This is a genomic window from Allotamlana fucoidanivorans (assembly GCF_006265225.1).
Classification (GTDB): Bacteria; Bacteroidota; Bacteroidia; order Flavobacteriales; family Flavobacteriaceae; genus Allotamlana; species Allotamlana fucoidanivorans.
The window spans coordinates 57,672-173,014 of sequence record NZ_VDCS01000004.1 but is presented as its reverse complement, the minus strand read 5'-3'; the positions used below and the strand labels follow the sequence as shown (position 1 = coordinate 173,014).

Annotated in this window: 103 protein-coding genes, 1 tRNA gene and 1 pseudogene (2 of these 105 cut by a window edge); 57 read left to right on the top strand and 48 right to left on the bottom strand. The window is 34.0% G+C overall.

All coding sequences use genetic code 11. The features are described 5' to 3' along the window. From FGF67_RS05130 to FGF67_RS05025, 22 genes are all read left to right on the top strand, one after another. A protein-coding gene (locus FGF67_RS05130; RefSeq protein ID WP_139695409.1) for a glycosyltransferase family 2 protein crosses the window boundary here: on the top strand, nt 1-699 show its 3' portion. It extends 321 nt beyond the left edge of the window; the window shows 699 of its 1,020 coding nt (coding positions 322-1,020); its start codon lies beyond the left edge, outside the window; it ends in the stop codon at nt 697-699. Nucleotides 700-706: 7 nt separating this feature from the next. Then, the gene (locus tag FGF67_RS05125) at nt 707-1,585 is read left to right on the top strand and encodes a beta-1,6-N-acetylglucosaminyltransferase (RefSeq protein WP_139695408.1); all 879 of its coding nucleotides are present in this window, start codon (nt 707-709) and stop codon (nt 1,583-1,585) included. Continuing rightward, a complete protein-coding gene (locus FGF67_RS05120; protein WP_139695407.1) occupies nt 1,575-2,507 on the top strand; it encodes a glycosyltransferase family 2 protein in 933 nt (310 codons plus the stop codon). Before FGF67_RS05125 ends, FGF67_RS05120 begins: the two co-directional genes overlap by 11 nt. A 16-nt stretch (nt 2,508-2,523) precedes the next feature. Further along, complete coding sequence (locus tag FGF67_RS05115) at nt 2,524-3,510, top strand: glycosyltransferase (RefSeq protein ID WP_139695406.1); 987 nt, start codon at nt 2,524-2,526, stop codon at nt 3,508-3,510. Between the two features lie 10 nt (nt 3,511-3,520). Next, nucleotides 3,521-4,624, top strand: a complete 1,104-nt coding sequence (wecB, locus tag FGF67_RS05110; RefSeq protein ID WP_139695405.1) for a non-hydrolyzing UDP-N-acetylglucosamine 2-epimerase — start codon at nt 3,521-3,523, stop codon at nt 4,622-4,624. Further along, a complete protein-coding gene (locus tag FGF67_RS05105) occupies nt 4,621-5,874 on the top strand; it encodes a glycosyltransferase family protein (protein ID WP_139695404.1) in 1,254 nt (417 codons plus the stop codon). The genes wecB and FGF67_RS05105 overlap by 4 nt, the downstream gene beginning before the upstream one ends. Further along, nucleotides 5,867-6,772: a glycosyltransferase family 2 protein gene (locus FGF67_RS05100; RefSeq protein WP_139695403.1), complete on the top strand. Its 906-nt coding sequence runs from the start codon at nt 5,867-5,869 to the stop codon at nt 6,770-6,772. The genes FGF67_RS05105 and FGF67_RS05100 overlap by 8 nt, the downstream gene beginning before the upstream one ends. Next, nucleotides 6,773-7,444, top strand: coding sequence for a methyltransferase domain-containing protein (locus FGF67_RS05095; protein WP_139695402.1), 672 nt, complete (start codon nt 6,773-6,775; stop codon nt 7,442-7,444). Further along, nucleotides 7,444-8,445, top strand: coding sequence for an N-acetylneuraminate synthase family protein (locus tag FGF67_RS05090; RefSeq protein ID WP_139695401.1), 1,002 nt, complete (start codon nt 7,444-7,446; stop codon nt 8,443-8,445). Before FGF67_RS05095 ends, FGF67_RS05090 begins: the two co-directional genes overlap by 1 nt. Continuing rightward, nucleotides 8,442-9,602: a UDP-N-acetylglucosamine 2-epimerase gene (gene neuC, locus FGF67_RS05085; protein WP_139695400.1), complete on the top strand. Its 1,161-nt coding sequence runs from the start codon at nt 8,442-8,444 to the stop codon at nt 9,600-9,602. Before FGF67_RS05090 ends, neuC begins: the two co-directional genes overlap by 4 nt. Then, the gene (locus FGF67_RS05080) at nt 9,602-10,300 is read left to right on the top strand and encodes an acylneuraminate cytidylyltransferase family protein (protein ID WP_139695399.1); all 699 of its coding nucleotides are present in this window, start codon (nt 9,602-9,604) and stop codon (nt 10,298-10,300) included. The genes neuC and FGF67_RS05080 overlap by 1 nt, the downstream gene beginning before the upstream one ends. A gap of 5 nt (nt 10,301-10,305) precedes the next feature. Further along, nucleotides 10,306-12,012, top strand: coding sequence for an asparagine synthase (glutamine-hydrolyzing) (gene asnB / locus FGF67_RS05075; RefSeq protein ID WP_139695398.1), 1,707 nt, complete (start codon nt 10,306-10,308; stop codon nt 12,010-12,012). A gap of 59 nt (nt 12,013-12,071) precedes the next feature. Beyond that, nucleotides 12,072-13,469 (top strand): hypothetical protein, encoded by a 1,398-nt coding sequence (locus FGF67_RS05070; RefSeq protein ID WP_233244010.1) that lies wholly within the window; start codon nt 12,072-12,074, stop codon nt 13,467-13,469. Continuing rightward, nucleotides 13,460-14,548: a glycosyltransferase family 4 protein gene (locus FGF67_RS05065; RefSeq protein ID WP_233244009.1), complete on the top strand. Its 1,089-nt coding sequence runs from the start codon at nt 13,460-13,462 to the stop codon at nt 14,546-14,548. Before FGF67_RS05070 ends, FGF67_RS05065 begins: the two co-directional genes overlap by 10 nt. Beyond that, the gene (locus tag FGF67_RS05060) at nt 14,545-15,690 is read left to right on the top strand and encodes a glycosyltransferase family 4 protein (RefSeq protein ID WP_139695397.1); all 1,146 of its coding nucleotides are present in this window, start codon (nt 14,545-14,547) and stop codon (nt 15,688-15,690) included. The genes FGF67_RS05065 and FGF67_RS05060 overlap by 4 nt, the downstream gene beginning before the upstream one ends. Continuing rightward, nucleotides 15,684-17,219, top strand: a complete 1,536-nt coding sequence (locus tag FGF67_RS05055) for a glycosyltransferase family 2 protein (protein ID WP_139695396.1) — start codon at nt 15,684-15,686, stop codon at nt 17,217-17,219. Before FGF67_RS05060 ends, FGF67_RS05055 begins: the two co-directional genes overlap by 7 nt. Further along, the gene (locus tag FGF67_RS05050; protein WP_394344292.1) at nt 17,216-18,217 is read left to right on the top strand and encodes a glycosyltransferase family 2 protein; all 1,002 of its coding nucleotides are present in this window, start codon (nt 17,216-17,218) and stop codon (nt 18,215-18,217) included. The genes FGF67_RS05055 and FGF67_RS05050 overlap by 4 nt, the downstream gene beginning before the upstream one ends. Beyond that, the gene (locus FGF67_RS05045) at nt 18,214-19,335 is read left to right on the top strand and encodes a glycosyltransferase family 4 protein (protein ID WP_139695394.1); all 1,122 of its coding nucleotides are present in this window, start codon (nt 18,214-18,216) and stop codon (nt 19,333-19,335) included. Before FGF67_RS05050 ends, FGF67_RS05045 begins: the two co-directional genes overlap by 4 nt. Further along, nucleotides 19,332-20,405: a glycosyltransferase family 4 protein gene (locus FGF67_RS05040; protein ID WP_139695393.1), complete on the top strand. Its 1,074-nt coding sequence runs from the start codon at nt 19,332-19,334 to the stop codon at nt 20,403-20,405. The genes FGF67_RS05045 and FGF67_RS05040 overlap by 4 nt, the downstream gene beginning before the upstream one ends. Before the next feature lie 129 nt (nt 20,406-20,534). After that, on the top strand, nt 20,535-21,764 hold the full coding sequence (locus FGF67_RS05035; protein ID WP_233244008.1) for an O-antigen ligase family protein: 1,230 nt from the start codon (nt 20,535-20,537) through the stop codon (nt 21,762-21,764). Then, the gene (locus FGF67_RS05030; protein WP_139695391.1) at nt 21,718-22,728 is read left to right on the top strand and encodes a glycosyltransferase family 4 protein; all 1,011 of its coding nucleotides are present in this window, start codon (nt 21,718-21,720) and stop codon (nt 22,726-22,728) included. The genes FGF67_RS05035 and FGF67_RS05030 overlap by 47 nt, the downstream gene beginning before the upstream one ends. Before the next feature lie 55 nt (nt 22,729-22,783). Then, nucleotides 22,784-24,175, top strand: coding sequence for a sugar transferase (locus FGF67_RS05025; RefSeq protein WP_139695390.1), 1,392 nt, complete (start codon nt 22,784-22,786; stop codon nt 24,173-24,175). A gap of 1 nt (nt 24,176) precedes the next feature. Here the strand turns inward: FGF67_RS05025 and FGF67_RS05020 are convergent, their stop codons facing one another. Further along, nucleotides 24,177-25,310: a lipoprotein N-acyltransferase Lnb domain-containing protein gene (locus FGF67_RS05020; protein ID WP_233244007.1), complete on the bottom strand. Its 1,134-nt coding sequence runs from the start codon at nt 25,308-25,310 to the stop codon at nt 24,177-24,179. A gap of 32 nt (nt 25,311-25,342) precedes the next feature. Next, a complete protein-coding gene (locus tag FGF67_RS05015; RefSeq protein WP_455423352.1) occupies nt 25,343-26,413 on the bottom strand; it encodes a putative type IX sorting system protein PorV2 in 1,071 nt (356 codons plus the stop codon). Between the two features lie 124 nt (nt 26,414-26,537). Between FGF67_RS05015 and FGF67_RS05010 the strand changes: the two genes are divergently transcribed. Both FGF67_RS05010 and FGF67_RS05005 read left to right on the top strand, forming a co-directional pair. Beyond that, entirely contained in the window at nt 26,538-27,287 is a 750-nt protein-coding gene (locus tag FGF67_RS05010) for a CDP-alcohol phosphatidyltransferase family protein (protein WP_139695388.1), read from the top strand. Between the two features lie 5 nt (nt 27,288-27,292). Beyond that, nucleotides 27,293-28,183, top strand: coding sequence for a DUF808 domain-containing protein (locus FGF67_RS05005; protein ID WP_139695387.1), 891 nt, complete (start codon nt 27,293-27,295; stop codon nt 28,181-28,183). A 32-nt stretch (nt 28,184-28,215) separates the two neighbouring features. On the opposite strand, the gene FGF67_RS05000 is transcribed toward FGF67_RS05005, so the two are convergent. After that, complete coding sequence (locus FGF67_RS05000; protein WP_139695386.1) at nt 28,216-28,632, bottom strand: DUF1573 domain-containing protein; 417 nt, start codon at nt 28,630-28,632, stop codon at nt 28,216-28,218. 304 nt (nt 28,633-28,936) lie between these two features. On the opposite strand from FGF67_RS05000, the gene FGF67_RS04995 reads away from it, so the two are divergent. Then, entirely contained in the window at nt 28,937-31,573 is a 2,637-nt protein-coding gene (locus tag FGF67_RS04995) for a valine--tRNA ligase (protein ID WP_139695385.1), read from the top strand. A gap of 93 nt (nt 31,574-31,666) precedes the next feature. On the opposite strand, the gene FGF67_RS04990 is transcribed toward FGF67_RS04995, so the two are convergent. The 8 genes from FGF67_RS04990 to rsfS all read right to left on the bottom strand — a co-directional run bounded on the left by FGF67_RS04990 (nt 31,667) and on the right by rsfS (nt 38,398). Next, nucleotides 31,667-32,602, bottom strand: coding sequence for a single stranded DNA-binding domain-containing protein (locus tag FGF67_RS04990; protein ID WP_139695384.1), 936 nt, complete (start codon nt 32,600-32,602; stop codon nt 31,667-31,669). 172 nt (nt 32,603-32,774) lie between these two features. Further along, nucleotides 32,775-33,554, bottom strand: coding sequence for a carbohydrate-binding family 9-like protein (locus FGF67_RS04985; RefSeq protein WP_139695383.1), 780 nt, complete (start codon nt 33,552-33,554; stop codon nt 32,775-32,777). An 18-nt stretch (nt 33,555-33,572) separates the two neighbouring features. Next, nucleotides 33,573-33,839: an acyl-CoA-binding protein gene (locus FGF67_RS04980; RefSeq protein WP_139695382.1), complete on the bottom strand. Its 267-nt coding sequence runs from the start codon at nt 33,837-33,839 to the stop codon at nt 33,573-33,575. Then, on the bottom strand, nt 33,839-34,489 hold the full coding sequence (locus tag FGF67_RS04975) for a phosphatidylserine decarboxylase family protein (RefSeq protein WP_139695381.1): 651 nt from the start codon (nt 34,487-34,489) through the stop codon (nt 33,839-33,841). The genes FGF67_RS04980 and FGF67_RS04975 overlap by 1 nt, the downstream gene beginning before the upstream one ends. Continuing rightward, on the bottom strand, nt 34,479-35,300 hold the full coding sequence (locus FGF67_RS04970; RefSeq protein WP_139695380.1) for a phosphatidate cytidylyltransferase: 822 nt from the start codon (nt 35,298-35,300) through the stop codon (nt 34,479-34,481). The genes FGF67_RS04975 and FGF67_RS04970 overlap by 11 nt, the downstream gene beginning before the upstream one ends. Before the next feature lies 1 nt (nt 35,301). Further along, entirely contained in the window at nt 35,302-35,910 is a 609-nt protein-coding gene (locus tag FGF67_RS04965) for an LUD domain-containing protein (protein WP_139695379.1), read from the bottom strand. Nucleotides 35,911-36,029: 119 nt separating this feature from the next. Further along, entirely contained in the window at nt 36,030-38,018 is a 1,989-nt protein-coding gene (gene ftsH, locus FGF67_RS04960; protein WP_139695378.1) for an ATP-dependent zinc metalloprotease FtsH, read from the bottom strand. 8 nt (nt 38,019-38,026) lie between these two features. Next, a complete protein-coding gene (rsfS, locus tag FGF67_RS04955) occupies nt 38,027-38,398 on the bottom strand; it encodes a ribosome silencing factor (protein ID WP_139695377.1) in 372 nt (123 codons plus the stop codon). 94 nt (nt 38,399-38,492) lie between these two features. Between rsfS and FGF67_RS04950 the strand changes: the two genes are divergently transcribed. Continuing rightward, nucleotides 38,493-39,224 (top strand): biotin--[acetyl-CoA-carboxylase] ligase, encoded by a 732-nt coding sequence (locus FGF67_RS04950; protein ID WP_139695376.1) that lies wholly within the window; start codon nt 38,493-38,495, stop codon nt 39,222-39,224. Here the strand turns inward: FGF67_RS04950 and FGF67_RS04945 are convergent. Continuing rightward, nucleotides 39,221-39,616, bottom strand: coding sequence for an SRPBCC family protein (locus FGF67_RS04945; RefSeq protein ID WP_139695375.1), 396 nt, complete (start codon nt 39,614-39,616; stop codon nt 39,221-39,223). The genes FGF67_RS04950 and FGF67_RS04945 overlap by 4 nt on opposite strands. Nucleotides 39,617-39,667: 51 nt before the next feature. Next, a complete protein-coding gene (gene pyrE, locus FGF67_RS04940; RefSeq protein ID WP_139695374.1) occupies nt 39,668-40,312 on the bottom strand; it encodes an orotate phosphoribosyltransferase in 645 nt (214 codons plus the stop codon). A 128-nt stretch (nt 40,313-40,440) separates the two neighbouring features. On the opposite strand from pyrE, the gene FGF67_RS04935 reads away from it, so the two are divergent. Continuing rightward, nucleotides 40,441-41,022, top strand: coding sequence for an NUDIX hydrolase (locus FGF67_RS04935; RefSeq protein WP_139695373.1), 582 nt, complete (start codon nt 40,441-40,443; stop codon nt 41,020-41,022). 165 nt (nt 41,023-41,187) lie between these two features. Continuing rightward, nucleotides 41,188-42,801: a SulP family inorganic anion transporter gene (locus tag FGF67_RS04930; protein ID WP_139695372.1), complete on the top strand. Its 1,614-nt coding sequence runs from the start codon at nt 41,188-41,190 to the stop codon at nt 42,799-42,801. 74 nt (nt 42,802-42,875) lie between these two features. On the opposite strand, the gene coaD is transcribed toward FGF67_RS04930, so the two are convergent. Then, a complete protein-coding gene (gene coaD / locus FGF67_RS04925; RefSeq protein ID WP_139695371.1) occupies nt 42,876-43,331 on the bottom strand; it encodes a pantetheine-phosphate adenylyltransferase in 456 nt (151 codons plus the stop codon). Nucleotides 43,332-43,401: 70 nt separating this feature from the next. Beyond that, nucleotides 43,402-44,376 (bottom strand): D-alanine--D-alanine ligase, encoded by a 975-nt coding sequence (locus tag FGF67_RS04920; protein WP_139695370.1) that lies wholly within the window; start codon nt 44,374-44,376, stop codon nt 43,402-43,404. A 142-nt stretch (nt 44,377-44,518) separates the two neighbouring features. Here FGF67_RS04920 and FGF67_RS04915 point away from each other — a divergent pair, with 142 nt between their 5' ends. Together FGF67_RS04915 and FGF67_RS04910 are read left to right on the top strand one after the other, a co-directional pair. Further along, nucleotides 44,519-45,076, top strand: coding sequence for a PASTA domain-containing protein (locus FGF67_RS04915; protein WP_139695369.1), 558 nt, complete (start codon nt 44,519-44,521; stop codon nt 45,074-45,076). A gap of 2 nt (nt 45,077-45,078) precedes the next feature. After that, entirely contained in the window at nt 45,079-46,116 is a 1,038-nt protein-coding gene (locus tag FGF67_RS04910; protein WP_139695368.1) for an RluA family pseudouridine synthase, read from the top strand. A gap of 27 nt (nt 46,117-46,143) precedes the next feature. Here FGF67_RS04910 and FGF67_RS04905 read toward each other — a convergent pair whose 3' ends face one another. Then, on the bottom strand, nt 46,144-47,136 hold the full coding sequence (locus tag FGF67_RS04905; protein WP_139695367.1) for a hypothetical protein: 993 nt from the start codon (nt 47,134-47,136) through the stop codon (nt 46,144-46,146). A 94-nt stretch (nt 47,137-47,230) separates the two neighbouring features. Further along, nucleotides 47,231-48,172 carry a TIGR01212 family radical SAM protein gene (locus FGF67_RS04900; protein WP_139695366.1) on the bottom strand — a complete coding sequence of 314 codons (942 nt, stop codon included), beginning with the start codon at nt 48,170-48,172 and terminating at the stop codon, nt 47,231-47,233. A 208-nt stretch (nt 48,173-48,380) separates the two neighbouring features. Here FGF67_RS04900 and yaaA point away from each other — a divergent pair, with 208 nt between their 5' ends. Further along, a complete protein-coding gene (gene yaaA, locus FGF67_RS04895; RefSeq protein ID WP_139695365.1) occupies nt 48,381-49,139 on the top strand; it encodes a peroxide stress protein YaaA in 759 nt (252 codons plus the stop codon). A gap of 25 nt (nt 49,140-49,164) precedes the next feature. On the opposite strand, the gene FGF67_RS04890 is transcribed toward yaaA, so the two are convergent. Then, a complete protein-coding gene (locus tag FGF67_RS04890) occupies nt 49,165-49,299 on the bottom strand; it encodes a 30S ribosomal protein THX (protein WP_139695364.1) in 135 nt (44 codons plus the stop codon). A 68-nt stretch (nt 49,300-49,367) separates the two neighbouring features. On the opposite strand from FGF67_RS04890, the gene FGF67_RS04885 reads away from it, so the two are divergent. Then, nucleotides 49,368-50,021, top strand: coding sequence for a uracil-DNA glycosylase family protein (locus FGF67_RS04885; RefSeq protein ID WP_139695363.1), 654 nt, complete (start codon nt 49,368-49,370; stop codon nt 50,019-50,021). A 76-nt stretch (nt 50,022-50,097) separates the two neighbouring features. Here the strand turns inward: FGF67_RS04885 and FGF67_RS04880 are convergent, their stop codons facing one another. From FGF67_RS04880 to FGF67_RS04865, 4 genes are all read right to left on the bottom strand, one after another. Further along, the gene (locus FGF67_RS04880) at nt 50,098-50,325 is read right to left on the bottom strand and encodes a hypothetical protein (protein WP_139695362.1); all 228 of its coding nucleotides are present in this window, start codon (nt 50,323-50,325) and stop codon (nt 50,098-50,100) included. Nucleotides 50,326-50,338: 13 nt separating this feature from the next. Next, nucleotides 50,339-50,725, bottom strand: a complete 387-nt coding sequence (locus tag FGF67_RS04875; RefSeq protein WP_139695361.1) for a hypothetical protein — start codon at nt 50,723-50,725, stop codon at nt 50,339-50,341. Nucleotides 50,726-50,736: 11 nt separating this feature from the next. Then, the gene (locus tag FGF67_RS04870) at nt 50,737-51,267 is read right to left on the bottom strand and encodes an RNA polymerase sigma factor (protein ID WP_139695360.1); all 531 of its coding nucleotides are present in this window, start codon (nt 51,265-51,267) and stop codon (nt 50,737-50,739) included. 205 nt (nt 51,268-51,472) lie between these two features. Next, a complete protein-coding gene (locus FGF67_RS04865; RefSeq protein ID WP_139695359.1) occupies nt 51,473-51,715 on the bottom strand; it encodes a hypothetical protein in 243 nt (80 codons plus the stop codon). A 142-nt stretch (nt 51,716-51,857) separates the two neighbouring features. On the opposite strand from FGF67_RS04865, the gene FGF67_RS04860 reads away from it, so the two are divergent. The 9 genes and pseudogenes from FGF67_RS04860 to FGF67_RS17645 all read left to right on the top strand — a co-directional run. Next, nucleotides 51,858-53,807 (top strand): peptidylprolyl isomerase, encoded by a 1,950-nt coding sequence (locus FGF67_RS04860; RefSeq protein ID WP_139695358.1) that lies wholly within the window; start codon nt 51,858-51,860, stop codon nt 53,805-53,807. Nucleotides 53,808-53,814: 7 nt separating this feature from the next. Continuing rightward, nucleotides 53,815-54,663: a peptidyl-prolyl cis-trans isomerase gene (locus FGF67_RS04855; protein ID WP_139695357.1), complete on the top strand. Its 849-nt coding sequence runs from the start codon at nt 53,815-53,817 to the stop codon at nt 54,661-54,663. Then, nucleotides 54,626-56,080 (top strand): peptidylprolyl isomerase, encoded by a 1,455-nt coding sequence (locus FGF67_RS04850; protein WP_139695356.1) that lies wholly within the window; start codon nt 54,626-54,628, stop codon nt 56,078-56,080. The genes FGF67_RS04855 and FGF67_RS04850 overlap by 38 nt, the downstream gene beginning before the upstream one ends. Before the next feature lie 5 nt (nt 56,081-56,085). After that, complete coding sequence (locus FGF67_RS04845; RefSeq protein ID WP_139695355.1) at nt 56,086-57,039, top strand: AAA family ATPase; 954 nt, start codon at nt 56,086-56,088, stop codon at nt 57,037-57,039. A gap of 23 nt (nt 57,040-57,062) precedes the next feature. Further along, a complete protein-coding gene (locus FGF67_RS04840; protein ID WP_139695354.1) occupies nt 57,063-58,202 on the top strand; it encodes an acyltransferase family protein in 1,140 nt (379 codons plus the stop codon). 351 nt (nt 58,203-58,553) lie between these two features. After that, nucleotides 58,554-61,331, top strand: a complete 2,778-nt coding sequence (locus FGF67_RS04835) for a bifunctional aconitate hydratase 2/2-methylisocitrate dehydratase (RefSeq protein ID WP_139695353.1) — start codon at nt 58,554-58,556, stop codon at nt 61,329-61,331. A gap of 214 nt (nt 61,332-61,545) precedes the next feature. After that, complete coding sequence (locus tag FGF67_RS04830; protein WP_139695352.1) at nt 61,546-63,813, top strand: aconitate hydratase; 2,268 nt, start codon at nt 61,546-61,548, stop codon at nt 63,811-63,813. Nucleotides 63,814-63,954: 141 nt separating this feature from the next. Next, the gene (gene mazG / locus FGF67_RS04825; RefSeq protein ID WP_139695351.1) at nt 63,955-64,728 is read left to right on the top strand and encodes a nucleoside triphosphate pyrophosphohydrolase; all 774 of its coding nucleotides are present in this window, start codon (nt 63,955-63,957) and stop codon (nt 64,726-64,728) included. Nucleotides 64,729-64,906: 178 nt separating this feature from the next. Beyond that, nucleotides 64,907-65,509: pseudogene (locus FGF67_RS17645) on the top strand (transposase); the annotation flags it as partial. Nucleotides 65,510-65,961: 452 nt separating this feature from the next. Here FGF67_RS17645 and FGF67_RS04815 read toward each other — a convergent pair. The 11 genes from FGF67_RS04815 to FGF67_RS04765 all read right to left on the bottom strand — a co-directional run bounded on the left by FGF67_RS04815 (nt 65,962) and on the right by FGF67_RS04765 (nt 80,036). Further along, the gene (locus FGF67_RS04815; RefSeq protein ID WP_139695350.1) at nt 65,962-67,935 is read right to left on the bottom strand and encodes a DUF349 domain-containing protein; all 1,974 of its coding nucleotides are present in this window, start codon (nt 67,933-67,935) and stop codon (nt 65,962-65,964) included. Nucleotides 67,936-68,040: 105 nt separating this feature from the next. Further along, nucleotides 68,041-68,781, bottom strand: a complete 741-nt coding sequence (locus FGF67_RS04810) for a shikimate dehydrogenase family protein (protein WP_139695349.1) — start codon at nt 68,779-68,781, stop codon at nt 68,041-68,043. Beyond that, nucleotides 68,778-69,794, bottom strand: a complete 1,017-nt coding sequence (locus tag FGF67_RS04805) for a DUF368 domain-containing protein (RefSeq protein ID WP_139695348.1) — start codon at nt 69,792-69,794, stop codon at nt 68,778-68,780. The genes FGF67_RS04810 and FGF67_RS04805 overlap by 4 nt, the downstream gene beginning before the upstream one ends. Nucleotides 69,795-69,796: 2 nt before the next feature. Continuing rightward, entirely contained in the window at nt 69,797-70,714 is a 918-nt protein-coding gene (locus FGF67_RS04800) for a DUF368 domain-containing protein (RefSeq protein ID WP_139695347.1), read from the bottom strand. A 51-nt stretch (nt 70,715-70,765) separates the two neighbouring features. Continuing rightward, nucleotides 70,766-72,154 carry a tetratricopeptide repeat protein gene (locus FGF67_RS04795; protein ID WP_139695346.1) on the bottom strand — a complete coding sequence of 463 codons (1,389 nt, stop codon included), beginning with the start codon at nt 72,152-72,154 and terminating at the stop codon, nt 70,766-70,768. A gap of 126 nt (nt 72,155-72,280) precedes the next feature. Beyond that, entirely contained in the window at nt 72,281-73,483 is a 1,203-nt protein-coding gene (locus FGF67_RS04790) for an aspartate aminotransferase family protein (RefSeq protein ID WP_139695345.1), read from the bottom strand. Further along, complete coding sequence (locus FGF67_RS04785; protein WP_139695344.1) at nt 73,484-75,295, bottom strand: OstA-like protein; 1,812 nt, start codon at nt 75,293-75,295, stop codon at nt 73,484-73,486. It lies immediately after the preceding gene. Nucleotides 75,296-75,415: 120 nt separating this feature from the next. Further along, entirely contained in the window at nt 75,416-76,690 is a 1,275-nt protein-coding gene (locus FGF67_RS04780) for an adenylosuccinate synthase (protein ID WP_139695343.1), read from the bottom strand. A gap of 9 nt (nt 76,691-76,699) precedes the next feature. Beyond that, complete coding sequence (locus FGF67_RS04775) at nt 76,700-77,158, bottom strand: Fur family transcriptional regulator (protein ID WP_139695342.1); 459 nt, start codon at nt 77,156-77,158, stop codon at nt 76,700-76,702. A 26-nt stretch (nt 77,159-77,184) separates the two neighbouring features. After that, nucleotides 77,185-79,404: a RelA/SpoT family protein gene (locus tag FGF67_RS04770; protein WP_139695341.1), complete on the bottom strand. Its 2,220-nt coding sequence runs from the start codon at nt 79,402-79,404 to the stop codon at nt 77,185-77,187. A 56-nt stretch (nt 79,405-79,460) separates the two neighbouring features. After that, on the bottom strand, nt 79,461-80,036 hold the full coding sequence (locus FGF67_RS04765; RefSeq protein WP_139695340.1) for a non-canonical purine NTP diphosphatase: 576 nt from the start codon (nt 80,034-80,036) through the stop codon (nt 79,461-79,463). Between the two features lie 65 nt (nt 80,037-80,101). Here FGF67_RS04765 and FGF67_RS04760 point away from each other — a divergent pair, with 65 nt between their 5' ends. Then, nucleotides 80,102-81,112, top strand: coding sequence for a Gfo/Idh/MocA family oxidoreductase (locus tag FGF67_RS04760; protein WP_139695339.1), 1,011 nt, complete (start codon nt 80,102-80,104; stop codon nt 81,110-81,112). A 121-nt stretch (nt 81,113-81,233) separates the two neighbouring features. Continuing rightward, complete coding sequence (locus FGF67_RS04755; RefSeq protein ID WP_139695338.1) at nt 81,234-81,533, top strand: HPF/RaiA family ribosome-associated protein; 300 nt, start codon at nt 81,234-81,236, stop codon at nt 81,531-81,533. A gap of 99 nt (nt 81,534-81,632) precedes the next feature. Here FGF67_RS04755 and rlmH read toward each other — a convergent pair whose 3' ends face one another. Beyond that, on the bottom strand, nt 81,633-82,106 hold the full coding sequence (gene rlmH, locus FGF67_RS04750) for a 23S rRNA (pseudouridine(1915)-N(3))-methyltransferase RlmH (protein WP_139695337.1): 474 nt from the start codon (nt 82,104-82,106) through the stop codon (nt 81,633-81,635). Nucleotides 82,107-82,231: 125 nt separating this feature from the next. Here rlmH and nadC point away from each other — a divergent pair, with 125 nt between their 5' ends. The 3 genes from nadC to priA all read left to right on the top strand — a co-directional run bounded on the left by nadC (nt 82,232) and on the right by priA (nt 86,611). Beyond that, the gene (gene nadC / locus FGF67_RS04745; RefSeq protein WP_139695336.1) at nt 82,232-83,092 is read left to right on the top strand and encodes a carboxylating nicotinate-nucleotide diphosphorylase; all 861 of its coding nucleotides are present in this window, start codon (nt 82,232-82,234) and stop codon (nt 83,090-83,092) included. An 84-nt stretch (nt 83,093-83,176) separates the two neighbouring features. After that, on the top strand, nt 83,177-84,145 hold the full coding sequence (locus tag FGF67_RS04740) for a YihY/virulence factor BrkB family protein (RefSeq protein ID WP_139695335.1): 969 nt from the start codon (nt 83,177-83,179) through the stop codon (nt 84,143-84,145). Nucleotides 84,146-84,160: 15 nt separating this feature from the next. Continuing rightward, nucleotides 84,161-86,611 (top strand): replication restart helicase PriA, encoded by a 2,451-nt coding sequence (gene priA, locus FGF67_RS04735; protein ID WP_139695334.1) that lies wholly within the window; start codon nt 84,161-84,163, stop codon nt 86,609-86,611. Nucleotides 86,612-86,626: 15 nt separating this feature from the next. On the opposite strand, the gene FGF67_RS04730 is transcribed toward priA, so the two are convergent. Continuing rightward, entirely contained in the window at nt 86,627-87,322 is a 696-nt protein-coding gene (locus tag FGF67_RS04730) for a LytR/AlgR family response regulator transcription factor (protein WP_136480689.1), read from the bottom strand. A 209-nt stretch (nt 87,323-87,531) separates the two neighbouring features. On the opposite strand from FGF67_RS04730, the gene rpsF reads away from it, so the two are divergent. The 6 genes from rpsF (at nt 87,532) to hisS (ending at nt 93,882) form a co-directional block, all read left to right on the top strand. Beyond that, on the top strand, nt 87,532-87,870 hold the full coding sequence (gene rpsF, locus FGF67_RS04725) for a 30S ribosomal protein S6 (RefSeq protein WP_139695333.1): 339 nt from the start codon (nt 87,532-87,534) through the stop codon (nt 87,868-87,870). 2 nt (nt 87,871-87,872) lie between these two features. Beyond that, nucleotides 87,873-88,169: a 30S ribosomal protein S18 gene (rpsR, locus tag FGF67_RS04720; RefSeq protein ID WP_139695332.1), complete on the top strand. Its 297-nt coding sequence runs from the start codon at nt 87,873-87,875 to the stop codon at nt 88,167-88,169. Nucleotides 88,170-88,182: 13 nt separating this feature from the next. Next, complete coding sequence (gene rplI, locus FGF67_RS04715; RefSeq protein WP_139695331.1) at nt 88,183-88,629, top strand: 50S ribosomal protein L9; 447 nt, start codon at nt 88,183-88,185, stop codon at nt 88,627-88,629. Nucleotides 88,630-88,771: 142 nt separating this feature from the next. Then, a complete protein-coding gene (locus FGF67_RS04710) occupies nt 88,772-91,894 on the top strand; it encodes a TonB-dependent receptor (protein WP_139695330.1) in 3,123 nt (1,040 codons plus the stop codon). A 63-nt stretch (nt 91,895-91,957) separates the two neighbouring features. Then, nucleotides 91,958-92,428, top strand: a complete 471-nt coding sequence (locus FGF67_RS04705) for a DUF6495 family protein (protein WP_139695329.1) — start codon at nt 91,958-91,960, stop codon at nt 92,426-92,428. 74 nt (nt 92,429-92,502) lie between these two features. Next, the gene (gene hisS, locus FGF67_RS04700; RefSeq protein WP_139695328.1) at nt 92,503-93,882 is read left to right on the top strand and encodes a histidine--tRNA ligase; all 1,380 of its coding nucleotides are present in this window, start codon (nt 92,503-92,505) and stop codon (nt 93,880-93,882) included. 158 nt (nt 93,883-94,040) lie between these two features. Here the strand turns inward: hisS and FGF67_RS04695 are convergent, their stop codons facing one another. Continuing rightward, the gene (locus FGF67_RS04695) at nt 94,041-97,235 is read right to left on the bottom strand and encodes a LamG-like jellyroll fold domain-containing protein (RefSeq protein WP_139695327.1); all 3,195 of its coding nucleotides are present in this window, start codon (nt 97,233-97,235) and stop codon (nt 94,041-94,043) included. 250 nt (nt 97,236-97,485) lie between these two features. After that, nucleotides 97,486-98,547 carry a DUF3810 domain-containing protein gene (locus FGF67_RS04690; protein ID WP_139695326.1) on the bottom strand — a complete coding sequence of 354 codons (1,062 nt, stop codon included), beginning with the start codon at nt 98,545-98,547 and terminating at the stop codon, nt 97,486-97,488. Between the two features lie 181 nt (nt 98,548-98,728). On the opposite strand from FGF67_RS04690, the gene FGF67_RS04685 reads away from it, so the two are divergent. Continuing rightward, nucleotides 98,729-100,189 (top strand): aminoacyl-histidine dipeptidase, encoded by a 1,461-nt coding sequence (locus FGF67_RS04685; RefSeq protein ID WP_139695325.1) that lies wholly within the window; start codon nt 98,729-98,731, stop codon nt 100,187-100,189. 52 nt (nt 100,190-100,241) lie between these two features. Here FGF67_RS04685 and FGF67_RS04680 read toward each other — a convergent pair whose 3' ends face one another. The 8 genes from FGF67_RS04680 to FGF67_RS04645 form a co-directional block, all read right to left on the bottom strand. Beyond that, nucleotides 100,242-100,799, bottom strand: a complete 558-nt coding sequence (locus FGF67_RS04680) for a pyridoxamine 5'-phosphate oxidase family protein (protein ID WP_139695324.1) — start codon at nt 100,797-100,799, stop codon at nt 100,242-100,244. Between the two features lie 91 nt (nt 100,800-100,890). Next, nucleotides 100,891-101,460: a hypothetical protein gene (locus FGF67_RS04675; protein WP_139695323.1), complete on the bottom strand. Its 570-nt coding sequence runs from the start codon at nt 101,458-101,460 to the stop codon at nt 100,891-100,893. After that, a complete protein-coding gene (locus FGF67_RS04670) occupies nt 101,436-103,124 on the bottom strand; it encodes a family 43 glycosylhydrolase (protein WP_158293176.1) in 1,689 nt (562 codons plus the stop codon). The genes FGF67_RS04675 and FGF67_RS04670 overlap by 25 nt, the downstream gene beginning before the upstream one ends. A 142-nt stretch (nt 103,125-103,266) precedes the next feature. Further along, nucleotides 103,267-103,488: a membrane protein insertion efficiency factor YidD gene (yidD, locus tag FGF67_RS04665; RefSeq protein WP_139695321.1), complete on the bottom strand. Its 222-nt coding sequence runs from the start codon at nt 103,486-103,488 to the stop codon at nt 103,267-103,269. A 92-nt stretch (nt 103,489-103,580) separates the two neighbouring features. Further along, the gene (gene cysS, locus FGF67_RS04660; protein ID WP_139695320.1) at nt 103,581-105,062 is read right to left on the bottom strand and encodes a cysteine--tRNA ligase; all 1,482 of its coding nucleotides are present in this window, start codon (nt 105,060-105,062) and stop codon (nt 103,581-103,583) included. Between the two features lie 40 nt (nt 105,063-105,102). Beyond that, complete coding sequence (gene folE / locus FGF67_RS04655; RefSeq protein WP_139695319.1) at nt 105,103-105,780, bottom strand: GTP cyclohydrolase I FolE; 678 nt, start codon at nt 105,778-105,780, stop codon at nt 105,103-105,105. 178 nt (nt 105,781-105,958) lie between these two features. Beyond that, a complete protein-coding gene (locus FGF67_RS04650; RefSeq protein WP_139695318.1) occupies nt 105,959-107,491 on the bottom strand; it encodes an OmpP1/FadL family transporter in 1,533 nt (510 codons plus the stop codon). An 85-nt stretch (nt 107,492-107,576) separates the two neighbouring features. Continuing rightward, nucleotides 107,577-108,728, bottom strand: a complete 1,152-nt coding sequence (locus FGF67_RS04645; RefSeq protein ID WP_139695317.1) for a hypothetical protein — start codon at nt 108,726-108,728, stop codon at nt 107,577-107,579. A 99-nt stretch (nt 108,729-108,827) separates the two neighbouring features. Here FGF67_RS04645 and proS point away from each other — a divergent pair, with 99 nt between their 5' ends. The 3 genes from proS (at nt 108,828) to rpsT (ending at nt 110,860) form a co-directional block, all read left to right on the top strand. Continuing rightward, nucleotides 108,828-110,306 carry a proline--tRNA ligase gene (proS, locus tag FGF67_RS04640; protein WP_139695316.1) on the top strand — a complete coding sequence of 493 codons (1,479 nt, stop codon included), beginning with the start codon at nt 108,828-108,830 and terminating at the stop codon, nt 110,304-110,306. A 204-nt stretch (nt 110,307-110,510) separates the two neighbouring features. Beyond that, nucleotides 110,511-110,582: transfer RNA gene (locus FGF67_RS04635), tRNA-Glu, on the top strand. Between the two features lie 26 nt (nt 110,583-110,608). Then, a complete protein-coding gene (gene rpsT, locus FGF67_RS04630; protein ID WP_139695315.1) occupies nt 110,609-110,860 on the top strand; it encodes a 30S ribosomal protein S20 in 252 nt (83 codons plus the stop codon). Between the two features lie 77 nt (nt 110,861-110,937). On the opposite strand, the gene FGF67_RS04625 is transcribed toward rpsT, so the two are convergent. Then, the gene (locus tag FGF67_RS04625) at nt 110,938-111,177 is read right to left on the bottom strand and encodes a hypothetical protein (protein ID WP_139695314.1); all 240 of its coding nucleotides are present in this window, start codon (nt 111,175-111,177) and stop codon (nt 110,938-110,940) included. Between the two features lie 384 nt (nt 111,178-111,561). Here FGF67_RS04625 and FGF67_RS04620 point away from each other — a divergent pair, with 384 nt between their 5' ends. Next, nucleotides 111,562-113,796 (top strand): DUF7133 domain-containing protein, encoded by a 2,235-nt coding sequence (locus tag FGF67_RS04620; protein ID WP_139695313.1) that lies wholly within the window; start codon nt 111,562-111,564, stop codon nt 113,794-113,796. 22 nt (nt 113,797-113,818) lie between these two features. Here the strand turns inward: FGF67_RS04620 and FGF67_RS04615 are convergent, their stop codons facing one another. Further along, the gene (locus FGF67_RS04615) at nt 113,819-114,256 is read right to left on the bottom strand and encodes a hypothetical protein (protein WP_139695312.1); all 438 of its coding nucleotides are present in this window, start codon (nt 114,254-114,256) and stop codon (nt 113,819-113,821) included. A gap of 207 nt (nt 114,257-114,463) precedes the next feature. Next, nucleotides 114,464-115,343: the 3' portion of a transcription termination factor Rho gene (gene rho / locus FGF67_RS04610; RefSeq protein WP_139695311.1), read on the bottom strand. It continues 740 nt past the right edge of the window; only the last 880 of its 1,620 coding nucleotides appear in the window; its start codon lies off the right edge, out of view; the stop codon is at nt 114,464-114,466.

The following is a 115,343-nucleotide window of genomic DNA, read 5'->3' as shown; positions in this document are numbered from 1 at the left end:
ATGATACAGCAAATTATTGAGAGCAGATCTGATTTAGTTTATTCTAATTATGAGGTTATAAATGAAAATGGTGGTTTTAAACGAATACATATAACGGGACCAACAGAGCATATTTTATTTGGAAACAAAATAGGAGCTTCATTTCTTTACAAAAAAGAAGTCTTTTCTATGTTAAATGGTTATGATGAATCGCTGTTTTTATTAGAAGATTATGAGTTTTGGTTAAGGGCTAGTATGCAGTTTAAGTTTATTCATGTTAAAGAAGTATTGTATGAATATAGGTTGCACGAAAAAAGCTTAACAGCGAATATTCAACAGAAAAATAAAGCTAAAAGCAATCATAAAAAAGGCGTTTTAAAAATGTTCAATAAATTGGCAGATAAATTGTCTTGGAATTATGAAACACTTCAGTTTATAAAAGACCATTTTTTACATGAACAGGTAAATTTGTTGCATTATATGAGTCATAAAAATAAAATTGATCAGGATATTTTATTGTTTAATCCTAAGAGATTTAATGAAATAGAGGTAGAAAGGGGAATTAATGAGGTGCTGAGAAGTCATTTGCTGTCTGATATCTGTAATCGAAACTTGAAAACATGCTTTAGGGTTTTAAGATCAAAAAGAGAGTTGTTGTTACACACTTCATATAGTAGAAGATATACATTACAGTATGTTTTAAAAAGTATTTTTAAATAGAATTTTGATGAAACAGGCCATTTTAATAACCGCTTATAAAAACATGCATCATTTGGAAGAATTAGCCGCCTTCTTTGATGATAGCTTTGAGTTGTATATACATATTGATAAAAAGAGTGGTATTTCAAAAAAGGAGTTAGAAAGCTTAAAAAAGTATGATGTAGTCAAGCTTGTTAGTCAAAAATATAAGGTTAACTGGGGTGGTTTCAATCATTTAAAAAGTATTCTATTTTTAACAGAACAAGCATTAAAAAATTCTAAAAATTTCTATTTACATCTAATAAGTGGACATGATTTTCCTATTAAGCCGAAACAGTTCTTTTTAGAATTTTTTAAAAAAAAGAATACGGAGTTTATTAGTTATTTTGAAGTGCCAAGAATAGGGTGGGCAGATAATAATGGAATGGATAGACTTGAGTATTTTAATTTATATGATGTCTTTGATGCTAAAAAATCTAAGCATAATAAATGGATTAAACGCTTAATCAGTTTGCAGAAGAAATATGGATACAAAAGATCAATACCTTCAAGTTTTCCTCAGCTTTATGGAGGGGCTACTTGGTGGAGTTTAACGAGAGAATGTGCGGAGTATGTAATAGAATATACTAACGAAAATAAATCTTTTTTTAATAGATTTAAGCATACATTATGCTCTGAGGAGTTTTATTTTCAAACCATAATCATGAATTCTAGGTTTGCAGAAAATGTGTCTACAAATACGTTAAGGTATATAGATTGGAATTCAAGAAATGGTAATAGACCTGCCGTATTAGATGAATTAGATTATGAGAAGTTGACTTTAACGGATGCAGTTTTTGCCCGAAAATTTGAATATCCAATTTCCGAAGATATAATGAAAAAGTTAAGAGCTCTAAATGTCGGTTAATCCAAAAGTCACTATAGTTATGGCTACCTACAATAGGGAGCATTTTATATTGGAATCTTTAAAATCAGTACAAAGCCAAACATTTAAAAATTGGGAATGTTTAATAATTGATGATGGAGGTAACGATAATACAGACCAAATAATAACTCCATTTTTACAAAAAGATACTAGATTTAAGTTTCTAAAACGTCCAAACAATTATTTAAAGGGCTTACCAGGATGTAGAAATTATGGGTTAGATTTGGCAAAGGGAGACTATATTGTGTTTTTTGATGACGATGATATTGTACATCCACAAAACTTAGAGTTATGTGTAAACGAATTATCCATAGGTAGTGTTTCATTTTGTAGATATTTAAGATCTGTTTTTTTTGAAAATTTTGATTATGATTTCGATTTTTCAAAAACATATAGTTCGTTTTATATCGATGAAAAGGCTATTGACGATATTGTGACAAATAAATTACCTTTTAATTCATGTGCAGTAATGTGGAAAAATACATGTTTTAAAGAGCTTCGTTTTGTTGAAACTCTTATGTATGCAGAAGAATGGGAACTATACTCTAGAATTATTTCTAATGGTTTTAAGGGGATTTCTATAAATAAAGTACTTTTTTATGGACGTAAACATCCACAATCAAATACAGGTGAGTTTTGGAACAATTCTCCCATACGTGTGAATTCAAAAAAAGAAGCTATCAAGTTGGTGGTAGAAAACTTGTGTCAAAAGGAACTGCTTAGTCCATATTTATTTAAGTATTTAGTAAATTTAGCTATTTCGTTTAGAGATTTTAAATTGGTGAAAAATGTTTTTAAAGAAACTGTTTCCAGTTCAAGAATAGAAATTTTTTATTCGATAAAATTTTTTTTATTTCCATTATGGCAAAAAGTTTATAGGCTAAAAAAGAAACACTTGAAATAAACGTAAACTATAATTAATGAGAGTTGGAGGAAACCCACAAAAGGCAGAAGGACTAATTACTTTAAAGACAAATCATAGGGTAGTAATGGTTGTTTTTGTTCCTGAGTTAACAGGATATTATACTAATATGTTTGAAGTGACTAAATTGTCCATAAACTCTTTGATAAAAACAATCCCGTTGACTTCTGCTATAACTATTGTTGACAATGGTTCATGTTCAACTGTTACCAATTATTTAACAAAATTACTTAAAGAAGGTCTTATAGATGCTCTAATGTTGCTTAAAAATAATATAGGCAAAATTGATGCTTTAATGGCCGGAGCTAGAGGAGCCAGAGAACCCATTATAACGCTTACCGACTGTGATATTTTGTTTGAAGCCAATTGGGTTTCTGAAACTATAAAAGTATTTAATACTTTTAAAAATGTAGGCTCCGTGTCTCCAATACCTACACGAACGGCGGTGAAATATTTTACCTTTAGCACCCAGCAGGCTATTTTACAAAAGCGATTATGTTTGAAATTTGAAAGTATTCCCGAAAATTTTAAAGCATATAATATGTTTTTAAAAAGTATTAATTGGAATCAAGAACCAGATAAGTTTAAATTATGGCCTGTGGTTATCAATAAAAATGTAAAAGCCATAGTTGGTAGTGATCACCAAGTAGTTACTTTACGTAGAGATATTCTTTTTAACTGTACACCAAGCAAACCATCTTTTACAAAGGTAGGAAAGGAATCGGAGCGTGATTATGTTGATTTAGCTATTGACATGAGCGGCGGATTTAGATTGTCAACCTACCACTTTTATGCGTTTCATATGGGTAATAAGCTTGAAAATTGGATGACTATAGTATATGATAAATTAGAAAACAACTCTGAAGAATTAGATCTCAAGTTATTTCCAAAACTTAAATATCAAGATATAAACCCGTTTTGGTACAAATTCAAAAAGAAACTTTTAAAGAAAGTATTTGAAACACAGATACCTTCTAACTACTAAAAAATAAAAATTGAAAATACTCATTTGTTTTGGTACGCGTCCTGAAGCTATAAAAATGGCACCTATTTGTTTGGCGCTTAGTCAAAAAAATATTCCGTATAAATTATGTGTCACTGCCCAGCATAGAGAAATGCTAGATCAGGTTTTAGAATTTTTCGGTTTAGTGCCAGATTACGACCTTAACATTATGCAGCCTAACCAAAACTTGAATGTATTAAGTGCAAGGATTTTAGCTGATATGGATGCAATATTCAAAACAGAATGTTTTGACCTTGTTTTAGTTCATGGCGATACAACTACCTCTGCTATGGTTGCATTGGCAGCTTTTCATAGACAAATCAAAGTGGCACATGTTGAAGCAGGGTTAAGAACTTATAATAAGTTATCGCCGTTTCCAGAGGAGTTAAACAGACAATTTACAGGAAGAATAGCTGATTTTCATTTTGCCCCAACTGAGAAAGCAAAAGACAACCTGCTAAAAGAACATGTTGATAAGTCAAAAGTTTTAGTGACTGGAAATACGGTTGTTGATGCCCTTTTTATTACTTTAGAAAAAATTAAGAATGGCTTCTCAAATAATGCTATTGAAAATTTAAAGGAACGCATCGGTTTTAGTAAAAGAATAATTTTAGTTACGGGGCATCGTAGAGAAAGTTTTGGGGTAGGGTTTGAAAATTTATGTAAGGCTCTTTTAGAAATATCAAAAAGACAAGATGTAGACATTATTTATCCAGTTCATTTAAACCCTAATGTTCAAGATGTAGTATACAACAAACTATCCAATATAGCCAACATACATTTAATAAAGCCATTGGATTATCCGTCGTTCGTTTGGTTGATGAGTAAATCTACCTTGATTATTTCCGACTCAGGGGGTGTTCAGGAGGAAGCACCATCACTACGTATTCCTGTTTTGGTCACCAGAGAAACAACTGAAAGAAATGAGGGAATTAATGCCGGATGTTCTATTTTGGTTGGTACAAATCCTAGTAAAATTAATGCGGCAGTGAATGAATTCTTAAAAAAAGAGAAGTTTCAGTGTGAAATTAATCCATATGGAAATGGAGATGCGGCTAATAAAATAGTTGACTTTCTTCAAACTTATATTAAATGAATAAACATATTGCAGTAATAGTAGATTCTATCGATGTCAATGATAGTAGTGGTTCTAAAGCAAACGTGGCTCTTATTAGTAATTTAATTGCTGTTGGATGTCGGGTTTCCGTTTTCCATTATACACGAAAACAAATTGAAATTAAAAATGCAGAATGTTTTGCAATCAAAGAAAAAAGAAGCACCCTATTGTTTTTTCTTAGTAGATCCCAACGAATCATACAAAGACTATTTAATGTAAACCTAGCTAAATGTCTAGAGCCTATTTTTGGGTTTTCCTTTACGTTTTTCAATGATGTAAACAGTATTAAAACAGTATTAAAAAATATTGATATATCACAGGTTGATTTAGTTATAACACTGAGTAAAGCGGCTAGTTTTAGGCCTCATTATGCGGTTAATGAGTTACCAGAGCTTCATGAAAAATGGATGGCATACATTCATGACCCTTATCCTTTTAATTGCTATCCAAAACCTTATGATTGGAAAGATCCAGGACATGAAATAAAGGAGAAATTTTTTAAAAGTCTTTCTGAAAATGCTAAATATTCTGCTTTTCCAAGTTTATTGCTTAAAGAATTCATGGGACAGGTTTTTGATAATTTTAATAATACGGGCATGGTTATTCCTCACCAAATAATAAATGTAGATATAAAAGAACAAAAGCCTCCAAGTTATTTTGAGAGAAATAAATTTAATGTGATGCATGCAGGGAGTTTATTGAAACAACGAAATCCCGAAGGTTTGATTAAAGGGTTTCAACGGTTTTTAGATAACAACAATAAGGCAAAAAAAGATTCAAAATTAATCTTATTAGGTAATGCAGACTATCATAAGCAAATGATAGAAAACTACTCTAAAGAATTACCCCAGTTATATGTTAAGCTATCAAATATTTCATTTAAAGAAGTTTATTGTCTACAATACCATGTTTCAGTAAATATTATTTTAGAAGCAGATTCTGAAGTTAGTCCGTTTTTACCTGGTAAATTTCCGCATTGTGTGTCTGCAGATAAGCCTATTTTACACTTAGGGCCTGAAAAAAGTGAATCTAAGAGATTATTGGGGGTTAAATATCCATATAGTTCTGAAATAAATGATATCAATAAAATAGCTGAAATATTTGAAAGACTTTATGAAGAATGGAAAAATAATGATGAAAAGCTGATTTTAAACAGGCCAGATTTAGTTAATTATTTAAGTGAGAATCAATTAAAAACACAGTTGAAAAAAGTTTTTAAAAATGATTAAATTCAGTATACTCATTACTACTAAAAATCGTTTAGAAGCCTTAAAGTCTACTTTAAAAAGTATAAGCCATTTAATTGATAGTAGCGATGTGGAAACTATAATTTGTAATGATGGATCGAAAGATAAAACCACTGATTTTATAAAAACCAACTATCCTAAGATTAAATTAATAAACAACCAAAAATCAAAAGGGCTAATATTCAGTAGAAATAGAATGTTACATCAAACAACAGCAGAATATGCCATCTGTTTAGACGATGATGCACATATAGTTTCCACGTATACCTTAGAGTTGATTTCAAACTTTTTTAAGGCGAATGAAAGATGTGCTGTTATGGCATTTAGAATTTTTTGGGGAGAAACATTGCCACAATGTATAGACTATACAGATACGAATACACGGGTTAAAGGTTTTGTAGGATGTGGCCATGTTTGGCGTATGGAAGCTTGGAAATCGATTCCAGATTACCCAGATTGGTTTGTATTTTACGGGGAAGAAGAATTTGCTTCATACCAATTATTTAAGAATAATTGGGAAGTATGGTATGTCCCTGATATTTTAATACATCATCGTGTTTATTTAAAAGGAAGGAAAAAGCATAAAGATTATAGAGTCCGTTTAAGAAGGTCATTAAGGTCTGGATGGTATCTCTATTTTCTTTTTTATCCTATAACAACAATTCCAAGAAGGTTCTTATATACCTTATGGGTTCAAATAAGAACTAAAGTCCTAAAAGGTGATTTTAAGGCATTTTTAGCTATTGTGCAAGCTACAGGAGATTTGGTGATAAATTCTCCACGTTTAATTAGTAATGCTAATAGACTGTCAAAAAAAGAATTTTTAGATTATTCTAAATTAGCAGATACTAAATTATATTGGAGGCCTGAAGATTCATAAATGTATAAACACAAAATCAAATTAAAATTGAATATAGATACTTACCAAAATAGAGAGGTGTTTGCAAAAGCCATGTTAGAAAAATACATGTCACAATCACCAAATAATTTTGTGAGCGATATAGGTGCAGGCTACGGGCATATGAAAACTAATGTTGAGCAACTAGGAGCGAAATGGCAACCTTTTGATTATGTGCAAAAGATACCAGAATCTATTATTTGGAATTTAAATGATAAGGCTCCTGAAAATGTTAAAAAGGCCGGTATGGTTCTGTTCTTAGAAGTTTTAGAACATTTAGATAATCCACTTTTATGTTTGCAGAATATTTCTAATCACATGGAAAAGGGAAGCGTTTTAATATTAACAACCCCTAATCCGCAATCCAGTAAAAATACCTTAAGTTTGTTTTTAAGAGGAGCGCTTTATGCATTTCAAGAGAAGCATATTAAAGAGAATCATGTGTTTACGCCTTGGAAACATGTGGTTTACGCGTTTTTAAAGCGCAGTGGTTTTGAGATTTTAGAATATGCCGTTGTAGATATGCAATATAAAGACAGGAAAATACCGTCTGTAAAAGATTGGATTAAGTATAACATAGAATCGTATCTTGAATATCGAAATCCGTTGGCTAAAGGTATGAGTTATGGTATTGTGGCAAGAAAAGTAACATAATGAGCGTAAAACTAATAGCAGAAATAGGACAAGCACATAATGGCAGTTTGAACAATGTTCACCGTTATATTGATGCCTTAGCGCATACGGGGGTTGACGCAATTAAATTTCAGACCCATATAGCTGAGGCTGAGAGTAGTATGTATGAACCGTTTCGGGTAAAGTTTACGGATGCTTATGCTACGCGGTTCGATTATTGGAAAGCGATGGAATTCACACGCCAAGAGTGGATAGATATTAAGCAACACTGTGATGATGTAGGGTTAGAATTTATGAGTTCCCCCTTTAGTAATGCTGCCGTAGATTTGTTAGAAACCGTAGGGGTTAATTGCTATAAAATAGGCTCAGGAGAAGTAACCAATTTTTTGTTGTTAGAAAAGATAGCGCAAACCCAAAAGCCCATAATCCTGTCATCTGGCATGAGTTCTTTTGAAGAATTGGATAAAACCGTTGCTTTTTTAAACTCAAAAAATACCACATTTTCTATTTTACAGTGTACCACATCATACCCTACTAAACCTGAACAGTTGGGGTTAAATGTCATTCAGGAATTAAAATCTAGATATCAAGTTCCTATTGGGTTTTCAGATCATTCCGCAAAAATAGAAACAGGAATAGCGGCGGTAAGTTTGGGAGCCGAAATATTAGAGTTTCATGCCGTGTTTAGTCGAGATGATTTTGGGCCTGATGCTACCTCTTCACTAACCATTGAAGAAATCAAAACACTTTCAGAAGCGGTTCGAAACATTGAAAAGGCACAAAATAATCCCGTTGATAAATCGGATAATTCGAGTTTTAAAGCATTAAAATCTATTTTTGAAAAATCATTGGCCGTAAATAAAGATTTAAAAGCGGGGCATTGTATCAGTTTTTCTGATTTAGAAGGCAAGAAACCAGCTAATAAAGGAATACCTGCTTCAGATTTTAGAACAGTAATTGGCAAAGTTTTAGTAAACGATTTGAAGCAGTGGGATTTTTTAACCGTAGAAGATATTAAATGAACAAACGAAAAATATGCGTGGTTATTACAGCGCGACCTTCCTATAGTAGAATAAAAACTGCATTAACTGCTATTAAAAAGCATCCAAAGTTACAACTGCAATTGGTTGTAGCGGGTTCTGCCTTATTGGATCGTTACGGGAATGCCGTTGATTATATAGAAAACGATGGCTTTAACATTGATGCCAAAGTGTTTATGGTTTTAGAAGGGGAAAATAAAACCTCAATGGCCAAAACCACTGGGTTGGGGGTTATGGAACTGGCCAATACCTTTTACAATTTAAAACCCGATGCTGTGGTGACCATTGCAGATCGGTTTGAAACCTTGGCAACTTCTATTGCAGCTGCCTATCAAAATATTCCCCTCGTACATATTCAAGGCGGTGAAGTTACTGGTAATATTGATGAAAAGGTGCGCCATGCCAATACCAAATTGGCTGATATTCACTTAGTGGCTTCAGAGGATGCCAAGAAAAGAGTTTTAAAGATGGGGGAAGATGAAAATTATGTGTTTAATACGGGATGCCCTTCTATAGATATTGCGTATCAGGTAAATAAAACACCGAACTTAAATTTTGATCCTATAGAGAAATATGGCGGTGTGGGTCATGATATCCATTGGAAAGATGGTTATATGGTGGTTATGCAGCACCCTGTAACTACAGAATATAACCAAGCTAAAGCTCATGTGTTAACCACTTTAAAGGTGATACATGATTTAGATATGCCAGCTTTTTGGTTTTGGCCCAATGTAGATGCAGGAGCCGATGGGACTTCTAATGGTATAAGACTATATAGAGAAATTTATAAACCCGAAAACATCCATTTTTTCAAGAATATGATTCCTGAAGATTTTTTAAGGTTGCTGATAAACAGTAAATGTTTGGTAGGTAATTCAAGTGTCGGTATACGCGAGTGCGCTTATCTGGGTGTTCCTGTAGTAAACATTGGTACACGCCAACAGGGAAGATGTAGAGGGAAAAATGTTTTAGATGTTAACTATAGTGAGGCAGAAATAAAGTCGGCCATTTTAGATAGATTAGAACAACAAAATCCAATGCCAAAGGACAGTATATATGGGGACGGGAATTCAGGTGAAAAAATAGCTCATATTTTAGCAGAAGTGGCATTGCGTTTTCATAAAACTATAGCATATTAATGCGTATTCTAGGACTTATACCAGCACGAGGAGGATCAAAATCTGTTCCTAAAAAGAATATTAAAAAGCTTTGTGGAAAACCTTTGATTCAATATACCATTGAAGCGGCACAGCAATCTAAAAAGCTATCAAAGGTTATTTTAAGTTCTGATGATGAGTCTATAATAACCGTGGCTAAATTGCTTGATGTAGAAGTGCCTTTTGTACGACCCAAGCATCTTGCGGAAGATACATCGCCCACGCTTGGCGTGATTCAACATGCGTTACGGTTTTATCAAGAAAAACAGGTTTATTTTGATGCGGTTTGTTTGTTGCAGGTTACCAGTCCGTTTAAAACAGGAGATTTTATTGATGAAGCCATTGAGGAATTTTATAAAAGTGGTTGTGATGCCTTGGTTTCGGTACAAAAAGTCCCTGATGAATACAATCCGCACTGGACATTTAAAACCACGAAGCATGGTAACTTGGAGTTGTTTACTGGTGAAAAAACTATTATTTCAAGACGACAAGACTTACCAGATATCTATCATAGAGATGGTTTAATTTACATTACCAAAACACACGTGTTGTTAGAACAGAATTCCTTGTACGGCGAGAAACTCACTTATATAAAATCACCTTCAGATTATACCATAAATATTGATACTGAGGAAGATTGGAAAAAGGCTGAAGCCTATTTGAATTCAAAAAACTCTTAATATTTATGTGTGGTATTTTAGGGTTTGTAGGTTCAGGTCAATATAAAACCGCTTTGAGCCGTATGTTAAGTATACAAGCGCATAGAGGGCCCGATTTTACAGGAACTTATTTTGATGAAGGGTTTGCTGCTATGGGGCACAATAGGTTGTCTATTATTGATTTATCGTCAAGTGCCAATCAACCATTTCAAGACCATTCAGGGCGATATATCATGGTTTTTAATGGTGAAATTTATAACTATTTAGAGCTTAAAAACACCTTAAAACAACAGTACAATTTTATAACTTCGTCTGACACCGAAGTTTTATTAGCCGCATTTTGCATCTATGGGAAGGGATGTTTGGATATGGTTAACGGTATGTTTGCTTTTGCTATTTGGGATAAAAAAGATAAAACATTGTTTGCTGCCAGAGACCGTTTTGGTATTAAACCATTCTATTATTTTAAGAATGCGGAATCCTTCATTTTTTCAAGTGAAATTAAAACTATCCATGAAACAGGAGTATGTAAAGCACCCAATGAAGTTGTTTGGGGTCATTATTTTTTAAATGGTAGTTATGGGCAACCTCATGAAACGTTTTGGGAGGGAATTCAACAACTGCCAGCAGGACATTATTTGGAGTTTTCAGAAGGGAAATTGCATGTGGAATCTTGGTACGATTTTGTATATCGTGTAAAAAATAAACCACAAATAACCGATTATCAGGAAGCTCAAGCCGTTTATGAAAATTTACTGATTGATAGTATTACCTTGAGATGTAGAGCTGATGTACCTATCGGCTTCAATATTAGTGGTGGGTTAGACAGTTCTGCATTGTTAGCAATGGCCAATATATCGCAACATGATATTTCAAACATTGAGGCATTCACGTTTTATACAGGCGATGAAAATTATGACGAATTACCATGGGTAAACCAAATGATAGAACGGTATAAAAATCCGCTGCAAAAAGTATGTCTAACTTCAAATGAGGTACCTAGTTTAGCAAAAAAAATAAGTCATTTTCAAGATGAACCTTATGGAGGGCTTCCTACTTTAGCCTATTCAAAAGTATTTCATTCGGCATCAAAAAAAGGTGTTAAAGTGCTGTTAGACGGACAAGGCATGGATGAGCAATTAGCAGGGTATGACTATTATCAAAAAAACTCTTACTCAACCATTCAAGGTGTTCATAAAAGTCCGTTTAAAAGGCATTTATTTAACACCAAATGGGCTGAAAATTTTTCAAAAGTGATTTACCCTAAACCCTTTGAGTCATCTCTGGAAAACCTTCAGTATAGAGACTTATTTTACACCAAAATTCCAAGAGCATTACGGTTTAATGATAGAATTTCTATGGCGTTTTCAACAGAATTAAGAGTCCCGTTTTTAGATTATAGATTGGTGGAATTAGGTGTTTCCTTGCCTAAGGCTTTTAAAATAAAAAACCATCAGGGGAAACAAATTTTAAGGGATATTGTTGCGAATAGTGTTGGAAACAATGTTTCGTATGCCCCCAAAAGGCCTTTGCAAACACCACAACGCGAATGGTTAGGGCGTGAATTGAACGGCTTTGTAGAATATGAATTGGAGAAAATTAAATCGACCCATTACAGTACATGGTTTAATATGAAAGCCATTGATTTAGAATGGCAGAACTATTTGGCAGGCGACAATCAATCAAGTTTTCATATATGGCAATTGGTGAATTTTGCTTTGTTAATGGCTTAAAAGTTTACTTGGTTGAACTAAAATAGTATATTTGGGTTTGTAACGAGAATCACTATAATTTGCACATAAAAAAATCAAAACTAGCACTTGTTATTACCGATGGTGTCGGCTTTAGAAATTTTATTTTAAGCGATTTTTTAACCCATGCAAATACTATTTTTGATGAGGTTGTGATTCTATCTTGTTTGCCTAAGAAGGTGTATGCAACACATACCCATTTGCGTGTTGTAGAGTTAGCTGTTTTTGAAGAAAGGTTTAAAACCTGGTTTTTTAGAAAGGCGAAGGAGATAGCCCATTTAAAATTAAATGCTAAAAACAATTTTGGTATCCTAGATAATTTACAAGCCAACCACTCTAAATTAAAAACGCCCAGAGGATATGCAACGCGTTTTATATACAAGTTAACAGCATTATGCCATTCAGAAGCGTGTATTCAGATGTTTCAGAAGTTTCAAAATTATACCTTTAAAAATCATCAGATTACTGAAGCATATCGCGCTATTTTAAATGACGAGGAATTTTCAATGCTGTTTTTTACACATCAACGGCCTCCCTATATAGCGCCATTGGTGTATGCTGCACAAAAGCAAAAGCTAAAAACGGTGGCGTTTATTTTTAGCTGGGATAATTTAGCTTCAAAAGGACGCATGGCTTCAAATTTTGATTATTATCTGGTGTGGAGCGATTTGATGAAGCAGGATTTACTTCAGTTTTATAGAGCTATAACCGAGAAACAAATTGCGGTGGTAGGAACCCCACAATTTGTGCCTTATGTTATGGAGGATTACCAGGTTTTAAAATCAGAATTCCTCAAAACATTTGATTTAGATGAACATTTAAAGACCATTTGTTTTAGTTGTGGTGATATTTCAACCAGTAAAAATGATGAATTGTATATTGAAACCATTGCTGAAGCCATACAGAATAAAACCATTGCCCCAGTTAATTTTATAGTGCGTACCTCTCCAGCAGAAGATCCTGTGCGGTTTGAAGGTTTAGTAAAGCAATATCCGTTCATAAAGTGGCATTTCCCAAAATGGAAACAGGTAAGACCTAAGCATCAAGAATCTTGGTCACAACGCATCCCAACGATTGAAGATGTTAAACAATTGCGAGCCTTGTTAGAATATTGCGATTTGAATATCAATATGTTGTCCACCATGAGTTTAGATTTTATGATGTTTAATAAACCTGTTGTGAATCCTGTTTTTGGAAATACTGAAAATGGTTTGTATAACGATCAGCGTTTTCTCGGGTATGCCCATATTGAACACCTAGTACACAGTAAAGCAACTAAGATAGTAAAAAATAAAACGGCATTGTTGACTGCTATTTCTCAATATTTGGTACATGATAATGATGCTGTGTGTCGTCAGGAATTTATAAAACAACAAGTAGGTGTGCCTCTAAAGCAAACAAATGAAGTTCTAGTTAATAGCATGAAGCAATGGCTGTAAAAAATAAACATATTGCCGTGGTTTGTGATTATAGGCTTATTGAAGAGCGAGTGGGAGGCATGGATCATTTTTTTTGGCGGTTTCAAAAAGCTTGTGAGGCGCAACACATAAAAATTGATTGGTTTTTTCCTAATACGGCAACGCATGGCGCGTATCATCAATTTAGGATTATTCCAGCCTTAAAGCATTTAAGTTTAGAACAGAATTTTCTGAATTATATTGAAGCAAATAATGTTCAATATTCATATATCATTACCCATTTTGTAGAACTTTGTACTCCCTTTTTTAAGAGTTTAAAAAGGCTTCAAAATTCAAAAGTTATTGCTGTTGACCATAATCCACGGCCATTACATGGCTATCCTTTAAAAAAACGCATCAAAAAAAGACTAAAGGGCTGGTTGTTTTCAAGGTATATAGACCAGTTTGTGGGGGTTTCAGACTATACGGTAAATGAAATTTTAAAAGATTTTGGAAATCACATACGTAATAAAAGCTTAGTAATTTATAATGGTATTGCGATTGAAAACATTATAGTCAATGAAAACAGAAAGAAGACGTTTCCTAAATGTCTTGTGGCTTCTCATTTACGACCATCAAAAGGAGTTCAAGATTTAATAGAGGCTGTATATCAATTACCTGAGTCTGTTAAATATCATATTAAAATTGATGTTTATGGTGAAGGACCTTATGAAGAAATACTTAAAAATAAAGTAAATTCATTATCATTAAATAAAATATTTTCGTTTAAAGGAAGTGTTGCTAATCTGAATGAAATATACTGTTTATATGATTATATGTTGCAACCCACACATATGGAATGTTTCAGTTTGTCTATCTTAGAAAGTTTAGCGGCAAATGTCCCCGTAATAACTACGCCAGTGGGAGGCAATACTGAGGTTGTAAAACAGGGAAGGAATGGGTTTATTTTTGAAACGAAAAATATAAAAGCACTTGCACAACTATTAGAAAAGATGGTTAAAGGTGACATGTATATTAATGGTAATACGAGAACATTAATTAAAGAAAAATTTTCAATAGATACCATGGTTGTGAATCATTTGAAACTTTTAGAATTATGAACATAGCCTTTTTAACCCCAGAATTTCCACATCCTAAAACAGGAAAAGCAGGAGGTATAGGAACTAGCATTTTAAATCTGTCTGAAGCTCTGTCAAGTTTGGGACATCATGTTACCGTATTTGTTTATGGGCAGGATAAAGACGATTATTTTGTTGAGAATAATATACATTACCATAAAATTAAGAATATTAAAGTAAAAGGTTTATCGCTAATTCTTACTCTAAAAAAAGTAGAAAGGTTAATAAATAAATTACACGATTCGGGGAAACTAGACATAGTGGAAGCGCCAGATTGGACAGGGTTTACGGCTTTTGTTTCTCCTGTTTGTCCGTTGGTTTTAAGACTACATGGCACAGATACCTATTTCTGTCATTTAGAACGTAGAGCAGTAAAATTGAAAAACAAGTTTCTTGAAAAAAGGGCATTAGAGCAAGCTAAAGGTATTATTAGTGTAAGCAATTATACGGGGCAATTAACCAATGAATTGTTCGCTTTAAATAATAATTATACGGTGATTCCTAATGGAGTTGATGTAAATATATTTGAACCCAAACAGAGTAACTCAAACAAATTAATTATTTTGTATTTCGGAACCCTCATTCGGAAAAAAGGCTTATTAGATTTGCCTGAAATTTTTAATATCGTTCATAAATCAAATAAAGAGGTGACACTTTTGTTGGTAGGAAAGGATAGTGGCGATGTAAAAACGGGATCTCCATCTACATGGAAACTCATGCAACCTTTATTTGATAAATCAGCCATTAAAAAGGTACGTTATTTAGGTGCTGTTCCGTATGCTAAAATTCAAGATTTAATTAATGATGCCACAATTTGTGTGTTTCCTACATTTGCTGAAGCCTTACCAGTATCATGGTTGGAGGCTATGGCTATGGAGAAAGCTATTGTAGCCTCAAATATTGGCTGGGCAAACGAAATGATTGAAGATGGTAAGGAAGGTTTTTTGGTGCATCCAACACATCACAAAGTGTATGCAGCACGTATTTTAGAATTGTTGGATAATGCTAATAAAAGACGAGAATTTGGTAAGGCCGCTAGAGAAAAAGTGTTAAAACAGTTTAGTCATGATTTGGTAGCTAAGCGTTCGGTTGAATTTTATAAAAACATATTAGAGACTTGCTAAGTTTAAAAACATACATAGCTTCAAATGGGGTAGAAATATTATACACAGGTACTCCTGATTTTGAATGTCTTGATACATTGGTTCAAAGAGAAGGTGATATCTGGCATAGCAGCTTGAATCAAGGGTATAAAAATACGTTTCCTGAAATTATTTATCAAACCGCTGTGTTTTTTTGGTATGCCAAAGATTTTGATGGACTAAAAACGTCAGTTAGTTGGCGTATTAATCCGAATGCTTTTGCCGTAAGAAAGGAAGTTTGGGAGACTGTTGGCGGCTTTGATTATGATTACGAGAACATACAAACTTCGGCTTTTGATTTTGGGTTTAACCTACTTAGGTACCAAGGTGCTATACCTTTATTTGTAGATGGATTGTTTGAGACAAAGCATGAACAGGTGCAAATTTCTATACAGGATGTTTATACTTTTTACAAGAAAAATTTTAAGCACTCACAAGGTGTCTATATGCTTTTGCGTCGTGGTATTTGGAATATCCATGAGTTTAAAAGTTATAGATTTGCAAAAAATAACCACAGCTATAAACATAAAAAGAATGTACTGTCACCGAGAGTTTTAAAACCCATTACAGGTCAACCTACCGTAAGCTATATTATTCCAACCATGATGCGGCAGGCCTTCACAATCAATCTTTTAAATGATTTAGAAAATCAAACTTATAAGCCACATCAGGTAGTGGTTGTAGATGCCACCCCTGAAGACCAACGGGATCAATCACTGTATAATAGGCATTTTTCTTTTGATTTAATTGTTAGATGGCAAACTAGCAAAGGAAGTTGTAGAGCTAGAAATGAGGCTATTACATTGTGTTCTGGTGATTATATTGTTTTTGGCGATGATGATATTAGAATTCAGCCGCATTTTATTGAAAATCATATACGATTGTTGCAAACCTATAAGGCTGAAGCTTGTAACGGATTCGATATAAGAGCCGATCACCAGCAACAAGATTTGAAGGATTTAGATACAAAGTTAAAAGCCTTGGGTGAAAAACGATGGAAAGTTGGTGCGGCACAATCTTTTAGTAATGCTAATTCCTGTGTAACACGTCGTGTGGTGGAGCAATTAGGTGGAAATGATATAAATTATGATGGGGGTTATGGGGAAGATGCAGATTTCGGACTTTCTATTTCAAAACTTGGGGTAACGGTATTACAAAATCCGTTTTCGGTTAATTTACATTTAAAACCTCCTGTTGGGGGGTATAGGTTTTGGGGAAAACAGGCTAGTCTTAAAGGTAAAAAAAGGAAACAACAACCCTGGGAACTAGATAAACCAGTAAGATGGGTTGTGCCTAAGCCGAGCCCCACTATTATGTATCAATTGTTTAAACATTTTACAAAGGATCAAAGAAGAGAGTATAAGATTAAATATTTTGTATTCTACTTCACAAAGGCGAGAAGGATTCTGCTACCATTACGGTTTTTAGTATGGCCTTGGCGTATGTTACAATTTAATCGGTCAGAATTTTATGCCAAACAGTTAATGGCATTAGGAAAACGAATTAAATGATGTTGAATTTTTCATTGATAATATGCACTTATATGCGTCCGAAAGCATTGGTCTCTCTATTGCAATCGGTAGAACATCAAACGCTATATCCTAATGATATTTTAGTTGTGGATGGTTCTTTAAATGATGAAACCAAGCAGATTTTAAAACAAAACAGGTTTAAAAATGTAAAATACTATAGTGTAGGTAGCGTGCATAGAGGACTTACAAAGCAAAGAAATTATGGTATAAAACGTGTTCCTGATTCCACTGATATCATTTGTTTTTTAGATGATGATATCATCTTAATACCAGATTATTTTGAGCAGTTAATAGCCACTTACACTCAAAAACAAGACGCCCTGGCTGTTGGCGGTTACATAACAAATGAAGTAAATTGGGAGCCATCTGACAATCAAGACAGACCTTCAAAATTTTATTATGATGGTTTTATGCGTAACGAACCCCAACGCTTTAAAGTTCGAAGAAAGTTTGGCCTTTTGCCAGATGTGCCTCCTGGATATATGCCAAGTTTTTCTCATGGACGTTCCATAAGTTTTTTGCCTCCTTCAGGTAAAATCTATGAAGTTGAGCAGCTTATGGGTGGGGTGTCCTCTTATAAAAAAAGTGTGTTTGAACAAATGTCATTTTCAGAATATTTTATAGGATACGGCCTATACGAAGATGCCGATTTCTCCTTGCGGCTATCAAAATTAGGCAAACTTTACATTAATACAAAAGCGCAGTTAGAGCATCATCATAATAGCTCTGGGCGTCCTGATGTATTTAAGTATGGTAAGATGGTTTTACGAAATGGATGGTATGTATGGCGTGTAAAATATACAAAGCCAGATATGACATCTACGCTGAAATGGCATGCTACAAGTTTACTTTTAACACTTATAAGGTTTACAAATATAGTCACGTCTCAAAATAAGAAAGCGGCTTTATTGGAGACTTTTGGACGTGTTGTAGGATGGTGGTCACTATTGTTTAATAAACCCAAGCTAGAACAATGACATTTGTAATTATTTCACATGTGTTGCATAAGGTTAATGCTGATGGAGTTTCGGCTTATGCTCCTTATGTAGGTGAAATGAATGTTTGGTTAAAGCATGTGGATAAGGTAGTTATTGTAGCTCCTGTTATTGAAACTGAACCCACCGCCATAGACCTACACTATAAACATGATCAAATAACCTTAAAACCAATTTCTGCTATACAATTTACATCTGTTAGTACCGCTTTTATTTCGACACTAAAAGTACCCTATATATTTTGGAGGCTTATGCAAGTTTGTTTTCAAGCCGATCATGTACATTTACGCTGCCCAGGAAATATTGGCTTGTTGGGCTGTCTTGTTCAAATTTTATTTCCTAAAAAAACAAAAACAGCCAAATATGCGGGTAATTGGGACCCCAAAGCCAATCAACCCTTAAGTTACAGATTTCAAAAATGGTTATTGTCTAATACGTTTTTAACCCGAAATATGACAGTTTTGGTATATGGTACTTGGAAAGGTCAAACAAAAAACATCAAGCCGTTTTTTACCGCAACCTATAAAAAAGAAGAAAGAGTAATTTCTAAAGTTCGTGATTATACGAAAGCATTAAAATTTGTCTTTATAGGAAGCTTGGTAGCGGGAAAACGACCTTTATTGACTATTCAAATTATAGAACAGTTAATAAAAGATGGTTATGATGTTTCACTAGAGATATTTGGTGATGGTATTTTAAAAGATGATTTACAAGCTTATATTATAGAACATAATTTAACAACACGAGTAAAGCTATTGGGTAATCAAAGTAAACCTAAAGTTAAAGAGGCGTTAAAAACGGCACACTTTTCTATATTACCATCAAAATCTGAAGGCTGGCCAAAAGCTATTGCTGAAGCTATGTTTTTTGGCGTTGTACCCATTGCAACACCAATTTCTTGTGTGCCTGATATGTTAGATTATGGTAAAAGGGGGGTGCTTATTGAGGGCCGATTATCCGGAGATGTAACTATTTTGAAAAAGGTTTTAGGGGCTCCTCAATCGTTAAAAGATATGTCGGAGGCGGCTTTCCAATGGTCTCAAATGTTTACTTTAGACTATTTTGAAAGCGAAATAGTAAAAATACTATCTGGTTCATGAAGGTATTGCAACTCATAGATTCATTACATGCAGGCGGGGCAGAACGAGTTGCTGTAAATTTAGCAAATGCTTTGTCTAAATATATTGAGTCTTCTTATTTATGCACAACAAGAGAAGAAGGAGTGCTAAAGGCGTCTATAGATTCAACCGTTTCATACTTGTTTCTAAATAAAAAGCAGACCCTTGATGTAAAAGCTATTAAAAAACTGAACACGTTTATAAAAGCAAACAATATTGATGTAATTCATGCCCATTCTTCGTCCTTTTTTATAGGCACCGTCATCAGAATGTTAAACCCGAAACTGATTTTAGTCTGGCATGATCATTACGGAAAAAGTGAAGCATTACATAATCGTTCTACGTTTGCTATAAAACTATGTTCCAAATTTTTCAGTCATATTTTTGCTGTAAATTCTAAATTAGAAGCTTGGTCAAAAATAGTTTTAAATAAAGTATCGGTTACATATCTACCTAATTTTGCTCATTTAAATATATCTAAATCTGGAACCATTTTACAAGGAAAGGATGGATGTAGAATTATTCATCTTGCTAATTTCAGACAACAGAAAGACCATTTAACTTTACTTGAGGCCTATGCAATTATTTTTAGACAATATCCTGATTGGACCTTACATTTAGTTGGTAAGAATTTTTCAGATAAGTATTTTACCGAAATAAAGCGTTATATTGAAGAGGAAAAATTGAATACGCATGTCTATATATATGGCAGTGCTATAGATGTTTCAAATATTTTAAATCAAAGTGATATAGGCGCCTTATCATCACAATCAGAGGGACTTCCCTTGGCACTTTTAGAATATGGTCTATCAAAATTACCGGTGGTATGTACCAATGTGGGCGACTGCCAAAAAGTAATATCGAATTTAAATGAAGGTATTTTGGTTAATCCTAATAATGCAGAAGAACTGGCAAAAGGTATTGAAAAGTTAATAAGAGATAAAGATTTAAGACAGGTGTTAGCATCAGGTTTACACCAAAAAGTGATAACCTCTTTTTCAGAGAAAAGCACAATGCATTCATTACTAAACATATATAAGTCATTTATTTAAATGAAGCTATCGCTCTATTATAAACTTCTTATTTTTCACATAGTTTTGGCTATTTTGGTTTTTGTCTTTAAACCATTTGCGCTGGCTTATTTTATGTTTATTACGGTGTTTTTTAGCTATAGAATATTCATGGCTTCTAAAAAATACAAATCGTTTTATGTGCTCGTTGCATGTGCCTACATCGTGGGGATTGAGGTTTTTTTAAGAATGAATGGCGGGACAATTTTTTATGAAGCCAGTAAGTATGTTGTTATCCTTTTTGTGTTGATGGGCATGTTTAGCAATGGTATATCAAGGTCGGCCTTTGTTTATATTGTATACATGTTATTGTTAATTCCAGGAGTTTTTGTATCCATAAGTGAAATGGGATTTGAAACAGATATTAGGAGAGCTGTAGCGTTTAATTTGAGTGGTCCTGTATGTTTAGGGTTGTCTGCTATGTTTTGTTTTAAGCGTAATATTAGCTTCAAACAATTAAAAGTTATATTGATAGCATTAGTATTGCCACTTGTTAGCATGGCGGTATATTTAATACTTTATGCACCTAATTTAGAAGAGGTTGTAACAAGTACAAACTCTAATTTTGCAGCTTCTGGAGGTTTCGGCCCTAATCAAGTGGCGACTGTCTTAGGTTTAGGAATTTTTGTCTTGTCGGCCAAGTTTTTTATGTCAAGAGAAAATGTTTTTCATAGAACGATTGACTTATTTCTGCTGGGTTTATTGGGTTTTAGAGCTTTGGTTACCTTTAGTAGAGGAGGTGTTTTAACAGCAGTAATTATGATATTTGCCTTTGTAGGGTTGTATTATCTAAAGGTTAATTTGAAAACCAAATTTAGAATTAAATTCTCTCTCATTTTATTTGTTTTGATAGGTCTAGGAACTTGGTTTGTAGGATCTATAGAAACAAGAGGATTTCTAGATAAACGTTATGCTAATGAAGATGCTGCGGGAAGAGAAAAGGAAGATATTACAACTGGGAGAGCCGATTTGTTAGCTTTTGAATTAGGAACGTTTTTGGAACATCCGTTTTTAGGTTTAGGCGTAGGAAAGGTAAAAGATGAACGTTTAAAAGAAACTGGTGTTGAAGCTGCTTCACATAATGAAATGAGTAGAATTGTGGCTGAACATGGCATGCTAGGTATTATTGCGTTTTTAATTTTATTAGTAACACCTTTATCGTATAGATTAAACAATAAAAGAAATGTACTCTTTTACTCTTTTTATTTATTTTGGCTGTTAACGATAAACCATTCGGCTATGCGCATTGCGGCACCAGCGTTTATATATGGATTATGTTTGTTAAATATCACGTATGACAAAACTCCTGTACATAGGAAACAAGCTCTCTCAAAACGGTAAAACACAAACTACCATTGAAACGCTTAGTGCACTTCTAGGGCAAGAGGGTTTTGAGGTAATTAGTGCTTCTGAAAAGCAAAATAAGATAATACGATTATGGGATATGCTGTGGCATGTATTGAAATATAGACGAAGTATTGATTATGTTTTGATAGACACTTACAGTACCTTTAACTTCTATTATGCTTATTTAGTGAGTCAGTTATGCAGATGCTTTAAAGTGCCTTATATTCCAATATTACACGGAGGTGATCTGCCTAAGAGATTAAAAACGTCGCCCAGATTATCAAAAATCCTATTTAAAAATGCCTATACCAACGTGGCTCCTTCTTTATACACAAAAGCCCGTTTTGGGGTATGTGGTTTTAAAAATGTAATCTGTATTCCTAATACAATAGAGATTGAGAATTATCCATTTAAACCCCGATTGTATAAAAAAATAAAACTATTATGGGTGCGTTCTTTTTCTAAAATATATAATCCGAAGTTGGGTATTGATATTTTAAAATTACTATTAGAATCTGGAATGGAAGCAGATTTATGTATGGTTGGCCCAGAAGGCGACGGAAGTTTAAAGGAAACAAAAGCCTATGCTAAGAAAAAAAACGTAGACGTAACCTTTACGGGAAAGTTATCAAAGAAAGATTGGGTTGCCTTGTCTGAACATTATAATGTTTTTATCAATACTACAATGGTTGATAATATGCCTGTTAGTGTGCTTGAAGCCATGGCTTTGGGTTTGCCAGTAATTACTACACATGTTGGTGGGATGCCTTATTTGATAGATAATCATGTAGATGGGATATTGGTGAAATCTAATCATTCAAAAGGCTTTGTAAATGCCATTCAGTATCTTATCAATAATCAAGATGATGTAAATAAGATGGTGCAAAAAGCGAGGATGAAAGTAGAACATTATGATTGGCAGGTTGTCAAAAAACAGTGGATTTCTCTACTTTCTTAATATCTGATCGCAGATAACTTATTATATTTACAGGGCAGACCATTTTAACCTACTCATGCCAAAAAGTAATATCCATTTTAATATTTCTGAGCGCAAAGTACTCCTGCGACTATTTGATATTATTTCCGTTTTATTGGTTTTATTTTTTGTAGGTAATACCTTCGAATTTGGTTATTTTCAAATCACAAAAGACAAATGGCGCTGGGTTTTTGTACTTATACTTTACATCTGGGTGTTTGGAACCATTTTTGAAATGTATGATTTGCAAAAGTCTAGTAAGATAGAAAGAATTAGTACCAGTATAGTATTTACGGTGTCAACCACTGTGTTATTTTATCTTCTAACACCTTATTTTACACCTACTTTGCCTTACAATAGGTTGCAAATTCTTTATTTTTATTTTGCCATACTTACAGCTCTAATGTTATGGCGGATAGCATACATTACGTTTATTGTGTCTCCTCGTTTTTATAAAAGTGTTTTGGTGATTGGGGAAACATCAAATATGGAAACGATTTTAGAAGCTTTTAAAAAAGCAGATCCTAATTATAAAATTGTGGGTTTTGTTAATTGTGATAATCGTTTGCAGGGCACCTATAAAACTACCGATGTACCAGAATATTCTATAAAACAAATAGAAGAAGTGATTGAAAAACAGGGCATTTCTGAAATCGTTATTGCGAGTTACAATTCAGATTCTATCACTTCAGAAATTTATTATACACTTTTAAGATTATTGGAAAAAGGGTTTCCTATAAACGAATATACGCAGGTTTATGAGGATATGACTCTTAGTGTTCCTGTTCAGTTTGTGGGTAAAGATTTTTATAGATATTTTCCGTTTAGTAGAAGTAATCAAAACCGTTTGTACAGATTTTTTCATCGATTATTTGATATCGTATTTTCATTTCTTGGTATTTTAATCGGTTTGATGTTTGTACCGTTTGTCGTATTAGGTAACCTCATTGGTAATAGAGGGCCGCTTTTGTATTCTCAAGAACGTGTTGGAAAAAATGGTAAAATTTTTAAAATCATCAAGTACAGAACCATGATTGTGGATGCCGAAAAATCAGGAGCGGTGTGGTCAACTAAAGGCGATGTTCGAATAACCCCTTTTGGTAAATTTTTACGCCATTCCAGATTTGATGAAGTTCCTCAATTTATTAACGTTTTAAAGGGGGATATGAGTCTTATTGGCCCCAGACCAGAACGCCCTTATTTTGTAAAGGAGCTATCAAAAATGCTCCCATTTTATGAAACGCGCCACATGGTTAAGCCTGGACTAACAGGCTGGGCACAGGTAAAAACAAGATATGGTTCTTCGGTAGATGATAGTTTACTAAAGTTGCAGTATGATCTATTCTATATAAAGCATCGAGGTTTTATGCTTGATTTAAATATTATTATTAAAACTTTGAGTACTATTATCTTCTTTAGGGGGCAGTAATTTAATGCGTATAATGGTAAACCAAATAGATATATCGAATAAATAATGCCATCATAAGTGGAATTAGTCCAATGGCAAACACCTGAACACCAATAATCCAGTGTAAGGTTAACAAACATAAAAGAATAACGAGTAGTTTAATATACCTAATAAACCAGGCACTCACTTTGGTTTTATATAATTGCCCAATAACAACTAGGTTTAATGCAAAGGCCCATAATAAATTATAGTTTTGGTGGGTACCTGTATGGTTGGTAGCAAACCAGAGTAACAATAATAAAACACCAATGATTCCTGTAATAGCAAAGAGTGCAATGTCAAGCCATTTACTTTGCGATTGGTTTCTGTAATCCTTATAGGTAACAAAAATAATAAGTAAGCTAACAATGCCTAAAATGAAAAGAGGGCTGGTGAAAAAGGCACTTGATTTTGTGGTGTCTTTTTGTTTGTATAAAACGGAACTTTGTTTTACTAAAGCTTGGTTTGTAGTTTTTAGTGTTGCTTTATTAAAAAAACTGTAGATGTTTTTAGGTAAAAACATATGATCTTCAGCAGGAGCTGTTTTATCAATTACAGAACCTAAAGCGATATCAATACCTAAACTACCCCACGAGTTTCTATTTAAGTTGTTTTGAATGAGGGCTCTAAAAGAGGCATTTTCAAAAGTGTCAGGTGTTTCAAAATGTATCTGATTATTTAGCGTATGATTTACTACGTCTTTAATTTTTGTGGCACAGTTGTCAAAGAAAAAGTCGTACAAATAGTTTCTGTTTTCTGGCTTGTAATTGTTGATTAAAAAATCATATAATTGCTGTTTTTCGCTTTGCGACAAATTTAAAACCTGTTCTTCAACTGTTCTGTTCTGATATATGTAAAATCTTAAAAAGTCGTAAAAATTGCTTTGTCCTAAAGCATAGTTTAGTTTTCCTTTAGCAAAATTCAAGTAAAAATTAGGCGCTTCAAAATCAAACCTACCGTAGTCATAGGTTTTATCAAGATTAATACTTGGATCTTGAATTCTGAAAGCATTATGTCCAAAGGCATCGTTAAGAGATGTACCAGGCGCAATGGTTAACACACTAATTTTTGCTTGTTCAGATAAAATAATGTCTTGCGCGTAACTAGTGAAGCACAAAAAAATAAAAAAAAGTTTGAGTGTTTTTTGCATTATCTAAAAATACTAAAATCAAGTTTTAAGGAAAACACATTCGAATATAACGCTACACTTTGATCACCAATATCGGTAAAAGCATAATCTATTTGAATACCATTGTATTTAAAACCTAAGCCAAAACTGGGTTGAAAGCTAAGTTGTTCTGAGTTATCAAGCTGCAACTCGTTTTGAAAATTTCCCATACCTGCTCTTAAAAATACAAGGTCGGTATATCCAAACTCAAAACCTACTGCTGGATTTATACTCACAAAAGATGTAGATATGATATCATTAGTTTGTGAAAAACGCATGTTCAGGTTTACCGATGTAAGTAAAGTATAGTCGTAGTGAAAGTCAACCAATTTAGAAATACCTACCTGTAATTTTGGAATAGTAATTTCAGTTGTTTCAGGCAGTTCTTGATTTTGACCTGCAACGGCATCTCTAATATCTTGGAAAGCTTCTTCATCAATGGCCCAAGTATTGAAAGTTGTAGTAATATCTCTTGCCATGATACCAAATTTCCAATCATTTGACGTTTCAAATTGTAATCCTACGTCAAAACCAAACCCCCAAGAGGTGGCAAATTTTCCAATGATACGGCGAATAACCTTTGCGTTTATACCATAGTTGAGACCTTGCACAGGCAAACTTCGGGCATATGAAAAGGTGAGTCCGTAATCGGCTGTTGAAAATAAACTTATTCTATCGTAGTTTATATTGCCTTGTTCATCAATGAGTTGCGTGGTGTTTAAAATGTCGTCAACAGCAAATCTAATTAGAGAGAAACCTACCGCGCTTCTATCATCAAGAGGCATGGCAAATGCGGCATAATCATAATTAGCTATATTGGCAAAATAACTGGAGTGCATAAGTGCCAACTGATTGTCCTCAAGTTTGATTAAACCAGCAGGATTCCAATACGCCGCATTAACATCCGATGTGTGTGCCGTAACAGCACTACTCATACTTAATGCCGCCGCATCAACACCAATGTTCATAAACTCATTAGAGTACTTTCTAACAGTTTGACTAAACATGGTTAATGATAAGGCGCAAAAAAAAGTGGTTAAGTAAGCTCTCAATCGCGAATTTTTTACAAAGATGCACATTATTTATCAACCTATAAACTTCAATTTTATATAGATATTGTTTAATACTTGTATTAGACTGTAATTGTTTGTTACTTTTACAAAAAAAAGGTAAAATATGAAGCAACATATTCCTAATGCGATAACATTGTTAAATTTATTCTGTGGAAGTATAGCGGTGATTTTTACGGTTAATAATAATCTGCTTACGGCGGCTATATTTGTGTTTTTAGGGATATTTTTCGATTTTTTTGATGGTTTTGCAGCAAGAAAACTAAAGGTTCAAAGTGAATTGGGCTTGCAGTTAGATTCTTTGGCCGACGTAGTTACCAGTGGATTGGTGCCAGGATTGGTCATGTACAAACTCTTAGTGCTTTCCTTGGACAGAGTGGTTTTAAATAGTTCTAATGGATGGTCTGGCAATGGTTTTTCTGGCATTACACCCGCTTCATTGTTGCCTTTATTCGGGCTATTCATTACTTTGGCGTCAGCATATCGTCTGGCTAAATTTAATATTGATGATGAGCAACAAACCTATTTTAAAGGTTTGCCAACACCTGCCAATGCATTACTTATTTTATCATTACCACTTATTTTAGAATTTCAAGATAATGACGTTATAAATGCAGTCATTCTTAATAAATGGTTTTTAATAGCGGTGACCATTTTAAGTTGTTACCTGTTGAATTCAAAAATTAAACTTTTTGCCTTAAAGTTTAAAGATTTTAGTTTTAAAGCAAACGCCATACGCTACATCTTTTTAATATTAAGTTTGGTAATGCTTATTGTATTGCAATTTGCTGCCGTTCCTTTTATTATTGTATTGTATATTTTGTTATCAGTTTTAGATAAGTCAACTTCAAAATAAAAAAAATGGCATCAGGATTTTTTGCACTTTTAGATGATATTGCCACGTTAATGGATGATGTTGTGGTAATGAGTAAAATTTCTACTAAAAAAACAGCAGGAATTTTAGGAGATGATTTAGCCGTTAATGCTGAAAAGGCCACAGGCTTTGTGTCTTCTCGAGAGCTTCCGGTACTATGGGCTATTACCAAAGGATCTGCACTTAATAAGCTTATTATTTTACCTATTGCTTTTTTACTCAGTGCTTTTGCTCCATGGGGGGTTACTTTGGCACTTATTTTAGGAGCCATTTATCTCGCATTTGAAGGTGCAGAAAAAATATATCATGCTTTAGTACCCCACACGTCTAAAAAAAATGAAGTTGAAACAATTAACAAATTAGAAGATTTTAAGGATGAAGCGAGTGAAGTAACAGAACAAGAGAAAATAAAGTCGGCCATTTTTACCGATTTTATTTTATCTGTTGAGATTGTTATCATAGCTTTAGGTACCGTTATAGGTAAGCCCATTTTGTTTCAAATACTTGTGGTCTCCATTGTTGCTATGGTTGCAACTATTGGGGTGTATGGTATCGTGGCGTTGATTGTTAGAATGGATGATTTTGGATTGAAATTAGTTGGTTTAAACGCTAATAAAAAAAGCTTTACCCATATAATAGGTAGTTTGTTGATAAGAACTTTACCATGGGTTATTAAAGGGCTTTCTGTTATTGGGACTATTGCTTTGTTACTTGTTTCAGGGGGTATTTTTGTGCATAATCTTGGGTTTTTGCATCATTTCTTAGAAAGCATACCAAGATTTATGAGAGATTTTATTGTAGGGTTGTTGGTAGGTGTTTTGGCGCTGATCTTTGTAAAACTAATTGGTTTTATAAAAAAAGGCCTAGCCAAAAGCTAGACCTTATTGAGTGTTTTTAAAGCACCATGTTTTTAATTTTGCATAACGCTTTTTGTCTTTTTTTCAAGCATATTAACTTTACTTGGGTCAATAACTTCTCCTTTAATTTTCAATGCTACGGTTGGAGTTTCAGCGTTTGAAATTACTGTAATAGTTTTTCTAATAGGATTAACTCTATTTGTATCATATTTAACTTCAATTTCGCCTGTTTTACCAGGTAAAATGGGGTCTTTTGGTTTTTTAGGAATCGTACAACCACAGCTTGACGTTACTTTAGATATGATTAAAGGTTCGTTACCTGTGTTTGTAAATTCAAAAACTCTTACACCGTTGGCACCCTTTTCAATTGTTCCATAATCAATCGTAGTTGTTTTAAAATCAATTTTTGCTTGGGCGCTTAAGGATAGGTTAACTAAACCTATGAATAAAATTGTAAATAATTGTTTCATAATTTATTTTTTAAGTTCAAAATTTGTTCAATTAAAAATGCTCAATCTAATTACGAGCATGTAGAATTTGGGTTTAAGATCATATCAAACATACTTACTTTTTCTGCAATCTGCAAAAATATTGGCTGTAATACATTGTTGTTAAAGCGTACTGATGCTTCAAAAGTACACATTGTCATTAATTTCATTTGTTTAAAAACTGTTAAAGTGTCACTTTTTTAATTTCTATCAGCTCAAATATTGTTTTATATAAACAAGAAATATAAGTACTTTTGCACCTCACATTCAAAAATTATTCCAAAGCATGGAAATTCCATCAAAATATGATGCCAGTCAGGTAGAAAGTAAGTGGTATGACTACTGGATGACACATAATTATTTTCATTCAGAACCCGATGAAAGAGAGCCTTATACTATAGTTATTCCACCACCAAATGTAACAGGTGTGCTGCACATGGGGCATATGCTCAATAATACGATTCAGGACGTATTAATAAGACGAGCACGTTTGATGGGTAAAAATGCTTGTTGGGTGCCAGGAACAGATCATGCATCAATTGCAACAGAAGCTAAAGTGGTGGCAAAGTTGAAAGAACAAGGTATTGATAAAAATGATTTGTCTCGTGATGAATTTTTAAAGCATGCTTGGGACTGGACACATGAATATGGTGGAGTTATTCTAGAACAATTAAAAAAGCTTGGTTGCTCATGCGATTGGGATAGAACCAAATTCACCATGGATGATGATATGAGTGAAGCCGTTATCAAGGTTTTTGTAGATTTATATGAAAAAGGATTAATTTACCGAGGCTATCGTATGGTAAATTGGGATCCAGAAGCTAAAACAACATTGTCTGATGAAGAAGTGATCTATGAGGAGCGACAAGGGAATTTGTATTATTTACAATACCAAATAGAAGAAAGTGATCATACATTAACCATTGCAACAACACGTCCTGAAACGATTTTTGGTGATACGGCTATTTGTATTAATCCTAATGACGAACGTTTCTCTCATTTAAAAGGAAAGAAGGCTATTGTACCTATCTGTAACCGTGTCATTCCAATTATTGAAGATGACTATGTAGATATGGAATTTGGTACAGGGTGTTTAAAAGTTACACCAGCCCATGATGAAAACGATAAAGTTTTAGGCGATAAACATCATCTAGAAGTGGTTGATATATTTAATGAAGATGCCTCATTAAATAGTTTTGGCCTCCATTATGTAGGTAAAGACCGGTTTGTTGTTAGAAAAGAAATAGCTAAAGAACTTGAAGAAAAAGGCATTCTTTTAAAAACAGAAACGTATACAAATAAAGTAGGAACTTCTGAAAGAACTAAGGCTGTTATAGAACCACGTTTAAGTGATCAGTGGTTTTTAAAAATGGAAGATTTAGTAAAGCCAGCGATAAAAGCTGTTTTAAAAGATGATGATATTAAACTTTTTCCCAAAAAGTTTGAGAACACTTACAGGCATTGGATGGAGAATATTCGCGATTGGAATATTTCTCGTCAATTGATGTGGGGTCAACAAATTCCAGCGTATTATTATGGAGATGGAAAAGAAGACTTTGTTGTAGCCAAGAACATTGAGGAAGCACTCCAAAAAGCTAAGGATAAAACAGGTAACACGCAATTAACTATTGAAGACTTAACCCAAGACAAAGATGCATTAGATACTTGGTTCTCATCATGGTTGTGGCCCATGAGTGTTTTTGATGGCATTAGACATCCTGAAAATGAAGAAATCAATTATTATTACCCAACAAACGATTTGGTTACTGGCCCTGATATTTTATTTTTCTGGGTAGCTAGAATGATTATTGCTGGTTATGAGTATAAGGGCGAAAGACCCTTTAATAATGTGTACTTAACAGGATTAGTTCGTGATAAGCAGCGTCGTAAAATGAGTAAGTCATTAGGAAATTCTCCTGATGCTTTGAAACTTATTGAGGCGTATGGCGCAGATGGGGTTCGTGTGGGGTTATTGTTAAGCTCTGCGGCGGGTAATGATTTGTTGTTTGATGAAGCGCTTTGTCAACAAGGAAAAGGATTTGCTAATAAAATATGGAATGCTTTCCGATTGATAAAAGGGTGGGATGTTGATAGCAGTATAGACCAACCTGAAACCTCAAAAATAGGTTTAGAATGGTACGAAGCAAAGTTTCAAAGAGCGCTTCTAGATATTGAAGATCATTTTAGCAAATACCGCCTGAGTGATGCATTAATGACTATTTATAAACTAATTATGGACGATTTTTCGTCATGGTTATTAGAAATTATAAAACCTGCATACCAAAAACCAATCGATGCAAAAACCTATAATGAGGTAATTACTGCTTTTGAAAACAATCTGAAAATTTTGCATCCGTTTATGCCATTTTTAACGGAAGAAATTTGGCAGTATATTTCAGAAAGAGCACCAGAAGAAGCTTTAATAGTAGCATCTTGGCCTAAGGTGCGTACCGAAATAGATACAGCACTTATTTCTGAATTTGATTTTGCCTCTGAAGTGATTTCAGGTATTAGAAATATTAGAAAACAAAAAAATATTGCATTTAAAGAAGTTATTGGTTTTTCTGTAATAAATAATGAAAACACTCAAAATACCTTTGATGGTGTGATTTCAAAATTAGGAAATCTGGAAGCTATCCAGTATACAAGCTCACAGGTAGAAGGTGCTTTAACGTTTCGGGTAAAAGCTAATGAGTATTTTATTCCAATGGTAGGAGCGGTTGATGTTGAAGCAGAGGTTAAAAAGTTATCGGAGGAGTTAACGTATACAGAAGGGTTCTTAAAATCTATTCAAAAGAAGCTGTCAAATGATCGTTTTGTAAATAATGCGCCAGAGCAGGTGGTAGCGATTGAAAAGAAAAAAGAAGCTGACGCTTTGGCTAAGATTGAAACTCTAAAATCTAGTTTGTCTAGTTTAAAGTAAGTTTTATAACAATTCTTTATATTAAATAAAAAAGCCTTGACTAAAAATAATGTGTCAAGGCTTTTTTATTCAATCCATGTTTTATATTATATTTTAACGTCGTGCACTAGGCCGCGGTGTAGGTCTTGGAGCCGGTCTTGGTGCAGGCGTAGGTCTAGGCATTGGTCTTGGTGCTGGCCGAACAGCAGGAGCAGGTCTTGGTGTAGGCTGTGTTGGTCTCACGGATGGTTGTTGTTGAGGTTTTTGGGCCGGACGCGTAGAAGGCACCGTTACCTTATTACCTTTATTTCCGTTTTGAGGTTTCCAATCCTTTTGCACAGGTTTCCCCGTTGCTTTATCGGGTCTTACTACATCTTTTGTTTTTGAATGATCTGCTCTTCTATTTTGTTTTTGAATTTTAACAGCATCTCTACTGCGTCGTACATCCGTATGTCTATATGTATTTTTTACGTTGATATGTACATTAACATTTCTTCTATACAAATGAATAGGGTAAGGTCGCCAAGGACGGTAGTAAGGTGGGTAATAACCCCAATAGAACGGAGAATACCACGGTCTGTAATAAGGCCCCCAGAACCATACTGAGATGATTGGCGGGTGCACATAAACAGGCTCTATAATGTAGTTGTTTCCATACATTTGTACATCACCTACTACTTGTATTTTTGTGTCTCCTTTACTGTCTTTTTCAACATCAATTACCGCAACATCTTGATATTTATCTTTCCCTATTACAGCTTGTATGGTAACTACATGTGTTTTACCTTTTGAGTTGTCTATAACTCTAAGGTAGTCTACCTCACCATCGTTATTAAGATCTAGGTTAGAGATTTGCGTTTTGGGATCATTTAATTTTTTTTCAAAATCTTCTAAATCTTTTGATTCTCCAAAAACAGAAGCTACGGCTTCTAAGTCTAAATTTTTACTAATCTCATCGTTCTTTGCGGTTACCGTTGTTTTATCTTGAGCAAACGTAATATTTAGAACAAAGAACAGACATAAACCGATTATTATACTATTTTTTGTCATGTTTATTTATTTTAATGTTTATAGTTTATCTGGTTAAATATTAACTTCAACGCTAAATTAAAAACAAAGTAAAACTATTGGATGAAATTTAAAGTAGAGTGACACATTTTACACGTTAAGCCACGAAATTTACATGTGAAATAAGTTGTGTTTCAATAAAGTATGGCGTGCTTTAATCTATAAATTCAACAATCCCAAAGGTGTTTGGTTGATGTACTTTTTTTGAAATATCTTCAATGGGGAAAATTGTAGAGATAACGCGTCTTCCTATTTCAAGTTCATTGCGTTCTTGTCTAAGCGCTGTAAATGCCCATCGTGTTCCTGTTTTTATAGGGTAGAGTTCAGAAGTTCTACTCAGCGCTTTTATAGGAATGGCTAGTTCCATAATCCATCCATTATCAACATCATCATTATTATTCATAGTGCCCTCATAGGTCACTTTTACTTGGTAATTCGGGTTGTAAGCTTTTATTGCTGTGTCTTGATTTTCATAAAAATTGTTTATATATAGCACGTCATTTTTAGTTTCGTATAAATTAATTTCAAAACAAAAATGAGCTATAGTACTTTTAGGAGCAGGAATAACAAAAAACTCGGCACAATCATCTAAATAAGGTTCGCCATCTCTTTCTTTTTCAGAGGATGTTAAATATTTGTCTTCACATTCAAACAATAAATACAAAGTCTCATCATCCCAAAGCATTCTAAACGTAGTTTTCTGTTTGTCATATGGTTGTTGGGTTAAATAAAAATAATTTAATGTTCTTGCTTCTGTTTTTTGCCAATCTTTTTCGTCAGCTAAACCATCAACGGTAATTTTATTAGTGGTTTTTTTTGCTGAAAATATAGGACGGTTATCAAGTGATAGCTCATAAGCTTGCGCAACGCAAAAGGATATGGAAATGAAAAAGAAAGAGGTAAAAAGGATTGCTTGTGCAATTGTTTTTTTCATTATGTGCTAAAAGGTGTTTTAATTTCTATATAAAAAATAATTATTTACCAAATCAATATAGGATTGCTTGGCTTCTTTTTCTGAAATACCTTTTGCTTGAAAAAGAGCGTTTGTTTTGAAAGCATTTATTATAGGTTTTTTGCTTCTCGGTTTGCCATAATCATTGGTTGCCTTTTTGTAGTAGGCATAAAGTTTTAAAAGCGTATCTGCAGGAAAGGGGTCTTTATGCGCATTAACTCTTTCAACAGCTTGTTCAAACTCTATATCTAATTTAGACTTGCCCATTACTTTTCTGCAATTACTGTTTCGCCTCCTCTTACTTTTTGATTGAGTTGTACTTTAATATTCGTGTCAAGAGGTAAAAATAAATCAACTCTCGACCCAAATTTTATAAAACCAGAATCAGCACCCTGTATAGCCTTATCATTTACTTTTGCATAATTAACAATGCGTTTAGCTAAGGCTCCAGCAATTTGCCTGTGTAAAACCTTTCCATAGGTTGGGTTTTCTACAACTACAGTGGTTCGCTCATTCTCTTCGCTGGCTTTGGGGTGCCATGCTACTAAATATTTTCCTGGATGGTATTTACTAAAAATAACATTACCTCCAATAGGATAACGGGTAACATGCACATTTACTGGAGACATAAATACACTTACTTGTAATCTTTTTTCTTTGAAATATTCTTTTTCAAAAACTTCTTCAATGACTACTACTTTGCCATCAACAGGCGAAATAACCTGATGATCATTTAATTTAGTATGACGCTTAGGATTTCTAAAGAACTGTAAAATCATGACTAAGAAAAACAATAGTAAAATCATGATTGAGGTTCTCAACCATGTTATTTGAACAACATTATCAATTAATAAAAAGCACCCAACAACAAAAACAAATGTTATTAAAATGATTTTATAGCCTTCTTTATGAAACATAATTTAAAATTCTTAAAAATAAATATACAAAAGGAGCAGCAAAAATAATACTATCTAACCTGTCTAATAAGCCACCATGCCCAGGCATGATGACACCACTATCTTTAACGCCAGCCTGACGTTTAAACTTTGATTCTATTAAATCTCCTAACGTACCAAATACACTAATAATAATACTTAATATGAGCCAATTGGTGGAGTTTAATGTTTCGGTAAAGGTAGCAATAAAATAGCTCGCAATACATGAAAAGAATAGTCCGCCTAAGAATCCCTCTACGGTTTTTTTGGGAGAAATAATTTCAAAAAGTTTTTGTTTACCAAAGTTTTTCCCAACTAGGTAAGCAAAAGAATCGTTTACCCAAACTAAAATAAAAGACCCCAACAGAATATTTGGGTTATAATCTTTATAGTAATTAGCTATCAAAATTAAGAATACAAACGCACTTGATAGATAGAAGGTAGTGAGTAAGAATCTTTTGGTTGAAAAAAGCGGTATTGTTTTTTCTGAAAATAAATCTTTGATTAAAAATAATTCAACAAAAATGGATAAAACCATTAAAATTTGAGTGAATTCATTGAGGCCTTTCGAGGTGTCAAGAACCGCATGCCAGTATCCAAAAACAATATATAAAGTAATAAAAATTATATAAGGGATATAACTTTTTAACTGAATAAGCTTATTGAATTCGGCCATGCAAATTAAACCAAATACAAAGAATAAAAGAATTAAAAGCTGTTCAAAACACAAGCAAACAATAAGTAATGCAACGTAGAGCAACCCTGATAATGATCGAACAAGCGTTTCTTTCATCCTATAAGTCTTCTAAAAGGAGTAGGTAAAGATTTTTAGCACTGCTTCCATAGCTTAAAAAATCTTTTTCATCGCTAGATTTAAAATGCTTTATTGTGGTGATATTGGTAGGAATTTGCTGTTTGTTTTTAGATTTAATGCCTCTTAAACCTTCGCCAATATTTTCAACAATTTGACTGGTTGTAGCAAATACTACAAAGTTAAACGGTAATTCAGGTAATTTTTTTTCAAAAATTTGTTTTGATGAAATGAGCAAAGAGCCATCATTAGCTATAAGATTTTCACAGGTTGTTAGAAAATAGGTGGATTGATTAAGTTTTTTTGAAGGTAATATGCCACTATTTTTAAATTTGGCTTCTAAATCAGAATCTAACAGAAAAGCTTTCTCAGCCTGCCAATCGTTTTCTTGTAAAATGTAATTTAGGTTTTCAAAAACTTCATCTATATTTTCACAATACAAGAACTTACCACCATTAGCTTTAAAATTTATTGTAAATCTCTCGTCTATTGGCAGCTTTATTTCTGGCATGTATTTGCCTCTGTCATCGGATTTTAATTCTTCGCCTGATTTGTCAGATTTTGAACCAAAAAGTTTTCTAAAAAGACTCATTTAGTAAATGCTATTGTCAGAAATCATGTCGAACTACATCAAATATAAAAAATCTTAAACTAACCTTACGACTAATTCAAGATTTTTACTATATCATTAGTAGAATACCTTAATTTAATTTATTCTTCTTCGTTTGTACCTTTTATTTCTTGATTATTATTTTCTTGTTTTACTGAATTTATAGGTAATTCTTTTGAAAAGGCTCTTTTTCCAAATATTTTCTCTAAGTTATCTTTAAAAATAACTTCTTTTTCCAATAAAACTTCAGCAAGTTCAGTAAGTTTATCTTTGTTTTCTTCAAGAAGTTTAACGGCGCGAACATATTGTTCTTCTATTATTCTAGATATTTCTTTATCAATGAGCTCAGCGGTTTCTTCACTATATGGTTTAGAAAACCCGAATTCATTTTGCCCAGAAGAATCGTAATAGGTTAAATTACCAATCTTGTCACTTAACCCATAAACAGTTACCATAGCACGAGCTTGTTTGGTTACTTTTTCTAAGTCACTTAATGCACCAGTTGAAATTTTGTCAAAAATCACTTTCTCAGCCGCACGACCACCTAAAGCCGCACACATTTCATCGAGCATTTGTTCTGGTCTTACAATGAGGCGTTCTTCTGGTAAATACCAAGCAGCACCCAATGAACGTCCTCGAGGCACAATAGTTACTTTTACAAGAGGCGCAGCGTGTTCTAGCATCCAGCTAACGGTGGCGTGTCCTGCTTCATGATAGGCCACAGCTTTCTTTTCGCTTGGCGTAATAATTTTATTTTTCTTTTCTAAACCACCAATAATTCTATCAACGGCATCAAGGAAATCTTGTTTGTCAACAGCTTTTTTACCATTTCTCGCTGCAATTAAAGCCGCTTCATTACACACGTTGGCAATATCGGCACCAGAAAATCCAGGCGTTTGTTTTGATAGGAAATCTAAATCTAGATTCTCTGCTTTCTTAAGAGGTCTTAAATGTACTTCAAAAATTTCCTTACGTTCTCTTACGTCTGGCAAATCAACAAATATTTGTCGGTCAAAACGTCCAGCACGCATTAAAGCTTTGTCTAAAATATCCGCTCGGTTGGTTGCTGCTAATACAATAACATTGGTGTTTGTACCAAAACCATCCATTTCAGTCAATAACTGGTTTAGGGTGTTTTCGCGCTCATCGTTACTTCCAGACATGGCATTTTTGCCTCTGGCTCTACCGATGGCATCAATTTCATCAATAAAAATGATAGAAGGTGATTTTTCTTTAGCCTGCTTAAATAAATCTCTAACACGCGAAGCTCCTACACCAACGAACATTTCAACAAAATCTGAACCAGATAAAGAGAAGAACGGTACTTTTGCTTCACCAGCAACGGCTTTTGCTAATAATGTTTTTCCCGTTCCTGGAGGGCCTACAAGAAGCGCACCTTTTGGAATTTTACCTCCTAAAGTGGTATATTTTTCAGGGTATTTTAAGAAATCAACAATTTCTTGAACCTCTTCTTTGGCTCCTTCAAGACCAGCAACATCTTTAAAACTTGTTTTTACTTCGGTATTTTGGTCAAAAAGTTTAGCTTTTGATTTTCCGATATTAAATATTTGCCCTCCAGCACCACCTCCAGCACCACCAGACATGCGTCTCATTATAAAAATCCATACGCCAATGAGTAAAATAAAAGGGAGGATACCCATGAGTAAATTTCCCCAATCATTCGTTTCTGTATCAAAGGTTACCGTTGGTTTGTCTGATAGATCTTTAATAACGTCATTAAGTTTATTTTCAAAATTCTGCAAATCACCAAACTCAAACTTATAGTTTGGTAATCTTGTGGTAGAGAGCGCAAAGGTTTGTGGCTTTGAGTTTTTATGCACCTCTTTAGTTTCTGCATCTTTTGTTAAGTAGACTTTGGCTACTCGTGTATTTTTTATAATATCAACACGTTCAACATCACCTTCTTCCAAATATTTAAAGAAATCGGAAGGTGTAGTTAGATTGCCATTTTGGTAATCCCCGCTACTAAATAGTTGAAAGCCTAAAAATAGAGCTATTAGAATACCGTATATCCAGTACGGACTAAATTTTGGTTTTTTGTCCTTTATGTTTTTCTTATCGTTTGCCATTTGTTTTTTTAGTAACTAGTTTCTATTACAGTTGTTTTTGCATCCCCCCAAAGACTCTCTATGTCATAAAATTCTCTAACGTGTTTTTGGAAAACGTGAACCACAACATTAACGTAATCAATTAATATCCATTCAGCATTATCAACCCCTTCAGTGTGCCATGGGTGATCTTTAAGCTCTTTACTTACTTTCTTTTGAATGGAATTAACTATAGCGTTTACCTGCGTATTTGAAGTTCCTTCGCAAATAATAAAGTAATCGCAAACCGTGTTTTCAATTTCTCTTAAATCTAGGATATTAATTTCTTTTCCTTTAACATCCTCAATCCCACTAATAATAACCGATATTAATTGGTCTGCGCTGATTTTTTCTTTCGCCATTAAATTTATTTAATTTGTGCAAAGTTATTATTTTTTTGCTTCTTTACACTTTAAAAATTCTAATAAGATTTTATTGAGTAATATCAACAATATAATGCGGTTAATCAAACTTGATGCCATTGATTCTACGAATAGTTATTTAAGGCAGCTTTATGCGAATGAAGCAACTGAAGATTATACGTGTGTGCTTGCTAAGCTTCAAACCAAAGGAAGGGGGCAAATGGGTACCGTATGGGAATCTGAATCTTCTAAAAACCTTACGTGTAGTATTTTAAAGACCTTTTCAGTCTACACCATGGATAAGTCTTTTTACGTAAGTATGGTAGTAGCTTTAGCCATTATTAAGAGTTTAGAAGCTTTTTCAATACCAAAATTGCAGATAAAATGGCCGAACGACATTTTGTCAGAACAAATGAAGATTTGTGGTGTTTTAATTGAAAATGTCATAAAGCATAACCAAATAGATGCTTCTATTATTGGTATAGGGTTAAATGTAAACCAAACTACATTTAACCATTTGCCTAAAGCCTCTTCTTTAAAACTACTTACAGGAACCACTTATAATCTTGAAGAACTTACAGTCACCCTTTTAGGGTATTTAAAAAAGTATTTTTCAATATTACAATCTGGAGCTATCCATGCATTGAAAGCAGAATATGAGTCGTATTTATTTAGAAAAAACAAACCTTCTACATTTACCAATGAAGAAGGTGTATTGTTTTCTGCGTATATTCAAGGGGTAACAAATACTGGTGAACTAAAACTTCTTTTGGAAGATAATATTGTTAAAACCTTCAGTTTAAAAGAAGTTACCCTTTTGTATTAAAGGGCATTAGGAATATTTGTAGCCAGAGTTTCAATGAATTTTGAAATAGGGCCTTTAATCATCATAGCCATCATCGGATTAAAATCACCAGAGAAGCTCAATTGAACCTCGCTGGTATTTGGGCTTGTTTCATCAATAGTGCCAACTAAAGTGAAATCAATTTTTCCGCCCGCGGCCCCCAATACTATGTTGTTGGGCGGTGTAACTTCTTTCTTTTTTAAGACAATTTCAGGCATGCCTTTTAATGCAAACACAAAAGTGTCTTCGCTTAAAACTTCAAACTTACTTATGTTTTCGGGCATTAAAGCTTCAAAGTTTTTAACTTCAGAAAGAAAATTGAAAATAGTTTCAGGCGATTTCCTAACACTTACTTTTGGAGATTCTAAATTCATATGAATATATTTTATTTCGCGTACTGTTAATGGATAATTACTTGTTGCTTATCAAATAGCGTTCCATTCACTAGGGTTTGCGTTCCATTCAGACAAAGTTTCAAGCTCTTTTTCTGTAATGTAGTTGGTTTGTAAGGCTTGTTCTAACAATGTTTCATAATTGCTTAAGGTTTGAAGTCTTACATTGGCGCTTTCAAAGTTTTCTGTGGCAACTTTAAAACCGTATGTGAATATAGCCACCATGCCCTTTACATTAACATTGGCTTCTTTTAAGGCTTTTACGGCATTTAAACTGCTTTTTCCAGTGCTAATTAAATCTTCAACAACCACAACGTTTTGTCCGCTTTCAATAAAGCCTTCAATTTGATTTTTTCTTCCATGACCTTTAGCATCGGGTCTAACATAAACAAAGGGTAGCCCTAAATACTCGGCAACCAGCATGCCTATGCCAATAGCACCCGTAGCTACGCCAGCAATGGCATCAGGTTTGCCATAATTTTTTTCTATCTGTTTACCCATAGTTTCTCTAATGTAATTTCTAATTGTTGGAAAAGAGAGTACAATTCTATTGTCACAGTAAATGGGTGATTTCCAGCCAGAAGCCCAAGTAAAAGGGGCGTTAGGACTTAATTTTATAGCATTGATTTGAAGTAAAACTTCAGCGGTTTTTTTTGCTGTATCTTTGTTAAAAATCATAGTTGCAGAATTTTGTACAAATTTAATTGTAATTGTATAGACTATACTACATTTAAAATAAATTTTTCAACATTGTCTTTTCTCAATTTAAAAATGATATTTTTACCCGAGTATAAATTCATTTGCCTATGCATAGAGTTTTTGTTGGGGACAAACCTATTGTATTGACTACCAGTATAGAAGAGGAAATAAACTTTAAGAATTACCTGTTAAGCACGGTAAATATGCCTAAAGTTATCCGACGGTTGAATAATACTTCATTAGCAGAAGTACGGCTAATTCATAAAAATGAAGATAAACTTCTTAAAAAATTTTTAAAAAAGTTACCAAATGTTATCGCGGGTGGCGGAAAGGTTTATAATGCAGAAGGTAAAATTCTTTTCATTTACAGAAACGATAAATGGGATTTGCCTAAAGGGAAAGCTGAAAAAAAAGAAAGTATTGAAGAAACAGCCATACGCGAGGTAACTGAGGAAACAGGAGTTTCTGGATTGAAAATTACAAAACCATTGGACGTCACTTATCATATTTTTAAAAGGAATGGTAGATATAAAATAAAAATCACTTATTGGTTTGAAATGAAAACCAAGTTCAGTGGTACTTTGACTGCACAAGAGAACGAAGGTATTACCAAAGTAGCTTGGTTGAATCATGAAGAAGCAAATGAGGCTCTTAAAAATTCATATGCCAATATTAAGTTGTTAGTTTAACGAAGTACTTAATTTAAGTTCTTATTGCGCTAGCTCTAACAATAAGATTTTTTCGTGTGGTTTTTTTGATTTTTCAAACGATTTCGATAGGCTTTGGGTTAATTATAATTGTTCTACTTGCAGATCAATATATTAACTGTAATTTTGCACCTTCAATAAAAAACCATGACTGAATTTATAAGAAAACGCGCTGCAAATGCCAAGAATGATATATTAAGTGGGATTACTGTTGCTTTAGCCTTAGTGCCAGAAGCCGTAGCTTTTGCCTTCGTGGCAGGTGTAGATCCTTTAGTTGGACTTTATGCGGCTTTTATGATTGGGTTAATCACTTCAATCTTTGGTGGGCGTCCTGGTATGATTAGTGGAGCAACAGGAGCTCTTGCTGTTGTTATGGTAAGTTTAGTGGCCGAAGGTAATGCCATGGGAGCACCTGAAGAACAATTAGGATTGTACTTTTTGTTTGTTACGGTTATTTTAATGGGTATAATTCAAATGCTGGCAGGCATTTTTAAACTAGGAAAGTTTGTTAGGTTAATTCCTCATCCAGTAATGATGGGGTTTGTTAATGGTCTGGCCATTGTGATTTTTCTATCGCAATTAGGTATGTTTAAAGATGCTAACGGTAATTGGTTTACAGGAACGCCATTGTATATTATGTTGGGGCTTGTGGCTTTAACTATGGGTATTATGTTTGTACTGCCTAAATTAACAAAAAAGTTACCTGAAGCCCTTATTGCCATTTTAGTGGTTTCATCTATCGTTATTTTTGGCGGATTTGATGTGGCTACCGTTGGAAGTTTTATTCGTGATGGTGGTGGAGAAGGGTTAAAAGGTAGTTTGCCTCAATTTCAAACAGATATTTTTACTAAGGTACCTTTTACTTGGCAAACTTTGAAATTTATTGGGCCTTATGCATTGATTCTTGCAGCCATTGGTTTAATTGAGTCGCTAATGACCTTAAATTTAGTGGATGAATTAACAGAAACTAGAGGGGATGCTAATAGAGAATGTATGGCGCAAGGCGGTGCTAATATTATTACTGGTTTCTTTGGGGGTATGGGTGGTTGTGCCATGATTGGTCAATCTTTAATTAATATCAAATCAGGGGGGCGCACAAGACTTTCCGGTATTGTTGCTGCTGTTCTACTTTTGGTCTTTATTTTATTTGCTTCAGGACTTATTGAACAAGTGCCTATTGCTGCACTGGTAGGTGTGATGTTTATGGTGGTTATTGGCACCTTTGCGTGGAGTAGTTTTAGAATATTGAATAAAATACCTTTAAGCGATGTGATTGTTTTGGTTGCTGTTTCTTCTTTAACGGTAATATTCGATTTGGCAATTGCCGTTATAGCCGGTGTTATTATTAGTGCCTTGGTGTTTTCTTGGGAGAATGCCAAACGTATTCGTGCTCGTAAACGCATACGTGAAGATGGTACTAAAGTCTATGAAATTTGGGGGCCTTTATTTTTTGGTTCTATTATAGCTTTTAATGAAAAGTTTGATGTAAAGAATGATCCTGAAATGGTAGAAATTGATTTTGTAGAATCAAGAGTTAGTGATCATTCGGCTATTGAGGCAATTTACAATTTGGTAGGAAAATATGAAGCGGCAGGCAAAAAAGTAAAATTGAAGCATTTAAGTGAAGATTGTAAAGTGCTTTTATATAAATCGAACCCCAAATTTAGAGAAGTAATTGTTGAAGATATTGACGATCCGCGTTATCATTTGGCAGAAAACCCCGAAGCCTTTACCAAGGGGTTAGCAGAGTATGATTTATAACATTACAGCATTATAAATTAAAAAAAGGTGGTTTTTTATCAACCACCTTTTTTTATACATTAATGTTTTGGTATTTACTTTATTCTTACACTATCAGGAACTAACTTGGTGTAATCTCCCTTATTTCTTATAACGTCACGCACAATAGAAGAGGCAATATAAGAGGTGTCTGCCGAAGTCAATAAAAATACGGTTTCAATGGGTGCTAAGTCTCTATTGGTATGAGCAATGGCTTTTTCAAATTCAAAATCGGCAGGGTTTCTTAAACCGCGTAAAATGAATTCAACACCTATGTCTTTACAGAAATCTACCGTAAGTCCTTTATAAGTCATGACTTTAACCTTGGGTTCATCAGCAAATGTTTTTTCAATAAAGGATTGGCGTTCTTTTAATGTAAACATATATTTTTTATCGGCATTGACACCAATAGCTACAATAATTTCATCAAAAAGGGTTACTCCGCGTTTAATAATATCATAATGCCCTTTTGTTATAGGATCAAAAGACCCTGGAAATAATGCTCGTTTCATGAAAACTTGTTTTCTTTCCGCCATGAGCGAAAAACATTTGTAGTGATTTATTTCAAAGATAACTAATAAATTACTTTAAAGCTTCTTCAATAGCATTATCAAAAAGCTCAAATAATGAGATATTCGCTGCAGCTGCCTGTTGGGGTAATATACTTTCTTTTGTCAAGCCAGGAATCGTGTTCATTTCTAATAAGTGTGGTTCGCCATCTTTAAAAATAAATTCACTACGACTGAATCCTTTCATTTTTAGTATTTCATAAACCTTTTTAGCTTCTCTAGTTACTTTTTCTTCTTGTTCTTGAGTAAGTCTGGCTGGTGTAATTTCTTTAGATTTACCTTCATATTTCGCTTCATAATCAAAGAAATCATTTTCAGAAACAATTTCAGTAATAGGAAGTACTTTTGTAGCACCCTTATAGGTAATAACGCCAACGGATACTTCAATACCGTCTAAAAAAGATTCTATAATAATTTCATCATCTTCTTTAAAAGCTACATCAATAGCGGTTTGTAACGCTTCTTTTTTATACACTTTACTGATACCAAAACTACTACCTGCTTTGTTGGCTTTAACAAAACAAGGTAAACCAACGCTTTTTATGATGGCCTGTTCATCAACCGCCTGCCCAAAATTAAGGTAATAAGAAGCGGCTGTTTTTATACCATAAGGTTTTAAAACGCTTAATAGGTCTCTTTTGTTAAAGGTTAAGCTAGCTTGATACATGTCACAACTTGTATTTGGTATGTTTAAAATTTCAAAATAGCCTTGCATAAAGCCATTTTCGCCTGGGGCACCATGAATGGCATTAAAAACACAGTCGAAAGTAGTTTTAAAACTATCTACATTAATAGAAAAATCATTTTTGTCTATAGGGAATTCCATGCCGTCTTCATCAACATACACCCATTTGTCTTTAAAAATATGAATTTTGTACGGTATGTATTTTGAGTCTTTTAAAGTTTCGTAAACAACCTGTCCGCTTTTCAAGGAGATTTTATACTCACTTGAATACCCTCCCATGATAATGGCTATATTTTTTTTCATTAAAGTTTAATTCAATTTTACTATTACCATCTAAAACAGATAATAAATCGTATTTATAATAGTGTGAGCTAAAATATCATATAAATAGCAAAAGAAAAAGCAGTTCTGTTTTTATATATTTGCCTAACTGAAAAATCTATACATGAGCATTGTTAAATTTCTTACCAGTAAAACATTTTTAAAGCAAATCATACTAGCTGTTGCGGCTCTAGTGGTTCTCTGTTTTTTGATATTGAAGTACTTAAATGTGTCTACAAATCATGGCGATTTTGAGACGGTTCCCGAATTAAAAGGGAAATCTATTGAGGTTGCTGAGGTAGAGCTTGCCGACAATAACTTAGTGATGAAAATTCAGGATTCGGCTAATTATAATCCAGATTATCCTAAGTATTCTGTGATTGAACAAGAACCTGTGGCTGGTGCAAAAGTTAAGGAAAATAGAAAGATATATATAACGCTCAATCCTTCAGGATATAGAAAAATGAATATTCCTGACGGACTAATAGATAGAACGCTTAGGCAAGTAAAACCAACCCTTGAAGCATTAGGTTTTAAGGTAGGAAAACTTACTTATGTAGATAATATTGGTAAGGATATTGTCTTAAAATTGTCGCACAAAGGTAAAGTTTTAAAGCCAGGAGACCAGTTGCCAAAAACGTCTGTAATTGATTTAGAATTAGGTAATGGTAACCGACCATAATTATGGATGACTATACCCCACAATTACCTGAAGAAGACAACTTGTATGAGCATCATGCATTTGTTGTAGGAAAAGGGCAAGCACCTCTTAGAATTGATAAATATTTGATGAATTTTGTAGAAAATGCTACCAGAAATAAGATTCAGGCAGCTGCAAAAAACGGAAGTATTTTTGTTAATGGTGTGCCCGTAAAGTCAAATTACAAAGTAAAGCCAGACGATTCTATCAGGGTTTTATTTTCTCACCCCACACATGAACAACTGCTAGTTGGTGAAGCTATTGATCTTGATGTGGTTTATGAAGATGATGATTTGTTGGTAGTGAACAAACCTGCTGGGATGGTAGTGCATCCAGGTCATGGTAATTACTCAGGTACATTAATAAACGCATTGATTTATAGGTTTGATAATTTACCCAATAATTCAAGTGAACGTCCAGGATTGGTGCATCGTATAGATAAAGATACAAGCGGACTTTTAGTAGTGGCTAAAACTGAGCAAGCCATGATGCATTTGTCATTACAATTTGCTGAAAAAACAAGTGAACGCGAATATGTTGCTTTGGTTTGGGGAAATGTTGAAGCCGATGAAGGTACTGTAGAAGGAAATATAGGGCGTCATCCTAAAAACAGGCTTCAAAATACTGTTTTTTTAGGAGATGAAACCGATAGAGGAAAACCAGCGGTAACGCATTATAAAGTTCTGGAACGTTTAGGGTATGTTACTTTGATATCGTGCAGGCTTGAAACAGGGAGAACTCATCAAATACGGGTACATATGAAACATATTGGCCACACCCTTTTTAATGATGAGCGTTACGGCGGTGATAAAATTTTAAAAGGAACCACATTTACTAAGTACAAGCAGTTTGTTGAAAACTGTTTTAAAGTATTACCACGTCAAGCGCTTCATGCTAAAACTCTGGGTTTTGAACATCCTACAACGGGCGAATTTATGAGATTTGAAGCACCTGTTCCTGATGATATTGAAGCCTGCGTTGAAAAATGGCGTAATTATGCCAAACATCAAGATATAGAGTAAGTCATGGTGTTTTAGCCAACATGTATTTTAATATCGGGAAATCTGATCTATTTCAAATTTTTTCATGGCTTCACCTTTTTTTAATTTGTATGTAATTTGACGTATACCTCCTGACGGAGCAGCATCAGAATCATCTGGTTTATAAACAGGAAAACGTTGTGCGAGGTTCGTTTCAATTAGGGTGAATTCGTCATGCCCTCTATAACCTTCATTTATTTTGGTTTGTTCAGCAGTGGGAGGGAAATAAACCATGCTCATAGACTTTTTGTTGTTTACCGAAAACCCGAAAACTTTACCTTGGTTATTCTGTGTTTCATTTTTAAGGTAAACCAGAAGTTCTGGTGAACCATCTGCATCTAAATCTTCAACCTCGACGTCTATAACATTAAAGCCATCAATATTAAAGGTTTCATCAAACGGGGAGACTTCTAAGCCAAAGGCATAAACATGCAATGTGTTTGTATTGTTTTGCATGATAGACGATACATTAAACCCGATACCTTGCAAGCTTAAATGCTTTGTAAACGCCGTTTTATCTATTTGATTTTGGTCTAAGTTGTTATTTATTTTAGAGTATGTGCCAGCTATTGTTGCTCCACCAGAACAAAAGAAGTAAAGTGAGTTTTCGTCTTCTTTTTTTTCCGTAGAAATTAAAATAGTATTATCTGTAAATGTATAGATGATGTTTTTACCGTCATACATAGACTCATAAGTAGTGTCGGTTTTTTTATAAGCTTTAGCATCGAAAGTACAAGTGGGCTTTTTCTTGTCGGCTCTTGAGCGTATAGAAATTAAAATGGTGTTTTTGGTGTCTTCTTTTACAGATACAGATACCCAATCATAACCCTGATCTCTTTTTGTATAACCGGTATCAACATAATTGCCTATAATACTTAAGGAGGCAGTAGGTGTAGCATGTTCAGTAGTTAAAGGGACATTGGTGGTATGGTTTTCTTTAGTTTGCTTACAAGCCAAAAGGAAGCAAATGCTTAAAATGTATGTAAGTGTTATGTTTTTCATGTGTTGTAAATAGAATCACTTATAAAGATAATATAATTTTAAGGATCCTTTAAAAGAAAAACAGAAGTACAATTCCTGATTGAATATGAAGCGCTTATGCTAATTCTTGCTCATAATACTTTCCTTGCCAAATGTTTTGTTGGGTAAGTGTTTTGTCAATTTTAGCAACAATTTCAAAATTTTTTAGACCATCCCATTTAGGAGCAATGAGCAAATCAAGAGGCGCTTCACTAATAAAGCGTTCTATGATGATATCAGGACGAAGTAAACCAACAAATTTGGCCATCAATTCTATATAGTCTTCAGAAGAAAATAAGTTAAAATCTTCTGGGGTACGTTGGTATTGATACGCCATGATAGAGCGTTTTACTATTTGTAAATGATGCAGTTTTAAGGTGTTTATAGGGAGCTTATTTAAGGCTTTTGCGTGATTTAGTAAATCTGCTGTAGTTTCGCCTGGTAGCCCCATAATAATATGGGCACCAAGAGAAATACCTTTGTTTTTACATTTTTGGTAGGCGGCTACAGTTTCTTCAAAGGTATGACATCGATTCACACGTTTTAATGTGCTGTTTAATGTGCTCTCAACACCAAATTCTAAAGACACATAAAAATCTTTTGAAAGCTTTGATAAATAATCTATGATGTCATCTGAAATACAATCTGGCCGGGTTCCAATAACCAAACCAATAACATTTGGAACTTGAAGGGCTTCCTCATACATAGATTTTAAAGACGCTATATCTGTATAAGTGTTGGTATACGCTTGAAAATAAGCTAAATATTTCTGCGTTTTATATTTTTTTGAAAACCGATCAATACCTTCTTCTAATTGTTGTGAAATACTTTTTTGAGGTTTGCAGTAATCAGGGTTAAACGTTTCATTATTACAATAGGTGCATCCACCGTAGCCTTTTGAACCATCTCTATTTGGACAAGAAAAGCCAATGTTTAAGGATATTTTTTGAATACGTTCTCCAAAAGTGTATTTTATATAAGATGAATAATCTAAGTAACGTTTACCTGTTATTTGCATATTAGAAAAAATAGAGTGCAAAAGTATTTAGAAATTAAAGTATGATTTATGATACTTGTTAGGTGGACTTTTTATTTTTAACAACAAGTCTCAAGGATTAAAGTGTCTAAGTTCATTAGAAATATTTATAGTTCTATTAGAATTATTATTTAAGGAAGATGTTCAAAAAGACTAAGGAATTGTACATTTGAAAAGAAAAATATAATGTATGAAACTCGTAATATCGCCTGCTAAGTCCTTAGATTTTGAAACTCAATTGCCTACAGATAGACACACAGAACCAAGGTTTTTAAAGCAATCTGAACGATTAAATAAACTACTTAAAAAGAAATCGGCCAAAAGTTTGTCTAAGTTGATGAGTATTTCTGATGCTTTAGGTCAGTTAAATTATGAGCGAAACCAAGCTTGGCACTTGCCTTTTACAACAGCTAATGCAAGGCCTGCGGTGTATGCTTTTGCTGGAGATGTGTATAGAGGTTTAGACGCTTACACCATTCCAGAAGAAAAACTTGAGGTACTTCAAAATAGTGTAAGAATCCTTTCAGGATTATACGGGCTATTAAAACCGACAGATTTAATTCAACCTTACCGTTTAGAAATGGGAACTAAAATGCCTGTTGGTGTTAACAAAAATCTATATGAATTTTGGAAAAAGGATATCACTAAGGCACTTAACGAAGAGTTAGAAGAAGACGAGTTATTTTTAAATCTGGCGAGTAATGAATACTTTAAAGTCATTGACGCCAAAGCCTTAAAAGTACCTGTGGTGACTGCAAATTTTAAAGATTTTAAGAAAGGAGAGTATAAGATGATTTCCTTTTTTGCTAAAGCAGCACGCGGACTCATGGCACGCTATGCAGTGGATACAAACGCGCAAACTATTGACGATTTAAAAGGGTTTAATTACGAAGGCTATCATTTTAGCGAACCCATGAGTAAAGGGAATGAATTAATTTTCATTAGATAAAACCTACTGGCTGTGTTTGTTGAATTTACTTAGGAGTAGCTTTGCCACTTATATTGATTTTGTTTTCAATAGAGGGCTTTTTCTTTATTTTTGGTCGTCTTACCCCAAAAGTACCTCGGTTGATTTTACCACGTTTTGATTTTTTATCACCTTTTCCCATGAGTCTTTAATTTATATGGTTTTTTGTATTATTAAAATAACAAAACTTCTCATAAAAACAAGTAAAAGATGTTTAAACATCATCATCCATATGAACCATTTATTAATTCAGATTCCACAAAACTGATTGTAGGGACACTGCCGCCTCCAAGGTTTTCAATAGGTGAGCTGTTAGAAAAAGACGTTAATTTTTGTTATGGTAGTTATTACAATTCCCTTTGGTTGTATCTTGATAAGATTCATAATTTGAATTTGACATTTGACAATTCGGAAGAAGCAATAAGTCAAAGAAAACAGTTTTTAATAAAACATAAAATAGGCATTTGTGATATTGTTGAAAGCTGTGAACGTGAAAAAATAGATGCCTCTGATCTAGGGATGACCAATATCGTGTTACGAGATTTAATAGGCTATATACAAAAACACCCAAGTATTGATACCCTCTTATTTACTGGAGGAAATAGTAAAAATGGGCCTGAATATTTTTTTAGGCAACACTTAAAAGAACACAGTTTGAAATTAAACCTGATTTCAAATGAGATTACTAGAATTCATCAGTTTACATATGCATCCAGAACCATAAAAACAGTTTCATTAACCTCGCCTTCAGGGTCTGCTAACCGCGCCATAGGGAGTATACCTCTATACAAACAGTTGAAAGCTTCAAATTCAAATTTCACGACGTTTGATTTTCGATTAATGCAGTATCGTGCGTTTTTTTAAGGGTATTTTTAAAAACAGAAAAGCCCAAGGTTACCTTGGGCTTTTTTTATGAAACGGTGTTAACTATTGTTTTTATTTAATCGCTTAAAGTTTCGCAGTAAACCCCTTTTGCTTTTAATTCGTTGATAAACCCTGTTTTTGTGATACTTCCATTAGCTTCTATTCTTAAAACATTGTCAATATCTTCAATATCAACAGACCAATCATGAATGTTTGAATGATTGTTGAAAAAAGAAGATATATGTTTTAATTTTTTTTTGGTTTTAATATTGGTTCTAAAGACCATAATAGTAATTGCATTCATAATTTTTAATCGATTAATCATGGTCTTTTATGCGTGAAACATAGGCTTCATAGGCTTCATTACCTTCTTCTTTCCAGAATTGATCGTAATACTTCCATTTTGAAAATTTACTTTTAAATTCTTTTTCGCATTCAGAGTCATTTGATGAAGATTCGCTTTTGCTGCCAAAGCCATTACATCCGCCAATTAGAATTTTTGAAAGGATAAAGATACCAGCGGCCTGCCAAAATGTAATAGTTGCTAAATGAAATAACTCGGGCATAAGCCAGTTCCATAACCACATAATAACAAATGCAAAAAGTATGGCTAAACCCGTTATGGTTATAGCTCCAAAAATGATCATTCCTGCAATAGCACCAGGTGATTTTCCTCTTAGTTTGTGTTTAAAAAAATGTGACATATCTATTATATTTAAGAAATTGTTTTTAGTTTTTTATTAAGCAAAGACATAGCTCGATGCCTTCTAGACATTAATGTGCCTATTGGCGTTTTGGTTATTTTTGCTATTTCTTTATAGCTGTATCCTTCAAAATCAATAGCAATTATAATCTCTCTGTATTTTGGTTTTAATTCAGTAATAGCTTTTCTTAGGGCCAATTTTAAAGTTTCAGAAAATGTTTCACCTGAACCTTCATCTCTAAAAGATTCAGCCAATGCTATAAGTTTTAATTCTTGTTTGTTTTCATAAGCCACAGTATAGTTTTTGTTAGATCTCAAAACGTCAATAATGCTGTTTTTAACTGCTCTATATACAAAACCAGCTACATTATTTATAGGAGAATAACGGTCTGCACTCGTAAATAGCTTCAGCGCTACATCTTGCAAAATATCTTCAGGGTCGCGATTAATATTAGTTTTTATTCTAGAACTAACATATCCTTTGAGTGCCTGATATTCTTGATTAAAAAAATCTTTTAGTTTTTTATTGTTATCTGGTTTCATGAAAAAAGCTCATTTTAATAGCTCTTCAACTATAAAGACGAAACATTTTAAATGCATTGCATTTTTTTTTGCAGCACACTAAAAAGTAGACGACTTAAACCTATAAATGTGTCATACGCAATAAGAGAAAATAGGGTAAATGAGGAGAGGTAAGTTTATTGGGTGGTTTAAGAGATTACAACAAGTTGTTTAAGGAATAAGGATTTTAAGTTTGTGGTTGGTATACTTGACCTCTGTGTGGCTTTAGTGCATCTCTTATAGGTTTCATGTCACAATCATCAACCACTAAAAAAGCAATAGCATGCATGTCATGTATGGCAGTATGTCCTGTTATTGAAATATTTAAATGATTGATAGTTATATATTCTTTTAAATGAATTTCATGATGCTCAGCCGTTTTTAGAGCATGTGGTCCATGAAAATCCCAAATCAGTTTTAGTTTACGCATGTCATTAGAAAAAACAATGATGTTTTTAGTGTTCAAATATAATTTAAAATTACGTAATAAACGGCTAGGGTATTCGTTAGATAAACACCTTGTAATATAGGTTAATATTAGTATTTTTGTACCTATTCAATTTTTTTAATCCATGAAATTAAAACAATTTTTACCTTTATTTTTTTGTTTTTTATTTACTCTATTAAAGGCTCAAACAGCTTCCGATGCTGTGCTTTTTACCCTTGACAATCAACCTGTTTACGCCGAGGAGTTTTTGCGTGTTTACAATAAAAATCTTGATTTAGTTCAAGATGATTCTCAAAAAGATGTTGATGCGTATTTAAAATTGTTTACCAACTATAAGTTAAAGTTACAAGAAGCAAAAGCTTTAGGGTTTCATGAAAAAAAGTCGTATTTACGAGAATTGTCAAACTACAAGAAACAATTGGCTCAAAATTATATTACGGATCCTAAGGTAACAGATGCCTTAGTAGAAGAGGCCTACCAACGTATTTCTCATGATATTAATGCCAATCATATTTTAATAAGGCTCGATGAAAACGCTTCTCCCGAAGACACCTTGGCAGCGTATAAAAACATCATGAAATTACGTGATAGAGCTTTACAAGAAGGTTTTGATAAGGTTAGGAAAGAAGTCCATAACGGGCAAACGGTGTTTGGAGAAGAATTGGGTTATTTTTCTGGATTTAAAATGGTTTATGCCTTTGAAACGGTTGCTTATAATACTCAGGTTGGCGCTATTTCAGAACCTTTTAGAACCCGGTTTGGGTATCATATTTTAAAAGTGTTAGATAAACGAGCTTCTGAAGGAGAACGTGAAGTGGCGCATATCATGATATTGTCAAAGTCAGGAGATTCTTTGTCTGCGCAAGCCGAAGAAAAAATAAAAAGTATATACAAGCGTTTAGAGGCAGGTGAAGCATTTGAAGATTTGGCGAAACAATTTTCTGAAGATAAGAATTCTGCCCCCAAAGGCGGTTTGTTGCCTGAATTTAGTAGAGGACAAATAAGCGCAAAAGCGTTTGAAGATGTGGCTTTCAATTTAAAAGCGGTAGGTGATTATTCAGAACCTTTTAAAACGAACTTTGGGTGGCATATTGTTAAACTCTACAAAATAAAACCAATTCCTGATTTTGAATCGATGAGACCCGAATTGGAAGGCAAAGTAAAGCGCGATTCAAGATCTAAATTAATTGATGAAGCTCTTGTTAATAAGTTGAAAACCAAATATAATGTGCCAGAGTTTCAACCAGCATTGGCATATTTTGAGTCTATTGTAACAGATGATTATTTTAAAAATTCATGGCAACTTCCAGAAAGTTTTACAGCAGATAAAACGCTATTAGTTATAGGCAACAAAAAGCTGTTATATAATGATTTTGGTCAATATTTATTAAATACCCAGCGTTTTTCAAGAAAAAAAGAACGTTTTAAGTCGCTTATTTCAACAAAGTATGAGGCATTTTTAAAGACTAACTTATTGCAATATCAAGAAGAGCATCTAGAATATGAAAATGAAGATTTTGCGCATATTGTAGAAGAATATAGAGACGGATTGTTGTTATTTGATCTTATGGAAAACACAATATGGAATACGGCAAAAAGTGATTCCACGGGAGTAAAACAGTTTTATAATAGTCATAAAGATAATTATGTTTTGCCCGAAAGAGTTGATGCCGTTGTGGTTTCCTCTACAAAACAAAGAACGCTAAATAAAGTTAAAAAACTGTTGCAACAAAATATGACGGTTGACGAGGTTAAGTCGTTAATTCGTGGTAATGACCAGATTGAAGCTATATTTACAGTGGGTATTATGGATAAAGAGCACCAAGCGCTTCCAAAACCATTTGAATTTAAAAAAGGCCTGTCAAAAGTTAATAAGTACAATGGCGCTTTTGTGTTAGTAAAAGTGAATGACATACTTCCTAAAACCCAAAAAACATTGGATGAAGCCAGAGGGGCAGTAATTAGTGATTATCAGGCTTATAAAGAAGAGCAGTGGGTCAATGAACTTGCCCAAAAGTATAAGGTTGTAGTCAATCAAGATGTATTAGAGCAGGTAAAAGCACAACTTAAATAAACCGGATTTGAAAATTAAATTAAGTCTTCTATTATTAGTGTTAGTCTGTTCCTGCGATTTTATAAAAAAATCACAGGAAGAGCACGTTGTGGCCAGAGTGAATGATACTTTTTTGTATTATGATGATATAAAGAATTTGGTAAAAGACGGTACATCAAAACAAGATAGTACTTTGCTTGTTCAAAATTTTATTAATAATTGGGCAACCAAGCAGTTGTTGGTAGATGGAGCTAAACTTAATTTGAGTCAGGAAAAGCAAGACGCTTTTAATAAGTTGGTTGTTGAGTATAAGAATGATTTATATGCAAAGGCGTATCTGGAAGCCTTAGTAAACAGAAGTATAGATACTTCGGTTTCAAAAGAAGAAGCAGAAGTTTATTATGATAAAAACAAGGAAGTTTTTAAGCTAAATGAAGAACTTTTAAAATTTAGGTATATTCATTTAGATGATAACATTATAGATTATACTACTATTAAAAAACGTTTTGAGCGCTATAATGAAGATGATAAAAGGAATTTAGATTCTATTTCAATTCAATTTAAATCCTATTCACTGAATGATTCTATCTGGATACGGTTGAGTCATGTTATTGATAAAATTCCTGTAGTTACAAAAGAAAACAAAAGTGAACTGTTAAAAAAATCTAATTTTATACAACTCAAAGATTCATTAGGAGTATATTTGATGCAAATAAATGATATTTTATTGCGTAATGAAACAGCTCCTCTAGAATATGTTAAACCAACAATTAAACAAATTGTTGTAAACAAACGTAAATTAGAGTTAATTAGGCAATTAGAAAAAGATATCACTAAAGATGCTATTAAAAACAACCAATTTGAAATCTATAAATAAATTGAAAAACCTATTGATGTTATGTGTGACCTTAGTTTCTGTTAATGTCATACTCTCGCAAGAAATTATTGAAGAAAAGGAAGAAAAAGAGGTTACAAAGAAAGTAGATACTTCCCAAGCAGTGAATGCCATAAAAGTTGATGGCGTAGCCGCAGTGGTAGGTGATTATATTGTGTTAGATTCTGATATTGATAAAACCTATTTGCAATTAAAAGCACAGGGCGTTAATATAGATAACATTGAACCTTGCCAACTATTTGGTAAATTATTGGAAGACAAATTGTATGCGCACCATGCCATACAAGATAGTATTTTAGTTTCTGATGCTGAAATTAGACGAAATGTAGATTATCAAATTCAACAGTTTTTACAGCAAACCAATGGTTCTATGGAAAAACTATTGGCTTTTTATAAAAAGGAGGATGAGGCGAGTTTTAGAGAAGAAATGTTTGAAATCAATAAGGCCAATCAGTTAGCATCAAAAATGCAACAAAAAATTGTTGAAGAAGTAGAGATCACACCAGAGGAAGTTAGAGATTTTTTCAACAAAATTCCTGAAGATGAACGCCCTACATTTGGAACTGAGTTAAAGGTGGCTCAGATTATAGCAGAACCGCAAGTTTCAGAAGAAGCAAAGCAAAAAATTATTGATAGGTTAGAGCAGTTTAAGGCTGATATTATTGAGAACGGAGCCAGTTTTCGTTCAAAAGCTGTGCTGTATTCAGAAGATCCTGGTTCAGCGAGTCGTGGAGGAAAATACACGCTAGACAGAAAAAAACCTAAAATGGTAAAAGAATTTAGGCAAGTAGCATTCTCATTGCAAGAAGGTGAAGTTTCAGATCCTTTTGAAACCGATTATGGCTATCATATTGTAACCGTAGAAAAGATTAGAGGGGAAGAGTATGATGTTGCGCATATTTTGTTAACACCTAAAGTGTCTAATGAAGCTATTCTTGAAGCAAAAGAGCGTTTAGAAAAAGTAAGACAACGTATTGTTGATGGCGATATTTCATTTGCGGATGCGGCTAGAGAGGCTAGTGATGAAAAAGAAACCAAAAATGATGGCGGACAATTGATAAACCCAACAACACAAGATTATAGTTTTGAGTTGACTAGAATGGATCCAGAGTTATATTCACAGATTCAGAACTTAAAAGATGAGGAAGTAAGCCTTGTTTTAAAAGAAGAAGATAGAACAGGTAAAGTGAAATTTAAAATTTTACGAGTTACTGATAGAGTTGATGAACATGCTGCTGATTATGCTCGCGACTATCTGAAAATAAAGGAGCTGGCCTTGGAAGAGAAAAAAATAAAGGCTATTGAAACTTGGCAAGAGGAAAAAATATTAGATACTTACATAAAGATTAGCGGAGAACATAGAGACTGTGATTTTTCTGGTAATTGGTTAAAAAAGTAAAATATATGTCTGACGTTGCCGCTATTGAAACCTTCGTAAAACAATTTAAAGCCTTAAAATCTGAAATCTCTAAAGTTATTATTGGGCAAGAAGAGGTTGTTAATCAGATTTTAATTTCCATATTCTCAGGAGGTCATTCGCTGCTTATAGGTGTGCCGGGATTGGCAAAAACCTTAATGGTAAACACCATAGCGCAAGCTTTAGGATTAAATTTTAAGCGCATTCAATTCACACCAGATTTAATGCCAAGCGATATTCTAGGTAGTGAAATTCTAGATGAAAATCGTCACTTTAAGTTTATAAAAGGCCCTATATTTTCAAATATTATATTGGCTGATGAAATAAATAGAACACCTCCTAAAACACAGGCAGCCTTACTTGAGGCTATGCAGGAACGTGCTGTTACAGTGGCTGGACATCATTATGAGTTGAGCTTGCCTTACTTTGTATTGGCAACGCAAAATCCCATAGAGCAGGAAGGAACTTATCCGTTACCAGAAGCGCAGCTCGATCGTTTTATGTTTGCTATTTATTTAGATTATCCAACTTTTGAGGAAGAAGTGCAAGTGGTAAAAGCAACAACGAATGATACGCCCAGTAAAGTAAATGCTCTGTTTAAAGCCGAAGAGATTGTTGAATTTCAACATTTAATTCGTCGCATTCCTGTAGCTGATAATGTCATTGAATATGCGGTAAGTATGGTTGGAAAAACCAGGCCTAATTCAATGTCTGCTTCAGAATTGGTTAAAACCTATTTAGATTGGGGAGCTGGTCCAAGAGCATCTCAAAATTTAGTATTAGCCGCTAAAACACATGCGGCTATTCACGGTAAATTTTCCCCAGACATAGAAGATGTGCAGGCGGTAGCTTATGGTATTTTAAGACATAGAATCATTAAAAACTATAAAGCTGAAGCTGAAGGTATTGCTGAAGAACATATTATAAAGAGTTTGTTTTAAGGGGCTATTAGTTTCATGTACTTTTGCTGATAAATTATTACCATAGAATTTTTGGTTTAGATGTTTTACGTGCATCGGCCATATTATTGGTGTTGTTTTCGCATTCTTCCCTGCTATTATTTCCAAATACAACACATATTTTATTAACCATTATTCAGTTTTTTGGAGCTATTGGTGTCGATTTGTTTTTTGTGTTAAGCGGGTATTTAATTGGAGGTATTTTAATCAAGCAAATAGAGAAAGGCCATACAAGTTATTCACATTTGTTTTATTTTTTATTACGAAGATGGTTCAGAACTATACCTAACTACTTTTTAATTCTCATTTTAAATATCATTTTAGTTGGTATATTAAATGGCGAGACTATACAAGGTATTGGCGATTATTTTTTGTTTTTACAGAATTTTTCATCACCACATCCCGATTTTTTCACAGAAGCTTGGAGCTTGTCTATTGAAGAGTACGCTTATATTTTTGGGCCTTTAATACTTTATATTTTATTGCAATTTTTTAGAAATGAAAATGCTTTAAAAGCCTATATGATTACGGTAATGATTGTAATTGTTTTAATCAGCTTAGCAAGGATTGATTTTCATTTAAGCCATGGTGTTATGTCTAATAAAGATTGGAGTCACGCCCTGCGTAAGGTTGTTATTTATAGAATAGACAGTATTTATTACGGTTTTATTATGGCATTATGTTATAAAAAATATCAGGATTTTATAAAACGCCATAGGTTTTTATTTTTAAGTATTGGTGTCATTGTATTTGTAAGTATGCATGCCCTAATTTTTATGCTAGATATGTTACCATCAAATACACCTTTGTTTTATAACCTATTTTATTTGCCTCTAGTGTCCGTAAGTCTCTTGTTTTTATTTCCTGTGTTTATAAATTGGCAAACAGGAAAAAGATTTAGAAACACAATTACAAAAATAAGTGTATGGTCTTATGGTTTATATTTGGTTAATTATTCGTTAGTGTTATTACCATTACAGACTTTTATTGATGTGGCACTACAACCTTGGTATGGTAAAATAGGCGTTGTGTTGAGCTTTTGGGCGTTAGCCTTTTTATTAGCGCGTTTACTTTATAAATATTACGAAAAACCATTGATGAACTTAAGAGATTTACCAGCATTAAAAGCTATGCTTAATCGATAGATGTAAATGAATGTCAATTTTATGGAGTCTAGTGATGTATTGCACTTAATATAAGGACTTCTTCATGCCATTGAGCCTACAGCAATTAGTATGTTAAAAATTCAAATACACCACATTAGAGAATCTTCATTAATATATCCTAAAAAATAGAAAATCACTAAACAATATTGAGAATTATGAAACTTATATAATTAAGTATAAATACGTAGTTTTAATATGGGGTTTATTTTTAGAACTTTGAATTTATTTCATATTTTGCGGAACTTTTTTAAAATAAACATTTGAAACACTTTTAAGGCCTTTGATAGTTTTACCATTAGAAGCCTTTATTCTTAATACATTGAAAGTTTTATGAACACATACAGCGATTACATCAAGGAGATCGAAGAGCGAAAAGGGCTGGGGCTTCACCCTAAACCAATTGAAGGGGCAGAATTACTAAGTGAAATTATTTCACAAATTGAAGACTTAAATAACCCACATCGTGAAGACTCATTAAAATTCTTTATTTATAATACCTTACCAGGTACTACGAGTGCTGCGGGTGTAAAGGCGCAGTTTTTAAAGAAAATTATTCTTGGAGAATCAGATGTAGAAGAAATTACTCCAACCTTTGCATTTGAATTATTATCTCATATGAAAGGTGGTCCATCTATTGAAGTATTGTTAGATTTAGCCTTAGGAGATAATAACACTATTGCGAAAGAAGCCGCTGAGGTTCTTAAAACTCAAGTATTTTTATATGATGCAGATACAGCGCGTTTAGAAGAAGCGTATAAATCTGGTAGTGCTATTGCTAAAGCTATTTTAGAAAGCTATGCTCAGGCCGAGTTTTTTACCAAACTTCCTGAAGTAGCAGAAGAAATCAAAGTGGTAACTTATATTGCTGGCGTAGGAGATATTTCTACAGATTTATTGTCACCAGGAGGAGATGCACACTCCAGATCAGATAGAGAGTTACATGGTCAGTGTATTTTTGAACACAATAAGGCCATGCAACAGGAACTTACCGCTTTAAAAGAAGAACATCCCGATAAGCGTGTTATGCTTATTGCAGAAAAAGGAACTATGGGCGTTGGGTCATCAAGAATGTCTGGCGTAAACAACGTAGCATTATGGACAGGTATTCAAGCGAGTCCGTATGTACCATTTATTAATATTGCTCCTATTATTGCAGGAACCAATGGTGTTTCTCCAATATTTTTAACTACAGTTGGTGTAACTGGAGGTATAGGGATTGATCTTAAAAACTGGAAAAGTAAAAAAGATGCAGACGGAAATACTGTAGTTGATGCTAACGGTGATCCTATACTAGAGCAGGTATATTCTGTTGAAACGGGTACTGTTTTAACAATCAATACTAAAGAGAAAAAATTATATAAAGGTGATGAGGAGTTAATGGATATCTCAGCGTCATTAACACCACAAAAAGTAGAGTTCATAAAAGCTGGTGGGTCATATGCCGTAGTATTCGGTAAAAAGATTCAAACCTTTGCGGCCAAAATTTTAGGTATAGAAGCACCTATGGTATTTGCACCTTCAAAAGAGATTTCTCATGACGGACAAGGGTTAACCGCTGTTGAAAAAATATTTAACAAGAATGCTGTAGGAACTACACCAGGTAAAACATTACATGCTGGTTCTGATGTTCGTGTTGAAGTTAATATTGTAGGGTCACAAGATACAACGGGATTAATGACGTCTCAGGAATTAGAGGCCATGGCAGCTACCGTGATTTCTCCAATTGTTGACGGAGCCTACCAATCAGGATGTCATACCGCTTCAGTTTGGGATAAAAAAGCACAGGCTAACATTCCAAAATTAATGCAGTTTATGAATGATTTTGGTTTAATTACTGCTCGTGATCCTAAAGGAAACTATCCAGCTATGACCGATGTAATTCATAAAGTTTTAAATGATATTACCGTAAGTGATTGGGATATTATTATTGGAGGCGACTCACATACCAGAATGTCTAAAGGTGTAGCATTTGGTGCAGATTCAGGTACCGTAGCATTAGCTTTGGCAACAGGAGAGGCATCAATGCCAATTCCTGAGTCTGTAAAAGTAACGTTTAAAGGAGAAATGAAAAGTTATATGGACTTCCGTGATGTGGTTCATGCAACACAGCAACAAATGTTAAAGCAATTTGGAGGAGAGAATGTTTTCCAAGGCAGAATTATAGAGGTACATATTGGAACTTTAACTGCCGATCAAGCCTTTACATTTACAGATTGGACGGCAGAAATGAAGGCAAAAGCATCAATCTGTATTTCTGAAGACGAAACCTTAATAGAATCTTTAGAAATAGCTAAGAGCAGAATCCAAATCATGATTGATAAGGGTATGGATAATGCCCAAAAGGTACTTCAAGGTTTAATTGATAAAGCCAATGATAGAATTACTGAAATCAAATCAGGTGCCAAACCAGCGCTTACGCCGGATGCTGATGCTAAATACTATGCAGAAGTCGTGATTGATTTAGATGCTATTGCTGAACCTATGATTGCAGACCCAGATGTAAATAATGAAGACGTTTCAAAACGTTATACGCATGATACCATCAGACCGCTTTCTTATTATGGTGGAGTGAAAAAAGTAGATCTTGGTTTTGTAGGCTCATGTATGGTGCATAAAGGAGATATGAAGATTTTAGCACAGATGCTTAAAAATATTGAATCTCAGAATGGTAAGGTAGAATTTAAAGCACCATTAGTGGTTGCACCTCCTACCTATAATATTGTAGATGAGTTGAAAGCTGAAGGCGACTGGGAGGTATTACAAAAATATTCAGGTTTTGAATTTGATGATAATGCTCCTAAGGCTGCGGCACGTACTTCGTATGAAAATATGTTGTACTTAGAGCGTCCAGGGTGTAACCTTTGTATGGGGAATCAAGAAAAAGCAGAGCCTGGTGATACGGTGATGGCTACTTCTACACGTTTATTTCAAGGGCGTGTGGTAAAAGATTCTGATGAGAAAAAAGGAGAATCGTTATTATCTTCTACGCCTGTGGTAGTGCTATCTACTATTTTAGGGAGAACACCTAATTTAGCAGAATATGAAAAGGCAGTTGAAGGTATTAATTTAACTAAATTTAAGCCATCTCATAAGTTGTTGGCTAATTAATCGAAAGGTTATAAATTCATAATGGAAAGCTCGAGTGTTTACTCGGGCTTTTTTGTTTCCTGTTTTAGGTGTTTCTACTTCAAAGCTCAAATATTTGGGTAACATTTTCAGAATGTATGAAGATATGTTTTTAAATGTTTTATGATATTTTTCATTCTAAATAAGTTCTATTTTTTTAGTAAATTTGAGGATAACCCAAAAAAAAAGAAATTATATGGCATTTGACATTGATATGATAAAAGGTGTTTATACCAACATGGCAGCACGTGTTGATAAAGCCCGTGAGATTGTTGGGAAACCATTAACGCTATCTGAGAAAATTTTATATTCTCATTTATGGGATGGAACACCATCAAAAGCTTTTATAAGAGGAAAAGATTATGTAGACTTTGCGCCAGATAGAATAGCGTGTCAAGATGCAACGGCTCAAATGGCTTTGTTACAGTTCATGCAGGCAGGTAAAGCTAAGGTAGCCGTGCCAACTACGGTACACTGTGATCATTTAATTCAAGCTAAAGAAGGCGCCGCTAAAGATTTAAAACATGCCAACAATGTAAGCAGTGAGGTTTTTAATTTCTTGGAATCGGTTTCTAATAAATACGGAATCGGTTTCTGGAAACCAGGAGCAGGTATTATTCATCAGGTTGTTCTTGAAAATTATGCATTTCCAGGAGGTATGATGATTGGTACGGATTCGCATACGGTAAATGCAGGAGGATTAGGGATGCTAGCTATTGGTGTTGGAGGTGCTGATGCGGTTGATGTCATGGCAGGCATGGCTTGGGAACTTAAGTTTCCTAAATTAATTGGTGTGAAGTTAACGGGTAAATTATCGGGTTGGACAGCACCTAAAGATGTTATTCTTAAAGTGGCTGAAATTCTTACGGTAAAAGGCGGGACAGGTGCTATTGTAGAATATTTTGGTCCTGGAGCTACGTCCATGTCATGTACCGGAAAAGGAACAATATGTAATATGGGGGCAGAAATAGGAGCTACAACATCTACTTTTGGTTATGATGATTCAATGGAACGTTATTTACGTTCAACAGATAGAGAAGATGTAGCGGATGCTGCTAATAAGATTAGAAAATATTTAACTGCTGATGACGAAGTTTATGTCAACCCTGAGGCATATTTTGATCAGGTCATTGAAATTAACTTATCAGAGTTAGGCCCTTTATTAAACGGACCATTTACACCAGATTTATCTACAGAAGTAGGTGAATCCATGACAAAAAAAGCCAAAGAAAATGATTGGCCTATAAAAGTAGAATGGGGGTTGATTGGCTCCTGTACCAACTCCTCTTATGAAGATTTATCAAGAGCTTCTTCTATTGCACAACAGGCTTTAGATAAAAATTTAAAAACAAAAGCTGAATTTGGTATTAATCCTGGTTCCGAACAAGTGCGCTATACGGCTGAAAGAGATGGTATTTTAGAAGTTTTTGAAAAACTAGATGCAAAAATATTTACCAACGCTTGTGGCCCTTGTATTGGGCAATGGGCAAGATATAGTGATCCTAAAAATGCCCCTAAAAATAGTATTGTGCACTCTTTTAATAGGAACTTTGCTAAACGTGCTGATGGTAATCCAAATACGCATGCCTTTGTAGCTTCTCCTGAATTAACAGCAGCTATTGCCATTGCTGGGCGTTTAGATTTTAATCCGTTAAAAGATAAACTGATTAATGAAAATGGTGAAGAGGTCATGTTAGATGAACCAACAGGATGGGAACTACCTCCAAAAGGTTTTGAAGTTAAAGATAATGGGTATTTGGAGCCTGAAGCAGATGGAAGTCATGTTCAGGTTGAAGTAAAAGAAGATTCAGAACGGTTACAGCTATTAACTCCCTTTGAACCTATTGGAGACTCTATTACAGGAGCTAAGTTATTAATAAAAGCCTTTGGTAAATGTACCACAGACCATATTTCTATGGCAGGACCATGGTTACGTTATAGAGGTCATTTAGATAATATTTCAAATAACACCCTAATAGGTGCTGTTAATGCTTTTAATCAAAAAACAAACTTTGTTAAAAACCAATTAACGGGAGAGTACGGCGGTGTGCCAGATGTACAACGTGCCTATAAAAAAGCGGGTATTAAAACAGTAGTAGTGGGCGATCATAATTATGGAGAAGGATCGTCTCGTGAGCATGCAGCCATGCAGCCTAGACATTTAGGGGTGGCGGCAGTTATTGTGAAGTCGTTTGCACGTATCCACGAAACTAACCTGAAAAAGCAAGGGATGTTAGGGTTGACATTTGACAATGAATCTGACTATGATTTAATTCTAGAAGATGATACCTTTAATTTCTTAGATTTAAATGAATTTGCACCTAATAAGCCATTAACCCTAGAAGTGGTGCATGCTGATGGTTCAAAGGATGTGATTACCTTAAATCATACCTACAATGAGGCTCAAATAGCATGGTATAAAGAAGGTTCTGCTTTAAATTTGATTAAGAAGCAAAATGCTTAAGTGTTTGTAAAGATAATGGAACAAGAATCCAGCTCTAGAGCTGGATTTTTTATGTAAATTAAAATGCTTTTGAACTTTATTAAAACAACTAATATTTACCAGAGCTAAGCAAAATTGTATTTTAGCCAAAATTTAGAAGCAATGAATAATAGAGAAGATCAACTTCGAGCCTTTGATAGACTATTAACCATTATGGATGAACTAAGAGCACAATGTCCATGGGATAAAAAACAAACCATGGAAACATTACGGCATTTAACCATTGAAGAAACCTATGAGTTGGGCGATGCTATTTTAGATCATGATTTAGAAGAGGTTAAAAAAGAGTTAGGTGATGTGCTATTGCACATTGTATTCTATGCCAAAATAGGTAGTGAAACTAATGACTTTGATATTGCTGATGTTTGTAATGAAATCTGCGAAAAGCTTATTTCAAGACACCCGCATATTTATGGTGATGTTGAAGTGGCTAATGAAGAGGATGTTAAGCGCAATTGGGAAAGTTTAAAATTGAAAGAAGGTAAAAAAAGTGTTTTAGAAGGTGTGCCGAATAGCTTACCAGCTTTAGTGAAGGCTAATCGCATTCAAGAGAAAGTGGCGGGTGTGGGCTTTGATTGGGAAGCACCTGAACAGGTTTTTGAAAAAGTAGAAGAAGAACTAAAAGAGTTGCAAACGGAGGTAGCATTGAGCAATCAAGACCGAATGGAAAGCGAGTTTGGAGACGTATTATTTTCTATGGTAAATTATGCCCGCTTTTTAAATATAAATCCAGAAAACGCCTTAGAACGTACTAATAAAAAATTCTCTAAACGCTTTCAATATCTTGAAGAAAAAGCTCAGGCGTTAAATAAACCTCTAAAAGATATGACACTTGCCGAAATGGATGTGTTTTGGGAAGAAGCTAAAAAACTTTAAGTTGGTTTAACTGCTAATTTTAAAAAAAGGAGACTACTAGTTGAGTCTACTAAAAAAGTCACGAACAGAAATAAAAGCGGTAAGTATTTTAGATACTTGCCGTTTTTTGTATTTTGTATTGATGATAGTTCAACAGGAATCATTTCGATTAAGCGAGTAGAGTTCTTTATATAATTTAATAGTTCCTAACACTAATTTGTTAAGGCGTACAAATGATTTAATAGGTTTTAGTTTCATCTATGAAGAACTTCAATCAAAATATTCTTAAACCCAAGACAGAAAATCAGAAAGTCTCATAAGACTATTCAAATATCTTCCTCTAAACGTAATTTATACCATTTCAGATGTAGATGTAGTGGAGGGTTCACGCTATGACATGTCTTTCAAATATTTTTTAGATATGTTGCCAGAAGAATATGTTATTGACTGAAGTACTTTAACCAAGTTTCGTAGGCAACGTTTAAAGGATACCAATTTACTGGATATGCTTATCAATAATAACGTTAGCATTGCTGTTGAAGAAGGCATCATAAAATCCAAATCAATTATTTTAGATGCTACTCATAGTTTATAAAAATCGAACCCCATCTCAACTATAAATGTTTTATGGGAGCGTTCAAAACAACTTCGCAAATCAGTTTATACTTACCAAGAAGATTGGACTGGTAAGATGCCAGTCAAGAATCAGGGCAATGATTTAGAAAAGGAACTAGCTTACTGCAAGGAATTAGGGATCTTATTAGATGGCACTCATACACTTAGCACAGTTCCAGCAAAAAAATAAAAACTGAACTTACTTAAAGAATCTGTTGATGATATTGAACACGTGGCTCAAAATGGAGAGTTAAAAAATGTTCATGGTTATGGAAGAGCTATAGCTTATGGCATAGGAAATATGCAAATGCAAGGGGCATTGACAAATTTTGTTAAAAATCTTAAACGAATCTTGAAATTAAGCAAGTCCAAATTGAGACAAAACAATACAATTTTGATTTACAAAGCTTATTAAACTAAAATAATCCATTTTAAAAGAGCAAAAACAACTTTAAAAATCAATAAACCAAAAGACACTATCCTGTAAAGTGTGTAAGTTATAAATCGAGGGTTGCAACCCTCGATATTTAATCTTTACACAGTTTATGAGATACTGCCTCGTGAAATCTCTTTTATGAAGCGCTCTTTTTGAAAAGAGACTAAATTTTTCAGTAGCCTCCAGATTAACGGCCTCTTTTTTTAGTATAAATCTTTAATTTTTTGAAGTTTGGCTTTCCAGACTGCTAATTCTGATCGATGCTTTTTTATGTTGTTTTTTACATCTTTTACTAGTGGATTATCATCATCTACATTGGTGAAAAACTGAAGGTTATTTTCTAATTGGTTAATTTGACCTTTTACTTCATCAATTTTTTTTCGAATAAACGTACGTTCATTATCTAGATTTCTACTGTCATCAGAGGCATTTAAAGCGTCTAGTTTATTTTCGTATTTAATGATTTCAGCTTCTGTTTTTTCAACCTTTAAATTGTTTAAAAGACTATCAATAATCTTTTGAAATTTTCCATCAATATATCGCTTGTCATTAGGCACTCTACCTATTGTTTGCCATTCCTTTATTTTGTCTTTAATCAATGATACACCAACTTCTTTATCATCAGGCAAATCAAGTGTTTTCAATTCAGTTAGAAATTGGTTCTTTTTATTGTAAGCATCAAGTTGTTCTTGACTTGCCGCATTGCGCTTAGCATGAATGCGGTCAAAGTAGTAATTACAAGCCGTTTTAAATTGTTTCCATATTTTGTCACTGTCCTTTCTAGGTACATGACCTATTTTTTTCCAGTCGCTTTGAATTTTCTTCATTAACGGTGTAACCGTTTCAAAATCTTCACTATCCTTATTGTCTTCGGCAATTTTTATAAGGTCTAATTTAAGTTGTAGATTTTTATATTGTTCTTTTTTTAAATCTTTGTAGAATGCATTTTTATTTCTATTGAATGTTCTTACAGATTCTTTAAATTTAGCCCAAGTTGCTTCATTCACTTTACTAGGAACTTTACCAGCATTAAAGAAGGCTTCACGAAGGGCTTCAATTTGCTTTATTTTCTTTTGCCAGGCACCATGTGTGTTTGTCTTCTGGGCTGAAATAGCTTCAATTTGGCTTATGATATCAAGCTTTTTTTCTAAGTTTTTCTCATAAACTTTATCAATTTCTTGGTAATAAAGGTGTCTTTTATCATTGATGATTTTAGTAGCCGCTTTAAACCTATCCCAAATTTCTTCACGGTGTTCTTTACCGACTGGTCCCAATTCTTCCTTCCACATTTTATGCAACTCTTGAAGTTCTCTGAAAGCATACATAACATTATCATCTTTGGTCAGCTCTTCGGCACGTTCAATAATGAGTAACTTTTTTTCTAGATTATGCTTAAAGTCTAAATCTCTTAAATCTCTATTTAAGTGTAAGAAATCATAAAAACGCTCTACATGATGGTGATAACTATTCCAGGCATTGTTGTATTTGTCTCTAGGAATAGGTCCCGTATTTCGCCAGCGTTCTTGTAATTCTTTAAAATGCTTATAAGTGGTGTTTATATTTTCTTCAAGGTTAATAAGACCTTTTAGTTCTTCAATAATAGCAAGCTTATCGGTTAAATTTTGCTTTAGGTTTTTCTCTAGGCTTTGATAATGTTCGTTTAATTTAGTACGGTAATCTTTATAAGCAGTTTTGTATCTTTTTTGAACGGGAGATGAATAATAGAAATCAATTTCATTACCACCATCGTTGATAAAATCTTCCTTCTTTTCGTCAATAAGAGCTTGGAATTTTAATTTGAACTCATTATTAATGCTATGAACATGAGATCTTATAGCTTGAACTTTTTCTGTTTTTAAAAGACGTTCTAATTCTATAGCCAAGGCTTCAAGAGACATACTATCATAATCTTTAACCTCTATTTTATGGCGGTCTTTATTACCTTCATCTTCAGCATCTTCAGCATTTGATTCTTCAATTTCATTTAAAACAGCATCATGTTCTTCTGTGGTACTTGAATGTTCAGCACTCTTTTCTGATGTGGTATAATCAGGTTTTTGGTTGGCTTCATTTTCAGCTGACGCAGGGTTTTCAATCTGTGAGTTTTCTTCAGAACTGTTTTGATTGTTAATGTTGTCAACTTTTTCTACTTCTTGTGCTTTGTTATTGTCAGACATTTTAAAAAATGTTAAGGTTCGTCAAATTACTTTTGACTTTAAAGATACTAACAAGTAAACTATAAACAAAGCCTTATGATGCTTTTACGCTATCTGGTTGTTATTTTACTTTATGCTCCAAATAGACCAAGCTTTTTCTGCTTGTAACTTTAACATATTTAAGCCGTTAATTATGGTGGCTCCATTTTGTTTGCCTCGCTTTAAAAATTTGGTTTCTTCAGGATTATAAATCAGGTCAAACAGAATATGTGATTTAGTAAAGGCCTGATATGGGATTTCAGGACAAACCTCTATATTAGGAAAGGTTCCTAAAGGGGTGCAATTAATAATAATGTGATGGTTTTCAATATCGGATTGTGTTAGTGTATCATATGAAAATGTTACACCTCCTTTTATAGTTCTAGATACAAAAGCATATGAGATGCCTAGTTCTTTAAGTGCATAGGCCACCGCTTTACTGGCACCACCTGTTCCTAAAATTAAGGCGCGGGTATGGTTTGGTTTTAAAAAAGGTTCAAGCGATTTTTTAAAGCCATAACAATCGGTGTTGTAACCAATGAGTTTGCCTTTTTTTGTGATTTTTATAGTGTTCACGGCTCCAATAGCTTTAGCTTCTTTATCGATTTCATCAAGAAAAGGCATCACGTCTTCTTTATAGGGTATAGTAACATTCATGCCTTTTAATCCTTTTGTGTTTTTAATTATGGAAGGAAATAAGTTAATGTTTTCAATATCAAAATTTTCGTATGATGTATCTTTTATCTGCTCTTTTTTAAATTTTTCTTTGAAATAAGCTCTTGAAAAGGAGTAAGATATATTTCTACCCAGTAAACCTAGTTTGTTCATTTTAATTTTCGTGTTTTTTGTCCGTACCATTCCAAAGCCAAAACAATAAGAATTCCTAAGACAACAAAAGCAATGGCATAGTAGGTTTCTTTATTTAAATGGGGAATATAGCGTTGATAATTTTCAATGATTTTTTCACCTCGGGAATCTAATAAAAACTCGCCATTAGGGTTCATTTTAAAGATTGTTTTTTTCCAAGGCCAAACCACACCTAAAGAACCAATAATGAAACCAATAATGGAAGAAATGGTAATACTTTTATAATGCTTTAAAATGTAACTAAGCACATGAGAAAAGGTTACTAACCCAGTAACAGAACCTAATGTGAAAACGGTCAAAACTTTAATCATTCTAATACGTTCTGGGTTGTTGATGAATGAAAAATTACCAGTTAAAATTTCTAATCCCGTATCATAAAGGGCATTGACCGAGTCTACTAATAGCAGCACATAATTTCCTAGTAAGATTAAAATGAAGGAGCCAGAGAACCCTGGTAGTGTCATCCCAGAAACACTTATGATGCCACAGAAAAAAACAAACCATAAGTTGTCATTTTCTTTAGCAGGATTTAAAAAGCTGATACTTACACCCAGTAGAATTCCAATTAAAAGAGCAGTATAGGTTTTATAATTCCAGTCGTTAAAATCTTTGTAGATATAGTAAATAGAACCTATAATCATACCAAAAAACACGCTCCAAACATAGAGTTCATAGTATTTTATCAGGTAGTCTAATACTTTTGAGACACTAAAATAGCTCACAATCATTCCGAAGAATAGTAAGCCTAAAAACCGACCATTAACATATTGATAAAAGCTTTTAAATCTGCCATTAAAAAGAAGAGCGAAAGCTTTTTTGTTTACTTTTTTTAGAGAGTAAATAAATTCTTCATAAAATCCAGCAACAAAAGCCACCACACCACCAGAAACTCCAGGTACTTTGTTGGCGGCACCCATGCCTAATCCTTTTAGAATTAAGAAAAGTTTGTCTCTGAACGTTCTGGTGCTTTGCATGTTTATTTTTTAGATCCTAGTTTCTCAAGAATAAAAATAGTTAAAAATCCAAGTATCATTAATATTACGGCAAAAAGAAGCTGGTGATCTCCTTCAAAGTTAAGAGGAGATACACTTTCTTGCAATAAAGGTGTTTCAATGCCTTTTGAGTTAGTGTGCCATGATAACGTTTTTTTCCATGGCCAAACTTTGTTGAGCGAGCCTAATATAAACCCAGTAAGTGCAGCAAGTGTTAAATTGTGATAATGTTTAAACAGCCATTTTAATATATGGCTAAAACTGAGTAAACCAATAACGGCTCCTGAAGCAAAAACGACTATTTTTTTTAAATCAAAATCATGAATGGCATCACTAAGTGTCTTATAAGTCCCAAGAATGATAAGAATGAAAGAACCTGAAATGCCTGGTAAAATCATAGCGCATATGGCTACGGCTCCAGAAAAAAACAGAAACCAAGTATCATTATTAGTACTTAATGGAGGCAGTTTACTAATATAAAATGCTATTGCAGTACCAAAACAAAAGGTTAGCAAAGTTCCTAAATTCCATTTTGTAATTTGTTTACCAACAAAGTAAATGCTCGCTAAAATAAGACCAAAAAAGAAGGACCAAATTAAAACAGGATGATGCTCTAAAAGGTGTTTGGCGAGTTTCATGAATGAAACAAAACTAATAATAATACCCGTTAATAGGGCCAATATAAAATTTCCGTTTAGTTGTTTCCAAAAGGGTTTAATCCCTTCCTTGAATAAGATTTTTAACAGATGTGTGTTAATATTACTAATTGTAGTAATAAGTTCTTCGTAAATTCCAGAAATAAAAGCAATTGTGCCGCCAGAAACCCCTGGAACAGCATCGGCCGCTCCCATGGCTAGACCTTTAAAAGAAATGATTAAATAATCGTAAAAACGTCTTTGCATACTTGATTTTTTAACGAAAATCAAAGGTATACAAATTAATGAAAGGTTTGATTATAGATTTGGATTTAGTAGGTTTTTTACTTGTACTCTATTTGAAACTTTAGGGAAAAGTTCATCAAGAATAAAGGCATAATCTATGTTCTGTTTCATGCCATTTTTTAAATGAAATGTACCTTTGTCACTTTCGTTTAGCAAAAAGTACAGGCCTGCTAGTCTGTACTCTATTTCAGCATTTTCAGGATAAAATTCAATGGCTTGTTCAAAATTATAAATAGCGGCTTCAGGTTCACCTAATTTTATTAGTAAGTCACCTCTTGATAACCAAGTGTTTAATTCGTAGTTTCCTAATTCTAAGGTTTTTTTATATCCGCTTTCAGCCTCTTCAAAAAATTTAAGACGATGATTGATTTGAGAGTACAACTTCCAATAGTGTACATTTTCAGCATCAATATTTATGGCTTTTTTGATGTAGTACAGCGCTTTTTGGTAATTTCCTTTTTTGTTGTGAAATTTTGTAATAGCAATCCAACCTTTGTCTAAAAGCGGATCTTCATGAACTGTTCGGTCGTAATACTGAAGTGCTAAATCATGATTGCCTAATTTTTCATAACACTTGCCAATTCTAAGCAATGCAAAAGACGTTGGGTCGTCTAATTTCAACGTTATGGTATAATTTTCAATAGCCTCTTCAAATTGTTTTAACTGTTCTAAAACCTTGCCGCGTTCAAGGTAAGCACCTACAAAAGTGTCATCAGAAATCACAGCAAAATCAAATGCAGTCAAAGCCTTTTTATAGTCTTTAAGAATACAGTATTGTTTGCCCAATTGATGCCAGGCCACTTCACAATAAGGGTTTTTGTCAAGAAAAATATTGAGGTATGCTATAGCATCTTCGGTTTGATCTAAAAATTCAAAGCAGTAAATGATATTGTATAAGGCAGAATAGTCTTCAATATCACTTTCTAAGCATTTCATGAAATACATTTTTGCTTCTTCAAACTTATCTAAAAACAAATATTCCATACCAATAAGAGAATATAAATCAACAATATCATCGGTAAGTTGGAGCGCTTTTTTTAGAACTTCAATAGCCTTTTCATGGTCGTCTTTTTTTGAAAAGATATTAGCTTTTTGAATGTATATTTCTTCATTAGTCGGGTCAAGGCTATGCAGTTCATTGAGTAACTCATCAGCTTCAACCAATTTGTCTTCAAAAACGTGAATTTCAACTTTAAAAAGTCTAAGATTGATGGAGGTAGGGTGTTGATCTAAGCCTAGTTTAATCGCTTTTTTAGCTAAGGCTATTTTGCCTTGGTTAAGGTAGTGGTGAATGATATTTTCAAATTCCTCAGAATCAAAAAACAAAACATGGTTTGTTTTTAACATTGATTCAAACTTGGTTAGAGGCAAATTATTGTTGTCATCACGACTAAACTCCATAAGCACGTATATAAGTGTTACTCGAATAAATTTAATATTCTATTTGACAAAAAGTGTGAGGTGATTTAAATGTTTTTAACAAAATAATCAACAAATGTGTGTTAGTGTTTTTTATATTGTTGATTTTTAGTTGTTTATGTGTTTTGGTTTATTCTGAATTTCGTTTAGAATGCCAATTATTATTTTGCATCCTTTCTTAATCTCCTCATTTGAAATGGTTAACGGCGGGGTAATACGAACAGCTTTTGGTTCAAATAATAACCAAAAGAGGATTAATCCTTGTGTTTGTGCTTTTAAGATTAAATCATTGGCGATAGCCACCGAGGGTGTTAAAAAGGCCAGCATAAGTCCCAAACCTCTTACTTCTTTAATTAGAGGGTGAACCAGTAGTTGCCTGAACAGGGTTTCTTTTTCTGTGGCTTGTGCCATAAGGTTTGATGCTGTGATTTCTTGTAGGGTTGCTAGAGCCGATGCAGCAATAACAGGGTGGCCCCCAAAAGTAGTAATGTGACCTAGCTTGGGCTGATCCTGGAGTAGATCCATTAATTTACCAGAAGCTGTGAATGCTCCTATGGGCATACCGCCTCCTAAACCTTTACCGCTTACCAAAATATCAGGAATGCATTGGTAATGCTCAAAACCATATAGTTTTCCTGTTCTTCCTATTCCGGGTTGAATTTCGTCTAATATTAATAAAGCGCCAACGTCTTCACACCTTTGCTTTACTTTTTTCAAATAATCGCCTTTAGGTACAATAAACCCTGCACCACCTTGAATAGTTTCTAAAATAACGGCGGCTGTTTTCTCTGTGATTTCGTTTATTTGATTTGTAGCATTAAAATCAATAAACTTTACGTCTGGTAAAAGTGGTCTGAAGGCTTGTTTTCGTTCTTCAAACCCCATAACACTCATAGAGCCCATGGTGTTACCGTGATAGGCTTTATGTGCTGCAATTATTTCACTGCGTCCAGTAGCTCTTTTAGCTAGTTTTAGGGCACCTTCAATGGCTTCGGTACCTGAATTTGTTAAATATGTTTTTTCTAAAGGAGCAGGAAGGTGTTTGGCTAAAAGCTTGGCCAATGCAACGGCTGGTTTTTGAATGTACTCACCATAAACCATAACGTGCATATATTTATCCAGTTGTTCTTTTATGGCTTGAACCACTTTTGGATGATTATGCCCTAATGGACAAGCTGAAACACCTGCAACAAAATCTAAATAGGCTTTTTTATTGCTATCATAAATATAAGCTCCGCTCGCATGCGATATTTCCATCGCTAAAGGATGGGGTGTGGTTTGCGCTTGATATTTAAAAAAATCGGTAATCATCTATTCTTTAGAAACTGTGTTTGGTGACACTTTTGGAACACCGTTGGTTGTGTTTTTAATTACGGGAGGTTTTAATTTTTTTGGTAAGTTCCTTGAAGCTTTTGATGTTTCATTGTCATTCACATTCGCATTTTCGTCTGCTTGTTTTACGCGATCCATTAAATCTTCATCTACAAAATCTTCTTGAGGGACATAATCATCAAGCCCTTTTATTATATGTAATTCAAAAGGTTCGTCATCATTAAACAGATCTTCAACATTTTTGGGACGTTCATTATCCCTCCAATCAAATCCTTTTAGAATTTTTTCTTTTTCGGGGTATTTAGATTCTGGATATAATTTACCATCTACTTGATTAAATCTTGTATATTCTTCAATATCACCATCGGCAAATAAAATAGAAATACTTCCCGATTTGGCTTTGTCAATACCTATAAGTTCTTGAAGTTCATTTCGCGCATAGAAAATAGATTCGGCATTTTTGGTGATATCAACTTGTCTCAATTCATTTTCATCATTAAACAGCCCAATGAGCTCTAAACCTGAAATTTGATTATACCCATTTTCGCTTATGGTATCTTTACTAATGATGAAGGCGTTTTCAAAAACGCGAAGAGAATCTATTCTTTCAGTTTCATTATTGGAAATAAGATGAATGGTGTCTCCCGTCATTTGGTTCTCCAGGTTCCAAAGTATGGGTTTGCGTTTTACTGAAAATTTATCACCACTGGAAAACCTCGGAATATTTATTAATTTTGTTAAACCCGTTCTTTGGTTAGAATGAATTGAATCTGCTTTTCCGCTGAGGTCAGATTTGTAAATTTTAGCCTTATAATACGCATTGATAATTCTATGGTCTTCTTTGCCTGTAACCATAATTTTATCGGCGTGAATGTAGATTGAATCGTTTTCTTGTTTGGTTACAGCCAGTGCTCGTTTTGTAATAAATAAAGAGTCTTTTGCTTTATAAACTTCGGCATAATGGCCCTTAATAACACTTTGGTTTATAGTGTCGGTTACTTTAATATTGTTTGTTGCTGAAGCAAATTTTGTTTTATCATCAAAATATAAACTATCACCTTCTATAATACGGTTGTCATAATTGATTTTAGCATTTTTTAAGGCATAACCAAAGTTTTTTTCGGTATCATAAAACCCTTTTTCACAATAGGTTTTACTAGTTTCAGTAGTTATAGTTGAAGGACCAAAGAGGTAGGCGTGTCCAGTATCTTCATAAAAATCAAAATAATTTGATTCTATGCGAGAGTCTTCATTGACCAATACCACGTCATTAACAAATTGAAATTTGGCATATTCCATGTAGTAGCGTCCAATACGGCTTGTTATGGTTCCAGAAGAATCTTTAATCACTGTGCCGCCCGTTCGGTAATAGGCTTGTTGTTTTAAACGATCAAAATATAAGGTGTCTGTTAAAATAGTTGAATTTGTGTTTTTTAAAACCACATCGCCACTGGCAAAAGCAAACTGCGTAATACCACTATACTCAATGTATTTTGAAGTCATGTTAATAGTATCGCCTTGTTTTACATTAACATTTCCATAGGCCTCAATAAAATCTTCTTGACTGTAATAAATAGCCTTGTCGCACCAAACGTTTGATCCGTTGTGTTCTATATGTACCTGTTGTTTATCATCTCTGGTTAAGACTTTTGCTCCAGGATAATTTTCTTCATCAATGGTTAATTTTCCAGCGTACTCAATTTGAATTTTCTTTTTTTTAGTTTCTTGAGCAGTGGTAACTACTGAAAATCCTAGGCTGATTAGGATAAGTAAAACCTTTAATTTATTCAAAATATATAATAGTTTGTGGCAAAAATAACGATTAATATGATGTTTTATGATATGCGTACAAAAAACGCTCCAATTTTTAAATGAAGCGTTTTTTTAATATTTCTTATTGGCTTGTACGAACTATTTTCTGAAAATAGTTTGTTTTCTATCTGGACCAACTGATACAATAGTGATTGGAATTTCAAGTTCTTTTTCAAGAAATGCAATATAATCGTTCAATGCTTTTGGCATTTGTGATGCTTCAGACATTTCTGTTAAATCCTCATTCCAACCAGCAAACTCTGTATAGATAGGGGTCACATTTTCAGGCTCAATATTATAAGGTAAATGTGTGATTTCTTCACCTTTATAACTGTAAGTAGTACATACTTTTAATGTTTTAAAACCAGATAGTACGTCACCTTTCATCATCATTAACTGGGTTACTCCGTTAACCTGACAAGCATATTTTAAGGCAACTAGATCTAACCATCCGCAACGTCTTGGTCGTCCTGTTGTTGCTCCAAATTCATTACCCACTTTGGCCATGGTGGCACCATCTTCATCAAACAGTTCGGTAGGGAACGGGCCAGAACCAACTCGTGTGGTGTACGCTTTAAAAATTCCAAAAACGTCACCAATTTGATTTGGTGCCACCCCTAAACCAGTACAGGCTCCTGCTGCTGTAGTGTTGCTTGATGTAACAAAAGGGTAGGTTCCAAAATCAATATCTAAAAGTGATCCTTGGGCTCCTTCTGCTAAAATGGTTTTTCCAGATTTTTGAGCTTGATAAATATATTCTTCTGAGTCAATAAATTTTAAACTTTTCAGCACATCAATAGCCTTGAAGAAATCATCTTCCAATTCTTCTAAGTTATATTCAATCTCAACATTATAGAACTTAATCATGTCTTCATGTTTGTTGGCAAGAGCTCTGTAACGTTCTTTCCAATCGCTGAGTTCTAAATCACCTACTCTAATACCATTTCGGCCTGTTTTGTCCATATAAGTTGGTCCAATGCCTTTTAAGGTTGAACCAATTTTAGCTTTACCTTTTGAGGCTTCACTAGCGGCATCTAATAGTCTGTGTGTAGGTAAGATAATATGTGCTTTTCTTGAAATAAGTAGCGATTTTCTGTAATCAACATCTTGTTCTTCAAGTTTATCTAACTCTCCTTTGAAAATAACGGGGTCAATCACAACGCCGTTTCCAACCAAATTGGTGGCATCATCATGAAAAATCCCAGAAGGAATGGTATGAAGCACATGCTTTTTTCCGTTAAAAACCAAGGTGTGTCCTGCATTTGGGCCACCTTGAAATCTTGCAATGATGTTGTAATTTGAAGTTAATACGTCAACAATTTTCCCTTTGCCTTCGTCTCCCCATTGAAGTCCTAGTAGTAAATCTACTGCCATTTTTTAATTCTAGTTATTAGTTGTTGATTTCCTATTTCCGTAAAAATAGAGCGAGTGGTTGTTAATTTCGATATCAAATATCTCTTCTATTGTTTTTTTTATAGACTGAATTCTAGGATCACAAAATTCGATAACTTCTCCAGTATCAGTTAAAATAACGTGATCATGTTGTCTGTCAAAATACGATTTTTCATAATGTGCTTGATTTTGCCCAAATTGGTGTTTTCTTACCAAACCACATTCTAAAAGTAATTCGATGGTATTATAAAGGGTAGCACGTGATACACGATACTTTTTGTTTTTCATGTTCAGATATAGTGATTCTATATCAAAGTGCTCCGAGCTGTTGTAAATCTCTTGCAGAATTGCGTAGCGCTCGGGTGTTTTACGATGCCCTTTATTTTCTAAAAAACTAGTAAAAACATTTTTTACTATTTCTTGATTTTTTGAGTCTGACTGTCCATCCATAATTTCCTGGCAAATTTACACTTTTTTTACACTCTAGTCACCTTATCTATACCATTAATTTTCTTAAGTTTCTCCAAAAGTTTTTTGATTATGGTGTTGTTTTTAACAACTACATTGATTTTTCCTGAAAAAAGCCCGTCATTACTTTCAAAACTGATACTTTTCATGTTGACTGCCATGTTTTCAGAAATAATGCTCGTAATATCGTTTACCAAGCCAATATGATCTATGCCTGAAACATTAATTTGAGCTAAAAATTCTTGCTGCGACGAATCTATCCATTTTGCCGTCATAATTCTGTAAGCGTAATTGGATTGCAGGCTTAATGCATTTGGACAGTTTTTTTTATGAACTTTTATGCCTTCTGAGACCGTTAGGAAACCAAATACATTATCACCAGGAATTGGGTTGCAACAATTGGAGAGTTTATAATCTAGGCGTTCTTCTTCTTTACCAAAAACAAGAGAATCATAATTTGTTGTAATCTCATTTTTGTTAAGCTCCTCTTTAGGAATATTCGCTTTTCTAGTAATTTTATTTTTTATGAAACTTACAAGCGTATTACTTCTGGATGACGCAAAGTTTTTTAGCATGGTATTGTCAATTGAGCCAATACCAACCCGATAAAATAAATCTAAACTTGTTTTTAATTTAAAATAGTTTACCAAATCATTGATGCTGCTTTCATTCAGGTCTATTTTTAGTTGCTTTAATTTTCTCCTTAGAATTTCTTTGCCTTCTTCACCTATACGTTTTCTGTCTTCTTTTAATGCCGATTTTATTTTTCCCCTAGCTCTGGCGGTTGTAGCATAGTCTAGCCAGTTGGGATTAGGTTTAGAGTTTTCTGATGTTAAAATTTCAACCTGATCGCCTGTTTGAAGCTCATGGCTTAGAGGAACCAATTTACCATTAACCTTAGCGCCTCTGGTTTTCATGCCAACTTCTGTATGAATATTGAAAGCAAAATCTAATGAGGTAGCACCTTTGGGTAATGATTTTAAGTCTCCTTTTGGTGTGAAAACATATATTTCTTGAGAATATAAGTTGAGTTTGAACTGCTCAACAAAATCTACAGCATTTGATTCAGAATTTTCTAGAGCTTCCTGAAGTCTATTAATCCAGTTTTCAAGACTATCCTCTTTCTCACGACCTTGTTTGTACTTGTAATGTGCCGCATAACCTTTTTCGGCAATTTCATTCATACGTTCACTACGTACCTGTACTTCAACCCATCTGCCTTTTGGTCCCATAACCGTAATATGAAGCGCTTCATAACCCGTGGTTTTTGGAGACGTAATCCAGTCTCTTAAACGCAATGGGTTGGGCCTGAAGTGATCTGTTACGATAGAATATATTTTCCAAGCTAAAAACTTTTCGTCAGTAATATCACTTTTATAGATGATTCTAATGGCAAACTTGTCATAAACTTCATCAAAGGATACACCCTGATTAAGCATTTTTCTTCTAATAGAGAAAATAGATTTTGGTCGCCCTTTTATGGTATATTCAAAATTCTCTTTATCCAGTGCTTTTTTTATAACATCACTAAACTGTTTTATATAAAGATCTTGTTCTTCTTTGCTTTCTTTTATTTTGTTTAGAATGTCATTATAGACATCGGGTTCAGTATACTTTAAACTTAAGTCTTCAAGCTGTGTTTTTATGTTGTAAAGCCCTATTCTGTGAGCTAAGGGGGCATAGATGTATAGCGTTTCAGAAGCTATTTTGTCTTGCTTGTCTGGACGCATACTGTCCATAGTTTGCATATTGTGCAGGCGATCAGCAATTTTTATAATAATAACCCTAACATCGTCATTGAGGGTTAAAAGCATTTTTCTGAAGTTTTCAGCTTGTAAAGACACATCCATGTCTTTTTCCTTGCTTAAAGAAGATATTTTGGTAAGGCCATCAACAATGGTAGCTATAGTTTTACCAAATTCCTTTTCAATGTTGTCTATTTCATAGTCAGGACTATCTTCAACAACATCATGCAGTAATGCTGCAGCAATTGATGTGGCATCTAAACCGATTTCCTGAGCTACAATTTTGGCCACAGCAATGGGGTGGAAAATATAGGCTTCGCCAGATTTTCTTCGCTGATTTTTATGCCCGTCTAAAGCTACTTCAAAAGCTCTCCGTATAAGTATTTTATCTTCTTTTGATAGCGTGGTGTAGCTTACCTTAAGAAGTTCTTTATACGCTTTTGCAATAGCAGCATTTTCCTTTTCTATATCTTCTGCAGTCATAATTTAAAAATAAGCTAAAGAATATTAATTAGCAACCTAGAATTTGTTTTTGTAAATTAAATAGTAGTTAAAAAAGTGACTAGCTTTGTTATGGCTTTCCCCCGATGACCAATTTTGTTTTTTAAGGTTAAGTCCATTTCGGCAAATGTATTTGAGAAGCCATTTGGCTTAAAAATAGGGTCGTACCCAAAGCCATTATGGCCTTGTTTTTTATGGGTTATTTCACCTTGACAAATGCCTGTAAATAATTCTGTTTCATCACCAATATTTAAAGCGATTACAGTTTTAAATTGAGCTTTTCTGTTAGTGTTAGCTTCTAATGCATTGAGTAATTTGTTCATATTATCACTGTCACTTCTTTGTTCTCCCGCATATCTTGCCGAGTATACGCCTGGGGCTCCGTTTAGGTGTTCAACTTCAAGTCCGGTATCATCAGCAAAGCAATCGTACCCATAGTTGGTTTTTATAAAATTGGCTTTTTGCATTGCATTACCTTCAATGGTGTTTTGGGTTTCAGGAATATCTTCTACACAATTAATATCCTTTAAACTTAACAGTTGAATATGAGAAGGAACAAGGGCTTGAACTTCTTTTAATTTGTTGATGTTATTGGTTGCGAAAACAAGTTTCATTGAATGGATTGTTTTTAAATTCAAAATTAGTATTATCTTGTTTTAAACAAAAGAAATTCAATAATATGAATAAAATGATTAAAACAGGGGTTTTATCTTACGGAATGTCTGGTAAATTGTTTCACTGCCCATTTATAAGCAGGCATGTTAAATTTGATTTGGTGGCTATTGTTGAAAGACACACCAAACAAGCCCAATTGGATTATCCTAACATAAAAAGTTATGATAAAGTAGATGATCTTTTAAAGGACACTGATATTGAATTGGTAGTTGTAAATACTCCAAATGTGACACACTATGATTTTTCTATAATGGCTCTACAAGCAGGTAAACATGTGCTGTTAGAAAAACCATTTACAGTAACACTACAAGAGGCAAAATCGCTTTATACCGAAGCTAAAAAACAAGACCGTTTTATTTTGCCTTTTCAAAATCGTCGATTTGATAGTGATTTTTTATCTGTGAAGCGAGTAGTTGAATCGGGCGTGTTGGGTGATTTGATTGAGGTTCATTTTAGATATGATAGATATACATTTGATATTAGTAATAATGTGACAAAAGAATTAGGTACCCAAGGAAATGGCTTGATGTATAATTTAGGGCCACATTTAATTGATGCTGCTATTAGTTTATTTGGAGCACCTGCTAAATACCATAAAATAACAGGTAAAAACAGACCAAATACTCAGGTTGACGATTATGCTTTTGTACATATGCAGTTTAATAGCGGTTTACAGGTATTTATTACGGCTAGTTTATTGGTAGCTGAACCACAAGCGGCATTTGTTTTACATGGAACAAAAGGATCTTTTGTAAAAAGCAGGTCAGATGTGCAAGAATCTCAATTGCAATCTGGGATGAAACCCGATAATAAACTATTTGGTAAAGAAGCCAAAGGGCAAGAAGGTTTATTAACCACAGTTAAAAATGGTTATGTGAAACGAAAAAAAGTAAAAGCAGAGTTGTCATCGTATTTGAATATGTATGAGGCTGTATATCAAACATTAAGGTGTGGTCAGCCTTTTTTGGTAACGGAAAATGACATTCTTAAACAAATGGAGATTTTAGAATCATAACGTTTTTTGTAATAAATTAATTAAGAAATAAATTATAAGTTTTTTATGATTTTTGTTTCTGTAAGAGTATAAAAAAACTTGTATCTTTCCAATGAAATATTAACATAAAAAGCGTTTGACTATGACAGTAAATTTTCAGTATGTAGGGGTAGATGTAAGCGAAACACTTTCGGCTTTCACAGAAGAAAAATTAAAAAAAATCTTTAATAGATATGAGTTTTTAATTGGTGCCACAATACACTTTAAAAAGGATGAAAAAGATCATAATGAGGGTAAAATTTGTAGTATTGAATTGAGTTTGCCAGGACCAAGATTATATGCTACATCAAATGAGAGAAATTTTGAAGTTGCGGTGCGAGAGACTATTGCTGATTTAGAAAGACAACTGAAAAAAAGGAAACAAGTTTATAAAACATATTAGTGTTAATTTGCAATCAAAAAAAGATTGCAGTTTTAATAAAAAACCATCAAGATAGTTTTGTTTTGATGGTTTTTTTGTTAGCGGTTAATAGTTTTCCTCTTATCTATGATGATAAGGCTCATTTTTTAAAATAGTAAACCCTCTATAGAGCTGTTCAATAAAAAATAAACGAATCATTTGATGAGAAAATGTCATTTTTGATAAAGAAATTTTTCCTTGCGCTTTTTTATAAATAGCTTCAGAAAAACCATACGGGCCACCAATAACAAAAACCAGTTGTTTTATCCCAGAGTTCATATGCTTTTGTAAATATGAAGAAAACGAAACCGAGTCGTGCTGCTTTCCATTTTCATCTAACAGAATCAAAACATCAGTAGGAGTTAACTTGTTTAAAATCAAAGTACCTTCTTTATCTTTTTGTTGCACCTCACTTAAATTTTTACTTTGTTTTATGTCCGGAATTATTTCAAGCTTAAATTTTATATAAAAGCCTAGGCGTTTTTTGTAATCGTCTATAAGTGAAGCTAATTGCTTGTTGTCTGTTTTACCTATGGCTAAGAGTTTAATGGTCATAAAATCAAAATTTATTCAAAGTCTTTATGAATTATGCATTATAATTGAAAAAAAATAAAAAATTCGTAAAACGAAAATTTAAAAAAGTAAATCAATTTGTTATTTTTGCTCAAAATACTAAAAATATGATTACACAAGAGCAGTTTGATTCAGAAGTAAAATCAATAATTGCAAACGCTATCAGAGAAGATGTAGGTGATGGAGATCATAGTTCTTTGGCATGTATTCCAGAGAATGCAAGAGGCCGAGCTAAGCTTTTAGTTAAAGACAAAGGGATTATAGGTGGAGTGAATTTTGCTAAAAAAGTATTTGCTTATGTTGATAAGAATTTAAAGCTTGATGTAAGAATAGAAGATGGTACAGAGGTTACTTATGGTGATGTGGTGATGTATGTTGAAGGTCCGTCACAATCTATATTAAAAGCAGAGCGTACTGTTTTAAATGCCATGCAACGTATGAGTGCTATTGCTACTAAAACAAAGATGTTTGTTGACCTAGTTGAAGGAACTAAAACCAAGATTTTAGATACAAGAAAAACAACTCCTGGTATTCGTGTTTTAGAAAAATGGGCGGTAAAAATTGGAGGTGGAGAGAACCACAGATTTGCGCTTTATGATATGATTATGCTTAAAGATAATCATATTGATTTTGCTGGTGGCATTACTAAAGCCATAGAAATGACCAAGCAATACCTAAAAGAAACAGGTAAAAACCTTCAAATTATGGTTGAAGCAAGAGACCTTGTTGAGGTTGAAGAAATATTACAAAACGAGGGTGTTTTTAGAATTCTTCTTGATAATTTTGACTATGAAGATACCAGAAAAGCTGTAAAACTTATTGGAGATAAGTGCTTAACAGAGTCTTCTGGAAATATAAATGAAACAACCATCAGGCATTATGCTGAGTGTGGTGTTAATTATATTTCATGCGGTGCTTTAACACATTCGGTTCACAATATGGATTTAAGCTTAAAAGCGGTAAAATAATTTAGTTTTAAGAGGTAAAACAATTTTTTAAAAAGCCATTCTTATTTTAATAACTTTGCTATAGATTTAAAAGCAAATGTATTAATGACCAAACCCATTGAAGACAAACTAGACAAAATCCCTGTGATTAATGTTATAGTGCGTTTCTTGAAACAGCTTAAATTGCTAGGGCTTGAAGGGTTGTCTTTTTATGATTTATTAGAACTTTATATAACTGGTATTGTTAAAGGAGCGCTAACCACCAGAGCTAGTGCCATTGCTTTCAGTTTTTTTACAGCTATTTTTCCTTTTTTATTATTTGTAATCATCCTTATTCCTTATTTGCCTATTGAAGGATTTAAAGATGAGTTTTTAGTTTTTCTGGAATCATTTTTACCACCAAGTACCTCCGATTTCTTTTTTGACAATATTTTTGAAAATATTGAAAATTCTCAAAGAGGCGGACTTTTGTCGTCGGTTTTTATCTTGTCTATTCTCCTTATGGCAAATGGCGTAAATGCTATTTTTTCCGGATTTGAAAACTCTTATCATGAACAGCTTACAAGAAGCGTATACAAACAGTATTTTTTTGCATTAGGAATAGCGTTGATTTTAGCCTTTTTACTTATAATAACTATAACTGTTTTAGGGTATTTTCAAATTTATGTTGTACAAGAAGTATTGCACGCTTTTGAGCACCGAGGGTATAATTTAGATTCTAGTGGGGTGTTGTGGACCAATATAGTTCAGTATATCTTTTTTGTAATGATGATTTATTTGGCAACTGCTACATTGTATTATTTTGGTACTAGAGAGGGTAGGCATTCCAAGTTTTTTTCAGTTGGCGCGTTGTTTACTACTTTGCTAATTATGTTAACCTCTTATTTTTTTGGTGTTTATATTGAAAATTTTAGTCAGTATAATAAGTTATACGGCTCAATAGGAGCATTGTTGATTCTTTTGTTTTATTTGTGGTTAAATGCTAATGTGCTTTTATTAGGGTATGAACTCAATGCTTCATTAAATAATCTAAAAAAAAGAAGAGAGCTATTAAAAGGAAAAATAAAAGACTAAAAATCGATTAAAAATTTGTCTTACTATATAGATGTTATCATTCCAATACCACTCCAAAAGTTGTTTACTTATGGGGTAACGTCAGCTGAAGCTAAGTTTTTAAAACAAGGTATGCGGGTGTCTGTACCCTTTGGAAAATCTAAAATTTACACAGGTCTTGTTTATGCTATCCATGATAAAGCACCAGTAGGGTATGAGGCCAAGGATATTGAACAGATTTTAGATGAAAAACCCGTAATTACACAAGTGCAATTGCAACTTTGGCAATGGATAGCTAGTTATTACATGTGTACCTTGGGAGATGTAATGCGTGCAGCATTACCCAATGCTTTTATATTAGAAAGTGAAACCGTTGTGATAAAAGGTGCAAAAACCATTGACGAATCTGATTTAAAGGACGATGAGTTTTTGGTTTATGAAGCGCTTCATCATCAGTCCTCGCTGAAGATTCAAGATATATCTGGTATTCTAAATAAACAAGGGGTTTTGCCTGTTATAAAACGACTTATTGAAAAGGAAGTGGTTTTTGTTGAAGAAGAAGTTTATGAAAAATACATACCTAAGTTGGTTAGATATGTAAAGCTTCATTCCGAATTTACTTCAGAAACAGCCTTACATACTTTGTTAGATGATTTAAGTAGAGCACCAAAGCAGCGCGAGGTAATCTTAACTTTATTTTCGCTTTCTGCTAAAACAAAGAAACCTATCAAGGTGTCTGACCTAACTGCTGAGAGTGGTGCTTCTAGTGCTATTATTAAGACGTTAATTGATAAAGGGATTTTAGAAGAGTATCATATTCAAACAGATAGAGTTGAATATTCGGGAAAAGAGACCGAATTGTCAAAGATGTTAAATGAGCATCAAAATCAAGCCCTTGCTGAAATAGAGGCGTCATTTAAAATGCACCGTGTTGTTTTACTGCATGGAGTAACGTCATCAGGAAAAACAGAGGTCTACGTTAAGCTTATAGAAGACACTTTAAAACAAGGTAAACAAGTTTTGTATTTGTTACCAGAAATAGCATTAACCACACAATTAATAAAACGGTTGCAAAATTATTTTGGTGAAAAAGTGTCTGTGTTTCACTCAAAATATTCATCGCATGAGCGTGTTGAGGTTTGGAATAATGTTTTGAACAATCAGCAAAAAGCGCAAATTGTTTTAGGCGCTCGTTCCTCGGTGTTTTTACCTTTTAATAATTTAGGTTTAATCGTTATAGATGAGGAGCATGAGCAATCCTTTAAACAATTTGATCCAGCTCCGCGTTACCATGCCAGAGATACTGCGGTGGTTTTGGCGCATATTCATGGGGCTAAAACGCTTTTGGGATCGGCTACACCTAGCCTAGAAAGTTATTTTAATGCTAAGCAGAATAAATACGGTTTAGTTGAATTAATGTATAGGTATAATAATGTATTAATGCCAGACATTGAGTTAGTTGATATAAAAGACAAGCTGAAAAGAAAGCGTATGACGGGGCATTTTAGCGATAGACTCATTGAGGAAATGACAGAAGCATTGGGCCAGGGATATCAAGTTATTTTGTTTCAAAATCGTCGTGGGTTTTCTCCAATTGTAGAGTGTTTTACCTGTGGCCATGCCCCCCAGTGCCCAAATTGTGATGTGAGTTTAACATATCATCAATACAGAAATCAGTTGCGCTGCCATTATTGTGGTTATACCACTGTAATGCATAAAACATGTGAGGCCTGCGGAAGTCCAGAATTAGACACAAAAGGATTTGGTACCGAACAGATAGAGGCTGAGGTGAAACAATTGTTTCCTGAATATAAGGCGGCCCGGATGGATTTAGATACTACTAGAGGTAAATACGGTTATGAAAAAATTATTACGGCACTTGAACAGCAAGAAATAGATATTTTGGTGGGTACTCAAATGCTGACTAAAGGCTTGGATTTTAGGCGTGTAAAATTAGTTGGTATTATGAATGCTGATACGATGCTTAACTTTCCTGATTTTAGGGCGCATGAACGTAGTTTTCAATTGATGTTACAAGTTTCAGGAAGGGCAGGGCGAACCGCAGAACGGGGCAAGGTATTAATTCAAACCTATAACCCGCACCATAATATTCTACAGCAAGTATCAACTAATAATTATATCGATATGTTTTCAGAGCAAATGAATGACAGGTATAATTTTAAATATCCACCAGTTTATAAGCAAATAAAACTTACTTTAAAACATAAGGATTTTAATAGGGTTGATACGGCTTCTATATGGTATGCAAAATCTTTAAGGCAGGTGTTTGGTGACTATGTTTTAGGACCTGAAGCGCCTCCAATAGCAAGAATTAGAAATCAATTTCACAAAAACATCTTGATTAAAATTCCTAAAAAACAGTCTTTAGCAAAAACAAAAGAAGCTATCATTAAAATAAACAACAGCTTCTTAAGTATAAAAGATTTTCGGTCGGTTAATGTAATTTTAAATGTCGATAACTTTTAATTTAGTTGGTGTGTTCTAAATGTTGTTTAAAGCATCAACCAGTTGCGTCTTCTTATTTCTACTTAAAGGAATTTCGTAAGCACCAACTTCAACATTTTTACTGTTAAATCTGTCAATTTTATCTAGATTAACAATATAAGATTTATGGATTCTCAAGAACTTACCTTCAGGTAGCTCTGCTTCAAACGCTTTCATGGTAGATAATACCACAAGGCTGTTTTCTTCAGTTACTAATTTAACATAGTCGCCTAAAGCTTCAATCCACTTAATGTCTTTAATGTAGACCTTACGTTTTTTCAAGTTGCTTTTTACAAAGATATGTTCGCCATCTTCTTCTTTAAAGTCCTGAGTCAATCTGTGCTGTTCTAGGGCTTTGTCAACAGAGGTGTTAAAGCGTTCTCTTGTAATGGGTTTGTGCAAATAATCGGTAGCGTCATAGTTGAAAGCTTTAAAAGCGTATTCTGTTTTACCGGTTACAAAGATAATTTGAGGTTTGTTGTTTAATACGTCAAGAAGTTCAAATCCGTTTAACACTGGCATTTCAATATCCAGAAAAATTAAATCAACTTGATGCGTATTTAAACCATTTTTAGTTTCTAAAGCACTACTGTACTCTGCAATTAAGTTAAGAGATGGGTGATTCTCTACTAACTTAACAATAGAGAGACGTTGTATTGCTGAATCGTCTACTACTACACAGTTTAAAGTCATAACATTTATATTATTTCGGTTAAGATATCGACAATAGTACGAAAAATTCGGCTAAAAACCAAAAAACATCGGTAAACTGCTTATTTTAACATAATTTTAACATTGTTTTAGTGTTATAATTATTGTTACAAATATAAGGGAAGAATATTGTGTAATATACAGAAATTATTTATTTTTGCACCCAATTTTTAACAATAAAAACGATTTTTATGAATCATTATGAAACTGTTTTCATCTTAAATCCCGTTTTATCTGAAGATCAGATAAAGGAAACAGTAAAGAAATACGAAGATTTTCTTGTTTCTAACGGCGCTAAGATGGTATCAAAAGAAGATTGGGGGCTTAAAAAATTAGCTTACCCTATTCAAAACAAGAAAAGCGGATTTTATCACTTGTTTGAGTATCAAGTTGCTGGAGAAGTTATTGATGCTTTAGAGATTGAGTTTAGACGTGATGAGCGTTTTATGCGTTACTTAACTGTGAAGTTAGATAAACACGCAATTTCTTGGGCAGAAAGAAGAAGAGAAAAACTTAAACAAAAAGCTTAATTATGTCATCAATAGAACAACAATCAAAAGGAAAAAAAGACGGCGAAATTCGATATTTAACGCCGCTTAATATTGAAACAAATAAGCAAAAGAAGTATTGTCGTTTCAAAAAATCTGGTATTAAATATGTAGATTATAAAGATCCGGATTTCTTATTAAAATTTGTAAACGAGCAAGGTAAAATTTTACCAAGACGTTTAACAGGAACGTCATTAAAGTATCAAAGAAAAGTGTCTGTAGCTGTAAAAAGAGCGCGTCACTTAGCTTTGATGCCATATGTAGCTGATTTATTAAAATAAAATACACATAACAATGGAACTTATATTAAAACAAGACGTTGATAATTTAGGATTTAAAGACGATGTTGTAACAGTTAAGAACGGTTATGGTAGAAACTTTTTAATTCCTTCAGGAAAAGCAATATTAGCTACAGTATCAGCTAAGAAAGTTTTAGCTGAAAATTTAAAGCAAAGAGCTTTTAAAGAAAAGAAAATAGTTGATGATGCTAAGAAAGTAGCTGAAGCCTTAAGAGCTTTAGAAATTAAAATTGCGGCTAAAGTTGGAGCAGGAGACAAGTTATTTGGATCTGTAAACAATATTGACTTAGCAGAAGCCTTAGAAAAAGAAGGACAAGCAATAGATAAAAAATTCATTACACTTACTACGGTTAAGCGTTTAGGTAAGTATACTGCTGTAATTCGTTTACACAGAGAAGTATCTGTTGATTTAGAGTTTGAAGTTATTGCACAAGCTAGTTAATTAACAATAAGTTAATAAAAGCTTTAAATAAAATGAAACCACTCTTTCGAGTGGTTTTTTTTTGTCCTATTTTTGTTTGAATTCTTGTTATGCATGCATAGTAAGTACATATAAACCAACACAACCTTAACAATTTATTCAAATGAAAAAAAACTACTTTTCCATTTTTCTTATGTTTTTTGGGATTTTGGCTTTTTCGCAGGTCACCACCTCAAACATTAAAGGATTAATTCTTGATGATGCCTCAGAACCCTTGCCAGGCGCTAACGTTTTAGCTATTCATACACCAACAGGAACGCGCTATGGAGCGGCCACTAATTTTGATGGCCGATACAACCTTTTAAATTTACGCATTGGAGGGCCATATACCGTAACCATTAGCTACGTAGGGTATAAAGAACAAGTGTTTAACGATGTGTATTTAACCTTGGGTAAAACTCAGAATATTGATGCCGTTTTGTCAGAAGACAGTCAACAACTGGATGCAGTGGTGATTCAGGGCTCTAGTACCTCAGGTACGTTTGGAAGCGATAGAACGGGAGCAGAAACAAGTGTGGGGCGACGGGAATTAACCAGACTACCAACCATTTCTCGATCGGCGGCAGACTTTACCCGGTTAGAGCCTACCGCTAATGGTAATTCATTTGGAGGTAGAAATGATCAGTTTAATAACTTTTCATTAGATGGCGCCATTTTTAATAATCCGTTTGGCTTAGATGCGGCAACCCCTGGAGGACAAACTGATGCCCAGCCTATATCTTTAGATGCTATTGATCAAATTCAAGTGGCACTGGCTCCTTATGATGTTACACAATCTGGTTTTACAGGAGCCTCGGTTAATGCGGTTACTAAAAGTGGTACAAACGAATTTCACGGTACTTTGTATGGGTTTTATAGAGATGAATCTATGACAGGTAAAAAAATTAAAGGCGATAAAGTGACACGTCCAGATTTAAATCAGTCACAATATGGCGTGTCTATTGGAGGGCCAATTGTTAAAAACAAACTGTTCTTTTTTGCCAATTTTGAAAAGGATGAACGCGATGATTTAGGAACAAATGGATGGGTACCCAATAGAAATACTGGAGCTATTAATGAATCAAGAGTTGCCGTTCAAGATTTAATTGATGTAAAAGAGGCGCTTGCGGGATTAGGTTATAATACGGGAGCTTTTGAAGGGTTTACTTATGCGTCTAATTCTACTAAAGGGATTTTTAAATTAGACTGGAACATTAATGATAATAACCGCTTGGCCGTAATTTATAACTTTTTGAATGCATCAAAAGAAAAGCCAGCACATCCTACAGCGCTGGGTTTTAGAGGGCCTAATGCGTCAACATTGCAATTTCAAAATTCAGGCTATGAGATAAATAATAACATTCAATCTGTACAAGTTGAGTTAAATTCAACATTATCTGAAATGGCTTCAAACAAATTGCAAGTAGGATATACGCATTTTGATGATTTCAGAAATCCGTTATCAACGCCTGCGCCTGCAATAACCATACAGCAGGGTGGCTCAAATTATATTATTGCGGGGCATGAACCATTTTCAATCAATAATAAACTAGATCAAAAGGTGTTTCAGTTTACAGATAACTTAAACTTCTTTCTAGGCGATCATACATTTACCGTTGGGATTTCTTTTGAGAAGTTTGAATTTGATAATTCATTTAACTTAGGCGTTTATGGTCTTGGTGATGATCGTGGGTATGTTGGTGCTTTTGGTGCTTTTGCGTCACTTGCCGATTTTCAAACGGCCATTGGTAATGGTTTGATTTCTGATGCTATTTCTGGTGCTAGAAATACGTTTGACACCAATAATGCTAATGATTCCTGGGCATTGGCAGAAACTAATGTAGGCCAATTATCATTTTATCTTCAAGACGAATGGAACGTTACCGATAATTTTAAATTAACCTATGGATTCCGTTTTGATAAGCCTCTGTTTTTTGACACCGCTAAAAAGGCGCAAGATGTTATTGACAGAGCTTGTTGTTATGCACCAGATATACCATATGTAAATCCCAATACAGGAGAAACGGTATTTCTTGATAATACCAAAATGCCAAATAATGATTGGCTGGTATCTCCAAGAGTTGGTTTTAACTATGATGTTGAAGGCGATAAATCATTGCAAATACGTGGAGGAACAGGCTTGTTTACAGGACGTTTTCCATTTGTATGGTTAGGCAACCAAGTGGCAAATCCTGAAGTGTTTTTCTATCAAATGGTAGATCCAGATTATAAGTTTCCACAAGTTTGGAGAACGAATGTAGGAGCAGATTACAGATTTGAAAATGGTTTGATTTTAACAGGAGACGTGTCTTACACTAAAGATATTAATGGAGCTCATGTTCAAAACTGGGGTCTTTTAGAACCATCAGGAACATTGCAGGGGGTTGATAATAGACCTATTTATCTTGAAAGTGACATAATTAATAACGCCTATGTGTTCACAAATTCAGACAAAGGTAGAATTTGGAATGCCTCGGTAAAGGCTCAAAAAACCTTTAACAATGGTATTTATGCCATGTTAGCTTACAGTTATTTAAATTCAAAAGATGTTAATTCTATTGAAGCCGAAATAACAGGTGATGCGTTTGCATTTAATCCTGCTTTGGGTAATGTAAATGATGATGTGTTAGCCTATTCTAAGTATGGCGATACCCATAGGTTTATAGGGGTTGCTAGTAAAAAGTGGACGTACGGCAACGATGCATGGTCTACAACATTGTCTACCTTCTTTGAATATGCTCAAGGCGGACGGTTCAATTATACCTACGGAGGCGATATTAACGGTGATGGCTCAGGTTTAAATGATTTGATTTATATACCAACTTCAGATGATATTACACAAATGCAGTTTGCCAATGCTGGTGATGCTGCGGCGCTTGATACTTATATTAGTCAAGATGATTATTTAAAAGGCAGAAGAGGTCAATACGCTGAGCGTTATGGCGCATTGGCACCTTGGCGTGGCAAATGGGACATTAAATTATTACAAGATTACCGTTTTAAAGTATCAGAAGACAAAACAAACACCATTCAGTTTAGTATAGATATTTTGAATTTTGGGAATATGCTTAATTCTAATTGGGGCGTGATTCAGCAACCTAATAACGTACAGCCCATTGGTGTAACCGTTGATGAAAACGGTATGCCTACCTATTCTTTCAATCAAGATCAAAAAACAACCTTTGGTTTTGATTCCAGTTTAGCATCCAGATGGCAAGCTCAAGTTGGTTTGCGCTATATTTTCTAAAATAATAGCATATATATTCTTAAATTTGCGCTCCTCATTGAGGGCGCATTTTATTTTTATATCATGAAATATTCAAGACTTACAAAAGAGCAGTTTGAAGAATTACACCAAGAATTTATTAATTTTTTGGCAACACAATCTATAACGGCTGATGAATGGGCAAATTTAAAAGAGAATAAACCAGAATTGGCTGAAACGGAATTAGATGTTTTTAGTGATTTAATATGGGAAGGTGTTTTAAATAAGGCTGAATATCTTGAACATTTTTCAGCACAGCATATGTATTTGTTTAAGCTTTCAGAAGAAAAAATGCATGCCATTGTGGTGAATGTGAAAAACGATGAGGTTGATATCACCACATCTGAAGGCTATAATTGGCTAAGAGAAAACCTTATGGATGAACACGTAGAGTTTTTGCAAGCCGATAAAGACTATTCAGAAGATAAGAATCTAGATAAATTTACGATGATAGAACAGGGGGCTTCTATAACAAAAGGCGATTTATATAGATATTTTGATAAGTTAATCAATTAATTATTCGTTTTAATGTGTCGTCGTAACAGAAACTGAATTTTCTATTAAATAAGCATACTATAGCAATAAAAAACATGGCTCAGAAACCAGGTATACCAAAAGGAACTAGAGATTTTAACCCAGAACAAGTAGCAAAACGTAACTATATTTTTAATACCATACGTCAGGCTTTTGAAACGTTTGGGTTTCAAGCAATAGAAACACCAAGTTTTGAAAACTCCAGTACCCTAATGGGTAAATACGGGGATGAAGGTGATCGGTTGATTTTTAAGATTTTAAATTCAGGAGATTATCTAACCAAAGCTAATGTAGAGGCTTATAATAAAAAAGATTCAACAAAATTAACAGCTTCTATTTCTGAAAAAGCTTTACGTTATGATTTAACGGTGCCTTTTGCGCGTTATGTAGTACAACACCAAAATGAGATTGAGTTTCCGTTTAAGCGTTACCAAATACAACCTGTATGGCGGGCGGACAGACCTCAAAAAGGACGATTTAGAGAGTTTTATCAATGCGATGCCGATGTGGTTGGAAGTACGTCTCTATGGCAGGAGGTAGAGTTTATTCAACTGTACGATGCAGTGTTTTCAGCTTTGCAGTTGGACGGGGTAACGATAAAAATTAACAATAGAAAAATACTTTCGGGTATAGCTGAAGTTATTGGGGCCAGCGATAAACTTATCGATTTTACCGTAGCACTTGATAAGCTTGATAAGATAGGTGAGGAGAAGGTTAAGGAAGAAATGCGCTCAAAAGGTATTTCAGAAGCAGGTATCCAAGCATTACAGCCTTTGTTTTCATTATCGGGTTCGTTTGAATCTCAAATTGATAGTTTAAAATCTATATTGTCTGCTTCCGAAGAAGGCACAAAAGGGATTGAAGAATTAGCATTCATAAATGAAGCCATTTCAGAGTTAGGTTTAACCACAGCAACACTGCAATTGGATGTTACTTTAGCCAGAGGCTTAAATTATTATACGGGAGCCATATTTGAAGTGGCTGCCCCAAAAAGTATTAACATAGGTTCTATTGGTGGTGGTGGTCGCTACGATGATTTAACGGGTATTTTTGGTTTAAAAGATGTTAGCGGTGTGGGCATCAGTTTTGGTTTAGATAGGATTTATTTAGTTCTGGAAGAGTTAAATGTATTCCCTGAAACAGTGAGTAAACATGTTGAGGTATTGTTTATTAATTTTGGAGATAAGGAAGCTTTATTTGGATTAAAGGCTATTAAAGCTTTGCGCCAAGCAGGTATTCATGCCGAATTGTTTCCTGATGCGGCTAAGATGAAAAAGCAAATGAATCATGCTAATAAAAGAAACATTCCTTTTGTGGTTTTGGTTGGTGAGGAAGAAATAAACTCTAATTCCTTTACTTTAAAAAATATGATTTCTGGAGAGCAGTTTAAACTATCACTTGAGGAATTGATTTCCTGTGTGCATAGTTTTAAATAGCTAAAAGGGTTGGAGTTTTGTTAAGTAGGGATTTCTTTTTAGAAATTAGACCTTATTAAATCGGTTAAGAAAAAAAAGCCCTGATTCAATCAGGACTTTTACAAAGTTAAGTACATGGTAGATTTGGGGACAATTGACTAACTCAAACTTAACTGGTTCTAGTTGATTAATATTTTTTTTATATAGTATTGTTCATGCGTTTGAAATCTTATAATATATGATCCAGCAGCTAATAACTTTGATTTTATTTCAAAGTATTTTTCTTTTGGCAGATTCGTAACGTGTAAAACAGACTGGCCAAGTATATTATAAACTTCAAAGGCATGTAATGGAATAGCGTGAGGATTTTGGATAATAAAGCTAGATTTCTCATTTGAAAAATGCATCTGAATATTTTTTTCTTTTTGTACGTCAATATCTAACGTGGTCGTGTTTGAAAAAGCGAGTTCAAACCGATTAGAGTATGTATTGGGGTTCAAGTATATTTGATAGGCACTGGTTTTTAAATTGTGATATGTATTTAATTCCTTATCATGTAAAAAGATTTCCTGTTCATTCGGAATGTTTTCTAGAGCGTCAATTTTTATGGTTGTTAAGCCGTCTTTATCAATTTTTAAACCTAAAGGAAGTGGTTTTTCAGTATCAAAGCTGTTTATGGCTTGAATAGTAAACTTTGATTCAGCTATGTTCCAATAAATATCTTCTTTATTGTTTTCTATTAAATACCCGTCATACCCAAGATCAATACCATAAGTAGCATGTTCATCTTCACCAATAAGTAATTGTCGGTGGTAACCTTGTGGGGAATCAAACATGAGTTTTATTTTTTTTCTACGATCGGTTTTAGCTAGGATAGCAGATTTCGAGTTGCTCGGTGCTTTAAGGAAGATAGATGAAGCGCCTTCTTTTTCAAAAACACGTTGACTGTTTTTAAACTGAAGTGTGCCGCCAACCACCGTGTTAGGAGTGATTGTGTTGCTACTTTGGCTCACTAAGTTTGTATTAGGGTTTGCTGAGACAAAAAAGCCTTGTCCTACAGGGATATAGCGTTGAGGAATTTTAGTCCCAGAGGTGCCGTTAATATGTATTCTGGTATCGTTGTTTACGGCTACGGTGCCACCCATAAGAGTGTATGTAGCATAACCACCTTGATACTCTATGAGGTAGTGTGAGTTCGGTGCAAAATGATCCCAAAAGTACAAGGCTCCATTTATAACATTAACCCCTTTTTCCTCACCGTTTGAATCAACGAAACTAATATTGTCTTTTATAAATGCATCGGCATCTAAAGCAGATGGGTACGGGTTGCCAACTAAATAATCACTTCCCGCATTAATGGTTATGGAAATATCACCATTATTGGGTTTTCCTTCAAACACATAATTTTGTGTTAGGGAAATATTTCCACCAGTGTCTTCAACCCCTTTCATGGTAAAACCTTCACCCACTTGTAATAATCCATTACTTCTTATATGCTGCCAAGAGGAAAAATCATCACTTAATCTGTTGCCGTATTTCCAAATCCAATAATCTGCTATGGTAATATTGTTTCCAGAAATATTGCCATTATATCCAGATCTAGAAAAGGTTATGTTGTTTGGTGTGGCCGATATGGTACCATTTTTCATTAAGTTATTGGATAACCTAAAGGCATTGTTATTAGTAGAGCTATTACTAAAACCAACTGGTGATGACCAGTAGTTGTATGTATATACATCTTTGGTGCCTTGCTGATCGCGCTGTAATGTTCCACTACTTGTTGGATCTAAATAGCTTCCTTCGGTTTGAACTAATTGAGATTCACCTTCAAGATCAATATTCCCATCTAGTTTTAAATAATGCGTTACTGTAATGGCGTTTCCTGTTTTTAAAGCATTGTCGCCATTCAGCGTTAATGTAGCATCGCTATTTATCTTTAGTCCGAGTACTGTTCGGTTGTCATTTTTGTTTACAGGAATAAAATTGGGGTCTGAATTCTCTAAAATAAGGTTATGATTGATTTCAACAATATTGTAATCAATAGTTTCATGTGTGTTTGCATATGAGTTTGTGCCTGGCAGGTATTGTACATCACCATTTTGCCAAGTATTGGAATCATCCCAATTTCCTGCTTGCTTGGTTTTATATGGTAATGGTGCTGTTTGATAATCAATACCATCAAAATTTATCAGGCTAAGGTCATTACCGTTATTTGATTCATCTTTGAGGCTTCCAAAAATAATGTTGCTCATGGGGTAATAGCCTACTAAATTATCCCAAGGAATTTGCTGTATTTCATTTTTTGAAAGGATTGAAGGTAACTCTTTACCAACAACATAATCTATGCCAAGTACTTGGTCTTTGGTGATTTCCTGATTCATTATATAACGAATCTGGTCTGCTGATAAGGCTATATTCCATATTCTCACCTCGTCTATATTACCTTTTACTTTCTGCTGTAGTGCATTATAGGGAGTAGCACCTATGATGAAAGGAGCATGGGAAGAAGCGTTGATTGGATTTAAAGTATTATTGTAATCTTCTAAAAGGCCATCAACATAAAGACTTGCCATATTGGTTTTAGAATTATAGCTAACAGCAACGTGATGCCATTCTTGATTGGGGATGCTTACTTCGGATTTCAAGACATTATTGGCAGTATCTTCAGCGTTTTTCCAAGTCATACTAAATTTACCGTCTTGATTTATTTTTAAAGCGTACCCTTGGCTTAAGATTTCAGCTTCAAAGGTATCGTTATGAAAAAAATCATTTCTTTTAGAAACAATATCAAGTGCTGTTGAATCTCGTTTTACCCAAGCGCTTATCGTGTAGTCGGTATGAGCTAAATCATTAACGTTTCCGGCAGTGATGTAGCCTTCAGAACCATTAAAATGTAGTGAACGTGATCCTAAATTTAATTCTTGAGCTGAGCCAAATGTGATGTATTTTGTGCCCTCTAAATAGCAATCGACTTCTAAATTAGTATCGACTTCTTTCATGGTAACCGATGTAACGTTGGTAGTAAAGGTGTCATCATCTGCTACTATCATAATATATGTGCCGCCCTCAGAAACTGTTGAAGCCACCATAGTTTTTGGTATAGATAGCTTAATAGCTGAAACAGGATCTGTAACAATCACTTGCCATATTTTTTCAATAGGGGTAGCATTTACGGTTATGCCAAGTGCTGTGCCTTTGCCAAAATCTTTAACTATAGGATTTGTGGCCAAGGTAGAACCGATATTGTGTTCCCATAATAAAAACGATTCTTGTTCAATAGTTTGAACTACAGGTGTTTGTGCTAACCCTAGAAAACAGGTGGAAAGCATCCATCCTATTAATACATGTTTTAAAGGATGTATAACCTTTATCATAAGTGGTTCATTTTAGCTGGGGACTAATTACCCTACAAACGTAAGCAAAAAATCTATGAAATGCAAAAAAATACGACAAAATGCATTTTTGTATAAAAAATGCTAATAATTAAGTTATTCCCTTTCCAGAATATGTGCTAACAAAGGAAGAGGATAATACAAGTAAATCATCACTTGTTTTAATTCTTATGAATCAAAATATGGTGACTTTGCAAGCGGTAATTCTATCTTTTTAGGGGGCTAGTAATATTTATTGAGAATCAAAATAATTGACCAACAAGGCAACTACATAGTTGTAACTCTGCAAACCTTTGCTCTGTCTGTTGGCTTTGAGGAAGTTATTATAAAAAACCTTAAAAAAAGGTTCGGTAGGGTTTTGATGTGTTTCCCAAAACGAACGGACTTCTTCATAATTCTTTAAAATACCCTTATTAACGGTTTGTACTATCTCATTGTAAGCATCTTCATCACGTCTGTATATTTCATTGAGACAAAACCTTAAACCAAACGTGTATCCTGTGTATTTAAAATAAATGTTGTCGTGATTAATACTTGATAGGCAAGCAATAAAATTGGCTTCATTTTCAGCAGCATAACCTAATTGATGAGCCACCTCATGGGCTGCAGTTGTGGGAAATTTATAAATAGGTATAATGGCATCAACCTGAGCTTCGTTAGTGAAAGGGTTTAAATAGCCACTAAATCCCATATAGGTTAAAGGATAACTAAATAATGATTTTTTTATGCTTCTTGGGTGGTACTTTAGATGTGGGAATGCTGTTTGTAAATTATCATAGCCATGAGGAATTAAATCCAATATTTCGTGTTTAGTAAAAGGTAAAATCACTTTTATTGTGTCATTTTTGGTAATACTTAAATGTAAGTTGTTGGCTTCGGTTATAAGTTTTCTAGTTACTTCAATTAATTGCTCGGTGGTATAATCTTTTTCTAAATGTAAACTTTTGTGAAGCGGTAATCGGTAGTAGTTTAAACCCCAAAGTATATGGAAGGCACCGTAAAGTATTGCCAGAGCAGCAACAATATCAATTAGCCAATTTTTTAAATCATATTTTAGGCGTTTTCTGTTTATGTAAAACCATCTTATTATATAGATTATGGCACAGCTGTAAATGATATCACCAAATGAAAAGGGGAGCCAACCTAAGGTAAACCTAAACAGTTTTGAAATTAACGGATATATACCATTACTGTAATATTGCTCTATAAATTCGGGGTCATTTGAAAGCCATTTGACTACAACAATTTGTAATACAAGTGATAAGGCTACAATGTTTTTTTTCTTTTTTAGCATGAGTCAAAAATAATAAAAATTTGTACCCTTGTGTATTGACAATCTATTAAGGTTTCTTCCTGCTTTCCGTTATATCTTTTTTATTCGTTCCTCAAAAACAAAAGGATGCCACTTCAATCAGGAGTAGCCGCCAAAAGCTATCCGTTTTTGCTACCTTTGCCATCTAAAAATACAACTAAAAATGAGCCAAGAAATAAGACAGTTAGAACCACAAGCACTTTGGAATAAGTTTGCCGATTTAAATGCCGTACCACGCCCTTCAAAAAAAGAAGAACGGGTCATAGCTTTTATGAAAGAATTTGGTGAAAATCTGGGACTTGAAACCTGTGTTGATGAGGTGGGTAATGTTATCATTAAAAAGCCAGCAACACCAGGTATGGAAAATAGAACTACCGTGGTGATGCAATCTCACTTAGATATGGTACATCAAAAAAATAATGAGACCCATTTTGATTTTGATGCTCAAGGTATTCAAATGTATGTTGATGGTGATTGGGTACGTGCTAATGGTACAACACTAGGCGCAGACAACGGTATAGGGGTAGCAACTATTATGGCTGTTTTAGAAAGTAAAAATATACCGCATCCTGCTATTGAAGCCTTGTTTACTATTGATGAAGAAACTGGAATGACAGGAGCTATGGGACTCAAAGGAGGTTTGTTGTCTGGAGGTATTCTCTTAAATCTAGATACAGAAGAAGATAATGAAATAGGTGTTGGTTGTGCCGGCGGTATTGATGTTACGGCCAAAAGAACATATGATGAAGAAGAGACACCTGAGTTTAAGGTTGGGTATTGTATCAATGTAAAAGGGCTTCAGGGAGGGCATTCTGGTATGCAAATACATGAAGGCTTGGGTAATGCTAACAAAATTATGAACCGCATTTTATTTGATGGTTTTGAAAATTATGGATTACGTATTTCTGAGATTGATGGTGGTAGTTTACGTAATGCTATTCCGCGTGAAAGTACAGCCATTGTTGCTATAGATGCAGTACACGAAGATGCTTTTTTATTAGACATGGCCATGTTGGGCAATATCATAAAAAAAGAACTAAAAACTATGGAGCCCGACTTAAAAATTGAGGTTTCAAAATGTAAAACCCCAAAGCAGATTATGGATCTTGGTGTTCAGGAAGGTTTTACACGCGCTATGTACGCCGCTTTAAATGGTGTGTACAGAATGAGTGCAGATATTCCAGATTTGGTTGAAACATCAAATAATATAGCTCGTGTTATTGTAAAAGGAGGTACTATTCAAGTGGAATGTTTAACCCGCTCTTCTGTTGAAAGTGCTAAGATAGATTTAGCAAACACCTTACGTGCAACTTTTGAGTTAACAGGTTGTGAAGTAGAATTTTCTGGAGATTACCCAGGGTGGACACCCAATATGGATTCGGCTATCTTAAAAGTAATGTCTGATTTGTACGAAACATTAAATGGAGAAAAACCGCATGTGGCGGCATGTCATGCAGGTTTAGAGTGTGGTATTTTAGGAACTCATTATCCCGATATGGATATGATTAGTTTTGGTCCGAATATAAAAGGAGCACACTCACCTGATGAACGCGCTCAAATATCTTCAGTTCAAAAATATTGGAAGTTTGTGTTAGAAATTTTGAAGCATATTCCAGAAAATTAACAAGATACATTACATTTGAAATAAGGCTATAATCTAAAAGGTATAGCCTTATTTATTTTGGAGTGTTGCTTTCAAAAATATTTGTTTCAAAGCCGTCAATGCTTTTCGTGTTTTTGTTTTTCCAGTACGCTTCAATTCTGTCATGACCCTGCTTTTCAGCCCAATCATTGAGTAGTGTTCTGTCTTCTCTAAAATCCATGAAAGGCACTGAGTAGCCGCATGAAGATTGTACCAAATCTACTTGCATTTCAATAATTTGTCTGGCGCCCACATTTTCAGGAAAAAGATGTTTGTATTCTTGATATTCTTGATCTCTTTTGTGAAATATTTTGGCATGCCCATAAAGCCTTAAAATCATAGGCTTTCCTTCAAAAGCACAAAACATAATAGTCATTCTGTCATTTTTAGGAAGGTGTGCCGCAGTTTCATTACCACTACCCGTTAAATTAAGCCAAACTACTTTGTTCCTTTCAATAATTCTTAAAGCATCAGTTCCTTTAGGAGATAGATTAACACGTCCTTCTTGGGCAGCTGTGGCAACAAAATAGATATGCTGCTTTTCTATAAAAACTTTTTGTTCATTTGATATAAAATCGAATTGTTTTCCCATGTTTTTTGAAAAGAAATAGTTAATACGAAGTTTCGAAGGTCAGTATACTAGTATTGCTCTTAAATTATTTTATTGTTTGTTGCTAGTAATATTACTCAATGCTTATTTCATCAATTTCCCAAAGACCATTAAACGCATTAAAAATTGGTTTTATAGCTAACTGCATGAGACGTTTGTTAATATTACCGAATTGGGTTAACTCAATTGTGTAGGTTGCAAAATCAGTATCGTTTGCACTTATTGGAATAGTTACCCAATTTTGCTCATCCCAGTTAATGTTATCCATATCAATTGTCCAAAATCCTGCACCCTCGTTCCTCGTGTATAATGCAATTTTCATTTGATTGGCATAGCTACTATTTTTTAATTTTACTTTTAGTTTTTTACATGCACTTAAATCTGTGTATAACCATGGCGCACTTTTTACAGTAGCCCCTCGGTTAAAGGCATTTCCAGAAAGTACATCGCGGTTCACATACAAGTTGGTGCCATTTAAGGTTTGCCATCCCATGGTGCTAGCCTCAAATTCCCATGTTCTGCCAGGGCCAGGATACATCCGATCATCTTTGGGTATAAAAATAGTATCATCCGTATTAAAAAAGACAGGTTTTAAGCTTGCGCCACGGTAAAATGCACTTATGTCGTGATTTTCTTGTAACACATACCACTGACCGTGCCACTCAAAAAACTAGTATGTCCGCCTTTTAAAAAGGGGCCTTTATAGGTGTAAGGACCGTATAGGTTTTTTGACATGGCATAGTTTGAACCGTAAACCAAGTAATACCAATCATTACGTTTAAAAAGCGTTGATTTATCATCGGTTTTTAGGATTTCACCATTTTCATTTTGAACAATGATTGGTTTTGGTGTTGTGGTTAACGACTTCATGTCTTCCGCTAGGGTTGCCATATAATATGTTCCAGAACCAAAACAAATGGTGTACACATCGTCTTCAATAAAAATTTCAGGATCATAAGGGTGTACTGGTACAATGCCTTCTTTGAGTAGTGGTTTTCCTAAAAGATCTGTATATGGTCCTGTTATTTTATTGGCTACCATAACACCTGTATTAATATTTCTATTTGAGAAAAACCAATAGTATTTACCGTTTCTCTCACATATATCACCTGCCCAACAATTGGGTAAGTCTCCAATGTAGGTTTGTTTGGGGAGAATATCTCTGTGGTGTGTATATGTTTTTAAATCAACAGAAGACCAAACTTCCCATTTATCCATTCTGAAAGATCCTTTTCCTTCCCATGATTCATCATGTCCTGCAATAAAGAAAAGGGTGTCATTTTGCACCCAAGCATGGGGATCTGCCATGCCATGTTCAGGAACAATAATATCAATTTTAATAGCGTCGGGGTTTCTGCCAGCTGCGGCATTAGAGCGTCTTAAGAGTTCATCGCGCATCTGCTTGGCATGTAAGGCAAAGGCTTTTTCATTGCGTTCCTCTACTTCTGGAAAATTTACCCCATTACTGGCTATATCTTTTAGTGAGACGCCGTAGTTACCCAATAAGGCCCAATAAGTAGCGGCATCAGAATCATCAACTCTATTTTTTGTGAATTTCCCCTCAGCAAAAATTTTCCCTAAGTTACTGTCTTTAAATAAACTGTAATATTCTTTTCCTTTTGGGCCACCTTCAACAAGGCCGTATTGCCCTATGCCTCCACATTCGTAAAATTCAATATTGCCATTTTTGGCTTTGTTTTTCATGTATTCACATGCAATAGGGTCGGCAAAGCAGTTGTGAGTATGTTCAGGATTTTTTATACTACCTACATGAAAATTAGAGCTGGTCCAGTGGCTTATAAATCGTGTTTTTTTTAAAATATCGAATCGATTATTGTTTAAACAATAACTGACAAAAATAGCTTGCTCAGTTAATGGACCATAACATAAAACATTGATAGTTTCTTTGCTTTGATCAACCTCTTTAAATAAAGATAAAATAGACGGGTAATTCTTTAAAATATAATTTTTGGTTGGAGAAAAGCTTACCCCCATACCTTTTATTGAAGATTCTAAAAACCGAATAGTGGTTTGGTAGCCTCCTATGTATTTGTTTAAATTTTTTAAATCTTTTGAGTAGGCACTTGCATAAGTTTCTTCAGCCCATTTTTTTTGATCAATGGTATTTTTATTCCACGGATGTGTGGTACTTCCTATTACTACACCTCTCGTGTTAAACATATTTGACATTAAGAGATAACTGGCAACTGCTGAAATATCATCAGGGTCGTTAATTTGGTAACCACCATCACTGATAAGCCAAACTTTTGGTTTTTGAGAAAACATAGCAGTTGCTACTAATAACATGAAAAGACATAATTTTTTTGTCATTATATAAGAGGTATAGTTTAGTGTACTCAAATATATAATATAAGAAAAGAATTAACATAATGTTATAAGAGGTTAGTTTAGGGATTGCAAAAGGACTCTTATGAGGTGATAACAAGTGTCAAGGCACTGGATCATACCCAGAACCACCCCAAGGGTGACAACTAAATATGCGTTTTATAGCAAGCCAACCGCCTTTTAATAAACCATGCTTTTGTAGGGCTTCTTTACTGTAGTGTGAGCACGTTGGTTGGTATCTGCATGTTGCAGGCGTTAATGGTGATATAAAGGTTTGGTATACTTTAATCAATAGCAAGAAAGGAAAAATGAGTATTTTTTTCATTCTGAGTGTATCAAAAGAAACCAGCGCTTATATGATTTTATAATTTGGTTACCTGATTTTATTTAAATAAGTTCAGAATAACACTTGGGCACTTAGTTTATAGAAAAGGTAGTACCGTCTTTACCATCTTTTAACTGAATACCAACAGCAGCCAATTCATCTCTTATTTTATCTGAAAGAGCAAAGTCTTTATTTACGCGTGCTTCTTGTCTTAGTTTTATTAGAACATCAACAGCACCTGATAACTTATCAGAATTGGTGTTGCTTTCAGCCGTGTTTTCAAGCCCTAAAATATCAAATACAAAGTTATGTATAGTGATTTTTAATAGGTTTAAATCGTCTTTGGTTATAGAGGCCTTGCCTTCCTTGATTTGATTTATAAATTTTCCAGCTTCAAATAAATGAGCAATTAAAATAGGTGAATTAAAATCGTCATTCATAGCATCATAACATTTTTGTTTCCAAGTAGGAATATCAAATGTAGAGTTGTTTGATGTATTTATTTTATTTAATAGGTTTACAGCATCCATTAGTCTATAAAAGCCTTTTTCACTCGCTAATAAACCATCATCTGTTAAATCTAAAACACTTCTGTATGATGATTGCGCGTTAAAAAAACGAATAACACTTGGTGAGTAGGCCTTGCTGAAAAAAGAGTTATTTCCTGAGAGCAGTTCGTCAGGGTTTACAGTGTTTCCTGTGGTTTTTGACATGCGTTGTCCATTTAGCTCAAGCATATTAGCGTGCATCCAGTAATTAACAGGAGAATTTCCTTTAGCGGCTTCATTTTGCGCAATTTCACACTCGTGATGTGGAAATTTTAAATCCATGCCACCACCATGAATATCAAACTGTTCACCCAGATACTTAGTGCTCATAGCGGTACACTCTAAATGCCAACCAGGAAACCCGTCACTCCATGGTGAAGGCCAGCGCATAATATGTTGGGGCTCGGCTTTTTTCCAAAGGGCAAAATCTTGAGGGTTTTTCTTATCACTTTGTCCGTCAAGTGCTCTGGTGTTATGTATTAAATCGTCTAGCTTACGTTTACTCAATTTACCATACTCATGCGTTTCATTAAACTTATGCACATCAAAGTAAACAGAGCCATTAATCTCATAAGCAAAACCATTCTCAATAATGGTGCTAATTAGCTCGATTTGTTCAATAATATGACCTGTTGCTGTGGGTTCAATACTTGGAGGTAAAAAATTGAATGTGTTCAATATGTTATGAAAGTCAACCGTATAACGTTGTACCACTTCCATAGGCTCAATTTGTTCTAAACGCGCTTTTTTTGTGATTTTGTCTTCACCAGCATCAGCATCATTTTCAAGATGTCCAGCATCCGTAATATTTCTAACATAGCGCACTTTATAACCCAAATGCTTCAAATATCGAAATACCATATCAAAAGACATAAAGGTTCTTACGTTTCCTAAATGTACATTGCTATAAACTGTTGGGCCACACACATACATGCCTACATGCCCTTCGTTTATTGGTTTGAATAGTTCTTTCTTTCCGGTAAGTGAATTGTAAATACTTAATTGTTGCGATTGGTATAACTGCATGTTGGTTTAAGTAGATGAGTTATTTTGTTTGACTAAGGATTTAAAATGTGGTATCTAGCTTAATATAATCAAGGAATTCTCTGCGAGTAGCCATATCTTTGAATTTTCCACCAAATTCTGAAGTTACCGTGCTACTTTCAATATCTCTAATTCCTCTTGAATTTACACATAAATGTTTCGCATCAATAACACAGGCTACATCTTTAGTGCCTAAAACGTTTTGAAGTTCTCTTACAATTTGAATTGTTAATCGTTCTTGAACTTGTGGGCGTTTTGCAAAATAATCTACCACCCGATTCATTTTAGATAATCCAACCACGGTGCCATTTGAAATGTAGGCAATATGTGCTCTACCAACTATAGGCAATAAGTGGTGCTCACAGGTTGAGTATACAGTAATGTTTTTTTCAACCAACATTTCACCGTACTTGTATTTGTTATCAAACGTTGAGGCACTAGGTTTTTTATCGGGATCAAGCCCACCAAAAATTTCTTTAACAAACATTTTTGCCACGCGGTTTGGTGTACCTTTTAAGCTATCGTCTGATAAGTCTAAGCCTAAGGTTTCCATAATATGACGCACATCGTCTTTAATAATATCTATCTTTTCTTCATTAGAAAGTTTGAAAGCATCTTGCCGTAAAGGCGTATTTTCAGAGGTTCCAATGTGCTCATTTCCAAGAGCGTCAAAATCTTCTAAGTTGTTATCAAATTTCATCTGTAATACTCAAAATTGAATTTGCAAAGATAAGCATTTCTAGTTTGTTACACTTGGTCTTAACAAATAAATAATATGTACACTTAGTCTGATGCTTTTTGTAAAAATTACAGTTAACTTTTAGAGATAAAAAAGCCTGAAAGTTAATTCAGGCTCAGTATTGGTAATTTTGTGTGTTCTATATGTTAAAGGCAAGAGATAGGGTGAAATTAGTATATTTTCTATCAATGAATGCCTTGTCAATAAGTCCAATGGTATATAGAGGCGCTGCGAATGATCGTTTTGATTCATCAAATGCTAAGTCTAATCGAGTATTTCCAAAATTAAAACCTAAACCAAGGGAATACCCTGTTAAATCACCCACGGTTATACCGTCGGCATACGGACTTTCTTCAAAGCGATACCCACCTCTTAAGCTAATTTGTTTAATTCTATATTCAGCACCAGCTCTGTAAGTGTTTGTACTTTTGAAAACATCTCTTATAATTTGGTTTTGATCAATAAAATCTGGGTCTGAAGTTGGTCTGAACTGCATGTTGCCGTAGTTTTTTCTTGAATAGTCAAAACTAATAATACCTTGTTTATTAAATACATAGGCTAAGCTTCCTGTGAACTTAGAAGGTGTTTTAAGTCTATATCTAGGATATACGTTAACTATTCCAGGGTTAATGGCAGGAAAATCCTGATCTTCTAATTCATCGGTATCAATAAACTCTGTAGTTTCTTCATCAATAGAATACCAGGTTGGGGAATCATACACTAGACCCAAACGAAATTCTGGGCTTAGCTTAACAATACCGCCAAACTGAAAGGAGTATCCAACCCCTCTGGTAGATAAATTTTGCTGAAAATCAACAAAGTTTACAATAGAACCTACGTTAGAATTATTCTCACGAAGCCGGGTAGATTTATCATAACTTATAAAATGAGAGTTAAAGTTAAAACCTAAAGACAAGATGTCTTCGTATTGTGTGGCAAGGTTAAATGTAATTTTACCATTGTAACCCGTGGCAATATAAGAGTAGTTGTGGTTAAAATCACCTGAGGCTACATTGGCATAATAAAGTGTGTTATCGTCATCATCTACTTCAGGATCAAGAATAAAAGATTCAAAACCTAGAAACGCTTGCTGGTGGGCAAAACCAAAGCTGTCACCAATGTCACGATATGCAGAACTAATGGTTTCACCAGGTAGTGCCGAAATATCTGCTAAACGTTTTCCATCAGCATAATCATAAAAGTAACTAGCAATTGAATTACTGAATTGTCCATCGTCATTTGTGTTCAACCCTCTAGCGAACCAGCTTGTTTCATAATTGTTTGTTCGTTCAGAATTAAAACTTAGAGCAAACTTTTTCCAGGGAGACCGATTGCTACGATCTGCAAATACAAATGTTATGCCTCCTTGATTAATTGAAAATTTTGAGTCACTAGAATTAGTAAAACCATTAAAGTAAGTGGTGTTGTTGTCTATTTTAAAATTTGCACCAGTAACAGAGGCATGGCTTTGACTGAAAACAACAGAGCCTGCGGGGTTTAAACTAACGGCGCTCATATCGCCACCTAAAGCTCCAAAGGCGCCACTCATGGCTCTAAAACGCGCGGTTCCATGTATCTCTTCTTGTGAGTATCTAAACGCATCACTAATGTCTTGCGCATGTAATGAAGATAATGAAATAGCTGCAATTAATAGTAAATTTAACTTCTTCATGTGTTTGATGTTTTTAATGTTTGGGGCAAAAAAGGTGTTTGTCTACGTAAGATATTTAACTACTTAAATTTTTATAGAAATGATATTATCGTCTTCTTCCACCTCCCGATGAGCTAGCTCCTGAACTTCTGCCGCCACCAGATGATGATCTTGACATAGAACTACTAGATCTTGAACTGCTACTAGGAGAGTATGATGAACTTCTTGAGGAAGATGATGACCTATAGGTGTTTCCTGAATTATATCTGCTATTTGACGAAGGCTGCCTGTAAATGGTACTAGAACTTCTTCTTGTTGTTGAAGATGATGATCTTGTTGTTGAATTTCTAGACGGTGTTCTTACAGTTGCTGACCGTCTTGTAACTCCTGAGTAAGATCTGTTAACGTTACTTGAATTGCTATTTCTTCTATACGTTGAGGATGGTGTTGAAGCGTATCTACTAACACTGTTGCTTCTTCTATTTGTAGTATATTTTGATGTGGTGCCATTTGATACCCTTGAAGAACTGCGTCGACCTTCATAATTGCCAGCTACAGTATTTTTAGTATTACCATTTCTTGAATATGAACTACGTCTGCCTCCAGAATTAGCATCTGATCTGTTGTAATATGAGCTTCGTCTGCCTGATGTCGAACCAAAATAGTTGTTAGCATAGTAACCACCTCGTCTTGAAGCGCTATAAGATACATAAGGACTGCGGTAGTAGCCGCCCCAATAGCCTCCCCAGTAGCCACCCCAATAGCCTCCGCCCCAGTAATTATTCCATGGGTAGCACCATCCAGGGTATCCCCAATAGCCATTCCAGCCCCAGCCGTAACCAAAGTACCAGTTAGCCCCCCAGTAACCACCCCAACCCCAGCCGTTGTTCACGTAGTTAATGGTAACATTACTGTTGGTTTGCCCCCAACCACCATAACCAGCATAATTATTCGGTATGGAGTCATTTTCTACATAGGCAGAACTTTCATAGGAATCAATATCAGTGAAAATAGCATCTTCTGGTGTCATGCTTTCAGATTCAATAGCTTTTGTTTTAAAATAGTCACTATAGTAATTACTTCTGTTTGCTCTTGAAGTTTCAACAGGTCTTTCTTGGGTTTGTGCAACAGGATCACCATAAATTCCGTCATTGTTTGTACCAACATATTCATAAGATCCACATGATAAAAATCCAAACAATAAGCTAAATAAAGCTATAAATGGCGCTTTTAGTTTTAAGTAGTTGTTAAAATGCATATCTCTTGAATTTTATTGTTGAACATCACAAAAATAGTTAGTTTTGCTGAACTATTTTTTTATTTAACTAAGTCACAACATTTGTGCCAAAAAAATGATATGAGTAAAAAACTTACCAGTAGAGCAACAGATTATTCAAAATGGTATAACGAATTGGTTGTTAAGGCTGATTTAGCCGAGAATTCGGCTGTGAGAGGTTGTATGGTTATAAAACCATACGGATATGCCATATGGGAAAAAATGCAGGGCGAATTAGACAGAATGTTTAAAGAAACGGGGCACCAAAATGCCTATTTCCCCTTGTTTGTGCCAAAAAGTTTGTTTGAAGCCGAAGAAAAAAACGCTGAAGGATTTGCTAAAGAATGTGCTGTTGTAACACATTATAGGTTGCAGAATGATCCAGAAAATAAAGGTAAGTTAAGAGTTGATCCAGAAGCTAGATTAGAAGAAGAGTTAGTTGTAAGACCCACTAGCGAAGCCATTATATGGAATACCTTTAGAGGTTGGATACAATCTTATAGAGATTTGCCATTATTGATAAATCAATGGGCCAATGTGGTGCGTTGGGAAATGCGTACACGCTTATTTTTACGTACAGCAGAATTTTTATGGCAAGAAGGGCATACAGCTCATGAAACTCGTGAAGAGGCACTTGCTGAGGCCGAGTTAATGAATAATGTTTATGCTGCTTTTGTTGAGAAGTTTATGGCTATACCTGTTATTCAAGGGCTAAAAACTGAAAGTGAACGTTTTGCAGGAGCAGATGAAACCTATTGCATTGAAGCCTTAATGCAAGATGGAAAGGCCTTACAAGCAGGAACCTCTCATTTTTTAGGACAGAATTTCGCTAAAGCCTTTGATGTAAAGTTTGCTAATAAAGAAGGCAAGCAAGATTATGTTTGGGCCACTTCATGGGGTGTGTCAACACGATTAATGGGGGCTTTAATTATGACGCATAGTGATGATTATGGTTTAGTATTGCCTCCTAGTTTAGCTCCGAATCAAGTAGTTATAGTTCCTATTTATAAAAGTGAAGAAGATTTAGCTGCCATTACAGAAGTTGCAGAGAGTATAATTAGCGACCTACGAGTAAAAAACATCACGGTTAAATATGATAATAGAACTACTCAAAGACCAGGGGCTAAGTTTGCTCAACATGAGTTACAGGGGGTGCCTTTAAGAATAGCGATTGGTCCTAAAGATTTAGCCAATGGTACGGTTGAACTAGCCCGAAGAGATACCTTAACAAAGGAAATTGTAGGGTTACATGATATAACAGATAAAGTTGATGGTTTGCTACATGAAATTCAGGATACTTTGTTTAACAAAGCGTTAAAGTTTAGAAATGAGCATATCACAGAGGTTGATACTTTTGAGGCGTTTAAAGAAGTTTTAGAGGTAAAAACAGGATTTATTTCCGCACATTGGGATGGAACAACAGAAACAGAAGATAAAATAAAAGAGTTGACAAAAGCGACCATTCGTTGTATCCCTTTAAATGCTAAATTAGAAGAGGGGGTGTGTGTATATTCAGGAAAACCATCTAAGCAGCGTGTGTTATTTGCTAAGGCATACTAAATCAATGTTTAAGATAAATCAATGCAATTTTTTTTGAAAAAAAATTATTTTGCTCTTGCAACATTTAAAAATAGTTGTAATTTTGCAACCGCAATGAAAAACATTGTGAGTTATTTGAAAAGCGAATAAAAAAAGAATAAAAAATTATTTTTTTTACTTGTAGTTTTAAAAATAAAATTTATCTTTGCGCACTCAAAAACAAATGGCCCGTTCGTCTATCGGCTAGGACGCCAGGTTTTCATCCTGGTAAGAGGGGTTCGATTCCCCTACGGGCTACAATATTTTAATTATAGAAAAAGAAAATGGCAAATCATAAGTCAGCATTAAAAAGAATAAGAAGTAACGAAGCAAAACGCTTAACTAATAGGTATCAGCACAAAACGACTCGTAATGCTATTAAGAAATTACGTGAGTTAACTGATAAAAAGGAAGCTGAAGCATTATTTCCTAGTGTTGTTTCTATGCTTGATAAATTAGCAAAGAAAAACGTTATTCATGTTAACAAAGCGGCTAACTTAAAATCTGGTTTAGCAAAACACGTAGCAGCACTGTAATCTATATTTAAATTAAAATATATAAGGCCTCTCAAAATGAGAGGCCTTTTTTTGTATACTGTTTTTTACTCTAAATTTTATATAGGTCCTTTAACCAATTCAATATCTTTTAAAACTTTTGGGTAAAAATATGACCAAGAAAATTTGTAGGTTGTAATGAGTAGCAAAGACACCTCTTGATATTGTTTGATGGCTTCAGTGAGCCTTAACCAAAATTTAGCTCCATTTTCAAGATGAATGATAGATTTATTTTGAAGGGCTTTGTTCTTAGTTTTTATTGTCTCCTCAAGATGATACCTGATTCGGGTTTTTCTCAAAAGTACAAACTTAAATATCTCCAGACTTCCAAATTATGAACTTTTACTTGAAACACCACTGAATTTTTTACAGCAAAAGATACTTTAGGAGAATCCTTGTCAAATTATATGTCAGTTTTTTGTTTGGTGCATGAGATTAAAAAAACAATAAGTATAAACATAAAATGTTTCATACTTGAAATAGGTTTCAAATGTTGAAATTATGGAAAAATAATTACAATTAAAATTTCAAGAAAATAAAGCCAGGAATTCTGTATTATTTTTTAACCGATTTGGTATTTTTACCAACTACATAATACTATAATTAATTATTAAGAAATGGTCTCAAAATATCTGTTTTGCTCTTATAAAACCTCATGTGTATTGAAATGTTCGGTGTATTTTATGTTATTAACAACACTTGTTTTTTCCTGCAAACCTAAGAGTTTTAACGAACCTCAAATTTCGCTAGATAATTATCAAATAGAAGAAGGGTTTGAACTTAGTGTGGCGGCATCTGAACCTTTTATTGAAGCACCTGTGTCTATGGATTTTGATAATAAGGGACGTATGTGGGTGGTTGAAATGAAAGGATTTATGAGAAATCTTCAAGGTACTGGTGATGATATACCAAATGGCACCATTTCTATTCTTGAAGATTTAGACCATGATGGCATAACAGATCACTCTAAAGTGTTTATTGATAGTCTTATATTGCCACGAGCCTTGGCTCATGTATATGGAGGGCTTTTGTATGCAGAACCGCCAAACCTGTGGTTTGTTGATATTAAGGATGACCAGCCAATCAATAAAGTTTTAGTAGACTCTCTGTATTCTGATGGGGGTAATGTAGAGCATCAACCTAACGGATTAATGGTGCATATTGATAATTGGATTTATAATGCAAAATCAAATTTTAGATACCAAAGAAAACATGGTGAGTGGATTAAAGAACCAACATCTTTTAGAGGGCAGTGGGGTATTACTAAGGATAATTTTGGAAGACTTTATGTCAATACAAATTCCACTCAAATAATGGGGGATTTTGTGTTGCCTAATACGATAAATAAAAATGTTTTTTACAAACCAGAAGCAGCCCTAAATAAAACGCTAACAACAAATCAACGGGTATACCCGTTACATGCAACATCAGTAAATCGAGGTTATGTTGAAGGTGTGTTAGATGAGGATAGTTTACTTATAAATGTAACATCGGCGTGTGGTCCCATGATATATCGCGGTGATGCGTTTCCCGAGAATTATTTAGAAAATGCATTTGTATGTGCACCAGAGGCTAATATAGTAAAACGTAATATTCTGTCATTTGAAAATATCGTGCTTAGTGCAACTCAAGCGATTCCTGAGCAGGAGTTTATTGCGTCTACTGATGAAGGTTTTCGTCCTGTAAACTTGTTTAATGGACCCGACGGGAATATGTATGTGGTTGATATGCATAGAGGTATTATACAAGATAAGGCTTTTATGACGCCGTATTTACAGGAACAGACTGCTGTAAAGAAGCTTGACACTATAATTGGGATGGGGCGTATTTTGAAAGTAACTCATAAAAATAATCAACAGGTTTCTCCTATACAAAATTTAGATAAACTCAAGAGTACGGAGCTAGTAGATTTATTAAAACGTAAAAATGGTTGGTTCAGAGATAGGGCCCAGCAATTATTGGTATATAGACAAGATAGAACCGATGAGGTAGTTTCTGCTTTAATAGAGCTTTTACAAGATACTAATAATGATATAACGCAAATTCATGCATTACATACTTTAAATGGTTTAAATGTTTTGGATTTTGAACTATTAGAGTCCTTTGTTTATTCTAGTAAGAATATATTATCCTTGTGTCATGCCATAGTGTTATTAGAGCAGTTCGCATCTGTAGACAGGGTCGCTTCGGTAATAAAACTATTTCAAGAATTAGAATCTAAAGATGATGCATTTATAGATTTATATATTTTATCATCCTTGGGAAATTGGGTGTCATTAGCTGAAGAGAAATTATTTCCATTGGGGCATAACTTATCAAAAAAATATAAGGATGAGCCTATTTTTCAGGAAGCTTTTATTAATAGTTTAAGGGATCATGAGGAGGCCTATGCATCTTACATGAGTACGAATAAAGAACCTTTAAGTAGTGTTGTTTTTCAAAATATTTTAGAAACAACTTTATCTAATAAAAAACAGAATAAGAAGAATTTTATTTACACTAAAAAGGGTGTGTCAACAGATTCTAGAACTGAAGGATATGCTGTTTACAGAAATTTTTGTGCCACCTGCCATGGGCTAAACGGAGAAGGAGTTGAAAACTTAGCACCTCCCTTAATGAATTCAGATTATGTGTCTAACTCACCAGAAAAGTTAGCGCTTGTTGTGTTGCACGGATTAAGAGGACCCATACATGTGAATGATAAATTGTATGAATTCAATATGGTTATGCCTGGTTTGGCAAACAATCCTGAATTTAGTGATGAAGATATTCAAAATATTATTTTATACGTAACTAATGCATTTTCAGGTAATGGAGCAATACTTGATAAAGAAAAAATCATGCAATTACGTAAGCAGAAACCTGAAAAAGATGGTGGGTATTCTGAAGAAGAATTAATCCAGTTGCAAATCAATTAGGGCAATACTCTTTTTTGTAAAATTAAGGGAGCTTTTTTGGGTTGTAAAGTTCTGGTGTTACAGATATTTGAGTAAAAAAATCACCATTAACATCATAATATTTAAAATCTATAGTAACGTTGTTATCTCTGTAAAATTTTAATTCGGGGCTGTTTTTTACGTTTTCAATGACATTTGGTTTGATGTAATTTTCAACTTCTTTTAAATTAACCTCCGATTTTTTTAGATCCTTAAGCGTGTAGTGATAGATGAAATTTGTTTTTGCTATGGATGAAGCACTATCTAATCGTGTGTATTGATCAATTTCTAAGGGCGTTTGCTTATTAAGTTCTGTAGCAGCCTGTTGAAGTTTGTCAGCTAAATCATCTTTTAATAAGTAGGTGACACCAAAAAAGCCTATGGCAAAGGCTGTGATGCTAAAAACTATTCTAAATAGTAGTGTTTTATTTGCTTTTTTCACACGTATTGATTTTAAACTTAGGTGATACAATTTTGGGCTTAAATATAAATGTTTAATGTATTATTCATTGAAAGGTATCTCAAATAAATTTTGGAAAAGGATTAGAATAAGAACACGTTGTGTATAGGTATGCTTTTAAAGAAAAAGCCTCAACCATAAAACGGTCAAGGCCTAATTAAATTTGAGTTAGTTTGTTTTTTATTGAAATTATCCGTTCATAGATATTAAAAACTCTTCGTTGTTTCTAGTTTGTTTAAAACGGTCATTGATAAATTCCATAGCTTCAACCGGGTTCATGTCTGCTAAGTATTTGCGCATTACCCACATACGTTGTACGGTATTGTCATCTAATAATAAATCATCACGACGTGTACTAGATGAAGTTAAGTCTATAGCAGGGAAAATTCTACGATTAGAAATCTTTCTATCTAATTGTAGTTCCATATTACCAGTTCCTTTAAATTCTTCAAATATAACCTCGTCCATTTTAGATCCTGTTTCGGTAAGAGCTGTGGCAATAATAGTTAAAGAACCGCCATTTTCAATATTACGAGCAGCCCCAAAGAAACGCTTTGGTTTGTGTAATGCATTGGCATCAACACCACCACTTAAAATTTTACCAGAAGCTGGTTGTACCGTATTATAGGCTCTTGCTAAACGCGTTATTGAATCTAGTAAGATGACAACATCATGACCACATTCTACTAAACGTTTTGCTTTTTCAAGGACAATATTAGCAATTTTTACGTGCTCATGAGCTTCTTTGTCAAAGGTAGAAGCGATAACTTCACCGCGAACATTTCGTTGCATGTCGGTTACCTCTTCAGGGCGTTCGTCAATTAACAGAATCATTTGGTATACCTCAGGATGATTCGCTGCAATAGCATTAGCAACATCTTTTAATAACATGGTTTTACCCGTTTTTGGTTGTGATACAATCATACCACGTTGTCCTTTACCAATAGGAGAAAACAAGTCCATAATTCTTGTAGAAATAGTGCTTTGTTTTTCGGCAATATTGAATTTTTCCTGAGGAAATAACGGTGTTAAATGTTCAAAAGACACACGGTCTCTCACTACATTTGGG

Coding starts and splice junctions, on each gene's coding strand:
- FGF67_RS05125 (WP_139695408.1), top strand. CDS start 707: ATGAAACAGGCCATTTTAATAACCGCTTATAAAAACATGCATCATTTG.
- FGF67_RS05120 (WP_139695407.1), top strand. CDS start 1,575: ATGTCGGTTAATCCAAAAGTCACTATAGTTATGGCTACCTACAATAGG.
- FGF67_RS05115 (WP_139695406.1), top strand. CDS start 2,524: ATGAGAGTTGGAGGAAACCCACAAAAGGCAGAAGGACTAATTACTTTA.
- FGF67_RS05105 (WP_139695404.1), top strand. CDS start 4,621: ATGAATAAACATATTGCAGTAATAGTAGATTCTATCGATGTCAATGAT.
- FGF67_RS05100 (WP_139695403.1), top strand. CDS start 5,867: ATGATTAAATTCAGTATACTCATTACTACTAAAAATCGTTTAGAAGCC.
- FGF67_RS05095 (WP_139695402.1), top strand. CDS start 6,773: ATGTATAAACACAAAATCAAATTAAAATTGAATATAGATACTTACCAA.
- FGF67_RS05090 (WP_139695401.1), top strand. CDS start 7,444: ATGAGCGTAAAACTAATAGCAGAAATAGGACAAGCACATAATGGCAGT.
- neuC (WP_139695400.1), top strand. CDS start 8,442: ATGAACAAACGAAAAATATGCGTGGTTATTACAGCGCGACCTTCCTAT.
- FGF67_RS05080 (WP_139695399.1), top strand. CDS start 9,602: ATGCGTATTCTAGGACTTATACCAGCACGAGGAGGATCAAAATCTGTT.
- asnB (WP_139695398.1), top strand. CDS start 10,306: ATGTGTGGTATTTTAGGGTTTGTAGGTTCAGGTCAATATAAAACCGCT.
- FGF67_RS05065 (WP_233244009.1), top strand. CDS start 13,460: ATGGCTGTAAAAAATAAACATATTGCCGTGGTTTGTGATTATAGGCTT.
- FGF67_RS05060 (WP_139695397.1), top strand. CDS start 14,545: ATGAACATAGCCTTTTTAACCCCAGAATTTCCACATCCTAAAACAGGA.
- FGF67_RS05050 (WP_394344292.1), top strand. CDS start 17,216: ATGATGTTGAATTTTTCATTGATAATATGCACTTATATGCGTCCGAAA.
- FGF67_RS05045 (WP_139695394.1), top strand. CDS start 18,214: ATGACATTTGTAATTATTTCACATGTGTTGCATAAGGTTAATGCTGAT.
- FGF67_RS05040 (WP_139695393.1), top strand. CDS start 19,332: ATGAAGGTATTGCAACTCATAGATTCATTACATGCAGGCGGGGCAGAA.
- FGF67_RS05035 (WP_233244008.1), top strand. CDS start 20,535: ATGGCTTCTAAAAAATACAAATCGTTTTATGTGCTCGTTGCATGTGCC.
- FGF67_RS05030 (WP_139695391.1), top strand. CDS start 21,718: ATGACAAAACTCCTGTACATAGGAAACAAGCTCTCTCAAAACGGTAAA.
- FGF67_RS05025 (WP_139695390.1), top strand. CDS start 22,784: ATGCCAAAAAGTAATATCCATTTTAATATTTCTGAGCGCAAAGTACTC.
- FGF67_RS05010 (WP_139695388.1), top strand. CDS start 26,538: ATGAAGCAACATATTCCTAATGCGATAACATTGTTAAATTTATTCTGT.
- FGF67_RS05005 (WP_139695387.1), top strand. CDS start 27,293: ATGGCATCAGGATTTTTTGCACTTTTAGATGATATTGCCACGTTAATG.
- FGF67_RS05000 (WP_139695386.1), bottom strand. CDS start 28,632: ATGAAACAATTATTTACAATTTTATTCATAGGTTTAGTTAACCTATCC.
- FGF67_RS04995 (WP_139695385.1), top strand. CDS start 28,937: ATGGAAATTCCATCAAAATATGATGCCAGTCAGGTAGAAAGTAAGTGG.
- FGF67_RS04990 (WP_139695384.1), bottom strand. CDS start 32,602: ATGACAAAAAATAGTATAATAATCGGTTTATGTCTGTTCTTTGTTCTA.
- FGF67_RS04985 (WP_139695383.1), bottom strand. CDS start 33,554: ATGAAAAAAACAATTGCACAAGCAATCCTTTTTACCTCTTTCTTTTTC.
- FGF67_RS04980 (WP_139695382.1), bottom strand. CDS start 33,839: ATGGGCAAGTCTAAATTAGATATAGAGTTTGAACAAGCTGTTGAAAGA.
- FGF67_RS04975 (WP_139695381.1), bottom strand. CDS start 34,489: ATGTTTCATAAAGAAGGCTATAAAATCATTTTAATAACATTTGTTTTT.
- FGF67_RS04970 (WP_139695380.1), bottom strand. CDS start 35,300: ATGAAAGAAACGCTTGTTCGATCATTATCAGGGTTGCTCTACGTTGCA.
- FGF67_RS04965 (WP_139695379.1), bottom strand. CDS start 35,910: ATGAGTCTTTTTAGAAAACTTTTTGGTTCAAAATCTGACAAATCAGGC.
- ftsH (WP_139695378.1), bottom strand. CDS start 38,018: ATGGCAAACGATAAGAAAAACATAAAGGACAAAAAACCAAAATTTAGT.
- rsfS (WP_139695377.1), bottom strand. CDS start 38,398: ATGGCGAAAGAAAAAATCAGCGCAGACCAATTAATATCGGTTATTATT.
- FGF67_RS04950 (WP_139695376.1), top strand. CDS start 38,493: ATGCGGTTAATCAAACTTGATGCCATTGATTCTACGAATAGTTATTTA.
- FGF67_RS04945 (WP_139695375.1), bottom strand. CDS start 39,616: ATGAATTTAGAATCTCCAAAAGTAAGTGTTAGGAAATCGCCTGAAACT.
- pyrE (WP_139695374.1), bottom strand. CDS start 40,312: ATGATTTTTAACAAAGATACAGCAAAAAAAACCGCTGAAGTTTTACTT.
- FGF67_RS04935 (WP_139695373.1), top strand. CDS start 40,441: ATGCATAGAGTTTTTGTTGGGGACAAACCTATTGTATTGACTACCAGT.
- FGF67_RS04930 (WP_139695372.1), top strand. CDS start 41,188: ATGACTGAATTTATAAGAAAACGCGCTGCAAATGCCAAGAATGATATA.
- coaD (WP_139695371.1), bottom strand. CDS start 43,331: ATGAAACGAGCATTATTTCCAGGGTCTTTTGATCCTATAACAAAAGGG.
- FGF67_RS04920 (WP_139695370.1), bottom strand. CDS start 44,376: ATGAAAAAAAATATAGCCATTATCATGGGAGGGTATTCAAGTGAGTAT.
- FGF67_RS04915 (WP_139695369.1), top strand. CDS start 44,519: ATGAGCATTGTTAAATTTCTTACCAGTAAAACATTTTTAAAGCAAATC.
- FGF67_RS04910 (WP_139695368.1), top strand. CDS start 45,079: ATGGATGACTATACCCCACAATTACCTGAAGAAGACAACTTGTATGAG.
- FGF67_RS04905 (WP_139695367.1), bottom strand. CDS start 47,136: ATGAAAAACATAACACTTACATACATTTTAAGCATTTGCTTCCTTTTG.
- FGF67_RS04900 (WP_139695366.1), bottom strand. CDS start 48,172: ATGCAAATAACAGGTAAACGTTACTTAGATTATTCATCTTATATAAAA.
- yaaA (WP_139695365.1), top strand. CDS start 48,381: ATGAAACTCGTAATATCGCCTGCTAAGTCCTTAGATTTTGAAACTCAA.
- FGF67_RS04890 (WP_139695364.1), bottom strand. CDS start 49,299: ATGGGAAAAGGTGATAAAAAATCAAAACGTGGTAAAATCAACCGAGGT.
- FGF67_RS04885 (WP_139695363.1), top strand. CDS start 49,368: ATGTTTAAACATCATCATCCATATGAACCATTTATTAATTCAGATTCC.
- FGF67_RS04880 (WP_139695362.1), bottom strand. CDS start 50,325: ATGAATGCAATTACTATTATGGTCTTTAGAACCAATATTAAAACCAAA.
- FGF67_RS04875 (WP_139695361.1), bottom strand. CDS start 50,725: ATGTCACATTTTTTTAAACACAAACTAAGAGGAAAATCACCTGGTGCT.
- FGF67_RS04870 (WP_139695360.1), bottom strand. CDS start 51,267: ATGAAACCAGATAACAATAAAAAACTAAAAGATTTTTTTAATCAAGAA.
- FGF67_RS04865 (WP_139695359.1), bottom strand. CDS start 51,715: ATGCGTAAACTAAAACTGATTTGGGATTTTCATGGACCACATGCTCTA.
- FGF67_RS04860 (WP_139695358.1), top strand. CDS start 51,858: ATGAAATTAAAACAATTTTTACCTTTATTTTTTTGTTTTTTATTTACT.
- FGF67_RS04850 (WP_139695356.1), top strand. CDS start 54,626: ATGCTATTAAAAACAACCAATTTGAAATCTATAAATAAATTGAAAAAC.
- FGF67_RS04845 (WP_139695355.1), top strand. CDS start 56,086: ATGTCTGACGTTGCCGCTATTGAAACCTTCGTAAAACAATTTAAAGCC.
- FGF67_RS04835 (WP_139695353.1), top strand. CDS start 58,554: ATGAACACATACAGCGATTACATCAAGGAGATCGAAGAGCGAAAAGGG.
- FGF67_RS04830 (WP_139695352.1), top strand. CDS start 61,546: ATGGCATTTGACATTGATATGATAAAAGGTGTTTATACCAACATGGCA.
- mazG (WP_139695351.1), top strand. CDS start 63,955: ATGAATAATAGAGAAGATCAACTTCGAGCCTTTGATAGACTATTAACC.
- FGF67_RS04815 (WP_139695350.1), bottom strand. CDS start 67,935: ATGTCTGACAATAACAAAGCACAAGAAGTAGAAAAAGTTGACAACATT.
- FGF67_RS04810 (WP_139695349.1), bottom strand. CDS start 68,781: ATGAACAAACTAGGTTTACTGGGTAGAAATATATCTTACTCCTTTTCA.
- FGF67_RS04805 (WP_139695348.1), bottom strand. CDS start 69,794: ATGCAAAGCACCAGAACGTTCAGAGACAAACTTTTCTTAATTCTAAAA.
- FGF67_RS04800 (WP_139695347.1), bottom strand. CDS start 70,714: ATGCAAAGACGTTTTTACGATTATTTAATCATTTCTTTTAAAGGTCTA.
- FGF67_RS04795 (WP_139695346.1), bottom strand. CDS start 72,154: ATGGAGTTTAGTCGTGATGACAACAATAATTTGCCTCTAACCAAGTTT.
- FGF67_RS04790 (WP_139695345.1), bottom strand. CDS start 73,483: ATGATTACCGATTTTTTTAAATATCAAGCGCAAACCACACCCCATCCT.
- FGF67_RS04780 (WP_139695343.1), bottom strand. CDS start 76,690: ATGGCAGTAGATTTACTACTAGGACTTCAATGGGGAGACGAAGGCAAA.
- FGF67_RS04775 (WP_139695342.1), bottom strand. CDS start 77,158: ATGGATGGACAGTCAGACTCAAAAAATCAAGAAATAGTAAAAAATGTT.
- FGF67_RS04770 (WP_139695341.1), bottom strand. CDS start 79,404: ATGACTGCAGAAGATATAGAAAAGGAAAATGCTGCTATTGCAAAAGCG.
- FGF67_RS04765 (WP_139695340.1), bottom strand. CDS start 80,036: ATGAAACTTGTTTTCGCAACCAATAACATCAACAAATTAAAAGAAGTT.
- FGF67_RS04760 (WP_139695339.1), top strand. CDS start 80,102: ATGAATAAAATGATTAAAACAGGGGTTTTATCTTACGGAATGTCTGGT.
- FGF67_RS04755 (WP_139695338.1), top strand. CDS start 81,234: ATGACAGTAAATTTTCAGTATGTAGGGGTAGATGTAAGCGAAACACTT.
- rlmH (WP_139695337.1), bottom strand. CDS start 82,106: ATGACCATTAAACTCTTAGCCATAGGTAAAACAGACAACAAGCAATTA.
- nadC (WP_139695336.1), top strand. CDS start 82,232: ATGATTACACAAGAGCAGTTTGATTCAGAAGTAAAATCAATAATTGCA.
- FGF67_RS04740 (WP_139695335.1), top strand. CDS start 83,177: ATGACCAAACCCATTGAAGACAAACTAGACAAAATCCCTGTGATTAAT.
- FGF67_RS04730 (WP_136480689.1), bottom strand. CDS start 87,322: ATGACTTTAAACTGTGTAGTAGTAGACGATTCAGCAATACAACGTCTC.
- rpsF (WP_139695333.1), top strand. CDS start 87,532: ATGAATCATTATGAAACTGTTTTCATCTTAAATCCCGTTTTATCTGAA.
- rpsR (WP_139695332.1), top strand. CDS start 87,873: ATGTCATCAATAGAACAACAATCAAAAGGAAAAAAAGACGGCGAAATT.
- rplI (WP_139695331.1), top strand. CDS start 88,183: ATGGAACTTATATTAAAACAAGACGTTGATAATTTAGGATTTAAAGAC.
- FGF67_RS04710 (WP_139695330.1), top strand. CDS start 88,772: ATGAAAAAAAACTACTTTTCCATTTTTCTTATGTTTTTTGGGATTTTG.
- FGF67_RS04705 (WP_139695329.1), top strand. CDS start 91,958: ATGAAATATTCAAGACTTACAAAAGAGCAGTTTGAAGAATTACACCAA.
- hisS (WP_139695328.1), top strand. CDS start 92,503: ATGGCTCAGAAACCAGGTATACCAAAAGGAACTAGAGATTTTAACCCA.
- FGF67_RS04695 (WP_139695327.1), bottom strand. CDS start 97,235: ATGATAAAGGTTATACATCCTTTAAAACATGTATTAATAGGATGGATG.
- FGF67_RS04690 (WP_139695326.1), bottom strand. CDS start 98,547: ATGCTAAAAAAGAAAAAAAACATTGTAGCCTTATCACTTGTATTACAA.
- FGF67_RS04685 (WP_139695325.1), top strand. CDS start 98,729: ATGAGCCAAGAAATAAGACAGTTAGAACCACAAGCACTTTGGAATAAG.
- FGF67_RS04680 (WP_139695324.1), bottom strand. CDS start 100,799: ATGGGAAAACAATTCGATTTTATATCAAATGAACAAAAAGTTTTTATA.
- FGF67_RS04670 (WP_158293176.1), bottom strand. CDS start 103,124: ATGTTATTAGTAGCAACTGCTATGTTTTCTCAAAAACCAAAAGTTTGG.
- yidD (WP_139695321.1), bottom strand. CDS start 103,488: ATGAAAAAAATACTCATTTTTCCTTTCTTGCTATTGATTAAAGTATAC.
- cysS (WP_139695320.1), bottom strand. CDS start 105,062: ATGCAGTTATACCAATCGCAACAATTAAGTATTTACAATTCACTTACC.
- folE (WP_139695319.1), bottom strand. CDS start 105,780: ATGAAATTTGATAACAACTTAGAAGATTTTGACGCTCTTGGAAATGAG.
- FGF67_RS04650 (WP_139695318.1), bottom strand. CDS start 107,491: ATGAAGAAGTTAAATTTACTATTAATTGCAGCTATTTCATTATCTTCA.
- FGF67_RS04645 (WP_139695317.1), bottom strand. CDS start 108,728: ATGCATTTTAACAACTACTTAAAACTAAAAGCGCCATTTATAGCTTTA.
- proS (WP_139695316.1), top strand. CDS start 108,828: ATGAGTAAAAAACTTACCAGTAGAGCAACAGATTATTCAAAATGGTAT.
- rpsT (WP_139695315.1), top strand. CDS start 110,609: ATGGCAAATCATAAGTCAGCATTAAAAAGAATAAGAAGTAACGAAGCA.
- FGF67_RS04620 (WP_139695313.1), top strand. CDS start 111,562: ATGTTATTAACAACACTTGTTTTTTCCTGCAAACCTAAGAGTTTTAAC.